At 28.0% G+C, this 85,425-nt stretch carries 99 protein-coding genes, 4 tRNA genes and 1 riboswitch; of the genes, 52 read left to right on the top strand and 51 right to left on the bottom strand.

Going from position 1 to position 85,425, the window contains the following annotated elements; genetic code table 11:
- Positions 1-2,226, bottom strand: a complete 2,226-nt coding sequence (locus tag AMN88_RS02970) for a lytic transglycosylase domain-containing protein (protein WP_075536351.1) — start codon at positions 2,224-2,226, stop codon at positions 1-3.
- Positions 2,227-2,269: 43 nt separating this feature from the next.
- Here AMN88_RS02970 and dapA point away from each other — a divergent pair, with 43 nt between their 5' ends.
- From dapA to recO, 10 genes are read left to right on the top strand one after another with little or no spacing between them, the layout of a single operon-like run.
- Entirely contained in the window at positions 2,270-3,151 is an 882-nt protein-coding gene (gene dapA / locus AMN88_RS02965) for a 4-hydroxy-tetrahydrodipicolinate synthase (protein ID WP_075536350.1), read from the top strand.
- Positions 3,151-3,621 carry an SsrA-binding protein SmpB gene (smpB, locus tag AMN88_RS02960; RefSeq protein WP_075485158.1) on the top strand — a complete coding sequence of 157 codons (471 nt, stop codon included), beginning with the start codon at positions 3,151-3,153 and terminating at the stop codon, positions 3,619-3,621. The genes dapA and smpB overlap by 1 nt, the downstream gene beginning before the upstream one ends.
- Entirely contained in the window at positions 3,548-4,105 is a 558-nt protein-coding gene (folK, locus tag AMN88_RS02955; RefSeq protein ID WP_256997784.1) for a 2-amino-4-hydroxy-6-hydroxymethyldihydropteridine diphosphokinase, read from the top strand. Before smpB ends, folK begins: the two co-directional genes overlap by 74 nt.
- A gap of 21 nt (positions 4,106-4,126) precedes the next feature.
- A complete protein-coding gene (locus AMN88_RS02950) occupies positions 4,127-5,872 on the top strand; it encodes a RelA/SpoT family protein (protein WP_075536348.1) in 1,746 nt (581 codons plus the stop codon).
- Positions 5,829-6,416, top strand: coding sequence for an orotate phosphoribosyltransferase (gene pyrE, locus AMN88_RS02945; RefSeq protein WP_075536347.1), 588 nt, complete (start codon positions 5,829-5,831; stop codon positions 6,414-6,416). Before AMN88_RS02950 ends, pyrE begins: the two co-directional genes overlap by 44 nt.
- On the top strand, positions 6,413-7,132 hold the full coding sequence (locus AMN88_RS02940) for a pyridoxine 5'-phosphate synthase (RefSeq protein WP_075536346.1): 720 nt from the start codon (positions 6,413-6,415) through the stop codon (positions 7,130-7,132). Before pyrE ends, AMN88_RS02940 begins: the two co-directional genes overlap by 4 nt.
- Positions 7,133-7,519 (top strand): holo-ACP synthase, encoded by a 387-nt coding sequence (gene acpS / locus AMN88_RS02935; RefSeq protein ID WP_075536345.1) that lies wholly within the window; start codon positions 7,133-7,135, stop codon positions 7,517-7,519. It abuts the gene before it with no gap.
- Entirely contained in the window at positions 7,516-8,253 is a 738-nt protein-coding gene (lepB, locus tag AMN88_RS02930; protein WP_075536344.1) for a signal peptidase I, read from the top strand. Before acpS ends, lepB begins: the two co-directional genes overlap by 4 nt.
- Positions 8,253-8,921: a ribonuclease III gene (gene rnc, locus AMN88_RS02925; RefSeq protein ID WP_075536343.1), complete on the top strand. Its 669-nt coding sequence runs from the start codon at positions 8,253-8,255 to the stop codon at positions 8,919-8,921. The genes lepB and rnc overlap by 1 nt, the downstream gene beginning before the upstream one ends.
- Positions 8,918-9,598 carry a DNA repair protein RecO gene (gene recO, locus AMN88_RS02920; RefSeq protein ID WP_075536342.1) on the top strand — a complete coding sequence of 227 codons (681 nt, stop codon included), beginning with the start codon at positions 8,918-8,920 and terminating at the stop codon, positions 9,596-9,598. Before rnc ends, recO begins: the two co-directional genes overlap by 4 nt.
- Here recO and hemB read toward each other — a convergent pair whose 3' ends face one another.
- Positions 9,599-10,588 carry a porphobilinogen synthase gene (gene hemB, locus AMN88_RS02915; RefSeq protein ID WP_075536341.1) on the bottom strand — a complete coding sequence of 330 codons (990 nt, stop codon included), beginning with the start codon at positions 10,586-10,588 and terminating at the stop codon, positions 9,599-9,601. It abuts the gene before it with no gap.
- A gap of 73 nt (positions 10,589-10,661) precedes the next feature.
- Between hemB and AMN88_RS02910 the strand changes: the two genes are divergently transcribed.
- The 11 genes from AMN88_RS02910 (at position 10,662) to AMN88_RS02860 (ending at position 20,195) form a co-directional block, all read left to right on the top strand.
- On the top strand, positions 10,662-11,300 hold the full coding sequence (locus tag AMN88_RS02910; RefSeq protein ID WP_075536340.1) for an aspartyl/asparaginyl beta-hydroxylase domain-containing protein: 639 nt from the start codon (positions 10,662-10,664) through the stop codon (positions 11,298-11,300).
- 1 nt (position 11,301) lies between these two features.
- Positions 11,302-11,727, top strand: coding sequence for a ribose 5-phosphate isomerase B (rpiB, locus tag AMN88_RS02905; RefSeq protein ID WP_075536339.1), 426 nt, complete (start codon positions 11,302-11,304; stop codon positions 11,725-11,727).
- 2 nt (positions 11,728-11,729) lie between these two features.
- Positions 11,730-13,037: a serine hydroxymethyltransferase gene (gene glyA, locus AMN88_RS02900; RefSeq protein ID WP_075536338.1), complete on the top strand. Its 1,308-nt coding sequence runs from the start codon at positions 11,730-11,732 to the stop codon at positions 13,035-13,037.
- A gap of 3 nt (positions 13,038-13,040) precedes the next feature.
- The gene (gene nrdR / locus AMN88_RS02895; RefSeq protein WP_075536337.1) at positions 13,041-13,499 is read left to right on the top strand and encodes a transcriptional regulator NrdR; all 459 of its coding nucleotides are present in this window, start codon (positions 13,041-13,043) and stop codon (positions 13,497-13,499) included.
- Positions 13,480-14,583, top strand: a complete 1,104-nt coding sequence (gene ribD / locus AMN88_RS02890; protein WP_075536336.1) for a bifunctional diaminohydroxyphosphoribosylaminopyrimidine deaminase/5-amino-6-(5-phosphoribosylamino)uracil reductase RibD — start codon at positions 13,480-13,482, stop codon at positions 14,581-14,583. Before nrdR ends, ribD begins: the two co-directional genes overlap by 20 nt.
- Positions 14,584-14,588: 5 nt before the next feature.
- Positions 14,589-15,182, top strand: a complete 594-nt coding sequence (locus AMN88_RS02885; RefSeq protein WP_075536335.1) for a riboflavin synthase — start codon at positions 14,589-14,591, stop codon at positions 15,180-15,182.
- Positions 15,169-16,269 carry a 3,4-dihydroxy-2-butanone-4-phosphate synthase gene (ribB, locus tag AMN88_RS02880; RefSeq protein WP_075536334.1) on the top strand — a complete coding sequence of 367 codons (1,101 nt, stop codon included), beginning with the start codon at positions 15,169-15,171 and terminating at the stop codon, positions 16,267-16,269. Before AMN88_RS02885 ends, ribB begins: the two co-directional genes overlap by 14 nt.
- Positions 16,269-16,658, top strand: a complete 390-nt coding sequence (ribH, locus tag AMN88_RS02875; RefSeq protein ID WP_075536333.1) for a 6,7-dimethyl-8-ribityllumazine synthase — start codon at positions 16,269-16,271, stop codon at positions 16,656-16,658. Before ribB ends, ribH begins: the two co-directional genes overlap by 1 nt.
- Positions 16,655-17,059 carry a transcription antitermination factor NusB gene (locus tag AMN88_RS02870; RefSeq protein WP_075536332.1) on the top strand — a complete coding sequence of 135 codons (405 nt, stop codon included), beginning with the start codon at positions 16,655-16,657 and terminating at the stop codon, positions 17,057-17,059. The genes ribH and AMN88_RS02870 overlap by 4 nt, the downstream gene beginning before the upstream one ends.
- Positions 17,052-18,011: a thiamine-phosphate kinase gene (gene thiL, locus AMN88_RS02865; protein ID WP_075536331.1), complete on the top strand. Its 960-nt coding sequence runs from the start codon at positions 17,052-17,054 to the stop codon at positions 18,009-18,011. Before AMN88_RS02870 ends, thiL begins: the two co-directional genes overlap by 8 nt.
- Before the next feature lie 78 nt (positions 18,012-18,089).
- The gene (locus tag AMN88_RS02860; RefSeq protein ID WP_075536330.1) at positions 18,090-20,195 is read left to right on the top strand and encodes a sodium-translocating pyrophosphatase; all 2,106 of its coding nucleotides are present in this window, start codon (positions 18,090-18,092) and stop codon (positions 20,193-20,195) included.
- Here the strand turns inward: AMN88_RS02860 and bamE are convergent.
- Positions 20,182-20,667, bottom strand: a complete 486-nt coding sequence (bamE, locus tag AMN88_RS02855) for an outer membrane protein assembly factor BamE domain-containing protein (RefSeq protein ID WP_075536353.1) — start codon at positions 20,665-20,667, stop codon at positions 20,182-20,184. The two genes, AMN88_RS02860 and bamE, sit on opposite strands and share 14 nt — an antisense overlap.
- Here bamE and AMN88_RS02850 point away from each other — a divergent pair.
- Genes AMN88_RS02850 through AMN88_RS02825 form a run of 6 tightly spaced genes read left to right on the top strand, consistent with a single transcriptional unit; the run spans position 20,666 to position 23,184 of the window.
- A complete protein-coding gene (locus AMN88_RS02850; RefSeq protein WP_075536329.1) occupies positions 20,666-21,133 on the top strand; it encodes a ubiquinol-cytochrome C chaperone family protein in 468 nt (155 codons plus the stop codon). The genes bamE and AMN88_RS02850 overlap by 2 nt on opposite strands.
- A gap of 2 nt (positions 21,134-21,135) precedes the next feature.
- Positions 21,136-21,318 carry a 50S ribosomal protein L32 gene (gene rpmF / locus AMN88_RS02845; protein WP_075536328.1) on the top strand — a complete coding sequence of 61 codons (183 nt, stop codon included), beginning with the start codon at positions 21,136-21,138 and terminating at the stop codon, positions 21,316-21,318.
- 16 nt (positions 21,319-21,334) lie between these two features.
- Positions 21,335-22,336, top strand: a complete 1,002-nt coding sequence (gene plsX / locus AMN88_RS02840) for a phosphate acyltransferase PlsX (protein WP_075536327.1) — start codon at positions 21,335-21,337, stop codon at positions 22,334-22,336.
- Between the two features lie 3 nt (positions 22,337-22,339).
- Positions 22,340-22,639, top strand: coding sequence for an integration host factor subunit alpha (locus AMN88_RS02835; RefSeq protein WP_075536326.1), 300 nt, complete (start codon positions 22,340-22,342; stop codon positions 22,637-22,639).
- Positions 22,629-23,015 (top strand): MerR family transcriptional regulator, encoded by a 387-nt coding sequence (locus AMN88_RS02830; RefSeq protein ID WP_075536325.1) that lies wholly within the window; start codon positions 22,629-22,631, stop codon positions 23,013-23,015. The genes AMN88_RS02835 and AMN88_RS02830 overlap by 11 nt, the downstream gene beginning before the upstream one ends.
- On the top strand, positions 22,993-23,184 hold the full coding sequence (locus AMN88_RS02825; protein WP_023853780.1) for a 50S ribosomal protein L33: 192 nt from the start codon (positions 22,993-22,995) through the stop codon (positions 23,182-23,184). The genes AMN88_RS02830 and AMN88_RS02825 overlap by 23 nt, the downstream gene beginning before the upstream one ends.
- On the opposite strand, the gene AMN88_RS02820 is transcribed toward AMN88_RS02825, so the two are convergent.
- Positions 23,185-23,475, bottom strand: coding sequence for a chorismate mutase (locus AMN88_RS02820; RefSeq protein ID WP_075536324.1), 291 nt, complete (start codon positions 23,473-23,475; stop codon positions 23,185-23,187).
- 43 nt (positions 23,476-23,518) lie between these two features.
- Between AMN88_RS02820 and AMN88_RS02815 the strand changes: the two genes are divergently transcribed.
- A complete protein-coding gene (locus AMN88_RS02815) occupies positions 23,519-24,544 on the top strand; it encodes a COX15/CtaA family protein (RefSeq protein ID WP_075536323.1) in 1,026 nt (341 codons plus the stop codon).
- Between the two features lie 29 nt (positions 24,545-24,573).
- On the opposite strand, the gene AMN88_RS02810 is transcribed toward AMN88_RS02815, so the two are convergent.
- Positions 24,574-25,902 (bottom strand): O-acetylhomoserine aminocarboxypropyltransferase/cysteine synthase family protein, encoded by a 1,329-nt coding sequence (locus AMN88_RS02810; protein WP_075536322.1) that lies wholly within the window; start codon positions 25,900-25,902, stop codon positions 24,574-24,576.
- 1 nt (position 25,903) lies between these two features.
- A riboswitch (SAM riboswitch) is annotated at positions 25,904-25,970 on the bottom strand.
- A gap of 144 nt (positions 25,971-26,114) precedes the next feature.
- Here AMN88_RS02810 and rplM point away from each other — a divergent pair.
- The 7 genes from rplM to AMN88_RS02775 are packed head-to-tail and all read left to right on the top strand — an operon-like array spanning position 26,115 to position 31,348.
- Positions 26,115-26,573 carry a 50S ribosomal protein L13 gene (gene rplM, locus AMN88_RS02805; protein WP_075536321.1) on the top strand — a complete coding sequence of 153 codons (459 nt, stop codon included), beginning with the start codon at positions 26,115-26,117 and terminating at the stop codon, positions 26,571-26,573.
- A 1-nt stretch (position 26,574) separates the two neighbouring features.
- Positions 26,575-27,012, top strand: a complete 438-nt coding sequence (gene rpsI / locus AMN88_RS02800; protein ID WP_075536320.1) for a 30S ribosomal protein S9 — start codon at positions 26,575-26,577, stop codon at positions 27,010-27,012.
- A 33-nt stretch (positions 27,013-27,045) separates the two neighbouring features.
- Complete coding sequence (argC, locus tag AMN88_RS02795; RefSeq protein ID WP_075536319.1) at positions 27,046-28,068, top strand: N-acetyl-gamma-glutamyl-phosphate reductase; 1,023 nt, start codon at positions 27,046-27,048, stop codon at positions 28,066-28,068.
- Positions 28,065-28,292, top strand: coding sequence for a hypothetical protein (locus AMN88_RS02790; protein WP_075536318.1), 228 nt, complete (start codon positions 28,065-28,067; stop codon positions 28,290-28,292). The genes argC and AMN88_RS02790 overlap by 4 nt, the downstream gene beginning before the upstream one ends.
- On the top strand, positions 28,289-29,581 hold the full coding sequence (locus AMN88_RS02785) for a homoserine dehydrogenase (RefSeq protein ID WP_075536317.1): 1,293 nt from the start codon (positions 28,289-28,291) through the stop codon (positions 29,579-29,581). Before AMN88_RS02790 ends, AMN88_RS02785 begins: the two co-directional genes overlap by 4 nt.
- The gene (locus AMN88_RS02780; protein WP_075536316.1) at positions 29,581-30,480 is read left to right on the top strand and encodes an AEC family transporter; all 900 of its coding nucleotides are present in this window, start codon (positions 29,581-29,583) and stop codon (positions 30,478-30,480) included. The genes AMN88_RS02785 and AMN88_RS02780 overlap by 1 nt, the downstream gene beginning before the upstream one ends.
- Before the next feature lie 16 nt (positions 30,481-30,496).
- Complete coding sequence (locus AMN88_RS02775) at positions 30,497-31,348, top strand: DMT family transporter (protein WP_075536315.1); 852 nt, start codon at positions 30,497-30,499, stop codon at positions 31,346-31,348.
- Positions 31,349-31,864: 516 nt separating this feature from the next.
- On the opposite strand, the gene AMN88_RS02770 is transcribed toward AMN88_RS02775, so the two are convergent.
- A complete protein-coding gene (locus AMN88_RS02770) occupies positions 31,865-32,134 on the bottom strand; it encodes a methylated-DNA--[protein]-cysteine S-methyltransferase (RefSeq protein WP_075536314.1) in 270 nt (89 codons plus the stop codon).
- Positions 32,135-32,439: 305 nt separating this feature from the next.
- Between AMN88_RS02770 and AMN88_RS02765 the strand changes: the two genes are divergently transcribed.
- Positions 32,440-33,393 carry a site-specific integrase gene (locus AMN88_RS02765; protein WP_075536313.1) on the top strand — a complete coding sequence of 318 codons (954 nt, stop codon included), beginning with the start codon at positions 32,440-32,442 and terminating at the stop codon, positions 33,391-33,393.
- On the opposite strand, the gene AMN88_RS02760 is transcribed toward AMN88_RS02765, so the two are convergent.
- The 8 genes from AMN88_RS02760 to AMN88_RS02725 form a co-directional block, all read right to left on the bottom strand.
- Positions 33,394-34,098, bottom strand: a complete 705-nt coding sequence (locus AMN88_RS02760) for a class I SAM-dependent methyltransferase (protein WP_075536312.1) — start codon at positions 34,096-34,098, stop codon at positions 33,394-33,396.
- A gap of 3 nt (positions 34,099-34,101) precedes the next feature.
- The gene (locus AMN88_RS02755) at positions 34,102-36,219 is read right to left on the bottom strand and encodes a glycosyltransferase (protein ID WP_075536311.1); all 2,118 of its coding nucleotides are present in this window, start codon (positions 36,217-36,219) and stop codon (positions 34,102-34,104) included.
- Positions 36,197-36,457: a GIY-YIG nuclease family protein gene (locus AMN88_RS02750; RefSeq protein WP_075536310.1), complete on the bottom strand. Its 261-nt coding sequence runs from the start codon at positions 36,455-36,457 to the stop codon at positions 36,197-36,199. Before AMN88_RS02750 ends, AMN88_RS02755 begins: the two co-directional genes overlap by 23 nt.
- An 18-nt stretch (positions 36,458-36,475) precedes the next feature.
- Positions 36,476-36,550, bottom strand: a tRNA-Glu gene (locus tag AMN88_RS02745).
- A gap of 47 nt (positions 36,551-36,597) precedes the next feature.
- On the bottom strand, positions 36,598-37,539 hold the full coding sequence (gene glpX / locus AMN88_RS02740; RefSeq protein WP_075536309.1) for a class II fructose-bisphosphatase: 942 nt from the start codon (positions 37,537-37,539) through the stop codon (positions 36,598-36,600).
- Positions 37,539-38,531, bottom strand: a complete 993-nt coding sequence (locus AMN88_RS02735) for a putative transporter (protein WP_075536308.1) — start codon at positions 38,529-38,531, stop codon at positions 37,539-37,541. The genes glpX and AMN88_RS02735 overlap by 1 nt, the downstream gene beginning before the upstream one ends.
- 3 nt (positions 38,532-38,534) lie before the next feature.
- Positions 38,535-38,816, bottom strand: a complete 282-nt coding sequence (locus AMN88_RS02730; protein WP_075536307.1) for an ETC complex I subunit — start codon at positions 38,814-38,816, stop codon at positions 38,535-38,537.
- A gap of 6 nt (positions 38,817-38,822) precedes the next feature.
- Positions 38,823-38,899, bottom strand: a tRNA-Pro gene (locus AMN88_RS02725).
- A gap of 94 nt (positions 38,900-38,993) precedes the next feature.
- On the opposite strand from AMN88_RS02725, the gene AMN88_RS02720 reads away from it, so the two are divergent.
- The 3 genes from AMN88_RS02720 to AMN88_RS02710 are packed head-to-tail and all read left to right on the top strand — an operon-like array spanning position 38,994 to position 41,218.
- The gene (locus AMN88_RS02720; protein WP_075536306.1) at positions 38,994-39,491 is read left to right on the top strand and encodes a zinc-ribbon domain-containing protein; all 498 of its coding nucleotides are present in this window, start codon (positions 38,994-38,996) and stop codon (positions 39,489-39,491) included.
- A 6-nt stretch (positions 39,492-39,497) separates the two neighbouring features.
- Positions 39,498-40,679 carry a Na+/H+ antiporter NhaA gene (gene nhaA, locus AMN88_RS02715; protein WP_075536305.1) on the top strand — a complete coding sequence of 394 codons (1,182 nt, stop codon included), beginning with the start codon at positions 39,498-39,500 and terminating at the stop codon, positions 40,677-40,679.
- A 29-nt stretch (positions 40,680-40,708) separates the two neighbouring features.
- The gene (locus tag AMN88_RS02710) at positions 40,709-41,218 is read left to right on the top strand and encodes a glutathione peroxidase (RefSeq protein WP_082254620.1); all 510 of its coding nucleotides are present in this window, start codon (positions 40,709-40,711) and stop codon (positions 41,216-41,218) included.
- Here AMN88_RS02710 and AMN88_RS02705 read toward each other — a convergent pair.
- The 9 genes from AMN88_RS02705 to rarD are packed head-to-tail and all read right to left on the bottom strand — an operon-like array spanning position 41,213 to position 49,571.
- Entirely contained in the window at positions 41,213-41,983 is a 771-nt protein-coding gene (locus tag AMN88_RS02705) for an MBL fold metallo-hydrolase (RefSeq protein WP_075536303.1), read from the bottom strand. The genes AMN88_RS02710 and AMN88_RS02705 overlap by 6 nt on opposite strands.
- A 5-nt stretch (positions 41,984-41,988) precedes the next feature.
- Positions 41,989-42,750 (bottom strand): TatD family hydrolase, encoded by a 762-nt coding sequence (locus tag AMN88_RS02700; protein WP_075536302.1) that lies wholly within the window; start codon positions 42,748-42,750, stop codon positions 41,989-41,991.
- Entirely contained in the window at positions 42,743-44,284 is a 1,542-nt protein-coding gene (metG, locus tag AMN88_RS02695; protein ID WP_075536301.1) for a methionine--tRNA ligase, read from the bottom strand. The genes AMN88_RS02700 and metG overlap by 8 nt, the downstream gene beginning before the upstream one ends.
- Positions 44,277-45,206, bottom strand: coding sequence for an AAA family ATPase (locus AMN88_RS02690; protein ID WP_075536300.1), 930 nt, complete (start codon positions 45,204-45,206; stop codon positions 44,277-44,279). The genes metG and AMN88_RS02690 overlap by 8 nt, the downstream gene beginning before the upstream one ends.
- Complete coding sequence (tmk, locus tag AMN88_RS02685) at positions 45,203-45,817, bottom strand: dTMP kinase (protein WP_075536299.1); 615 nt, start codon at positions 45,815-45,817, stop codon at positions 45,203-45,205. Before tmk ends, AMN88_RS02690 begins: the two co-directional genes overlap by 4 nt.
- Entirely contained in the window at positions 45,810-46,961 is a 1,152-nt protein-coding gene (locus AMN88_RS02680) for a D-alanyl-D-alanine carboxypeptidase family protein (protein WP_075536298.1), read from the bottom strand. The genes tmk and AMN88_RS02680 overlap by 8 nt, the downstream gene beginning before the upstream one ends.
- Positions 46,954-47,715 (bottom strand): SPOR domain-containing protein, encoded by a 762-nt coding sequence (locus tag AMN88_RS02675; protein WP_075536297.1) that lies wholly within the window; start codon positions 47,713-47,715, stop codon positions 46,954-46,956. The genes AMN88_RS02680 and AMN88_RS02675 overlap by 8 nt, the downstream gene beginning before the upstream one ends.
- A complete protein-coding gene (locus AMN88_RS02670; protein WP_075536296.1) occupies positions 47,705-48,706 on the bottom strand; it encodes a lytic murein transglycosylase in 1,002 nt (333 codons plus the stop codon). Before AMN88_RS02670 ends, AMN88_RS02675 begins: the two co-directional genes overlap by 11 nt.
- Positions 48,693-49,571, bottom strand: a complete 879-nt coding sequence (rarD, locus tag AMN88_RS02665) for an EamA family transporter RarD (RefSeq protein ID WP_075536295.1) — start codon at positions 49,569-49,571, stop codon at positions 48,693-48,695. The genes AMN88_RS02670 and rarD overlap by 14 nt, the downstream gene beginning before the upstream one ends.
- Positions 49,572-49,657: 86 nt before the next feature.
- On the opposite strand from rarD, the gene AMN88_RS02660 reads away from it, so the two are divergent.
- Positions 49,658-49,747, top strand: a tRNA-Ser gene (locus AMN88_RS02660).
- Here AMN88_RS02660 and AMN88_RS02655 read toward each other — a convergent pair.
- A complete protein-coding gene (locus AMN88_RS02655) occupies positions 49,748-50,011 on the bottom strand; it encodes a succinate dehydrogenase assembly factor 2 (RefSeq protein ID WP_256997783.1) in 264 nt (87 codons plus the stop codon).
- A gap of 25 nt (positions 50,012-50,036) precedes the next feature.
- Between AMN88_RS02655 and recG the strand changes: the two genes are divergently transcribed.
- Entirely contained in the window at positions 50,037-52,088 is a 2,052-nt protein-coding gene (recG, locus tag AMN88_RS02650; RefSeq protein WP_075536294.1) for an ATP-dependent DNA helicase RecG, read from the top strand.
- Here recG and AMN88_RS02645 read toward each other — a convergent pair.
- On the bottom strand, positions 52,085-52,702 hold the full coding sequence (locus AMN88_RS02645) for a DUF502 domain-containing protein (RefSeq protein ID WP_075536293.1): 618 nt from the start codon (positions 52,700-52,702) through the stop codon (positions 52,085-52,087). The genes recG and AMN88_RS02645 overlap by 4 nt on opposite strands.
- Before the next feature lie 117 nt (positions 52,703-52,819).
- On the opposite strand from AMN88_RS02645, the gene AMN88_RS02640 reads away from it, so the two are divergent.
- The gene (locus AMN88_RS02640; protein WP_075536292.1) at positions 52,820-53,647 is read left to right on the top strand and encodes a M48 family metallopeptidase; all 828 of its coding nucleotides are present in this window, start codon (positions 52,820-52,822) and stop codon (positions 53,645-53,647) included.
- Between the two features lie 11 nt (positions 53,648-53,658).
- On the opposite strand, the gene AMN88_RS02635 is transcribed toward AMN88_RS02640, so the two are convergent.
- The 6 genes from AMN88_RS02635 to ssb form a co-directional block, all read right to left on the bottom strand.
- Positions 53,659-53,734: transfer RNA gene (locus AMN88_RS02635), tRNA-Lys, on the bottom strand.
- A gap of 155 nt (positions 53,735-53,889) precedes the next feature.
- Entirely contained in the window at positions 53,890-55,002 is a 1,113-nt protein-coding gene (gene tgt / locus AMN88_RS02630) for a tRNA guanosine(34) transglycosylase Tgt (protein ID WP_075536291.1), read from the bottom strand.
- A gap of 8 nt (positions 55,003-55,010) precedes the next feature.
- Positions 55,011-55,571: a peptidylprolyl isomerase gene (locus tag AMN88_RS02625; protein ID WP_075536290.1), complete on the bottom strand. Its 561-nt coding sequence runs from the start codon at positions 55,569-55,571 to the stop codon at positions 55,011-55,013.
- Positions 55,564-56,058: a pantetheine-phosphate adenylyltransferase gene (gene coaD, locus AMN88_RS02620; protein WP_072090582.1), complete on the bottom strand. Its 495-nt coding sequence runs from the start codon at positions 56,056-56,058 to the stop codon at positions 55,564-55,566. The genes AMN88_RS02625 and coaD overlap by 8 nt, the downstream gene beginning before the upstream one ends.
- Complete coding sequence (gene gyrA, locus AMN88_RS02615; protein WP_075536289.1) at positions 56,058-58,637, bottom strand: DNA gyrase subunit A; 2,580 nt, start codon at positions 58,635-58,637, stop codon at positions 56,058-56,060. The genes coaD and gyrA overlap by 1 nt, the downstream gene beginning before the upstream one ends.
- 5 nt (positions 58,638-58,642) lie before the next feature.
- Positions 58,643-59,092 carry a single-stranded DNA-binding protein gene (gene ssb, locus AMN88_RS02610; RefSeq protein ID WP_075536288.1) on the bottom strand — a complete coding sequence of 150 codons (450 nt, stop codon included), beginning with the start codon at positions 59,090-59,092 and terminating at the stop codon, positions 58,643-58,645.
- Positions 59,093-59,180: 88 nt separating this feature from the next.
- Here ssb and uvrA point away from each other — a divergent pair, with 88 nt between their 5' ends.
- Positions 59,181-62,033: an excinuclease ABC subunit UvrA gene (gene uvrA, locus AMN88_RS02605; RefSeq protein WP_075536287.1), complete on the top strand. Its 2,853-nt coding sequence runs from the start codon at positions 59,181-59,183 to the stop codon at positions 62,031-62,033.
- Between the two features lie 50 nt (positions 62,034-62,083).
- A complete protein-coding gene (locus tag AMN88_RS02600; RefSeq protein WP_075536286.1) occupies positions 62,084-62,686 on the top strand; it encodes a urate hydroxylase PuuD in 603 nt (200 codons plus the stop codon).
- A 1-nt stretch (position 62,687) separates the two neighbouring features.
- On the opposite strand, the gene secF is transcribed toward AMN88_RS02600, so the two are convergent.
- The 13 genes from secF to AMN88_RS02535 are packed head-to-tail and all read right to left on the bottom strand — an operon-like array spanning position 62,688 to position 73,480.
- Positions 62,688-63,578, bottom strand: coding sequence for a protein translocase subunit SecF (secF, locus tag AMN88_RS02595; RefSeq protein ID WP_075536285.1), 891 nt, complete (start codon positions 63,576-63,578; stop codon positions 62,688-62,690).
- Positions 63,578-65,131 (bottom strand): protein translocase subunit SecD, encoded by a 1,554-nt coding sequence (gene secD, locus AMN88_RS02590; protein ID WP_075536284.1) that lies wholly within the window; start codon positions 65,129-65,131, stop codon positions 63,578-63,580. Before secD ends, secF begins: the two co-directional genes overlap by 1 nt.
- Positions 65,132-65,145: 14 nt before the next feature.
- Complete coding sequence (yajC, locus tag AMN88_RS02585) at positions 65,146-65,439, bottom strand: preprotein translocase subunit YajC (protein WP_023853826.1); 294 nt, start codon at positions 65,437-65,439, stop codon at positions 65,146-65,148.
- Positions 65,440-65,494: 55 nt separating this feature from the next.
- Positions 65,495-66,754: a serine--tRNA ligase gene (gene serS, locus AMN88_RS02580; protein ID WP_075536283.1), complete on the bottom strand. Its 1,260-nt coding sequence runs from the start codon at positions 66,752-66,754 to the stop codon at positions 65,495-65,497.
- The gene (gene tatC / locus AMN88_RS02575; RefSeq protein ID WP_023853828.1) at positions 66,747-67,517 is read right to left on the bottom strand and encodes a twin-arginine translocase subunit TatC; all 771 of its coding nucleotides are present in this window, start codon (positions 67,515-67,517) and stop codon (positions 66,747-66,749) included. The genes serS and tatC overlap by 8 nt, the downstream gene beginning before the upstream one ends.
- On the bottom strand, positions 67,507-67,728 hold the full coding sequence (gene tatB / locus AMN88_RS02570; RefSeq protein WP_075536282.1) for a Sec-independent protein translocase protein TatB: 222 nt from the start codon (positions 67,726-67,728) through the stop codon (positions 67,507-67,509). The genes tatC and tatB overlap by 11 nt, the downstream gene beginning before the upstream one ends.
- Positions 67,729-67,733: 5 nt before the next feature.
- The gene (tatA, locus tag AMN88_RS02565) at positions 67,734-67,934 is read right to left on the bottom strand and encodes a twin-arginine translocase TatA/TatE family subunit (protein WP_023853830.1); all 201 of its coding nucleotides are present in this window, start codon (positions 67,932-67,934) and stop codon (positions 67,734-67,736) included.
- A 47-nt stretch (positions 67,935-67,981) separates the two neighbouring features.
- The gene (gene scpB / locus AMN88_RS02560; protein WP_075536281.1) at positions 67,982-68,683 is read right to left on the bottom strand and encodes an SMC-Scp complex subunit ScpB; all 702 of its coding nucleotides are present in this window, start codon (positions 68,681-68,683) and stop codon (positions 67,982-67,984) included.
- Entirely contained in the window at positions 68,676-69,419 is a 744-nt protein-coding gene (locus tag AMN88_RS02555) for a segregation and condensation protein A (protein ID WP_075536280.1), read from the bottom strand. Before AMN88_RS02555 ends, scpB begins: the two co-directional genes overlap by 8 nt.
- A 9-nt stretch (positions 69,420-69,428) precedes the next feature.
- Positions 69,429-70,379, bottom strand: coding sequence for a glycoside hydrolase family 3 N-terminal domain-containing protein (locus AMN88_RS02550; RefSeq protein ID WP_075536279.1), 951 nt, complete (start codon positions 70,377-70,379; stop codon positions 69,429-69,431).
- The gene (locus AMN88_RS02545) at positions 70,372-70,632 is read right to left on the bottom strand and encodes a hypothetical protein (protein WP_072090570.1); all 261 of its coding nucleotides are present in this window, start codon (positions 70,630-70,632) and stop codon (positions 70,372-70,374) included. Before AMN88_RS02545 ends, AMN88_RS02550 begins: the two co-directional genes overlap by 8 nt.
- Positions 70,632-72,365 carry an arginine--tRNA ligase gene (gene argS / locus AMN88_RS02540; RefSeq protein WP_075536278.1) on the bottom strand — a complete coding sequence of 578 codons (1,734 nt, stop codon included), beginning with the start codon at positions 72,363-72,365 and terminating at the stop codon, positions 70,632-70,634. The genes AMN88_RS02545 and argS overlap by 1 nt, the downstream gene beginning before the upstream one ends.
- Entirely contained in the window at positions 72,362-73,480 is a 1,119-nt protein-coding gene (locus tag AMN88_RS02535) for a deoxyguanosinetriphosphate triphosphohydrolase (protein WP_075536277.1), read from the bottom strand. The genes argS and AMN88_RS02535 overlap by 4 nt, the downstream gene beginning before the upstream one ends.
- 50 nt (positions 73,481-73,530) lie before the next feature.
- On the opposite strand from AMN88_RS02535, the gene AMN88_RS02530 reads away from it, so the two are divergent.
- Positions 73,531-73,848, top strand: coding sequence for a HesB/IscA family protein (locus tag AMN88_RS02530; RefSeq protein WP_075536276.1), 318 nt, complete (start codon positions 73,531-73,533; stop codon positions 73,846-73,848).
- The gene (gene xth, locus AMN88_RS02525) at positions 73,848-74,624 is read left to right on the top strand and encodes an exodeoxyribonuclease III (RefSeq protein ID WP_075536275.1); all 777 of its coding nucleotides are present in this window, start codon (positions 73,848-73,850) and stop codon (positions 74,622-74,624) included. The genes AMN88_RS02530 and xth overlap by 1 nt, the downstream gene beginning before the upstream one ends.
- Here the strand turns inward: xth and AMN88_RS02520 are convergent.
- From AMN88_RS02520 to AMN88_RS02505, 4 genes are read right to left on the bottom strand one after another with little or no spacing between them, the layout of a single operon-like run.
- Entirely contained in the window at positions 74,616-75,614 is a 999-nt protein-coding gene (locus AMN88_RS02520; protein WP_075536274.1) for an Ldh family oxidoreductase, read from the bottom strand. The genes xth and AMN88_RS02520 overlap by 9 nt on opposite strands.
- On the bottom strand, positions 75,614-76,012 hold the full coding sequence (locus tag AMN88_RS02515; protein ID WP_075536273.1) for a Fur family transcriptional regulator: 399 nt from the start codon (positions 76,010-76,012) through the stop codon (positions 75,614-75,616). The genes AMN88_RS02520 and AMN88_RS02515 overlap by 1 nt, the downstream gene beginning before the upstream one ends.
- A 24-nt stretch (positions 76,013-76,036) precedes the next feature.
- Positions 76,037-76,840, bottom strand: a complete 804-nt coding sequence (locus AMN88_RS02510; RefSeq protein WP_075536272.1) for a metal ABC transporter permease — start codon at positions 76,838-76,840, stop codon at positions 76,037-76,039.
- Between the two features lies 1 nt (position 76,841).
- Positions 76,842-77,588, bottom strand: coding sequence for an ATP-binding cassette domain-containing protein (locus tag AMN88_RS02505; RefSeq protein ID WP_075536271.1), 747 nt, complete (start codon positions 77,586-77,588; stop codon positions 76,842-76,844).
- Between the two features lie 71 nt (positions 77,589-77,659).
- Here AMN88_RS02505 and znuA point away from each other — a divergent pair, with 71 nt between their 5' ends.
- From znuA to AMN88_RS02475, 6 genes are all read left to right on the top strand, one after another.
- A complete protein-coding gene (znuA, locus tag AMN88_RS02500; protein WP_075536270.1) occupies positions 77,660-78,676 on the top strand; it encodes a zinc ABC transporter substrate-binding protein ZnuA in 1,017 nt (338 codons plus the stop codon).
- A gap of 74 nt (positions 78,677-78,750) precedes the next feature.
- The gene (locus AMN88_RS02495) at positions 78,751-79,632 is read left to right on the top strand and encodes a phytanoyl-CoA dioxygenase family protein (RefSeq protein ID WP_075536269.1); all 882 of its coding nucleotides are present in this window, start codon (positions 78,751-78,753) and stop codon (positions 79,630-79,632) included.
- An 84-nt stretch (positions 79,633-79,716) separates the two neighbouring features.
- Positions 79,717-79,938: a DUF6552 family protein gene (locus AMN88_RS02490; RefSeq protein WP_072090559.1), complete on the top strand. Its 222-nt coding sequence runs from the start codon at positions 79,717-79,719 to the stop codon at positions 79,936-79,938.
- The gene (locus tag AMN88_RS02485; RefSeq protein WP_075536268.1) at positions 79,938-80,372 is read left to right on the top strand and encodes an arsenate reductase ArsC; all 435 of its coding nucleotides are present in this window, start codon (positions 79,938-79,940) and stop codon (positions 80,370-80,372) included. The genes AMN88_RS02490 and AMN88_RS02485 overlap by 1 nt, the downstream gene beginning before the upstream one ends.
- Positions 80,362-81,012: an aquaporin gene (locus AMN88_RS02480; protein WP_075536267.1), complete on the top strand. Its 651-nt coding sequence runs from the start codon at positions 80,362-80,364 to the stop codon at positions 81,010-81,012. Before AMN88_RS02485 ends, AMN88_RS02480 begins: the two co-directional genes overlap by 11 nt.
- A gap of 266 nt (positions 81,013-81,278) precedes the next feature.
- Positions 81,279-82,238: a hypothetical protein gene (locus tag AMN88_RS02475; RefSeq protein ID WP_256997782.1), complete on the top strand. Its 960-nt coding sequence runs from the start codon at positions 81,279-81,281 to the stop codon at positions 82,236-82,238.
- Positions 82,239-82,313: 75 nt separating this feature from the next.
- On the opposite strand, the gene AMN88_RS02470 is transcribed toward AMN88_RS02475, so the two are convergent.
- From AMN88_RS02470 to ilvD, 3 genes are all read right to left on the bottom strand, one after another.
- On the bottom strand, positions 82,314-82,646 hold the full coding sequence (locus tag AMN88_RS02470; RefSeq protein ID WP_075536265.1) for a diacylglycerol kinase: 333 nt from the start codon (positions 82,644-82,646) through the stop codon (positions 82,314-82,316).
- Positions 82,643-83,848: a sugar phosphate nucleotidyltransferase gene (locus AMN88_RS02465; RefSeq protein WP_075536264.1), complete on the bottom strand. Its 1,206-nt coding sequence runs from the start codon at positions 83,846-83,848 to the stop codon at positions 82,643-82,645. Before AMN88_RS02465 ends, AMN88_RS02470 begins: the two co-directional genes overlap by 4 nt.
- Positions 83,848-85,425: dihydroxy-acid dehydratase (gene ilvD / locus AMN88_RS02460; protein WP_075536263.1), on the bottom strand; the 1,578-nt coding region annotated here is incomplete at its 5' end. The genes AMN88_RS02465 and ilvD, both read right to left, overlap by 1 nt.

Here is an 85,425-nt window from a genome sequence, read left to right as displayed (position 1 = left end):
TTAAAATAGAGGCTGATCTATAAAAAAGTTTTTCATGGTCACAGGACGTTGTTCCAAAATATATCTATAGACATTATAATTTTCCATTACTCGCTGTACGTAATTTCTTGTTTCTCTAAATTTTATTAATTCAACCCAATCAACATAATCAACTTGTTTTTTTTGTGGATCTTTATTTATTTTTTTCCAATATTTAACTCTGTTGGGTCCAGCATTATACGCAGCGACTGCAAAAGGATAGGCACCATCATATTGTAGAATTAAACCTGCAATATAATGTGAACCTAAATTAATATTATATTCTGGATCAGTGGTTAATCTTGATTTTGAATAAGGAAGTTTGGCTTGTTTTGAAACTAATTTTGCAGTGTAAGGCATCAATTGCATTAATCCTTTTGCACCAGCATGACTATTAGCCTCTAAATCAAATTCGCTTTCTTGTCTAATTATAGATAAGATCAAAGCACTTTCTGGAATTTTTCTTTTATTAATATATTTAGGAGTACTAATTATTGGATAATTGTATTTATTATGAAACCTTTTTTGGTAAGAGGCAATTTTTGAAACCTGAATAGCAAAATCATATCTGTTTATACTTGTAGCTAATTCTGCAGCCAAAACCTCACTACCTTTTGCTATATTATCATTAGCTAAATGTCTTAAAATATGTTTTGTGTATTTATCTTTCTTTAATTCATCTAGAAGATAAGAAATTTTCACAAGCTCTTTATTAAAAAATTGAATTCTATATTTTGGATCAATTTCCATATCTTTTTCTAACTCAAATTTTCCATTTGGATTTAATTTTAAAAAAGCTAGTTGACCATAATATGTAGTTAAATATTTTGTAGCCTCTTTGTACCAATTATTAGATTGCTCTTTTTCACCTAATTTTTCATATGCTCTTCCAAGCCAATACGCGCCTCTAGATAAACTTATTGGATAACTAACATTTTCATAAAAATTTTTAAAATGATCTTTAGCAGTCATTGGATCATTTAAAAAACTTAATGATATCCATCCACTCATCCATTCAGCAGCCGCATATTCAGATCCTTCAGTCATTCCATGATTGCTTGATATTTTATATGAAACTTCATATTTCTTTTTATAAAGTAATGCTCTTGAGATAATTTCTCTTTCTTTCCACCATTTGTCAGGTCTAACTAAATACTCTTTATCATTTCTTATTTTCAATAAGATTTCTGTTGAAGAATCTACACGTCCTTTTTTTCTTCTCCATTTCAATCGATCGTAGTTTAACCCAGCATCATTCTTAAATTTTTGAGGAACATTGGCTATTGCTTGGTCAACTCCATAACCTTTACTCATTAAAAGATGTCTTGCATTATATAAAAGTTCGTAATCTTTTGGCAGATACCTTATTAATCTTCTTAAATCCCAACGATCACCGTTCCAAGCTAAATAATCAGCTCGTTTAATATAGTCATCTGCATTTAAATATTTTTTATATTTTTTTCTGAAATATTTTAATTCATTTTTGGATAAATCTGCTGTAACCCAACCTTCTTTAATTAGTTTTATACCTTTATTTTTGTCTCCAATTAAAATATGACTTTCTCCAAGTATCATTTTTCCATAACCACTTAATGGATCATTTTCTCCAAACCATTTTATTATTTTTTTAGGTGAAACACTTTCTGTGGATAGTTTATGCTCAGCAAGATATTTAACTCTGCTTATTCTAGGATAATCTGAATTTTTATTTAAAAAAACTTGATAATCGTAAAAGGACGCCTGGTTACCTGATGTTAAAAGATGTCTCCATTGTATAAAATTATAAATAGAGTTGTCTTTTGCTTTTTTTGCTATTTTAAGAGCAGACGACCATTTACTTTTCTGCATTTCTGAAATAGCTTTTTTAGCCAACCCAAAGTCTTTTTTGCTATAATATCTTGAAATCTTGATATTCTTAGCTGTGCTAGTACCAGCTATAGTTGGTTTTTTCTTTGGTATTTTAAAACTTAATTTTTTTTCTTTTAAAACCAACTCTTTTTTAACAATCACTTCTTCGATTTTAATTTCTTTGGTTTTCGTGGGCTTCTTTAATGGCTTAAGGATGTTTATAGATACTTTCTTTTGAATTTCTTCTTTACTTAAAATAGGTTTTTTTAAAGGTACAACTGAATTGATTTCAGCAAAGAGATTATTTGAAAATATTAATATGAATACGGCGAAACCTAAAAATAATATTTTTTTGAGCATAATCTTTTAGTATATGAATCTTTAAACTATGTTATAAGTATTTATGTTCAAAGGATCAAATGTTGCTTTAATTACACCATTTAAAAATAATGGTCTAGATGAGGAAGCATATATAAAATTAATCCATTTCCACATCGATAATGGTACTAATGGACTTGTGCCAGCTGGTACAACAGGTGAATCCCCTACGTTAAGTCATGATGAGCATCAAAGAGTAATAGATTTATGTATAAAAGAAAGTAATGGAAAAATTCCAGTTATTGCTGGTACGGGTTCCAACTCAACTGAGGAGGCTATTTCTTTAACAACACATGCAGAAAAAGCAGGAGCTAACGGCGCTTTGATAGTTACACCCTATTACAATAAACCAACTCAAGAAGGCTTGTATCAACATTACAAAGCAATTAATGACAAGTGCGGCATTCCAATTATAATCTATAATATTCCTGGTAGATCTGTGATTGATATGTCAGTAGATACAATGGCTAGACTCTATGAATTAAAAAATATAGTTGGTGTTAAAGATGCAACAGGTGATTTAGATAGAGTTAATCAGACACTTGAAAAAATGGGCAAAGATTTTATTCAATTAACAGGTAATGATGATAATGCTTTTGAATTTAATAAACGTGGTGGGGTAGGTACTATTAGTGTAACAGCTAATATTGCACCTAAACTTTGTTCAGATTTTCAAAAATTCTCCAAATCAGACACCTATAATGAAATGAAAGAAGCAGAAAGATTAGATAAAATATTACAACCAGTTCATCACTCAATGTTTGTTGAGAGCAATCCTAGTCCTGTAAAATATGCTGCAAAACTTTTAGGACTTTGTGATGACAATGTAAGACTACCACTTGTAAAAGTAACAGACACAACAAAAGAAATTGTAAAAAAAGCTCTTAAGTCTGCTAAGTTAATTTAATGAACAAAAAAACCAATCCTGGTTTGAAAATCATTTGTTTAAATAGAAAAGCTAGTTTTAATTATTTTTTTGAAGATCTTTTTGAAGCTGGAATTGTTTTAAAAGGATCAGAGATTAAATCAGTAAGAGAGGGCAAGGTGAATATCGCTGAGTCTTATGCTGTTGAAAAGGGAGGTGAAATTGTTTTAATTAATTCACACATATCTCCATACAAGCAAGCAAGTTACTCTAATCATAATCCAACAGATGATAGAAAATTGCTTCTTAATAAAAAAGAAATAAATAAATTGATAGGTAAAATGCAAAGAGATGGTTTCACATTAGTTCCAACAAAAATGTATTTCAAAAAAGGAAAGGCTAAAATAGAACTAGCTGTTGCAAAAGGAAAAAAGCAATATGATAAAAGAGCAACAAAAAAAAGTAGAGATTGGAATCGTGAAAAGGCAAGATATATTAGAAAATCAAGCTAAAATTGTTTTTTTAGGAATAGGTTCAAATTTAGGTATAAGAAAAAGAAATATAGAAAAAGCAAAATTTTTATTAGCAGAACATAACTTAGATGTTCTCTCGGTATCTAGTTATTATGAAACTCCTTCCTGGCCGGACCCACGAAATCCTAAGTTCTTAAATATAATTATAAAATTAAAATGTTATTACAACCCTCAAGAACTATTAAAAATATGTAAATCTATAGAAAATCAATTAGGTAGAAAGAAAGCAAAAAAAAATGCACCTCGTACATGTGACTTAGATATAATCGATTTTAATAATTTGGTATCAAGAAAAAATTCTAAGATTAATTTACCTCATAAAATGATGCATAAAAGAAACTTTGTATTATTTCCATTATTTGAGATTCAAAAGAATTGGACTCATCCTGATAAAAAAATTGATGTTAAAACCTTGATTTCTCTGCTTCCTGATAGAGACATTAGATCTATTAAACAAATTTGATTTAATGGTATAATATTAATTATGCTTAATTCAAATGAACTTATAAATAAAGTTAAGGATTATAATAAATTTCTTAATCCTGAAAAATTGGATAAAGCGTATAATTTTGCTGTTAAAGCACATAAGAGTCAAAAAAGAGCTTCGGGTGATCCTTATTCTGTTCACCCAATTGAGGTTGCAAACATTTTAACTGAATTAAAATTAGATAGCGCTACAATTACAACTGGTCTATTGCATGACACTATAGAAGATACTTTTGCAACTTATGAAACTATCAAACAAGAATTTGGTGATGAGGTTGCTGATTTAGTAGACGGTGTAACGAAAATTTCAGCGTTTGAAAATTCAGCTGGAGCTAATTCTAAAGTTGAGAATTTCAGAAAATTAATTTTAGCAACATCAAAAGACATTAGAGTTCTGCTAGTTAAAATTGCTGATCGACTACATAACATGAGAACCATTAAAGCGATTACTAAAGAGGATAAAAGAAAAAGAATAGCTCAAGAAACTATGGAAATTTATGCGCCATTAGCTGATAGAATGGGAATGCACAGAATAAGAGACGAGCTTGAGGATTTATCTTTTGAAATTTTAAATAATGATGCAAGAAAATTAATAAAAAAAAGGCTTGATGAAATAAAATTGGACAGAAAAGATTTGTTCGAAGAACAATCTTTTGAGTTAAGTGAAATCTTAAATGATAATGAAATTAATGCTGAAATACATGGTAGAGAAAAGACACCTTTTTCAATTTGGAGAAAGGTCCAAAAAAAAAGAGTTTCACTTGAACAAATAACAGACATTATTGGGTTTAGGATAATTTTAAAAAACGTAGATGATTGTTACAAAACTCTAGGGATTTTTCATAAAAAATGGAATTGCATACCAGGGAAATTTAAAGATTATATTTCATCTCCAAAAATCAATGGTTATAAATCTATTCATACTTCTGTAATTGGTTCAAATAAAAAACCAATAGAAATTCAAATTAGAACATATGAAATGCACGAATTTGCAGAAAGAGGTGTCGCATCTCATTGGCAGTATAAATCTTCTGAAAAATTTAATTCTTTAAGTTGGAAGGAGTATGATTGGTTAAAAGATCTTGTTGAGATTATAGAAAAAAATGAAAACCCTGAAGATTCATATGAGTATACAAAACTACAAATGTTTCAAGAAAACGTATTTTGTTTTACACCAAAAGGTTCAGTTATAAAATTACCTAAAGATGCAACTGCTATAGATTTTGCATATGCTGTTCATACTAAAATTGGTAATTCAGCAGTTGGTTGTGAAATTAATGGAAACAAAAGCGAATTACAAACTATTTTAAGAAATGGTGATCGAGTAAATATAATAACATCTAAAAATAATTCACCATCACTTCACTGGATACCAACTACTAAAACAGGCAAAGCTAGAGCAGCAATAAGAAGATATTGGCATGATAAAGGAGAGCAAAAAGAGGAAAAAACAAAAAAATATAATACCACTCTATGGATGTCATTACCTGATAAGCCAGGTCAATTAGGAGATATAAGCTCACTCATTGGAAGTCACAAATTAAATATATCGAGCTTAGAAATGGTTGGCAAAAATCCCAATTATATTAATTTTAAATTTAAATTAATTATTAGAAACCTTAAGAATTTTACTAATTTTATTGCAGAGCTAAAACAAAAGAGTATAAAATTTAAGATAATTAGACACGAAGAAAAAAGAAATGCTTTCACACAAAAAATCCTTAAATATTTTAAAAAAAACTAATGCATTATTAGAAGGTCACTTCGTTCTATCCTCAGGTCTACATTCTTCAAAATATATTCAGTGTGCTAAACTCTTAAGTTTCCCTAATTTAGCTGATAAAATTTGTAAATCTTTAGCAAATAAAATTAAAAAAAAATTTAAAAAAATTGATTTAATATTAGCTCCTGCAATGGGAGGAGTAATTATTGGATATGAAATTGGAAAATTGCTCAAAAAAGAAACAATTTTTTGTGAAAGAGTAAATGGTAAATTTACTCTCAGAAGAGGATTCAATATTAAAAAAGGAGCAAGAGTATTAATTATAGAAGATGTAATCACTACAGGAAAATCAAGTTTAGAGTGTGTTAAATTGATTAAAAAATCAAAAGCAAAATTAATTGGATTTGCATCTATTATTGATCGATCAACCAAACAATCTTTAAAAATAAAAACTGGAATAACATCTCATTTAAAAATTGATGTTCCAACTTTTAAAGCAAATAAATTACCACCAGAACTTAAATCTATACCAATAACAACCCCAGGAAGCAGATTTATTAAGTGAAAAGGTTAGGCGTAAATATAGATCATATCGCAACTTTACGAAACGCTCGTGGAGAGAAACATCCAGACCCACTATACGCAGCTAAAAAAGTTATTAGTTATGGAGCGGATTCTGTAACAATTCATTTAAGAGAAGATAGAAGACATATAAATGATATTGATGCAAAAAAAATCTGTGGTTTAAGAAATGTGCCTGTAAACCTTGAAATTTCTATGAACGAAGAAATTATTAATAAAGCACTTAAGATAAAACCAAATTTTATCTGTTTAGTTCCAGAAAATAGAAAAGAAATTACTACCGAGGGAGGTTTAAATATAAAAAACAATCTTAATAAGTTAGAGAAAATAATTAAAAAATTTAAAAAAGCAAAGTTAAGAACAAGTTTATTCATTAATCCTTCCTCAAATGACATTAGACTTGCTAAAAAATTAAATACTGATTGTATTGAAATACATACTGGAAAACTAGCAAACCTAGTTAAATTAAAAAAAAATTATTCTAGTGAATTAAACAGAATTAAAAAAAGTGCAAAATTGGCATCAAGTTTAAATTTAGAAGTTCATGCTGGTCATGGTTTAGACTATAAAACCACCAAAATGTTAACAAAAATAATAGATATTGAGGAGTATAATATTGGACATTTTATAATCGGAGAGTCAATATTTGATGGACTTTCAAAAGTAATTAAAAACTTTAAAAAAATTATAAAAAAATAAATGAAAATTCTAGGTATTGGAGTTGATATTGTTGAAAACAAAAGAATTCAAAAATCGATTAAAAATCCTTTATTTAAAAAAAGAATTTACTCATCTAAAGAATTGAAACAATCTAATGCAGCAAACAATAAAGTAGCTTATTTTTCAAAGAGATTTGCTGCAAAAGAAGCATTTTCTAAAGCTCTTGGCACAGGTTTTCGTATAAATTTAAATTTTAAAGATATAGAAGTTGTTAATGACAAAAAGGGAAGGCCTTATTACGTTAAAAATAAAAAAATTACAAAAATTGTACAAAAGAACTTTAAAATCAAAAATTTTAAATGTTTTTTATCAATTTCGGATGAAAAAAATTATTCAACTGCATTTGCAATTATTCAAACATCATGAAATTAGATAAAAATTTTTTTTCAGAAAATATAAAAACTTTAATTTATGCATTAATAATTGCAGTCATAATTAGATCGCTTTTAGTACAACCATTTTATATTCCATCATCATCCATGGAACCTACTTTATTAGTAGGTGATAGGTTGTTTGTAACAAAATATACCTATGGATATAGCAAACATTCATTTCCTTTTAGTCCTCCAATATTAAACAAAAGAATTATGTTTAGTAGTCCGGAAAGAGGTGATGTAATTGTATTTAAAACCCCAGCAGATAATCGAACAGATTACATTAAAAGATTAATTGGTTTACCTGGTGATAAAATTCAATTTATAGACTCTAATTTATATTTAAATAATTCTGAAATTTTTAAATCTAAAATTAATAACAAAACTACAATTTTCTGTGGCAACAAAAGTATGGATGTTTATAGATTTGAAGAAAAACTTTCAAATGGTAAAAAATTTCATACTGTTTATTTAAAAGATTACACCTATCAAAATTCTGATGTGTTTACTGTACCAAAAGATCATTATTTCTTTTTAGGAGATAACAGAGACTGTTCTAAAGATAGCAGGTACTTAACAAGTGTTGGATATGTACATAAAGATAATTTAGTAGGAAAAGCTCAATTTATATTTTTCTCTTCAGATAAAAGAATAGGAAGTTTTATTGAATTTTGGAAATGGCATAAGTCAATAAGATTTAATAGAACCTTTAATAAAATTAATTAATGAAAATTAACTATCAAAGTTTAGAAAAAAAAATTGATTTAAAATTTAAAAATAAAGATCTACTTGTTCAAGCACTCACACATAAAAGCTTTAATCCAAATGAAAATAATGAAAAGATAGAGTTTCTGGGTGATAGAGTTCTTGGCTTGGTGATAGCAAAAAAACTTTTAGAAATTTATCCAGGAGAAAAAGAGGGTATTCTTGATAAAAAATTTGCATCGCTAGTTAATAAAAAAACTTGTCTGGATATAGCAAAAAAAATAAATTTAGCTAGTTATGTTAAAACATTTAACCCCAACAATAAAAAAATAAAAATTGAGGACAAAATTATATCTGATAGCTGTGAAGCATTAATTGGTGCTATTTATCTTGATAAAGGTTTTACAATAGTTGAAAAAACAATTTTAAACTTGTGGCAAGATCATATTGAAAAAAGTGTAGTTACAGAAATCGATGCAAAAACAAAGTTACAGGAATTAACTTTAAAAAACTTTAAAAAACTACCTACTTATAAATTAATTTCAAATACAGGTCCAAGACACAAACCCATATTTAAAGTTGGAGTAAAATTACCCAATACAAAATATTTTATAGCGACTGGAAAATCAAAGAAAGAAGCTGAACAAAATGCTGCTATAGAATGTTTAAAAAATACAAATAAAAAATGAATTGGTCAGACGAGGGATTTTTAATAAGTAAAAACAGATATAATGAAAATTCATTAATTGCTGAATTATTTACAAAAGATAAAGGAAAGATATCCGGAATTATATTTGGCGGTACTTCAAAAAAAATTAAAAATTATCTTCAGCTTGGTAATAAACTCCATGTCAATTACCATTCTAAAAATGAAAACAGAATAGGTTATTTTAAAATTGAAATTTTAAATGCCTATACTCCATTATATTTTGATCATAAGCAAAAGTTATCCTGTATTACATCTGCTATGAATTTGATCAAAATATTAACAGCAGAGTCGCAATCTAACGATAAAGTTTATTTTATAATTCAAAATTTATTTTTAATTTTAAAAGAAAAAGATTGGATAAAAAAATATATATTTTGGGAATTGGAGTTATTTAAAATATTGGGATATGACTTGGCGCTTGAAAATTTAGTTGTAAAAGATTTAGAAGGTAACAAAACTGTATATTATGCAAGTTCTTTAAATGAAAAAAAATATGTACCTAATTTTCTGATTGAAAAAGATATAGAAGTTAATGATCTAGGCACTTTATTGAACGGTTTGAAATTAGTAGGCGATTATTTGGATAAAACTATATTAAGACCAAATAATTTAAATTATCCAAATAGCAGGTTGATATTCTTAAACACGTTAAAATAATTATTTTATTATTTTATCAATTCTATCAGCGTAATAACTTACTATTGCATTGGCACCAGCTCTCTTAAAAGCAACTAAGCTTTCATATACAGCATCTTTATTAATTAATTTTTTCGTTACAGCTGTTTCAATTAAGCTGTATTCCCCTGATACTTGATATGCAAATACAGGCAATTTAAATTTTTCTTTTATTGATTTTATTATGTCTAAGTAGGGCATACCTGGTTTAACCATTACCATATCAGCACCTTCTTTAATATCTAATGCAACTTCTCTTAAAGCTTCATCAGAATTTTTATAATCCATCTGATAAGTTTTTTTGTCTCCTTTTAACGAACCTTTAGATCCGACTGCATCTCTAAAAGGCCCATAAAAGCTTGAAGCATATTTTGCAGCGTAGGATAATATTTGAACGTTTTGGAATTTATTTTTATCTAAAGCTTTTCTTATTTTTCCTATTCTGCCATCCATCATGTCTGAAGGAGCCAGTACATCACAACCCATCTCAGCTTGTAGTAATGACTGATTGATCAAAACCTCAATTGTTTCATCATTTAATATGGTGTTAGATTTTATCAAACCATCATGACCATGTGATGTATAAGGATCTAAAGCAACATCACACATTATACCGATTTGGTTTTTGTATCTTTTTTTGACTTCTTGTATCGCTTTACAGACTAAATTATTTTCATTCAGTGATTCTGTTCCCAATTCATCTTTTTTTGAGTTTTGTGTCTTTGGGAAAAGAGCTATCATTGGTATTCCTAATTTTATTGCTTTATCCACAATTTGGCTCAATCGATTAATTGTATACCTGTAAACGCCAGGCATTGATGAAATCTCTTGTCGTTTATTTGACCCTTCAATTAAAAAAATAGGGAGTATAAAGTCATTTGGACTTAAGGTATTTTCTTGAATCAATCTTCTTGACCAAGGATCTTTTCTGCTTCTTCTGAGTCTAAGACTAGGATATTTACCAATAATCATGTTTTAATTTACTTTTAAATTGCGACAAATGTAATATACACATATACAAAAAAAAGAGTAGAAAGCAATCACGATGGCGACAGAAAACTCAAAAGTTGTAGACTTAAATATCAAAAAAGAAGATAGGATTTTAGACTTTAGTGATTTCCAGAAACAAGAAATTAAGTTTGATATAGAGAAATTACAAGAAGCATATCACCAAATAGTTAAGATTAAAAAATTTGAAGATGCAGGTGTTACTCACTTTGGTGCTATATCTCTAACTCAAATACCTGGTGATCCAGATTCAATAAAAGGTAATAAAGCTCGTGGAGTATACTGGACTAAACCTGATAAATCAGGAAAAGAAGTTTCTAGAGACGAAATGATTGATGAATCATCTTACTCAGAATTTATTAAAGACTATGAGAACACATACTTTAAAGAGGTTTATGATGTCCTTTCAAAAAAATATAAACTTGGAAGAGTTAGGATTCTTTTAAAAGAGCCAAGATCAACTTTAAGTTGGCATAGAGATCCTGAACCAAGATTGCATATACCTATTATTACAAACCCTGGTTGTTTAATGGTAATTGATAATGTTGCGAAACATATGCCTGCTGATGGTTCGGTTTGGGTTACAAACAACACTAAATATCACAATGCATTTAATGGTGGAGAAGAGAATAGAATACATTTAGTTGCTTGTGTTTTAGATTATAAATTTAATTAATTTGAAAAAAGTATTTATTTCATCAGATCATGCTGGATTTAAATTAAAAGAGCTAATCAAAGATTACTTAACAAATAAAAAAATAAAATTTGAAGATCTTGGTCCTAAAGATGACAGCAGCGTTGATTATCCTGACTATGCTCATAAAGTTGCTAGAAAAGTCAAATCAAGAAAGAGTAATGTTGGTATTTTAGTGTGTGGATCTGGGACTGGAATGAATATTGCGGCAAATAAGCATAAAAATATTCGCGCTGCACAATGTTTTAATCTAAAATCAACGAAATTATCCAGATTGCATAACGATGCAAACATCATTACATTAGGGTCACGGTTGATAACCAAAAAAAATGCTTTGAAATTTGTAAGTATTTTTTTAAATACAAAATTTGACGGTGGAAGACACTTGAGAAGGGTTAAGAAAATATAATTATGTCAAGCGAAAAAAGTTATTTAAACGATAGTTATAAAAGTTTTTTTGAGGATAGTTTATCTGTAAAAGATCCAGAGCTTTACAAAGCTATTAAAGATGAATTAATTAGACAGCAACAACATATAGAGCTAATTGCGTCTGAAAATATAGTATCTCAAGCAGTATTAGAAGCACAAGGATCAGTTTTGACTAACAAATATGCCGAAGGTTATCCTGGTAAAAGATATTATAATGGTTGCGAACATGTTGATGTAGCAGAAAACCTTGCTATTGAAAGATTAAAAAAATTATTTAATTGTAAATTTGCAAATGCTCAACCACACTCAGGTGCACAAGCTAATGGAGCAGTGTTTTTAGCCCTGTTAAGCCCAGGTGATACGTTCATGGGTATGAGTTTAAATTCAGGTGGTCATATTACTCATGGATTAAAAATTTCAATGTCTGGTAAATGGTTTAACGCTATAGGTTATGATGTAGACAAAGAATCTGAGTTGATAGATTATGATAATGTTGAAAAACTTGCATTAGAACATAAACCTAAACTAATTATTGCAGGCGGAAGCGCTTATTCTAGAGTAATTGACTTTAAAAGATTTAGAGAAATAGCAGATAAAGTTGGAGCATACTTGATGGTTGATATGGCTCACTTTTCAGGATTAGTTGCTGGTAAAGGATACCCTAATCCATGTGACTATGCTCATGTAGTTACTTCAACAACTCACAAAGTATTTAGAAGCGCAAGAGGAGGAATAATTTTAACTAATCATGAAGATCTTGCTAAAAAATTTAACACAGCAGTTTTTCCTGGTTATCAGGGAGGACCTTTAATGCATATTATTGCGGCAAAAGCAGCTGGCTTTCTTGAAGCGCTACAACCAGAATTTCAAGATTACATTAAATCTGTTTTAGCAAACGCAAAAATGTTAGCAGAAACCTTAAAAAATAATGGGTTTAAAATTTATTCAGATGGAACAGATACACATTTGATGTTGGTTGATTTGAGACCCTACAATGTAAAAGGAAATCTTGCGGCAGAGAGTTTGTCTAGAGCAAACATTACATGTAATAAAAATGGTATTCCATTTGATACAGAAAAACCAATGATTACATCTGGAATAAGATTAGGAACTCAAGCGGCTACAACTCGTGGATTTGGTTTAAATGAGTTTAAAACGGTAGGTGAATTAATAACAAAAACTCTTAAAGGCTTATCTGAAAACCCAACAGATAATAGCAAAATAGAAAACGAAGTAAAAAATGAAGTTATTTCTTTAACTTCTTCATTTCCGATATATAAGAACCTTTAGTAAATGATTTGTCCGTGCGAAAAAAAAGGTGATACATCTGTTGTAGACTCACGTCCAACTGAAGATGGTACCGCAATAAGAAGAAGAAGATTGTGCATATGTGGTGAAAGATTTACTACATTTGAGAGAATTCAATTTAGAGAATTGATGGTTGTTAAAAAAAATGGAAGAAAATCATCATTTGATCGAGATAAATTATCTAAATCGATCTACATAGCTCTAAAAAAAAGACCAATAGATACTGCTACAATAGAAAAATTCATCAGTAATATTTCAAGATCTCTTGAAGAACTAGGACAAGGAGAGATATCGACAAATACAATTGGGACAATGGTCATGGATGGATTAAAAGATTTAGACCCAGTTGGATATGTAAGATTTGCATCTGTATACAGAAACTTTAGAGAAGAAAAAGATTTCGTACAATTCGTGGACAAGCTTGATGTCTACAAAAAAAGATAAATTTTCATCAAAAGATAAATTTTATATGGAATTAGCCTTAGACTTGGCTAAATCTCGTCATGGACAGACTGGATCAAACCCTTCAGTAGGCTGTGTTATTGTCAAAAATGATAAAATTATTTCCATAGGACAAACCTCATTTAATGGAAGACCACACGCTGAATTTAATGCGATTAAAAATAGTTTTGAAGAATTAGAAGGCTCAAAAATGTATGTTACTTTAGAACCATGCTGTCATCATGGTTTAACATCACCATGTACTGACGCGATAATAAAATCAAAAATTTCAGAGGTAATATATGCTGTTACTGATATAGACAAAAGAGTAAGAAATAAAAGTTTTAAAATTTTAAAGTCAAAAAAAATAATTGTAAAAAAAGGATTATTAAAAAATAAAATTGAAAGTTTTTATTTACCTTATTTTTTTAATAGAAAGAAAAAATTACCCTTTGTCACCGGCAAAATAGCTATTTCAAAAAACAATATTATTTACAGCAAAAACCAAAAAAAGATTACAAATTCTTATTCAGACCAGTTTACACATATGTTGAGATATCAAAATGATAGCTTGATGATTACTCACAAAACACTTAATAAAGATAATCCAAAATTAAATTGTCGTTTGAAGGGTTTTGAAAAATTTTCTCCAAAAAGAATTATTTTAGACAACAAGTTAAATTCTAAAATAAACAGTTATATAATTAAATCTTCCAATAACAAAAATACTTTAATTTTTTATAATCAAGCTGATAAATCAAAAATTACAAAATTTAAAAGAAAAGGAATTCATCTAATTAAATCTAAAATTGATAGAAATAACAGATTTGACATTAAATTAATTTTGAAAAAATTGCATGATTATGGATGCAGAAATTTGTTAATTGAAGGAGGAGATAAATTAACAAATTCACTGATTAAGAATAAAATTTTTAATAAATTTTATTTGTATAAAAGTCCAAAAAACCTATCTAAAAACTTCGAATATTTGAAATTTAGTAGTCAAAATATATTAAATCAAAAATATAAAACAAAAATTAATCTAAATCTCAATTTACGAAAAGATCGAATAACACTATATAGTTAGAAAAAATGTTTAACGGAATAATTTATAACCAAGGTACTATTACTAAAATTGTTAAAAGACCTAAAGGTCTTAACATTTTTATAAAAAGTAATATTAAAGTATCAAATAAAGACATTGGCCTGTCTGTTGCCTGTGATGGTGTTTGTCTAACTTTAATTTCATATAAATCCAAAATTATGGAATTTTATCTTTCGAAAGAAACAATAATTAGATCAAAATTCAAATTTTTAAAAATAAAAGATAAAATAAACTTAGAATTACCCTTAAAATATGGGACAAAAATTTCAGGACATATTTGTCAAGGACATGTTGATACTGTTGGTAAAGTATTAAGTATTAAAAAAATAGATAAATCATTTCTTTTTGACTTTGATTTACCAAAAAAAGAAAGAAAACACTTAATAGAAAAAGCGTCAATCTGTGTGAATGGTATTTCTCTTACAATTTCAAAAGTGACTAAAAAAGGTTTCCAAATTTGGATTATCCCTCACACCTACAAAGAAACGAATTTATCAACCTTAAAAAAATCTAGTTTAGTCAACATAGAGATAGATATCTTGTCTAAATACGTTAGGAATTATTTTAATGAAAAAAAATAACTTTACCTCAATAGAGTCAATTATAAGCGTAGCCAAAAAAGGTGGTATGTTTATTTTAGTAGACGATGAAAAAAGAGAAAATGAAGGAGATTTAGTTATTTCAACATCAGACTCAAATGCAAAAAACATTAACTTCATGGCAAAATACGGGCGAGGGTTAATTTGTTTAGCACTTGATTCACTTCAAGCAAAAAGATTAAATTTATCTTTAATGTCTCCAGTAAATCAATCAAGAAACAAGACGGCATTTACAATTTCTATTGAAGCAAAAAAAGGAATAACAACAGGTATATCCGCTAAAGATAGAGCAAAAACAATCAAAATTGCATCAAAAAAAAATGTAAATAAAAATGAGATTGTTTCACCTGGTCACGTGTTTCCAATTATAGCCAAAGATGGTGGAGTGCTTGTTAGAGCTGGGCACACTGAAGCTTCAGTTGATATATCTAAATTAGCAAAAAAAAATAACTCTGCTGTAATTTGTGAAATTATGAATGAAGACGGAACAATGGCCAAAGGTCAGGATTTATTTAATTTTGCAAAAAAACATAAATTAAAAATTGGAAAGATAGAAGATCTGATCGCATATAGGCTAAAAAAAGAAAAACTTATTAAACTGAAAAAGCAAAGCAAAATTGATGTAAAAAATCAAAAATACAATATAAGAATTTATGAGAATCTTTTAGATGGTTCAGAGCACTTCGCATTAATAAAAGGTAAAATAAAAAAAGGTATTACTCCAAGAGTAAGAGTAATTTCATCTAATGTTGTCCAAAACTATCTAATCAATCAATCACTACCAAATTCATTTAACAAAACCTTAAATTATTTTAAAAAATATCAAAATTGTGTTTTAGTTTTTATTAAAGACTCAAATTTAAAATCAGTAACGCAGACTTTAAAAGATTATAAAAACAAAGATTTTTATAAAAAGGGAAATGATAAGTTAATAAGAAATTATGGTATTGGAGCTCAAATTATTAAAGACTTAAAAATTAAAAACATGATATTAATCACCAAATCACCAAAAAAAGTTATTGGTCTTGATGGTTATGGTATAAAAATTACAAAACAGGAATTAATTTGATGAAAAAAAAATATTTAATTGTTGTAGCAGATTATTATAAAGATATTGCTGATGGCTTAATAAGCAGTGCTTTAAAAATAATTCCAAAAAAAAATATAATAAAAATTATTAAAGTACCTGGTGCTTTTGAAATTCCAGTTACAATCTCAAAAAATTTAAAAAAATATGATGGTTTTTTAGCTTTAGGATGTGTAATTAAAGGTCAAACGCCACACTTTGATTTTATTTCACAAGCTTCAACAGATGCCATAATGAAATTATCTATAGATAGTAAAAAACCTATTGGAAATGGAATAATTACCTGTCTAAATATGGCTCAAGCAAGAGCAAGAAGAAAAAAGGGTGCTGAAGCTGCAGAAGCTGTGATTTCAGTTTTATCTCAAAAATGAGAACTCATTATAATCCCAAAAATAACCCTAGAGTTATAATTATTCAGAAATTATATGGTAAATTTTATAATGAAGATGATGATCTAGATTTTCCAAAACACAGATTTAAAAAATTTATTAAAGATATTGTTTTAGGAACCATAGAAAGAAATGATCTTATTTTAGATGAATTAAATAATAAATTAGGTGATGATTTTGTATTTGAAAAATTAGATAAAGTTTTTCAAACAATTTTAAAAGCAGCAACTTATGAATTTATGTATAAGCCAAATTTATCTATTAATATAATAATTAAAGAATATTTGAATTCATCTAATTTTTTTCTTGAAGATTCACAAACAAAATATCTTAATGCTTTATTAGATAACGTTGGAAAAAAATTAAGATCTAACAATGCATGAATTTGATCTAATAAATAATTATTTTTTTAAAATAGCCAAAAAAAATAAATTTGCTCTTAACCTAAATGATGATGTTTTTTTTGATAAAAAAAGAGGTGTTGTTATATCTGTTGATACATACAATATTGGTACGCATTTTTATGATTTTAAATCCCCTGATTTAGTAATTAAAAAAATATTAAGGTCATCAATTTCTGATTTAATTTGCAAAGGGGTAACACCAAAGTTTTATTTTATTTCTGGTTCAGGTAATAAAAAAACATTTACAAAAAATAATTTGTATAAAATTTCAAAGTCACTTAAATCAGAACAAAATAAATTTAACATAGCTTTATGTGGTGGTGACACAACTTTTTCAAATAAATTAAGTTTCACAATTATTTCATTAGGTTATTCAAATAAAATAATTTATCGTAATAAAGCTAAATCAAATGATGACATTTATGTGACTGGAAATTTGGGAGATAGTTATTTAGGACTTAATGCATTAAGTAATAAAGCTAAATTTAAAAATAAAGATAAATTATTCTTTGTAGATAAATATTATAAACCAAAGCTACCTTTAAATTTAACAAAATATTTATTGAAATTTGCAAATAGCTCTATTGATGTTTCAGATGGATTAATTGATGATTTAGCAAAAATGATTAATAGACAACGTTTATCATTTCACATATTTGAAAATAAAATACCTGTTTCAAATAAATTGAGTAATTTAATTAAAAAACAGAGATTGAATAAAATTAATTTAATTTCTAATGGAGATGACTATCAGGTATTATTTACTGCAGATATTAAGAAAGCTAGAATCATTCAAAAGGCTTCTAAAACAACTGGAATTAAAATAACTAAAATTGGTAAAATTGTATCTGGAAAAGATAGATCTTTAATATTCGACGAAAAAGGTAAGCAAATACGAGCTAAATCCAAAGGTTATATTCATCGGTTTTAGAAGTTAATCGTTGTCTTTTCTATCTTTTTTTGTATTGTGCGGGCTTAAAAATTTAACAACCAACAACTTAAGGTTAATATGAGCGGAACAGTCGAAACAATACTATTATACACAATTGGAGCTGGTTTATTATCTATCGTTTATGGATTTTTAACTGGTAAAAACATTCTTAATTCAAGTGCAGGAAATGCAAAAATGCAAGATATTGCATCTGCAATTCAAATTGGCGCAAAAGCATATTTGGCAAGACAATACAAAACTATTGCTATTGTTGGTGCTGTAGTTTTAGTAATTGTGAGTATTGCATTTAGTCCACTAGTAGGTCTTGGTTATTTAATTGGTGCTGCTCTATCAGGTATTGCAGGATACGTAGGTATGTTAGTTTCTGTAGAAGCAAACGTAAGAACAGCTGAAGCATCTAGAAAAGGCTTAGCTCAAGGTCTATCTGTTGCATTTAAATCTGGTGCAGTAACTGGAATGTTGGTTGCTGGTTTGGCACTATTATCTATAGCTGTTTATTATTACATATTATTGAAATCTAATGTTGATGAAAGAGAAATTGTAAATGCTTTAGTTGCATTAGGTTTTGGAGCTTCCCTAATTTCTATCTTTGCAAGATTAGGTGGTGGAATTTTTACAAAAGGCGCAGATGTTGGTGCTGATTTAGTTGGAAAAGTTGAAGCTGGAATACCAGAAGATGATCCAAGAAATCCTGCTGTAATTGCAGATAACGTAGGTGATAACGTAGGAGATTGTGCTGGTATGGCTGCTGATTTATTTGAAACTTATGCAGTTACAATTGTTGCAACAATGGTATTATCTTCAATTTTCTTTGTTGGTGATCTTAATATGATGATCTACCCTTTATCTATTGGTGCAGCATGTTTGTTAACATCTATTGTTGGAACATTTTTCGTTAAACTTGGAAAAAGTAATAACGTTATGAATGCTTTGTATAAAGGATTTGTTGTTTCTGCAGTAGCTTCTTTAATAATATTATGGCCTGTTACAGATCACGTAATTGGTTTTACAAATGAATTTACAGTAAATGATAAAACTTTTAATGGAATGGATCTATACTATTGTGGTGTCATAGGGTTAGTTATCACTGGATTATTAATCTGGATTACTGAATACTATACAGGAACAAGTTATAGACCGGTTAAATCTGTTGCATTATCATCAACAACTGGTCATGGCACTAATGTTATCCAAGGGTTAGCAGTTTCTATGGAAGCAACTGCTGTACCTGCATTAATAATAGTTGCAGGTATTCTTATTACAAATTCTATTGCTGGACTTTTTGGTATTGCTATTGCAGTAACTACTATGCTTGCACTAGCGGGAATGGTTGTTGCTTTAGATGCTTACGGACCAGTTACTGACAATGCTGGTGGTATTGCTGAAATGTCTAATCTTGATAAAAAAGTTAGAAAAACGACAGATGCTTTAGATGCTGTAGGAAACACAACTAAAGCTGTTACGAAAGGTTATGCAATTGGATCTGCTGGTTTAGGTGCTTTAGTTTTATTTGCTGCTTACACAGAAGACATCAAGCATTTTTCGAAAGAAGCTGGATCTGCATTAGAAGGTATTGTTGTAACTTTTGATTTATCTAATCCTTATGTAGTAGTTGGTTTATTAATTGGTGGAATGTTACCTTATCTTTTCGGTTCAATGGGAATGCAAGCTGTTGGTAGAGCAGGTGGAGCAGTTGTAGTTGAAGTAAGAAGACAATTTAAAAAATTCCCTGGTATCATGAAAAAAAAACAAAAGCCTGATTATGCTAAATTAGTAGATTTACTTACTGTTGCTGCTATCAAGGAAATGATTATACCTTCATTATTACCAGTTTTATCACCTGTTGTTCTTTATTTTATTATTTTTTCTATAGGCGGCCAGGTTGCTGCATTAGCTGCTGTTGGCGCTATGCTTCTAGGTGTAATTATTACCGGTCTATTTGTAGCTGTTTCAATGACTGCTGGAGGTGGTGCTTGGGACAATGCTAAAAAATATATTGAAGATGGTAATCATGGTGGAAAAGGTTCTGAAGCACACAAAGCCGCAGTAACAGGCGATACTGTCGGAGACCCATATAAAGACACAGCAGGACCAGCTGTAAATCCAATGATTAAAATTACAAATATTGTAGCTTTATTGCTCTTAGCAGTTATTGCTGGTTAATTTGTTTACGTTTTTTGGCCCTCTTTCCAAGAGGGTCATTAATTTTTTGTCTCATACTTGACATAAAATCGTAAATAAATGAATTTTTTTTAAAACCTGCTTCTGTAGTTGCTTCTGTTATACTAATGTTTTCCATATCGTCTTTATTATAAAACTCTTTTTTTTTTAATATCCCATAATCATCTATTTCTAATACTAAAACATCATTTTTAAATATTTGCATTCTACCCAAGTTTTTGATTTTTGATTGTGTTTGTTTTCTCTCAATATAAATCCATATATCGTTGTCAAATTTACTCGTTGTTGATGGGTTTCCTAATATTTTTCTTATATCATTTTTATTACTTTCATTTACTAAAAGAGTTTTTTGTTTTTTTTCTAAAAATGGTACACCATGATGTTTTACCACAGGTTTTAATGAACAATTAGAAACTATAATTAAGATAAATAATATATATAATAACTTATACATGAATGAAAAATACATACATATTTATAACAATTTAATTAATTACACTAGAAATAAAGATTTATATAAAAATTTAGACAGAGAAGATAGTTTTTCTGATCGTTTAACCCTCTTTTTACTTCATTTTTCTTTTTTTTTAAAAAATTATAAAAATGAGAAAAATAGGAAAATTTTACAAGAAATATATGATTTTAACTTTAGACAACTTGAATTAAGTATAAGAGAAATAGGATATGGAGATCAGTCAATAAATAAGAAAATGAAAGATTATATTAATCTATTTCACTCAATGGTTTCAGAAATACATTTTTGGGATAAATTAACAAAATCTGATAAAATAAAAAAAATTTCCCTTTTTTTAGGAGATTTTCAAAATAATGAGGAATTACAGGCTTATTTTGATGATTTTAACTCTAATTTATCAAAAAAAACTTTGAATTCTTATTTAAAAAGTGTAAGTAACCAATAATTATGGCTGTACCAAAACGTAAACAAACCCCCTCAAGAACAGGAATGAGAAGAGCTCAAACAATGAAATTCTCAACAAAAAATATAGTTGAGGATAAAAATTCAGGCGAATACAGACTTTCTCATCATCTTGATCTTAAAACTGGTATGTATAAGGGAAGACAAGTTTTAGACCCAAAAGAATAGTATTTATTTAATTAAAATGTCAGATTTGATCAAAATTGCAGTTGATGCAATGGGTGGTGATGGATCACCTAAGAAAATAATCGATGGTATCATTTTTAATCATGCATCAAATAAAAATAATTATTTTAAAATTTTTGGCGATAAAAATAAAATAAATCCAATAATAAATGGAAAAATTTCTGAGAAATTTTTCGAGATAGTGCATACAGAAAATAAAATAGAAAGTACTGACAGTCCTTTAGAGGGTGCAAAAAGAGGCAAGGACACTAGTATGTGGTTAGCTATTCAAAGTGTTAAAAATAAAGAATCTGATATAGTCATATCAGCCGGAAATACAGGAGCACTGCTAGTTGTTTCAAAATTAAATTTAAAAATGATAGAAAATATAGACAAACCCGCATTATCTGCCTTATGGCCAAATAAAAAGGGTATGAGTGTTGTATTAGATTTGGGTGCCAATATTGAATGTAGCTCAAAAAATTTATTAGACTTTTCTATTATGGGAGCTTCTTTGTATACATCTCTTTATCCAAATGATAAACCAAATGTAGCATTGCTAAATATTGGCTCAGAAGAATTGAAAGGAAATGAAACTATAAAAGAAACTTATCAATTATTAAATGAAAAAAAATCAGATAATTATAATTTTGCAGGATATATTGAAGGTAATCATCTTATGGATGGAGAGGTTAATGTAATTGTATCAGATGGTTTTACAGGAAATGTTGCATTAAAAACTGCTGAAGGTACCGCAAATTTTATAACTAGTGAATTAAAAAATGCTATGACAGGGACATTTATGGGTAAAATTTCATCTTTATTAAATATATCAAATTTAAGAAAATTTAAGAAAAGATTAGATCCAAGATTATATAATGGAGCCATCTTTATTGGTCTAGACTCTCCAGTTGTTAAAAGTCATGGAGGAACAGACTATGTAGGATTTTCAAATTCTTTAGATGTTTGTCATAGAATTGTTAAAGGTAACTTGATAGAAAAGATTAAGCAAAATATTTAAAAAATGAGACTTAATGTAACTAAGAAAGATTTGGTTAATTTAATTTATATGCAGCTTGGTTTTTCAAAACAAATAGCAACAAACCTTATTGATGATCTTTTATCTACCATACTGAACAATATTAAAAATGAACAAAAATTAAAATTATCTAAATTTGGTACTTTTTCTATTAGACAAAAAAAATCTAGAATTGGAAGAAATCCAAAAACTAAAGAAACAAAAATCATTTCAAGTAGAAATGTTGTCTTATTTAAACCATCAAAGGAATTTAGAGAATTTATTAATTTGAAAGATGATGGATAAATCAGATAGTGCTTATAAAACTATTGGAGAAGTAGCTAGAATATTAAATCTTAAATCAAATGATAAAGGAGCTTTACCGACACATGTCATTAGATTTTGGGAAACTCAATTTAAACAAATTAAACCAAAGATATTAAATTCTAATAGAAGATATTATGATGAAAAAACAATAAATCTTCTTAAAAAAGTTAAATTTTTACTTAAAGATCAAGGTATGACAATTAAGGGTGTAAAAAAAATATTAAATAATGAAGATTCTTTAAAGCTTGACGAAATTGCAGATAAATCTATAAGGACAGAAAATTTAAGAAATAAGTTATTAAAAATTTCTAATAAATTAAAAGAATTAAAAAATGGCAAAAAAAACGCACGTTAAAGTAAGAATGGTTCCAGAGGCTAAACCTGATAGCCCTTACTTCTATTATGTAAAAAAACCTGCTGGAGGCGAGAAGGCCAAAGTTAAACTTTCAGCAAAGAAATACAATCCAGATACTAGAAAACACGAAATGTTTGTGGAAAAAAAGCTTCCACCACACAGTAAGTAGTTATTTTTTTTTAAAGTTTCTCCTCTCGTAATCGATATAAGACAAGATCATATTTTTCCATATACGATTAGTAATTTTAGGATCAATTTTTAGTTTTTTAGATTTTGAGTGAATTTTTTTAAGTATAAAATTGATACGTTTTTTATCTACTATTTCTTTTTTAAATTCTTTAAGCTTTAGAACTTCTTTTACAAGATTTGTTCTATATTTAATTAACGATAATAACTTATTATCTAACTTATCCAATTTAGCTCTTATTATTTCTAATTTTTTTTTGTTTTTAGGCGACATTTAATTTATTGGTTTAATTAATAATTATTATATTTATTTAATCATGTACAGTCAGAATTATTCTTTAAATTCTCAATTAAAAATATGGATGATCACTTTATTAGTGATGATCGTGCTTATTATTTTAGTAGGAGGTCTAACTAGATTAACAGACTCTGGACTATCTATTACTAGTTGGGAACTTTTTATAGGCTCACTACCACCTTTAACAAATGATAAGTGGATAGAATATTTCGATCTCTATAAAAAAATACCTGAATTTAAAGAGCAAAATTTTAATATGACTTTAAATGAATTTAAAATTATTTTTTGGTGGGAATGGGCGCATCGTCAATTGGGAAGATTAATTGGTCTAACTGTTCTTTTTCCAATGATCTATTTTACAATAAAAAATGGTTTTTGGATTTTAAAAGAGTATTCAATTATTTTTTTCTTAGTGTGTTTTCAAGGATTTTTTGGATGGTACATGGTATCAAGTGGATTAATTGATAGAGTCGATGTTAGTCATTATAGATTATCACTACACTTAGTTACAGCTTTTATCATTTTGTCTGTAGTTTTTTGGAAATATTTAAATCTAACTGATATAAAAATTAATCATATTAATATTCAATTAAACTCAATTAAATTTTTTCTTTTATTATTATTTTTACAATTAATAATAGGGGCATTTGTTTCCGGTATGGATGCAGGAAAAATTTATAATACATGGCCTTTAATGGGCTCATCATATTTTCCGGATGATAGTGTAATCAATGATTTGTTTAATCTCACAGTATTTGATGATCAATCACTTGTTCAATTTATTCATAGAAATTTGGCATATTTAATAGTTGCATTATATTTTTATATATTTTTCTTTGTTTTAAAAAATAGAAATACTAATTTAAGAATTCCAATTCTTGTTATTGGGATTAGTTTATTATTTCAAATTCTTTTGGGAATTTTAACAATTTTATCTGGAGTAAAAATACTTTATGCATCTCTACACCAGATAAATTCTATTTTTATAATACTTTCAACTTTGTATTTTCTTTATATTACAAAATATAAAGAGCCTATTAATTAGTTTCTACTTGTAGACATTAAAACCTCAAATTAGCTTACAGCTTTTAAATTACCTTTTGAAGATTTATTCAATGCTTGATCAAGATCCTCAATAATATCATCGATGTGTTCAATACCAATACAAAGTCTTACATAACTTTGTGTAACACCCGATGCAGCCAGTTCTTTCTCATTTAATTGACTATGAGTTGTACTTGCTGGATGAATTGCTAAACTTCTAGCATCACCAATATTAGCTACATGATAGAACATTTTTAAAGACTCGATAAATTTTTTACCAGCTTCAATTCCACCTTTAAGCTCGATACCAATCATTGGACCATTTCCACCTTTAAGATATTTTTTTGCTCTATCGGCAATCGGTTTATCGTGTTCTGTAGAATAAATAACTTTTGTAACTACTTTATGTTTTTTTAGAAAATCAACTACATACTCGGCGTTAGCACAATGTTGTCTCATTCTTAAAGCAACCGTTTCAAGTCCTTGAATTATTGCAAAAGCATTATCTGGAGCCAGAGCAGATCCTAAGTCTCTCAATAAACAAACTCTTGCTCTAACAGCAAAGGGAACATTAGCACCAGTTAATTCTGGTACAGCTTTTCCCCAAACGACACCACCATAACTTGCATCTGGTTCGTTAAATAATGGTTGTCTCTTTGGATCTGCGGTCCAATCAAAGTTACCACTATCAACGATACTACCCGCCACAGCTGTCCCATGACCACCTATATATTTAGTGAGTGAATGTATTACCACAGCAGCTCCATGTTCTATTGGTTTACAAATCACAGGTGATGCAGTGTTATCCATTATTAATGGTATATTATATTTTCTTCCAATATCAGAAACTTCCTTAATAGGAAAAACTCTTAAATATGGATTGGGTAGGGTTTCACCATAAAAAGCTCTAGTTTTGTCATCTATTAACTTCTCAAAATTTTCAGGATTACTCGGGTCTGCATATCTTATTTCTATACCAATCTTACTAAGTGTATGTGTGAATAAAGATACCGTTCCACCATAAAGGTCAGTTGAACTAACTATATTGTCTCCTGCTTGAGCAACATTTAGTACAGCAAAAGTTGAGGCAGTTTGTCCTGAAGAAACAGTTAAACATGCAAGGCCTCCCTCAAGTGCAGCTACTCTTTTTTCCAACACATCATTTGTTGGATTCATTATACGAGTATAGATGTTACCAAATTCTTTAAGAGCAAAAAGGTTAGCAGCGTGCTCTGTGTTGTTAAATTGGTATGATGTTGTCCTATAAATTGGAACAGCTACGGCGTTCGTCGCTGGATCACTTCTATAGTCACCACCGTGGATAGCTATAGTTTCAGGGTTATTTCTTTTTTTAGTCATTTTACTCCTTTTTTAGTGCTTCAACATTATGTTAGGCGCACAATACAGTTCAAATGCCTACCGATTTTATTAATTTTGTGAAATTTCCTTTTTAGCAGTTATAAGCCCGCAATAGGATCAAATCGGCAAGTAATTTCTAGCATATAAGCTACATAATTCAAGCTAAATATAAAATTGACTTTGTAATTATTAATAGTATTAATCCTCGCACAATGACAAAATTCACTAAAAAAGACCAATTAAATTCATCTTGGTATGAAATAGACGCGAAGAATGCAGTAGTTGGAAGATTAGCAACTGTAGTTTCAAATATCATAAGAGGTAAGAATAAAACTACATACACTCCTCATATGGATGATGGTGATTTTGTTGTTGTTAAAAATATTGAACAAGCAAAATTTACTGGAAAAAAATTTCAAGATAAAAAATATTACAGACACACTGGTCATCCAGGTGGAATTAAAGTTACAACACCTGAGAAACTTCATGAAAAAAAACCTGGAGAAACTTTAAAAATGGCAGTTAAAAGAATGTTACCTGGTGGAGTATTGGGGAGAAAACAATTAACAAAGTTAAAAATTTATGCAGGAAATGAACATCCGCATTCAGCACAAAATCCTACAATTATCGAGTTAGACAAATTAAATAGTAAAAATATAGCAAGAAACTAAAATGGAAAATACTCAATCAGCTTCAAAATCTCCTAAATTAAAATTAGATTTTAAAGATAGTAAATATGCTACAGGAAGAAGAAAAACATCAATAGCTAAAGTTTGGTTAAAAAAAGGTTCTGGTAAAATTTATGTAAACGGTAAATTGTTCAATGAATATTTTGCAGATGAAACACATAAAATGCAAATTACAAGACCATTTGAGATTATTAATCAGGCTACAGATTATGATGTAAGATGCAGTGTAAAAGGAGGAGGACCTACAGGCCAAGCAGGGGCTATGGTTCACGGTATTTCAAAAGCTTTAGTATTATTTGATGAAAATCTAAAAGCCACCTTAAAAACTGAGAAACTTACAACCAGAGACTCTAGGGCAGTCGAAAGAAAAAAACCTGGTAGAAGAAAAGCTAGAAGAAGCTTCCAATTCTCTAAAAGATAATTTTTTTTTAATTTTTAACTGTTATAATAAAAAATGTCTAAGCTTAACGCATTAGTTGCTGGATCAACTGGATATATTGGTGTTCAATTAATTAAATTATTAGTTAAACACAAAAATATCAATATTAGATACCTTTGCGGAAATTCCTCTGTAGGTAAAAACATTAAATCATATGATAAATCTTTATCTAAATATAAATTACCAAAAATTTTAAAATTTAATAAAAAATTATTAAAAGACGTTCATGTTATTTTTACAGCACTTCCAAATGGAGAAGCGCAAGATATATCTAAACATTTAAGCAAAAATCATACTCTAATCGATCTTGCTGCAGATTTTAGATTAGAAAAAGCTTCTGATTATTTAAAATGGTATAAGCAAAAACATCGAGCAACTAATTTAATAAAAAAAAGTATTTATTTACTTCCTGAAATTAATAGAAAAGAGATTAAAAAATATAATATTATTTCATGTCCAGGATGTTATCCAACATCAATATTGCTTCCTCTATTTCCTTTATTTAAGAAAAATTTAATTAAATTTAATAATATTATAATTGATTCAAAATCTGGATATTCAGGTGCTGGTAGAGGAGTTCACAAAAAATATAAAGATAAAAATCTATATCAGTCTTTAAGTGCTTATGGAGTCGGTTTTCATCGTCATAATTCTGAAATAGATCAAATGTTAAGAAAATTTACTAAGAAAAAATTTCAATTTAGTTTTACTCCTCACTTATCACCAATGTTTAGAGGTATTCTGAGCACTATATACGTTGATTTAGAAAATAATATTTCACAAAAAAAAGTATTAAAAACATTAATTAGTTTTTATAAAAATGAAAGTTTTGTAAAAATATTTAAGTCTGACACTTTGTTAAGCACCAATGACGTAATAAATACTAACAATTGTTATATTTCAGTTTGCAAATCTAAATATAGTAATAAAATAATCATTCTATCTGCTATTGATAATTTAATTAAGGGTGGGGCAGGTCAAGCTGTACAAAATTTAAATAATAAATTTAATTTTCCTGAAAAGACTGGATTAAAATGAGAAAATTTATAATAATTTTTTTTTCATTAATATTAGCCAATTGTTCTTTAAATAAAGATTCTCAATATTGGACAGAAAATTCTATTGAAAATAAAAATAATCAAAAAAAATTAAATCAAATATTAAAAAAGGCAGACGATATAACGTCAATGACATTGGAGGAATATGAGATTTATATAGATGACTATACAAAAAAAAGTAAATATCCAGATATAAGTAAATGAGTAGATTAATTAATATTGCAGTAGTAGGACTTGGTCAGGTTGGCAATTATTTGCTAAACGAACTAAATACAAAAAAGAAAGATATTCAGCTTAAAACAGGTAAGAAAATAAATGTAGTGGCTGTATCTGCAAGAAGTATTAATAAAAAAAGAAAATTTAAAGTTAATAAAAAAATATTTTACAAAAATCCTTTAGAAATTTTTAAAAAAAATAACATCGATATATTGTTCGAAGCTATAGGTTTATCAGATGGAGTTTCTAAAAAAGTTGTAGAAACTGCTTTAAAAAGTAAAATCCATGTCATTACACCTAATAAAGCTTTAATATCAAAACATGGTAATGAGTTAGCAAAACTTGCAGAAAAAAATAAAGTTAATTTGGAATTTGAAGCATCAGTTGCTGGAGGTATCCCGATATTAAGATCTATTAAAGAAGGATTGGCAACAAATAAAATATCAAAGGTTTATGGAATTCTGAACGGCACCTCAAATTATATTTTATCTGAAATGGAAAATTCAAATGAAAATTTTGCTGACGTTTTAAAAAAAGCACAGATGCTTGGTTATGCTGAACCTGGTAATCCTAAATTAGACTTAAATGGTTTTGACGCTTTTGCAAAAGTAAGAATTTTGTCTGCTTTAGCCTTTAATAGTAAAATTTCAAAACATAAATGTTTAATGGAAGGAATAGAAAAAATTGAATTAAAAGATATTAAAATTGCAAATCAATTAGATTTAAGAATAAAGCTACTTGGAATTTCTGAGTTAAAGAATAATCATCTTTTTGAAACCGTTCATCCATGTTTGGTAAGTAAAAAATCTTATATTGGTAATGTTAACGGTGTAATGAATGCAGTAATTCTGCAAGGTAAACCTGTTGGAGAAAGTGTATTGCAAGGGGAGGGAGCTGGACCAGGCCCTACTTCTTCATCATTACTTTCTGATTTATTATCAATTTTGCGTGGAAATATAAAAAAACCTTTCGGTGTTAGTGTTTCTAAGCTCAAATCTTTAATGCCATATAATGTAAATAATTATGTAAATTCATTATATTTAAGATTTGAAGTAAAAGATAAGCCCGGTGTATTATCCGAAATAACTAATCGTTTAGCTAAATACAAAATTTCAGTTAAAAGGTTAATCCAGACACCTGATAAGAAAAACAATAAGGCAACAATAGTTATTATAACTCATAAAACATCTGAAACTAATATTCATAATTGCTTGTCTATTTTCAAAAAAAATAAAAATATTTTAAAAACACCAACATTAATTAGATTGCTTGGTTAATGGAAATTTATTTAAAACTTTTTGAAGTTTTATTTCCAGTATTCCTAATAGTAGGTCTTGGATATCATTTGGGTAAAAAAAATCCAGATTTTGATACATCATTTATAACTACATACGCTGGTAATTTTGGAACTCCAGCACTCGTTATTTTTGCTATTACTGCTGGTGGAGTAACTTTTGAATTATTTAGTGAATATTTTGGTTACGCAATTATCTTATTAACATTATTTGGGATTATAGGTTTGATTTTTCTTGTTCTTATGAAGAAAGATTATATTCGTGAATTACCAACTTTTATCTTGCCGAATACTGGAAATATGGGTATTCCGATTTGTTTGTTTGCCTATGGTGAATTAGGAATGGGTATAGCAGCTGCAATTTCATCTCTTATTGTTTTACTCCACTTTACTTTAAATATTTTTTTAGCAAAAAGGGCCTTTGATTTTAAAACAATATTAAAAAGTCCATCATTTTACGCAATTTTAATAACAGTACTCTTTTTGTATTTTGAAATTCCATTTCCTCAATTTGTATTAAATACTGTAATGCTTTTAGCTTATGGAATGATTGTAATGATCCTTATGTCGCTAGGTGTTGCTCTTACACAAATGAAAGTATTTTCTTTTAAAGATGCATTAATAACTTCTTTTGGAAGAGTAATATTAGGTCCTATTATAGGATTTGCTGTTATAAAATTTTTTAATTTATCTGGTATACCAGCCGGTGTTCTGTTAATTCAGTCTTGTATGCCTAGTGCAATTTTATGTTATTTGATTGCACACATGTATTCTCCTAAAGAAATTGTAGATAATATATCTAGCACAATTGTAGTATCTACAATCATGTCCTTATTCACTATTCCGATTACATTATTCTTTGCTTTAAAATACTTCTATTAAGAGATATCCTTCTTTTATGAAGGCTATAATTTTAAATGCATCTGCTTGGATGATTGTTCCTGTAATGGATGCTTTTGCTAAATATTTAAGCTCATCTATGGATGTTTTGCAGATAACGTGGGCAAGATATTTTTTTACTGTAGTCTTTACATTATCCCTAATGCTTATTTTTTATAGGCATTCATTAGTTTGGACAAAAAAACCAGCCCTTCAATTAATTAGAGGATTAATTTTTGTTTTTTCTACTTATTTATTCTTTTATGCAATATCGGAAATTTCACTTCCTAAAGCCTTGACCTTAGCTTTTGTTGCTCCAATTTGTGTTACAGCCTTATCTCCATTTTTTTTAAATGAGAAAGTAGGGGTGAAGAGATGGACTGCTGTATCATTAGGATTTATTGGAACTTTAATTGTAATCAGACCTGGCTTTATAGAACTTAATTTAGCTACCATGGCTGCTTTAGGTAATGGAATTTGCTATGGTTTTTATCTTATTATCACGAGGAAGCTCAGTACCTCTGACAATCCTCTTTTAACCCTTTTACTATCGGGTTTAATAGGAACCATTATAATTAGCCTATTTATGCCCTCAGTTTGGGTTAATCCTACGTCAAATCAGTGGATTTTAATGGCTTTAATCGGTCTTATAGCCTCTGTAGCGCATCTTTTTCTCATATTATCACTCAAATACGCTGATGCTTCTAAATTAGCTCCTTTGGGCTATACAGAGATAATTACTAATATACTAATTAGTTATTATTTCTTTCATGAACTACCAGATAACTGGACTTATTTAGGTTTATTTATCATTGTTCTCAGTGGTCTATATATTTCTAGAAGAGAATTTTTGATTAATCGTTCCAATTAATAGTAAATAAATAGTTACTAATATATAATGTAATACATTAATATAGTTAATTAAACTATTGTAATTATTATATATTTTATTATATATAATATATATATAAATTAATACAAATTATCAAATAAATTACTATTATCTTAAATAGATAAAGACATAAATAGCAATATTAATAAAGAAAATAAAACAAAATACTTAAAAGTGTTTAATGCCAATGGTTTTATTAGCTAATTAAACACTAAATTCAAAATTCTTATTTTAATAAGTGGGTAGGGGAACAAAAATTTTTAAAAATTCTATAAAAATTGATACTAAATTTAGCCTTGGTATCATTAAAAAGTAGAGCAATGCAGTTATAGAATATATGTTTTAAACGGCCATAGAGGTGCTTTATTTTGTTATATCTCGATATATAGTGCAACTGAAGGGTGTATATTACAATTTATGTTTAAATAAGCTCAAATATCAAAAAAACGTTGATTTTACTAGTCTTTTTGACCATAAAATAGGCCAAAAAAGCCACTAAATATCAACTTTTTCGGATCTCAATAAACGCAGTTTTGTTTTAATTCCACCTCTCCCTGAGTATCCACCAAGGCCTCCATCGGACCGAATTACTCTGTGACAGGGTATTTTGGGGGCATAAGGGTTTTTTCCACATGCATTAGCTACAGCACGCGCTGATTTAGGTCTTTTTATAGCTATTGCTACCTGTTTATAGGTTTTAACAGTGCCTTTTGGTATAGTTTTAAGGTAATTCCAGACTTTTAATTGAAATTTAGTACCTTTCATCAATAAAAATTTAAAATAATGAAACAAACAATAAAGAAAACAGTTAAAATTGAAAGATAAATAGTTTCAAGAGTTTTTCCGTATTTTCTATAATTAATAAAGCTTAATATTGCAAAACCAAAAGATGTTATTAAGAAATATATCGGTTCAATTATTCCGTCTATTCCCATCTATAAGTTATATTTCATCATTATTGAGCTCGCAATATCATTAATTGTCCCTAAAAATGACTAATTATTTTATTTGACATTAGAAAACTCTTGTTATATTACTAATGATAATTAATTGTTATCAATAGTAATAATATGAATGAGCTAACAACAGACCTAAAATCGCTACATGAGGCAACTTTAAATAATCTGAAAAGTTCAAAGGCTAACAATACTTTAAGAGCTTATAAATCTGACTTTAAAGACTTTGGGGCTTTTTGTACAAAGCATGGATTGAATGTATTACCAACAGAGCCAAAAGTAGTTTCCTTATACCTAACCCATCTCTCTAAAAATTCAAAAATAAGCACTTTAAGACGAAGATTAGTATCAATCAGCATGGTACATAAGCTTAAAGGGCATTATCTAGATACCAAACATCCAATCATAGTTGAAAATTTAATGGGAATAAGAAGAGTGAAAGGAAGTATTCAAAAAGGTAAAAAACCGTTATTAATCAATTATTTAAAATCAATTATTAATGTAATAAATGATCAAAAAACTGAGGAAATAAAAAAACTTAGAGACAAATCAATAATCTTAATTGGCTTTGGAGGCGGCTTTAGAAGAACAGAACTGATTTCAATTGATCATGAGGATTTAGAATTTGTTCCTGAAGGGCTCAAAATCACTATTAAAAGATCAAAAACAGATCAATTTGGCGAAGGAATGATAAAAGGTCTGCCCTACTTTTCTAATGAAATATATTGCCCAATAGTGAATCTTAAAAGGTGGCTAGCTATTACTAAAATCAAATCTGGACCTATCTTTAGAAGATTTTCAAAAGGATCGATTTTGACTGATAAAAGATTATCTGACCAATCTGTAGTTTTGTTGATGAAAAAGTATTTAAATTTAGCTGGAATAGAAAATGAAAATTTTGCAGGTCATAGCTTAAGATCGGGGTTCGCAACAGTAGCAGCTGAGTCAGGAGCAGATGAAAGAAGCATAATGGCTATGACGGGACATAAAACAACACAAATGGTTAGAAGATATATTAAAGAAGCTAATCTATTTAAAAATAATGCTTTAAATAAAGTAAAATTATAATTAAGCTTTTTGAATTATTACTTGATGCCAAACGGTTAAATTTGAAATATTTAAAATATTTTTTTTAATAAAATTGTTTATTGGAGTTGATGGATTTTTTTTATAATCTTTGTAATACCACCACATATAATCATCCAATACTAAAAAACCTCCATTTTTTAAAACATTCCAGGCATTAATTAAATCAATTTTGACCTGATCAGAAGAATGATCTCCATCAACATATATTAAATCAAAATATTTATCATTTTGTTTAAAAAAATCATTAGATGTCATTTTGTATTTTCTTAAAAGATTATTAGATTGATAAAACGATGTATTCAAATCAAAGTTTTTTTCTATTAATTTAAAATTAACACTAGTATGCTCATCACTTCCAGACCAAGTATCAACACAAGTTAAATTGCTATTAGAAAAATTTTTAAGAAAAAAAATTGCACTTCTTCCTTCGTAAGAGCCAATTTCAAGCATAGTTTTTACATTTTGAATATTTTTGAAATTGGTAGACAAAAAATTTAAATTATTACAAAACCATTTTTCATTAGAATTTATACTATGAAATTGATTATAAATTCTATTTTCTATTTTTTTTGATTTTTTTTTGGTTTTAAAGTTGGGTAAAAAATTCCTAATATAATTGAATATAATAAATAAAGGAGTTCCAATTAGCATTAAACGATATAAATTTTTAAAAAATTTAGTCATTAATTAAAATAAGGAACTTTTATTACCTAAAGATATATCTAAAAAATATTTTGTAATTTTAGTTTCATTGAAAAGTTTGAAATATTTTTTTTTACCATTTCGAGCAATTTTAATTCTTATTTTATCATTTTTAGAATAAAATTTAATTTTATCAGCTAAATCATTTATATTTTTATAAAAAACAATTTCATTTTTACTAAAAAAATCATTCATTTGAACTTTTTCATCAATAAATGTAAGCAAACCATTTCCCATTATGGAAGCAATTCTGTTACTAGAGTAATACTTTGTAGGTTTACCTCTGCTTAAGTTAAGACCCATTTTTGAATTAATTAATGAATTGTTGAAATCATTGCCCCAAATTGGTTGCTTGTTAGCAAATCCGTAAAAATCATATTTTATATTAGGAATTTTATTTACTAATTTATTCAAAAAATTAATTCTGTCATCTTCACTACCTTCTTTAAGAGTTGCTCTATTTACACCGTGACTCATCGCATAAAATAAATCTTTTTTTGGTTTCATTTGATAAACTTCAAAGCTTTCAATATTTTTATCTACAGGTACAAAGAAAAAATTAAAATTACTTGTGTTAATAGTTTTATCTAAAATTGAGGGATCTGTTGTAATGAAGTTATGATCTACAAAATCTGAATACATTTTAATATTTGAAATATTTTGTTTTGAATAATTAAGACTTTGCATCACTGGATCTTCGTTCCATTGTGACAAGATGAGATTTTTATTAATAGTTTTAAAATCATCTAAGGTATTAAGTTCTATATTTTTACTATGTCCAAAAAAAACAATATCTGGATTATAATTCTTGAAAGTATCAATCAAGTATTTTTGAAAATTATTTTTATTAGGAATTAAACTAAAAGACTTATTATTCCTTAAGAAATCTCTATCACTAATTTCTAGAACATCATGACCATTTCTTACAAAGCCATTAGTAAATTTTTTACCTAAAGAAATATTATATAATCTATGATTAAGTTTCTGTCCTTGATTATATAAATTTATTATTTTTAATTTTTTCTTATTGAAATTAATATTAAAAAAAGGGACACAGCTTTCACGTATTTGATCTATTATTTTTGTATTTGCATTTATTAAATGTATAATATTTTTTCTACTTAAAGATTGTATATGTTTTCTTTTTTTGTTGTTTGTTATTAATTTTTTAATCTCTAAGAAAAGTTCATTTGAGTCTAGTTTTTTTAAAATAATGGCTGAGTTAGTAGTTTCTCTTAATCCACCCCTATTACTTATAATCGTAGCACATCCTCTTGATGTCGCTTCTAATGAGGTTCTTCCAAATGGCTCTTCCCATCTTGATGGTACTACTGCTATTTCTGATCTATTTAATATATTTAATGTTTTTTTATGATTAACAAATCCTAACTCTTTATGATTTGGGTGATTAATATAAATATTTCTTCTATCTTCATCACCTAATGAATAAGCTTTCCATTTAGGAAATTTGTTAAGTATTTTTATTATAGCATCTTTAAAGATGTCATATCCCTTGGAATAATTTAATCTTCCTACAAAAATTATATTTTTTTCTTTCTTTATTTTTTTTTGTTTATTTACACTTGGATAAACTACTTCAGTTTTAGTTTGTAATTTTTGATCTATATCTAAAAAAAATCTTTCCCTAACCCATTCACTGACAAATATTATTTTTTCAACTTCCTTTAGTATTTTTAATCTTTCATTAACTGATTTGGATCCCTTCATTGATAAAGGATCGTTATGAAAATAAAAAATAAATTTACTTTGAACTTTATTTATTAATTTAAATAATAATTGTGGTCTATTATGAATTTCTACAATATCAAAATTATTATTATTAATTTCTTTTATTAGTTTTTCTGCATATTCGTTGGTAGTACTTTTTAATTTTGATTTTAAATTTTTTAAATTTATATTTTTATAATTTTTGCTTAAATAATCTTTTGATTTTGTATGACCATAAATAATATTATTTTTTTTATATTTTGATTTTTTGAAAAATTCAGAAACCCACAATGAAGCAGCTGATGCTTTACCAAATGTATAATTTTCTTTATATGGCAAGATAGTTGCTATATTAAGATTTTTTTTTAAATTCATATAATAATCTCAATCTTTCTTTTCTATCTTTTTTTAGCTTATATTCAAACGAAAGTGCTTTAGATTTAGAATAAAATTTTTTTTTGTAAACAAATTCCCATTTATACCCTTTGGTAGACTTGGCACCTAAATTTGAATTATGTTTTTCTAATCTTTTATTTAAATTATTAGTATATCCAACGTATGTTTTAACTGGATATCCATCTAAAGTTTTAATGAAATATACGTAATAAACCATCAGAGGTTATCTAATTTTTGGCGGTCCCTAGGGGAATCGAACCCCTCTTTCGAGGATGAAAACCACGTGTCCTAACCGATAGACGAAGGGACCGAATTGCTGCTTTTTATTGTAAATTCTTCAATTAATCAAGCTTATGATTATAAATTTTGTTTTAGTTTTATTACCTTTTTAAGACCTGACGATTTATGAGTTACCAATGTCTCTGAAAAGAAATCATTACCTTGTATTTCGATGCCTGCTACTAAATCGCCTGAAGTAATCCCAGTCGCACAAAATATAGAATCGCCTGTGACAATTTCATTTAATTCATATTTTTTTCTTAAATCATTTATCCCCATTTTTTTTGCTCTTGCTTTATCCTTTTCTGTTTTAAACAAAAACCTACCTTGAAAATTACAATTAAATGCGTCCAAAGCAGCTGCAGCAAGAACACCTTCTGGACCACCTCCAGTGCCTAAAAAAATATCAACATTATATTTTTCTTCGGTGACCAGTAAAGCCCCTGAAACATCACCGTCAGTAATTAATTTTAGATTTACTTTTAATTTGTTTAACTCATCTATAATTTCTTTATGCCTTGGTCTGTCCAAAATACATGCGGTTAAATTTTCTGGACTCTTATTTAAATAATCACTTAAATTATAAATATTTTGCTTTACAGTAAAATCTAAATCAATAACGTTTTTTTCACTAACCCTAGCTGAAATTTTTTCCATATAGGTTTCAGGGGCCTTAAATAAATTATTTTTTTCAGAGATAGCGATCACTGATAATGCACCAGGTAAGTTGTTAGCTGCAAAATTGGTTCCCTCCAAAGGATCCACAGCTATATCAAATTCAGGTCCATTATTTGTACCAAGTTTTTCTCCAATATATAACATTGGTGCTTCATCTAATTCACCCTCACCTATTACTATCTCACCTTGAATATTTATTTTATTCAATTCACTTCTCATGGAATCTACAGCAGCTTTATCAGCAGCAATTTTATCTTTTTTTCCAACTAAATATGAAGATGCTAAAGCAGCTTTTGAGGTAACATTTATAAATTGATCAATAAATTTTGTATCAATTGTCATTAAGCTTTTTCATCAATTAAATCTTCTTGATTTATTTTGGACTCGAATTCTCTTAAACGTTTATATACACTTGCAAGTTCTATAATTGTTGGCCAAGCTTTCAATATGTATTGCATTGACCCTTCTACTCTACCAAATGCTCTTATTATTTGTTGCATTACCCCAAGAGTTACCGCACCAGCTACTATAGCAGGAGCTAAGAAAACGTAAGCAGACAAAACGTTAGCCTGTAAATAAGCTATTCTTCCAATGTTAAAATACAAATATCTAATATAACTTAAAAAATGAATACTTCTTACACCATCAAATAATTCTTCAATAGTTTTTGGTCTTACAGTTCCATCGTCTTCTGCAATTACAAGTATTTTTCTATAAGCCGCTTCTTTTTTTTGGAGATCGTATTCAACTCCAACTAATCTTAAAATTAAACCAAGTAAAATTAAAAAAATTGTTCCTCCAACTGACCAAATTAAAGCACCAACTATTAACCCATAATCCCAATCACCAAAAAAGAAAATTGGTATACCCACACTTAATCCAAATAATATTGGTGTAAATTGAACCAATACCATAATTGCCTCAATAAGACTTGTTCCTAGAGTTTCCATTATTCTGGTGAACTTTATAGTGTCCTCTTGTACACGTTGGGATGCACCTTCTATTAGTCGAGCTTTTTCATATACACTATGGTACCATTCTACCATTGCAGTTCTCCATCTAAATAAATAATGAGCTGTAAAGAAACTTATAATTACACCAAGAGATACTGCCATAGCTGCTAATTTTGTAAAAGATAATAAACTCATCCAATATTCACTCATTGTGATTGAATTTGGAGCGGCTAAAGCCTTTTGAATCATATCGTAGAATTCACCAAACCACTCATTAATTTTTACATCCAGTTTTACTTGAACCCAAAGTGAGGATAAAATAATAGCTGAACCAATCCATGACCACAGAAACCAACTTCTTTGAGTGAAAAATCTAAACATTAATTATTTTAAAAAATTATCCGCGTATGATTTCTTCACAGTTTTTCTTTTTCTTGGTTCAATTAATTCAAAATCAATTTTTTTCTTTTTTGCGTAATTGATTGCTAGCTCCTTTGATGTAAATTCTAATTTAAGTTCTGTATAAGTGTCAGATGAACTTTCCCAACCCATCAAAGGGTTTTTTGTTGGATCTTTTGTTTTAAATTCTAAAATCCATTTATCACTTTTTGCTAATCCTGATTGCATAGGATTTTTATTTGGAATGTAAATAATAGCTTTTCTCATAAATGATGGTCGGAGTGGCAGGATTCGAACCTGCGACCCTCTGGTCCCAAACCAGATGCGCTACCAGGCTGCGCTACACTCCGATCCGAGTACTAATACAGCAGTTATTGATAATTTCAATGTATAAAGATACCAAAATTAAAAGAAATTTGAATAAAATCTGGTATATAACGAGGCATGATAATTACTTGTCCAAATTGTAACAAGCAATTCAAAATTGATAATTCTTTAATACCAGATGAAGGTAGAGATGTGCAATGTGGATCATGTAATCATATTTGGTTTTATAATATCCAAGAAAAAAATAATGAAGTACTAGAGTTAAAACAGGAAATTATCAGTGAAGACATAGAAATAAAAGCTGAAAATAAAGAGGATAAAATAGAAGAGAAACAACGAGCTGAAGAAATAATTAAAACTGAAATAAATAATAAAAAAAAAGAAATAAATTCAGAAAAACAAAAAAATACAACTATACTTAAAAAAACAGAAAATAAGGGAAGTAAGTTTTTTTCTTATTTAATTGTTTTTATTATATCTTTTGTAGCATTAATTATCTTGCTCGATACTTTAAAAACTCCACTAATTAATGTTTTTCCAAGATTGGAAATCATACTATTTAACCTTTTTGAAACATTGCAAGATATAAAACTATTTATTATAGACCTAACTTAATTTTTTATGATTAATTACATATCTAAGCCTTTTAGATGGTTTTTTAAATTAGAAGCAGCAAGTGGGCTTGTATTGTTGTTTGCTGCAGTAATTGCATTATTTATAAGTAATTCTGGTCTAGCAGATTTATATTTTGCTACTCTAAATAAATATTTATTCATAGGAATTAATAATTTTGGGTTAAAACTATCAGTATTGCATTGGATCAATGATGCTTTGATGGCAATTTTCTTTTTCTTTGTCACTTTAGAAATTAAAAGAGAATTTTTACAAGGTGAGCTTTCAAATATTAAACAAGCTTTATTACCTATAATTGCTGCCGTGGGAGGAATGTTGGTACCTGCATTGTTTTATGTTTTTATTAATTTAGGTGATAGCGAAACTTTAAATGGATGGGCAATTCCATCTGCGACTGATATTGCTTTTTCTTTAGGAGTTTTATCTTTGTTGGGTAAGAGAGTTCCTTTATCATTAAAAGTATTTTTAACAGCGTTAGCTATAATTGACGATTTAGGAGCAATAGTAATCATCGCCCTATTCTACTCTGGAGATCTGAGCATTAAGTATTTAACTTTAATGTTATTAGCTTTTATTGTTTTGTTATTAATTAACAAATTTAACATTAAAAAATTTCTACCTTATTTGGTTGTAGGACTATTCCTTTGGGATTTTACGCATAACTCAGGAATACACGCTACTATTGCTGGTGTCTTGTTGGCTATGACAATTCCTCACAGAAAAAAAGAAAAAGATTTTTCGTTATTAATAAAAATTGAACATGCAATTAGTCCGTATGTTGCATTCGGAATAATGCCTTTATTTGCATTCGCAAATGCCGGTGTATCTTTAGAAGGTTTATCTTTTGCTTCGTTACTTGATAAAGTTCCCCTTGGTATAGTACTAGGACTATTCCTTGGTAAACAATTTGGTGTTTTTGTGTTCTCATATGTATCTATAAAATTGAAAGTAGCTCAAATGCCAAACGATACAAGTTGGTACAATTTTTATGGTGTAGGAGTTCTTACTGGAATTGGTTTCACAATGAGTTTATTTGTTGGAAATTTAGCTTTTGTTGAAAACATGCAATATATGGATGGTGTAAAAATCGGGGTATTAACTGGATCCTTGTTATCAACTTTATTTGGTTATTTTTTAATATTACTTACACCAAATAAACCTAATAAATGAGAAAAATAATATTTCTATTTTCTATAATTATGTTTTTTTTTAAAACGTCAGCAACAGCGAACTACGAAAAAAAAATCTATGATTTAAGTATCGAGAGTATAACTGGTGAGACAATTAATTTAGAAAATTACAAAAACAAAGTTATTTTAATTGTAAATACAGCAAGTTATTGTGGATTTACAAAACAATATGACGAATTACAAGAATTGTGGGACTTATATAAAGAAAAAGGTTTGATTGTTCTTGGTGTTCCATCTAATTCTTTTAATCAAGAAAAAAATAACAATGCAGATATTAAAGAATTTTGTGAAGTAAATTTTAATATTAACTTCCCATTGACAACATTAACTGATGTTAAAGGAAAAAATGCTCATGAACTTTTTAAATGGGCAAAAGAGAATCATGGTAAATCAGCGGAACCAAAGTGGAATTTTCATAAAATCTTGATTAATAAAGAAGGTAAAGTTCAAGATACATTCGCATCATTTACAAAACCAACTTCAAAAAAAATAATTAAAGCTATAGAAAATATTTTATAAGTTTATTGTTAATCCATCATGTGCTGGAATAACATTTTTTGGTATTATTTTTTTTAGCACTTTATAATCAAGTACTGGTGATAAGTTTGTAAGAATAGCTTTTTTAGGTTTGAATTTTTTAATTACAGCAAGTGAAGTCTCTAAATTAAAGTGTGATGGATGAAAGTTGTACCACAAACAATCGACGATTAAATATTGAAGATTTTTAAAATATTTATGATCTTTGTTATAAATTTTACTTACATCACTTATATATGCTAATTTTTTATTAATAATAAAGCAATTAGATTTTACTTTACCATGTTCTACCATAATTGATTGAATACTAATTTTTTTATTATTATTTTTTATAAATATTTTTTTTGGTAACTTATTAAGTTGAAGAGTTGCAGGATATTCTTTTGAATAACTTTTAAAAATGTATGAAAATGTAGAGTTGAGATACTGCGAGGTATATTTATCAGCGTAAACATCAAGCTGTTTTCTGCTGTTTATATAAAAAGATCTCAAATCATTTATCCCATGAGTTTGATCACCATGCATATGAGAATATAATACTTTATTAATTTTTTTTATTTTATGTCTTAAAAGTTGCTGTCGTAGGTCAGGAGATGTATCTATAAGAATATTTTCATCCTTGGTTTTTATTAAGGCAGAACATCTTGTCCTATAATTTTTTTTATTATTAGGATCACAATTTCCAAAGAAGCCATCAGGTCTGGGAACACCCATTGAACTACCACATCCTAAAATAATAAATTTCATTAATTTCAATTAAAAAAAAGTTTATTAAAATTATCCGTAGTTTTTTTAATAAGATCTTCTTTGGATAAACTTTTAATTTCAGCTAATTTTGCAGCAGTAAAATCAATAAATGATGGTTCATTTTTTTTTCCTCTTTTAGGAACGGGAGCTAAAAAAGGACTATCAGTCTCAATTAAGATATTATCCATTGGAATAGATTTGAACGTATCTTGTAAATCCAATGAGTTTTTAAAAGTAATGATACCGCTTGCTGAAAAGAACGAATTTAAAGTCATTAGTTTTTCTGAGAATTCTTTAGACCCAGTAAAACAATGCATCAAAATTTTAAGGTTTTCATTTTTATATTCATTTAAAATCTCAAAAGTTTCTTTTTCTGCATCTCTTGAATGAACAATTAATGGAATATTAGTTTTTATGGATGCATCTATATGTTCTATAAAACTTGCTATCTGCTTGTCTTTTTCACTATTATTATAATAAAAATCTAAACCAGTTTCTCCAATTCCAATAATTTTTGAATTTTCATTGAGACTTTCAATGATCTGCTTTGAAGTGATAATATCTGTCGAGCTTTCATGAGGATGAATGCCAATAGTGCCATAGATCATCTCATCTTTATTAATTAAATCTTTTACTCTAGAAAAACTTTCAAACGAAGTTGAGATGGTAAGTAATTTTTCTATACCCACTTCTTTTGATCTTTGTATTACATTAGCTAAATCACTTAATAATGGTTCATGATCTAGATGACAGTGTGAATCAATCATTGTTTTTCTCTATTTTTTTAAAAAGTATATCTATTTTATTTATATTATTACCTTTTGTTAAATACTCATTATTAGAAACTGAATTTAATTTTATATTATTTTCTTCAATGTCAAAAATCTTTAATGCCTTTAAAGAAGATTCGGGAATAATTGGATACAATAAAAAACTTATTTTTCTTACAATTTCTAAAGTAGTGTAAACAATAGTATTTAGTCTAATTATATCGTCTTTTTTTTTCCATGGTTCTTGATCATTAAAATATTTGTTAGCTTCAAAAAGTGAATTTACAATATAATCAATGTAAAAATTAATATTTTGATTGTCAATTTGTGATCTAATATTATCTAAATTATCTTTATACTTATTTAGTATTAATAAATCCTCATCATGAAATTTAACTTCTAATGGAATCTTTCCATTACAATTTTTTATTGCAAAAGCGGTTACACGCTGACATAAATTTCCATAATTATTAGCTAAATCACTATTGATACAATCTTCTAGTCTTTCTTGAGATATATTTCCATCATTCCCAAAAGAAACTTCTTTAATTAAGTAGTATCTTAAAGGATCTAGACCATACTCTTTAATTATTTCAAGTGGATCAAGAATATTTCCTTTAGATTTAGACATTTTTTCTTCCCCTGATAATATCCATCCATGGCCGTAAACTCTCTTTGGTAAATCAATTTTTGCTGCTAATAAAAAAGCAGGCCAATAAACAGCATGAAATCTAAGTATATCTTTTCCAATTAAATGTATTGAAGCTGGCCAAAATTTTTTAAACAAATCATCATCTGTATTAGGATAATTTAATGCACTTAAATAATTCGTTAAAGCATCTAGCCAAACATAAATTACATGGTTTTCATTATTTGGAACAGGTATACCCCATGAAAAACTTTTTCTACTTACAGAAAGATCTTTAAGACCACTTTTTACAAAGCTAATAACTTCATTTTTTCTAGATTGAGGAGAAATGAAATCTGGATTAGCTTCATAATATTCTAATAAAGGTTTTTCCCATTTTGAAAGTCTAAAAAAATAAGACTCTTCTTCAATCCATTCAACAGGAGATTTTGATGATGTAGCAATTTTTTTTCCGTCTAATTCCTCAATTTCCTCTTCGTTATAAAAGGCTTCATCAGATACTGAATACCATCCAGAATAGTTTGATAAGTATATATCATCATTTTTCTCAAGTTCATTCCAAAGATGTTGAACTGTTTTTTTATGTCTAGCTTCTGTAGTTCTTATGAAATCAGTATTTGATAAATTTAAAGTATCTGAAAGGTCTCTGAAAGTTTGGCTAATTTGATCACAAAATATTTGAGGCTCCTTCCCTGCTTTTTCTGCTGATCTTTGAATTTTTAAACCATGTTCATCTGTACCTGTAAGAAAATGAACTTGATAATCATCAATTATTTTAAATCTTGCAAAAAAATCAGCGATAATACTAGAATATGCATGACCCATATGAGGTTTAGCTGAGGGGTAATATATGGGTGTAGTAATATAAAAAGTTTTATCCATTTAGTATTTTATCCTCAAATTCAATAAATAATGCTTCTTCATCTAAATTATAAATTTTAGTATTATTAATTTTTTCTAAAAAATAATGGTATGACTTTAGTAAACTAATATTTTCACTAGATATATTCTTTCTAAAATAAAGTTCAATAAAAGAATAAATGATTTCAATAATTGATTTATCTTTTTTATAAATTTTATCTTTAATTATGGTTATTAGAGTTGTATTTAAATTAAAATTAACAAAGTCTAAATTATATTCTTTAGAAAACCTAATTAATTTTAATAATTTTCCAGGAGTAGCATAATAATCAAATAACTCATTACTGATAATAAGATTTACGTCATCGTTTAATAATTGATTAACAATTCTAATAGACTGATCTTTTGTTAAAAAAACTTTGAAATTTAAACATCTAGATTTAAGAGTTGGTAGCACTCTTTTATTATTATTTATTAAAATAAAATTTATATTTTCATTAGGTTCCTCTAAAATTTTTAATAAAGCATTAATAGAATTTAGGTTTAATAATTCAATATTATCAATTAAAACAAATCTCTTTTTATTATTAAATGACGATTTATTTAAATCTATTATCAATTCCCTAATTTGATTTATATCAATATTTTTTTTTTCTTCTAAGACATCAATTAAATAAAAATTTGGATTAGATTTATTTACTATAAGTTTGTACGATTTATTATCTGGATTAATTTTATTATTTTCAAAGTCATATGGATGTTCTTCATTTTCCGATAATACAAGATTAATTAAATGATATGCTAATGTTGATTTTCCAATACCTTTTTCACCAGATAAAAGAATTTTATTAGGCAAAGTATCGTTTTTAGATAATTTATATAATTGATTAAAAACTTCTTTGTGCTCAAATAAATTTATTTGAGTTAGGGGATTTAAATTCATTTAATTAATTTTTTAATTTGATTTATTATTAAATCTTCATTTATTTTTATATCTAAATTAGAATCAATTATTTTGTATGATTTTTTATTCGATTTAGCTAATTTCAAAAAACCTTTTTGAACTTTATTATAAAAATTCATATCAAACTGATCATATCTATTGAGAGATTTTCTATTTTTTAATCTTTGAAATAGATTTTTTTTATTTACAACATTGAGAAAAGTAAAATTAACTTTAATGTTTTTTAGTAGAAATTTATTTATGATATTTATAATGTTTAAATCAACACCCATGCCATAATGCTGATATGCTATAGTTGAGTCTATAAATCTATCAATCAAAATAATTTTTTTTTTGTATGATTTTTTTATAAGATTTATATTTTCACTACGCGCTGCTAAATATAAAAGTAAATCAGTATATATGTTAAAATTAGATTTTTTATTTAAAATTAATCTCCTTATTTTTTCAGAATTAAGACTTCCGCCTGGTTCTCTTATCTTTATATAGTTAATTTTCTTTTTATCTAAATATTTAGATACTTTATTTATATGATGACTTTTGCCACTACCCTCTATACCCTCAAAAACAATGATGGGTTTTTTAGACATCACCCCAAATTAAATAATTTATTGATTTTATTAATCTTGTAAAAAAATTAACTTTTTTAATTTCTTTCGATGAAAGTAAATCATACTCACCAATGAGCTCTTGATCATAAACAACTCTTAGAGTGGCTATTTTTTGATCTTTTTCAATTGGTGCTTCGACTGGTCCTTCATACTTAACAACAACTTTTAAAAGTTTTTTTTTCGCTTTTTTGATTGTTTTATAAATATCTTCCTTTGTATATGCTTCCACACTATTCTCTTTTCCTAACCAAACATCAATTTTGTGTAATGGTTTATTAGCTTTAGCTATTTCTACAAGATCATAGTTAGTTAAACCAAATGTAAGTAATTTTGTGCTCTCTTTAGATCTAGCATTTTTAGAATTAAAACCGCTTCCTACAGCAATCAATCTTCTGCCATTTCTATCTATTGATGATGCTAAAGAATATTTTTCGACTGCTAAATAACCAGTTTTTATTCCATCTGCTCCAAGATTTTTATAAAGCAATGGATTTCTATTTCCTTGTGTTATTGGATCGCCCCCTGTTCTATCCCACGTAAATTCTTTTTCAGCAAACATTTTGTAAAATTCAGGATGTTCTTTAATTAAATATCTAGACATTTTTAAAATATCTCTAACAGTTGAGTAATTGTCGGGGTCATTTATTCCTGATGAATTAGAAAAATTTGTATTATCCATACCTAATTCTTTTGCTTTAGCAGTCATTAAAATTGCAAATTCTTCTTCTGTACCTGCTATACCTTCGGCTAATGCAATACATGCGTCATTACCAGAAGCAACAATAATACCTCTTAATAAATTTTCTACAGAGACCTGATCACCTACCATTATAAACATTGATGAATACCCAGATGTAGATAATCTCCAAGCTCTCTCAGATATTATAAATTTTTCGTCTAGATTAAGATCGCCTGATTTTATTAAATCAAAAGCAATAATTGCTGTCATTATTTTTGTCATAGAAGCTGGATAAATTGAAATATCTGGCTCTTTTTCATAGAGAATTTCTCCAGAATGATAATCTTGTAATATTGCGGTTCTTGCCTTTACATCAAAATTAGCTTTTGAAAAACTTACTAATGAAAAACTAAAAAAAATTACAATTAAAAATATTCTAAACATCTTTTAATATCTCTATATTTTCAAAATTTAATACTTTTATTTCGTTAAATGATTTTTCTAGTTTTTTTATATCATTAAATGGACCCAATAATACCCTATATTTAGTTTTAGATAATTTCTTAATTATAGATCTTTTTATATTTGTCTCATCTTTTATTCTATTAACCATATTTTCTGCTGAGTCTCGGTAATAAAAATCTGCAATTTTTATTGAATATAAAAATTTATGTTTTTTTATTTTGACTTCTTTAGTCTTTTCTTTACCCAGATTATCTATGGTAATGCCGTCAACAGGAGCTTTTTCAGCTACATTTTTCTCTTCATCAAAAGTCTTTGCCTTTTTAGCTACAAATGTTGAACTTTTTGAGATTAAAACAAGATCGATATAAGGTTCTTTAGGGTCAAGTGATAACTCTTCAGCAATTCGTTGCGTAATCACAGAATTATAAAAAGTAGAGAATTTAACGTTATTAGAGATTACTTCTGCTATAATGGATTTATCATTAATAGGATTGGTAATTTTAACAAATGAATTTTTTTTAATTTTATTATGAAAAATTAAAAGTGATCTATTATCGATTTTTTTAGATATTTTTTTTTCTTTTTTTAATTCATCATCATAAATTAAAGCAAATCCAGTATTACTATAATTTTGATCACTAATATAAACTAAGTTTTTATTTTTTTGATCAAATTGATTACATGCAGATAAAAAAAGTATAGAAATAATTAATATTAGTTTTTTAAAGTTCATTTTTAAATTTATCTTTTAATGTACAAACAGCTAAAGCAAATCGCAATGACCTATTCCATTTTAATATTACCTCATAGTTATCAAATACAATATATGCTGGATTTAAAGTTTCGGCATCAGGTATGATATCTTTATCTGGAGTTACAATGGCTGCCTTTAAAGAGTTGTACTTATCATCTATTTGATCATTATTTTTAATAAATTTTCTAAAATATTTTAACTTTTTTTTATCATGAAGTTTTTTTGCGGAAATGTTTAAATATTTACTTGGTATATTGTCTGATAAATCAATTCTATAAAAACAAGGATTTTCACTTTTCCAACCTATTTGATTTAAATAATTAGATGCAGAAGCATAGGCATCATTATTATTTTTTAAATCTATATATCCGTTGCCATCGTGGTCAATAGCATAATTTTTCATTGTTGATGGCATAAATTGAAAAAAACCAAAAGCACCTGCCCAAGACCCATATAACGTTTTATAATCTATTTGATCATTTTCTATTAATCGCAAAAGTATTAATAATTCATTTGTAAAAAATTCTGATCTTCTTTTATCAAAACTTAAAGTTGCCAAAGAGGATAAAATATCCATTTTACCAACATACGTTCCAAAATTAGTTTCTATACCCATCAGAGCTAATAGTAACTCTCTCTCAATATTAAATTCGTTTTCAACAGAATTTATTAATTTTGAATTTTTTTCATAGAATTTTTTTCCTAAAGATACTTTTTTTGAAGATGTTCTTTTTGAAATATAAGTTTTAGTATCCTCATAAAATTCAGGTTGGTACCTATCATATTTTATCACATTTGATAAAAATTTAGTATCAGACATAACCGTATTAAACGTTTTTTCTGAAATATTATTTTCTAAAGCTATTTTTTTGAAATTTAATTTCCAATTTTCAAATTCTTTATTGATATCAGCAAATGAGAGATTAATAGAAATAAAAATAAAAAATAAAAAAAAATTAATTAGTTTCATGCAAATCCTTCAAATATATAATTACAGCAATCCAAATAAAAATAAAACTAACTAATTTTGTTATTGAAAAAGGCTCATTGTAATAAAAATACCCTAATAAAAACTGAAATGTTGGAGTTATGTAAAATATCATACCAGTCGCTCCTAAACCACATAGTTCGACACCCCTAACATATAAAAATAAAGGTATAACAGTCATAGGTCCAGCAAGATAAATAAATAACATCATCGATGGATCAGATAATTGAAAATCATTATACCCTTTGCTAGCGATCAAATAAAAAGCTAACAGTGCAAATGGTAATATAAATAAACTCTCTATAAGAAGGCCTACATCAGTATCAACGTTAATTTTTTTTCTGACAAGATTGTAAAACCCCCAACTTAAAGCAACAATTAAACCAACCCAAGGCAATGATTTAATACTTACAATTATTAAAAAAAGGATAGATAGAATAACTAAAAAGATTGAAAAGACTCTTTTTTTATTAAGTTTCTCTTTAAAAAAAAGATATCCCAGCATTACACTTAAAATGGGCATTATAAAATAACCGAAACTTGCATCTATAATTCTATTTGTTGCTATAGCATATATCCATACACCCCAATTTATAAAAATTAAAAAACCCGAGATAAATAAATAAAATAAATTTGATTTATTTTTTACAATTTTAAAAAAAATATTCCATTTAGAGAAAAAAAAAGTAGTCAGAATTAAAGTAAAAGCTGTCCATAAACATCTATGAACCACTAGTTCAATATGTCCAATATAAGCAATATATTTAAAATAAATTACACCAAAAAAACCCCACCAAAAAGATCCAAATCCAGCAAGTAATAAGCCTTTGTTAAATTCTTTATTCATAGGAAATCATGATGGTTGTAATTAATAAGTTTATTAGACTATTTTATAGTTGAATTAAATAATTATAATTATAAAACCTTGCTCACGGAGAGATGGCTGAGCGGTTGAAAGCACCGGTCTTGAAAACCGGCAAAGGGGCAACTCTTTCCTGGGTTCGAATCCCAGTCTCTCCGCCATCATTTTTGTGTATAGTTAAAGTTTTTATATAATAAGTTGATATTGTTATTTTCAAATTCAAAATCGGTTTTAAAACCATTGTAAAAATTATACAAATTAGTGTCATCAATATTTAGTAATTTTTCTAAATCAAGAAGATCATTTTCATTTAAATTATTTATATATTTTTTTGTAAATGCACCCAAAAGATTATCCATTTCTTTTGTACCTCTATAATTAGATCGATAAATAATTTTTTTTTTTAATTCATCTATGTTGATCATAATAATTAGAATATATTAGGTGTTAATGAAGAATAAAACAAATTATGAATATTTATTGTCAGATTTAAGTTCTTTAAAAGGTGTAGGAACTAAAACAAAAAATTTATTAAAGAAGAAAAATATTAATAATTTATTCGATTTACTATGGAAACTACCAAAATCTTATACAGATAGAAGCTTGTCATCAAAAATAAAAGATTTAAAAATTGGTGAAATACAAACCGTAACTATAATTCCACAAAAGTATAACTTCCCACGTATAAGGAAATTGCCTAACAGAGTTTTGTGTACTGATGAGACAGGTGAAATAGATTGTGTTTTTTTTAATAGTTATGAAGGATATATTAAAAAAATACTTCCATTAGGAAAAGAAATTACTGTTAGTGGTAAAATAGGTCATTTTAGGAATAAATACCAAATTACAAATCCAAAATATGTTTCTGAAGATTCTTCTTTAATCAAGCAAACTCATAATAAATACTCGTTAACCGAAGGTATTTCTGAAAAAATATATAATAAAATTTTAAATCAAATAATCAATAATTTACCAGTTTTTAATGAATGGCACTCTAAAAGTATTTTATCTAAATTTAAAAATATAAGTTGGAATAGCTCAATTAAAGAACTTCACAAACCTGAAAATATTGGAAATTATAAATCAAATTTTTATCAAAGACTTGCTTTTGATGAAATATTTTCAACATTTCTAGTTAATTCAGAAATAAGAAAAAAAATAAAAAGAATTAAGAAAAAAAATAAAATAATTAATGTAAATAAACAAAATTCTTTAATCGATAAATTAGATTTTTCTCTTACCGATGATCAACAAAAATCACTTGACGAAATAAATAAAGACTTGAGTTCACCAAATAAAATGTTTAGACTTTTACAAGGAGACGTTGGGAGTGGAAAAACGATAGTGTCTCTTTTAGCAGCAATTAATACTATAAACTCTGGTTTCCAGGTTGCTTTTATGGCTCCTACGGAAATTCTAGCAAGACAACATTTTAATCTAGCAAAAAAATTATTTCATAAAAATATAAATATAGCTCTTATTTCTGGAAAATCAGAATACAAGGTAAAAAAAGAAATACTTCAAAGATTAGAAAATAATAAAATTGATATTATTTTTGGTACACACGCTATTTTTCAAAAAAAAGTAATTTTCAAAAAATTAGGATTAATAATTATAGATGAACAACATAAGTTTGGAGTGAATCAAAGAAAAAAATTGTCGGACAAAGGCGGATCAAATTGTGACGTATTATTAATGACAGCAACACCTATACCTAGAACTCTAACAATGACAATTTATGGTGATATGGATATTTCAATAATTAGAGAAAAACCTAAAAATAGAAAACCAATTAAAACATATAGTAAATTAGAGGTTAAAATTGAAGATGTTTTAAAATTTATAAGAAAAGAAATTAACTTAGGAAATCAAATTTTTTGGGTTTGTCCATTAATTGAAGAATCCAAAAAATTAGATCACTCATCAGCTGTAAAAAAGTATGAATATTTAGAAAGCAAGTTTCCAAATCAAGTTTGTTTGCTTCATGGAAAAACTGATGTAGATGAAAAAAATCAAATACTAAACAATTTTTTAAATAATAAATTTAAGATTTTGGTTTCCACAACGATTATTGAAGTTGGGATAGATTTTCCAAATGCAAATACAATTATAATTGAAAATGCTAACAAATTTGGTTTGTCTCAACTTCATCAATTAAGAGGTAGAGTTGGCCGTGGAGATAAAGATTCTACATGCATATTAATGTTTAAATCAAATCTAAGCGAAAACGCAAAAAAAAGAATAAAAATTTTAAAAGACACTAATGATGGTTTCTTAATATCTGAAGAAGATATGAAATTACGAGGGTTTGGGGATATCTTAGGATTTAAACAAAGTGGTGTAAAAAATTTTAAGTTAGCAGATCCAATTCAGAATAGTGATCTTTTTTTATTGGCTGAAAAAGAAATGAGAAGAATAGAAAAATCAAATGAAGATATAAGTAAATTCAAACCTTTGATAAAACTGTACGATAGAGCTGATATAATTAATGATATTGCTTAAGTTTTTTTAGTAGAGGTTCCTGCTGAAACTATAAATTTAGATGCTTCCTCAAAAGACATATTTAAATATATAACATCTTCTATTGGAAACATTAGTAAAAAACCACTAGTAGGATTTGGAGTTGTTGGCACAAAAACATTAATTAAATTCTTACCAGTTTTTTGAGCCATCTCGCCTTTATTTTCTTTTGTAGCAAAACCAACTGCCCAAACTCCTTTTCTTGGATATTCAATTAAAACTACACTTCTTTTACCATCATCTTTTTTAGAAAAAGTTTCAGTCATTTGAACAATTGCAGAATAAACTGTTCTTAAAAATGGAATTCTTTTGAACAAATCATCTATTAATTTAAGAATTCTTCTTCCAAAAAATGACAATGAAAGTCCACCCACAATAGTTATAAGTAAAATTGAAATAACAATTTCAACACCAGGTATATTGAAAGGTAAATAGCTGTTAGGATTTATATTTTTTGGTATTAAATTTGAGGAGATACCAATTAAAATTTTTGTAAGATATAATGTAAAACCAATTGGTATTAAAACAACTACTCCAGTAATAAAGTAATTTCTCAAGGTTAATGAAAAAGATTTTTTTGACCCTTTTTTCGACATATTTTCAATTAACTATAACTAGCATAGACAACAAAAACAATTGCAATGATAAATAATACAATTAAAATTTTGTTATTAAGATTCATGTTAAATTATTATTATCAATTTTAGTTACTTATGGATAGAAGAAAATTTTTGACTTATGTGGGCTGCGGTTGTGGCAGTTTTCTTTTGCACTCTTGCACTACTGCACCAATAACTGACAGAAAACAATTAAAAATTATACCTGAGGCAAAATTAAATGCTCAAGCTGCAGAAATTTACGAAAAAGTTAAACAAAAAGAAAAGATGAGTGATGACACAAAAACCTTGAATGAGATTAAAGAAATTGGAAAAAGAATGGAAGATTCGATCAGTGAATATTTTTTTAGAGCAAATTTAAATGATCCAACGGCAAATTTTGATTGGGAATATATTTTAATTGATAATAAAAAAGTTAGAAATGCATGGTGTATGCCTGGTGGTAAAATCGCTGTTTATACAGGCATACTTGATGTAACAAAAAATAAAAATGGTTTAGCAGCAATAATGGGTCATGAGGTTGCTCATGCTGTAGCAAAACATTCTGTTGAAAGAGCAAGTAGAGGTGTTTTATTAAATACTGGAGCAAGAATTATAGATATCGCAAGTGGTGGTGTATTATCTGATATAAATAGAACTACCGGAATGGATACAGTTGGATTATTAGCTCAACTAGGAATAATGAATCCTTTTAACAGAAAGCAAGAGAGTGAAGCTGATTATCTTGGTATGATTTTCTCTTCTTTATCTGGTTATGATATTAGAGAAACAGTAAAAATCTGGGAAAGAATGAAAGAAGCAAATAAAGGTAAAGAACCACCAGAATTTATGAGTACCCATCCTTCTTCTGATACACGAATTAAACAATTAAATGAATGGATGAACGAGGTAATATTGGATTATCCACCAATAAATTTGACCTAAATCAAAATTAATGGTGAGCCGTGATGGACTCGAACCATCGACCCATTCCTTAAAAGGGAATTGCTCTACCAACTGAGCTAACGGCCCACAAAATTGATTCATTTTTTTTAAAATGAATAATGTGTGTATACAGATAAATTTTTATTTTTCAATTCGTTGAATTTAAAAGTTTTGATCAATTAAGGTTGTTAAATTAAGGAATTTGATATGATTATTCATACAAAATGGCACAGTTAAACTATCTACAACTTATCAATGTATTTATTATGAAAATCATCAAATGTACCAGAATTAATATTTTTTCTAATCTCAGACATTAATTCTTGATAAAAATTAATATTATGAAGCGTCAATAACATTGAAGCTAATATTTCATTAGTATTAAATAAATGATTTAAGTAATTTTTTGAATATTTGTTTAAGTTAAGATTTTCACAACTAGGATCAAGTGGAGTATTATCATTTTGATACTTATTATTTTTAATATTTACCCTTCCATCCCATGTAAATGCTAAACCTGTTCTTCCTGATCTGGTAGGTAACACACAATCAAACATATCTATACCTCTTTTAACAGCACCTAAAATATCTGATGGTGTTCCAACACCCATTAAATAGTGAGGTTTTTCTATAGGTAAATATTCTTTTATATTATCTAAAACATTAAACATTTCATTTTGTGTCTCTCCAACTGCTAATCCTCCAATAGCATAACCATCAAAACCAATTTTAACTAACTCTTCAAGTGATTTGAGTCTTAAATCTTTAAATAGACCTCCTTGAACAATTCCAAATAAAGCTTTATGAGGATTGCTCCCAAAAGCTACTTTAGATCTTTCGGCCCAATAAAGTGAAAGATTCATAGATTTTTGAATAACGTCATAATCATTAGTTTTTTTTGGACACTCGTCCATAATCATTACTATGTCTGAATTTAATCCTAACTGTATTCTGATGCTCTCCTCAGGACTTAAATAAAATTTCTTACCGTCAACATGAGAGTTAAATATTGCACCCTTCTCCCTATCAATTTTATTTAATTTTGAAAGAGACATTACTTGAAAACCGCCAGAGTCAGTTAAGATAGGTAAATCACAATTCATAAAATTATGAAGTCCACCAGCAGACTCTATTCTTTCAACACCTGGTCGTATCATTAAATGATAAGTATTTGAAAGTATTATTTCTGAACCTGTTTTTTTAATATCGTCTATTGTGCAAGCTTTTACAGTTGCCTGAGTTCCTACAGGCATAAAAGCTGGAGTTTGTATATTACCACGATGCGTCTCAATTAAACCACACCTAGCAAATTTGTCTTTTTTTAAAACGTTAAAGGCAAATTTTTTTAATGCCATTAAAAAATTTATTGAGATTTAAAACTAATAATCTTATCTGGATCAGTTACAGCACCATTATTGTTTTGATCACCTCTTTTTATTTTATCAACAAATTCCATTCCCTCTATCACTTTTCCAAAAACTGTATATTGACGATCTAAAAAAGGAGCTGGCTGAAAACAAATAAAAAATTGACTATTTGCACTATTTGGATCTTGAGATCTAGCCATTGATAAAGTTCCTCTATCATGTGGTAGACTATTGAATTCTTGCTCTAAGTCAGGAAAATCTGATCCACCCATTCCAGCTCTTCTAAGATCAAAATCTTTTGATTCTGAATTTCCAAATTTAACATCCCCTGTTTGAGCCATAAATCCATCTATAACTCTGTGGAAAACAACGTTATCGTATTTACCACTATTTGCTAATTCCTTAATTCTTTTAACATGATTTGGCGCAACATCTTCAAACAATTCAATTTTAACGTCACCATCTTTTAATTTTAATATCATTATATTCTCCTCAGCTATTGATTGATTGGTAATTAAAAAAAACAAAACAAGTATTTTAATAAAAATTTTATTCATATTTCTCTTTTAAAGATTTAATTGTACTTTTTGTAGTAAATTTTTTTATATCACCTTTTAATTTAACTATCTCCTTAACAAATCTTGATGAGATTATTTGATTTTCTACATCAGACATTAAAAAAATTGTTTCTATGTTTTGGTTCAATTTTCTATTCATACCAGCTAACTGAAATTCATATTCAAAATCAGATACAGCTCTTAATCCTCTTAGAATAATGTTTGATTTATATTTTTTACATAAATCAGTGGTTAAAGAGCCAAATGATACTACTTTTATTTTTTTTCTATTTAATTTTAGATCTTTAAATAAGGCTTTATTTACTATTTCTATTCTTTCCTCAGAACTAAATAAATAATTTTTGTTACTTTCGTCTGAAACACCTACTACTATTTTATCAAACAATTTTAATGATTTTTTTATTACATCTATATGTCCAAAAGTGATTGGATCAAATGTTCCAGGATAAATTGCAATTTTACTCATTAAATTAAATTATCATCAATTTTAATAGCTGAAACAACTTTTTCTTCTCCTGATAACTTAATTATTCTAACTCCTTGAGTATTTCTACCCGCTGTTCTAATTTCTTTAACAGCAACTCTTATAACTCTACCTTTATTGGTAGATATTAAAATTTCATCACCTTCAAAAACAGGAAAGGATGAGGTAATATTTCCATTTCTTGGTGAATTTACTATTCCTATGATACCTTTTCCACCTCTGTTAGTAACTCTGTAATCTGTATGTGAGGTTTTCTTACCATAACCATTCTCACTTATTGATAAAACAAATTTTTCTCTTGCTTTTAATTCAGATTTTTCATCTTTTGATTTTTTTCCATTTTTATTAATTTTATTATTATCGATAACTGATAAAGATACAATTTGATCATTAGGTGCTAACTCTATACCTTTAATTCCTTTAGAAGATCTACCTTTAAAAACTCTTAGTTTCTTAGCTTCAAATCTAATACATTTCCCAAATTTTGTGCTTAAAATTACATCTTGATCATCTTTACAAATTTTTACACCGACAATTTTATCATTATTATCTAATTTCATCGCAATTTTTCCAGATGCATTAATCGATGAAAAATCCTCTAAACTATTTTTTCTTACTTTGCCTTGAGCAGTAGCAAAAATTATTTGATAATTTTTTAGGTCTGTCTCCTCTTCTGGCATTGGCATAATTGAGCTTATTGCTTGGTGACTCTTTAAAGGTAAAATATTAAATAAAGACTTACCTTTAGATGACGATGAACCTTCTGGGATTTTCCATGCTTTGATCTTGTAAACTAAACCCTCGGTAGAAAAGAAGAGTACTGAAGTATGAGTATTTACGGATAATGTTTGAACTACAGAGTCTTGATCTCTAGTTGTTATGCCTGATTTTCCCTTACCACCTCTTTTTTGTTTTTTTACTCCATCTAAAGAACCTCTTTTTATGTATCCTTGTAAGGTAACTGTAATTATTACTGATTGTTTTTGGATTGTTTCTTCAATATCGTAATTTAAAACAGCATCTATAATTTTAGTTCTTCTTGGTATAGCAAATTTCTCTTTAATATTTTTTAACTCTTCACTGATTACTTTTAAAAGTTCTTTTTTTGATGAAATAATCTTTTTATATTTAGTGATTAGTTCAGCTAATTTTTTAATTTCAACTTCGATTTCATTTATCCCTAATGCAGTTAATTTTTGAAGTCTTAATTCTAAAATAGCTAAAACTTGTGGTTCAGATAAAGAATATAGGTTTTTACCTTTTTTTCCCTCAACTAAAGAAATTAATTTTTGAGATTTGTTTATTTTCCATTTAGTTTTTAAAATTGATATTTTAGCATCATCGGGTGTTTTAGATGATCGAATAATTTTTATTATTTTATCTAAATTTTCAACTGAGACAGATAATCCAATTAATATATGAGCACGTTCCTCAGCTTTTTGAAGATCAAATTTAGTTTTCTTAATAACCACATCTTCTCTAAAAGTTAAAAAATTAGATAAAAAATCTTTTAGTGTGCAAGTTTGAGGTTTTCCTTCAACAATCGCTAAAGTATTAAATCCAAAAGAACTTTCAATTTGAGTATTTTTATATAATTGTCTTTTTATGGTTTCTGGTTCTACACCGTTTCTTAAATCTATTGCTACTCTAATACCTTCTCTGTTCGACTCGTCTCTAATATCTCTTATTCCTTCAATCTTTTTTTCTCTTACTAATTGAGCAATCCTTTCGTTTAAAACGGATTTGTTAACTTGATAAGGTATAGAAGTTATTACAAGTCTTTCACGTCCGTTTTTTTGTTGCTCAATTGAAATTTCACCCCTTATCTTAAAGGACCCTCTACCATTGTTATATCCTTGTTTAATTATATCTTTACCTATAATTACACCACCTGTTGGAAAATCTGGACCGGGTATATGTTTCATTAATTCTTTAATTTTAATATCTTTGTTATCTATTAAGGCTAAGGTGCCATCTATAATTTCACCTAAATTATGTGGAGGTATACTTGTTGCCATACCAACAGCGATACCGCCAGCTCCATTTACTAATAAATTTGGAAACTGTGCTGGTAAAACACTAGGTTCTTTCTCAGTTTCATCATAATTGCTTTTGAAAGTAATTGTATTTTTTTCAATATCATCGATTAAATATTGAGAAACTTTTGACAAGCGAGTTTCCGTATATCTCATTGCTGCAGCTGGATCACCATCAATAGAACCAAAATTTCCTTGGCCTTGAATTAACGGTAAACTCATGGAGAAATCCTGTACCATTCTTACTAAAGCATCATAAACAGATTGATCACCATGCGGGTGATATTTACCAATAACATCTCCAACTATTCTTGCAGATTTTCTAAATTGTTTAGACCAATCATATCCGCCTTTGTACATTGCATATAAAATTCTTCTATGAACTGGTTTTAATCCATCTCTAACATCAGGAAGAGCACGACTTACAATTACGCTCATTGCATAAGAAAGATATGATGAGCTCATCTCATCATGCATTGAGATTAATTTTATATTTTTATCTTTAAACTCTTCAGTATTTTTCATAGAAACTAAAATGGAATTTCATCGTCCATATCTGACACTTGTGAAGAATCCTCAATATTATTTTGTTGAGTTGTGTCATTTTGAATTCCACCACCAGAATTTCCTCCTCCCAACATTGTTAGTGAAGAATTATATCCTTGTATGACTATTTCTGTTGAGTATTTGTCTTGTCCCGATTGTTCATCTTTCCATTTTCTTGTCGTAAGTTGTCCTTCAACATAAACTTGAGCACCTTTTTTTAAATATTGTTGAACAACATTTACTAAACCTTCGTTAAATACAACTACACGGTGCCACTCTGTTTTCTCTTTTCTTTCACCTGTGTTTTTGTCTTTCCAAGATTGACTTGTTGCAAGGCTTAATCTGGCAACACTTTTACCATTTACCATTTGCTTAATTTCAGGATCTGCGCCCAAACGACCAATTAATAATACTTTATTTAAACTTCCAGCCATAATATTTAATATTTGTTAAATTAGTTAATTAGAATTATATCACAATTCTTCTGAATATTAATTTTATTAACTCAAAGCAACTAAAATTATGATGAAAAAGATAGTTATTAAGGGCGCTAAAGAACATAATTTGAAGAATGTTACTGTAGAGATTCCAAAAGACAAATTTGTGGTCATAACGGGTCTATCAGGATCAGGAAAATCATCTTTAGCTTTTGATACTATCTACGCAGAAGGTCAAAGAAGGTATGTAGAGAGTTTATCTGCCTATGCACGTCAATTTTTAGATAAAATGAAAAAACCAAATGTTGATTTAATTGAAGGATTAAGTCCAGCTATTGCAATAGAACAAAAAAATACATCAAAAAATCCAAGATCTACTGTTGCAACTGTAACAGAGATTTATGATTACATGAGGGTGTTATATGCAAGAGCAGGAATCCCCTACTCACCATTTACAGGTAAACCAATAACCTCTCAAACAATTACACAGATAGTAGATTTGGTTAAAAAATTACCAAAAAAATCAACAATTTATATTTACGCTCCAGTAGTAAGAGGTCGTAAGGGTGAATATAAAAAAGACATTTTAAGTTACAAAAGAAGAGGTTTTAGAAAAATTAAAATTGATAATGTTTTATATGATATAGAAAAATCACCCAATCTAGATAAAAAACTTAAACACGATATTTCAGTCTTAGTCGATAGAATAGTTTTAAATTCAAAACTTGGTAATAGGTTGGCTGAAAGTATTGAAACAGCTGTAAATTTAGCAAACGGTTTAGTATTTGTTGAATATGAAGATGAGACGCTTCCTCAAAAATTTAGAAAAATTGAAAAATTAATTTACTCTACCAAATTTGCTTGCCCTGAGAGTGGCTTTACAATTGAGGAAATTGAGCCAAGACTTTTTTCATTTAACAGCCCCTATGGAGCTTGTGAAGAGTGTGAAGGAATTGGAATGAAATTAAATGTTGATCCAAATTTAGTTGTTCCTGATGAAAGAAAAAGTTTAGCAGATGGAGCAATTGAACCATGGTCAAAATCAACCACATTATATTACGCTCAAACCTTAGCATCTTTAGCAAAACATTATGGTTTTTCTTTAGATGAAAAATGGAAAAAATTACCCAAAAAAATCAAAGATATTATTCTTTATGGTTCTGATGAAGATGAAATCAAATTTAATTATGATGATGGTTACGAGAAATATTCTTATAAAAAAACTTTTGAAGGTGTAATTAATAATCTTGAAAGGAGATTTTTAGAATCTGATAGTGAATGGAAAAGAGAAGCTATTGCTGAATATCAATCTGATACAGCATGTGAAGCGTGTAATGGTGACAGATTAAAAGAAGAGGCATTATGTGTTAAAATCAATGATCTTAATATTAGTGAAGTAACAAAAAAATCTATTTTAGATGCAGCAGAATGGTTTAAAAATTTAGAAAATAATCTTGATAAAAGACAATTCAAAATTGCTGAACATGTTTTAAAAGAAATAAATGAAAGATTAAATTTTCTTTTAAACGTTGGTTTAGATTATTTAACATTATCTAGAGAATCTGGAACATTATCAGGTGGTGAAGCGCAAAGAATAAGATTAGCTTCACAAATCGGATCTGGTTTAACAGGTGTTTTATATGTTTTGGATGAACCGTCAATTGGATTACATCAAAAAGATAATGTTAAGCTTATTAATGCTTTAAAAAGATTGCGAGATCTTGGCAATACAGTCATTGTTGTTGAGCATGATACCGAGACAATGGAAAATGCAGATCATATTATTGATCTTGGTCCTGAAGCCGGAAGTAATGGTGGTGAGATAACAGCGCAAGGATCATATGAAGAAATTAAAAAAGATAAAAATAGTATTACTGGACAGTATCTTGCTAATAAAAAAACAATTGAAATTCCAAAATCACGACGTTTAGCTAAAAATGGAAGATTTGTAGAGATCAATGGTGCAAGTGGAAATAATTTAAATAATGTAAATCTTAAAATTCCAACTGGTACTTTTACCTGTGTTACTGGTGTATCGGGTAGTGGTAAGTCTACTTTAATATTACAAACACTCTTTCATGCTTTAAATTTAACTTTAAATAATAAAGCAAGAAAAGCACCTAAATCATTTAAAGGTTATAAGGGTGTAGAATTGATAGATAAAATAATTGATATTGATCAATCTCCTATTGGTAGAACGCCAAGATCAAATCCAGCAACATATACAGGTGCCTTTGGGCCTATTAGAGATTGGTTTACAAGCCTGCCAGAGTCCAAAACAAGAGGGTATAAACCAGGAAGATTTTCTTTCAATGTTAAAGGAGGTAGATGTGAAGCTTGTGAGGGTGATGGTGTAATCACATATGAAATGCATTTCTTACCCGATGTTTATATACAGTGCGATGAATGCAAGGGTACCAGGTACAATAGAGAAACTTTAGAAATTAAATTTAAAGGAAAAAGTATTGCTGATGTTTTAGATATGTCAGTTGATGAAGGATGTGAGTATTTTGAGAATATATCTAATATAAAAACAAAACTATTAACTCTTAAAAAAGTTGGATTGGGTTATATAAAAATCGGTCAGCAAGCAACTACGCTATCTGGAGGTGAAGCACAACGAATTAAGCTCGCAAAAGAACTATCAAAAAGATCAACAGGAAGAACAATGTATATATTGGATGAACCAACTACAGGTTTACATCAACATGATATTAAAAAACTTTTAGAAATACTTCATACATTTGTAAAACTTGGGAATACAGTAGTTGTCATTGAACATAATCTAGATGTTATTAAAACAGCCGACTACATTGTAGATATGGGACCTGAAGGTGGTGTAAAGGGTGGTAATATTGTCGCCGAAGGAAAACCTGAAGAAGTATGTAAAGTTAAGGAAAGTTATACTGGTCAATTTTTAAAACCTCTTTTAGCTTAAATTTAACAACTTAAAAATATTCAAAAATTAGTGTATAGTTATTGAGAATCATGAGCAGTTTATTGTCATCGTTATCAAAAACAGTCCACGCATCACTTGCGTTAGCAATTATTTTGTTTTTAGGATTATTTTATTTAAACGACGGAATTACTTTTGATACACTATTCTGGAGCTGGTTATTTAGATACATACATGTAATTGTTGCAATTATGTGGATTGGATTACTTTGGTATTTCAATTTTGTTCAAATTCCAAATATGGGAAAAATTCCAGATGAACAAAAACCAGCTATTGGTAAAGTAATAGCACCAGCTGCATTATTTTACTTTAGGTGGGCTGCTGCATTAACTGTTCTTTCAGGTTTAATTCTTGCTCTTCTTAATGGATATCTTCATGATGCAATGACTTTAAGCATTGGTTCAGGTGTTCCAAAACATACTGCAATTGGAATTGGAATGTGGTTAGGAATTATAATGGCATTTAATGTGTGGTTCGTAATTTGGCCAAATCAAAAAAGGGCTTTAGGAATAGTTGAGAGTGATCCAGATACAAAAGCTAAATCAGCTAAAACTGCAATGCTATTCTCAAGAACAAATACTTTGTTATCTTTACCTATGCTACTTTCAATGGTAGCTGCACAAAATATATTTTAATTTATTTTTGATCGTCTTCTCTAAGAACAGTTTTTTGTGAAACTCTTAGTCTAACTAAAACAGTGTTGGCAATATAAATAGAAGAATAAGTTCCAAAAACAACACCAAGTATCATTGCTAATGAAAATCCTTTTAATATTTCTCCACCAAAAAAATAAATTGCTAATAAGGCAAGTAAAGTAGTTGCAGATGTAATTATAGTTCTTGATAAAGTTTCATTGATTGAAATATTAGTTAATTCAAAAATTTTTATATCTGAATATTTTCTTAAATTTTCCCGCACACGGTCAAAAATAACTACTGTATCATTCATTGAATATCCAACTATTGTTAACACCGCAGCTATAATTGATAAATTAATTTCTAAACTAAATAGAGAAAAAACTCCTAGAGTTACAATTACGTCATGGAACAAAGCTAAAATTGCACCTAGGCTAAACTGCCATTCAAATCTAATCCAAATGTAAATCAGCATTAATGCTAAAGACAAAGATATTGCTATAACTCCTGATTTTAATAATTCGGCACTAACTTTTGGACCAACATTTTCAACTCTTCTAAAATCATAATTGTTTCCAAATGATTTATCCAAATTAACTTTAATTTCTTCAATGATGTTCTTATTATTGTCTTTATTCTCAAATTTTACTAAAAAATCAGTATCATTTCCAAATTTTTTGACTGAAACATCTCCTAAATCCATTTGATTAAATCTATCTCTTAATGAACTTACATTTATTTTAGAATCTGAAGCTCTTAATTCAATTAAAGTACCACCTTTAAAATCTATACCAAAATTAAGCCCTTTAAATATTAACAGTAGTAATGAAACAACAATTAAAACTGATGAAAGTAAATTAAAGTGATTATAAAATTTATTAAAAGCAATCATTAGATTAATTTTTCCTTATCTTTATTTCTTGATACATAAATACTAGTAAACAATCTTGCTATGAAATAGACTGAAAATAATGTTGTAAATATTCCAACTCCTAAGGTTACAGCAAAACCTTTCACTGGACCTGAACCCATGAAAAACAAAATAATTGCTGCTAATAATGTGGTAATATTGGCATCTAAAATTGCTGTTCTTGACTTTGTATAACCACCATCAAAAGCCAAAATATTATTAGTCTCATCTTTTAGCTCTTCTTTAATCCTCTCAAAAATCAAAACATTTGCATCAACAGCCATACCTACTGTTAGAATAATACCTGCAATACCAGGCAATGTTAAAGTAGCCTCAAATAAAGTTAAAACACCTAAAAGAATAAACAAATTAATTATTAGTGTTACATTGGTAATTAATCCGAAAATTTTATATTTTACGAACATAAAAATTATGACCAACATAAAACCTATTGCCAAAGCAATCATTCCTGCATTAATTGAGTCTTGTCCAAGATCAGGTCCAACCGTTCTTTCTTCAATTATTTCTAATGGTGCTGGCAATGCTCCTGATCTTAATAATAAAGCTAGATCAGTTGCTGTTTGAAAAGTAAAGCCACCACTTATCTGACCAGATCCACTTGCAATAGTGTCTCTTACTACAGGTGCACTAATAATTTTACCATCTAAAACAATTGCTAATTGCTTTCCAATACCGGTTGATGTCGCCTTACCAAACCTTTTTGCACCTACTCTATCTAAAGTAAATGAAACAATTGTTTGGTTAGCTTGAGTGTCCATTTTTGGTTGAGCATCAAGTAAGTTTTCACCACTGATTATAATTCTTTTACTAACTGTGGCTTCTTCTAGGCCATTTTCAAATTTTAACTTCTCAACTCCAAAACGATCATTTTCATCATTTGTTACAAAACGAAAAGTAAGGTTTGCAGTTTTCCCAAGTAATGATTTTATTCTCATTGGATCATCTAATCCAGGAAGCTCTACTAAAATTCTGTTATTTCCTCTTTTAAGTATGTTGGGTTCATTAGTTCCAACCTCATCTACCCTCCTTCTAACAATTTCTATAGCTTGATCTTGAGAAGAAGTTTTAAGTTTAATTAAGCCTTGTCTTGAAAAATTAACTTTAAAATTTAACCCTGTATCCTCAATTTCTAACTGATGTGATTTAAATCTTGGGTAATAAGGGTTAAGATCACTATTTTCGTCCTGAAAAACATCTAAGACAGATTGCTTATCATTATTTGTTACATTAAAAAAAATGTTCTGATTATCTATTTTAATATTATTGATTTTAATATTTTTTTCTTTGAAATAATTTCTAATTGTTGTTGTTAGGTTTTGTAATTTTTGTTCAATTACAGGTTCGTTATCAATTTCAAGTAATAGATATGATCCACCTTGAAGGTCTAATCCTAGATTAATTTTTTTATCAAAAAAATCATCATCAAATTTAAAAAGATTTGATGAAGCAATTAAAATAAATAAAACTGAAAAAAGAGTTATAAATAAAATTCTTAACTTAGAGAAATAAAGCACTTAACTAAAAATAATTATTTTTTAACTTCTTGTGTATTGGTATTAACAAGACTTTGAATACCAGTTGATTTAACTATCTCAACTTTAACGTTTTCAGCAATTTCTACTTCAACTTTATCATTGTCTATAAGTCTCTCCACAGTACCTGTAATTCCACCAGAAGTAACAACCTTGTCACCTCGCTTAAGGCTTTCAACCATTGCTTTGTGCTCTTTAACTTTTTTTTGCTGTGGTCTGATTAAGAAAAAATAAAAAATAACAAAAATTAAAATTAACGGTATAAATTGTCCTATTCCTGAGCCTTCCATAAATCTCCTTATAAATTATGTGAATACTTATACTATCTGTGTAATTAAAACAACTTTATTTAGCTGAAATCAATTCCAAATTATTCATATACGGTCGCAGTACCTTAGGAACAATAATCGAACCATCTTTTTGTTGATAGTTTTCTAATACAGCAATTAAAGTTCTACCTACAGCTAAACCACTTCCATTTAATGTTCCAACAAAAACAGTTTCCTTGTTTTTATTTTTATATCTTGATTTCATTCTTTGTGCCTGAAATGTTGAACAAGATGAGCATGATGATATTTCACGATACTTGTTTTCTGATGGTAACCACACTTCAATATCATAAGTTTTTTCTGCACTAAAACCCATATCACCTGAACATAAAATTACTTTTCTATAAGGTAACTCTAGCTTATCAAGAATATCTGTTGCGCAGTTTGTCATTCGCTCTAATTCTTCTAAGCAATTTTCTTTTTCTACAATACTAACCATCTCAACTTTATAAAATTGGTGTTGTCTAATCATTCCTTTGGTATCTTTTCCATAACTGCCGGCTTCTTTTCTAAAACAAGGTGTTGAGGCAACAAATCTCATTGGTAAATCTTTTTGGTCAACAATTTTATCTTTAACAATGTTTGTTAAAATTACTTCAGCGGTTGGAATTAAAAATTTTCTATCAGATCCTTCATCAAATTTTATTTCAAATTGATCATTTTCAAATTTTGGTAATTGGCCAGTTCCATACATTGTATTGTCAGAAGCTATCAATGGAGGTGAAATCTCTTGATAGCCATTTTGAACAATATGAGTATCTAGCATAAAGTTAGATAAAGCTCGTTCTAGTAATGCTAACTCTTTTTTAACAAATACAAATCTTGATCCAGTTGTTTTAGTTGCAAGATCAAAATCAAGCATACCTAAATTTTCTCCAAGTTCGTAATGAGATTTGGGTTTAAAATCAAATTCAGGAACTTTACCTGCTTTTAAAACTTCCACATTGTCATTTTCATCTTTTCCATTTGGAACATCCTGATGAGGGATGTTGGGTATACTTGATAAAATGTTATCTAATTCAGTTTTAGTATTTTTTTGTTGCTCAGCGATCTTTTCTAATTCAGTAGAGATTTCTTTAGATTTTTTAAATAAACTTTCATCTTTAGATTTTGAAATTTCTTTTTTTTCTTTTTCTAAATTTTCTTTCTTTTGAATTAAATCTCTATTTAACTCATCAAGCTTTTTTAAATTATTAAAATCAATTTTAACTGAACGTTTTTCAAGATTTTTTTCAAATTTTGAATAATCTTTTCTAATTTCTTTTAAATTATGCATCAGTCTTTTCTAAATTTTTGTTTTCTATAAATTTTACTGAAAATATTGATAATTCATATAAAATTAATAATGGAATTGCTAAACCTATTTGAGTAATTGGATCTGGCGGTGTAAGTAATGCAGCTGCAGCAAATATAATTACTACCACATACTTTCTTCTTTCTTTTAGAAATTGACTGTCAACAACACCTATTCTTGCTAACAAACTTAAGACTATAGGTAGTTGAAAACTTATTCCAAATGCAAAAATTAACTTCATAACAAGTGACAAGTATTCATTTACTTTGGCTTCTAATTGAATTGGTAAACTTGTAGACATCCCTGTACTTTCAAATGATAAAAAGAATTTAATAGCTAGAGGCATTATCAAATAATAAACTAGCATACCTCCCAAAAAGAAAAGAATTGGTGTTAAGATAAGATATGGAAGTATAGCAACTTTTTCATGTTTATATAATCCCGGTGCAATAAATTTCCATATTTGCATTAGAATAAATGGACAGGTCACAAAAAAAGCTGTGAAAAAGGATACTTTAATATACGTTAAAAAAGTTTCCTGTAAGGCCGTAAAAATAAGTCTTCTATCAGACCCATCATCTTTTACCGCTTGAGCAAATGGATCAACTAAAAAACCGTAGATATGTTCTGCAAATATATAACAAATAACAAAAAAGATTATTAGAAATATAAAACTATGTATTAATCTTTTTCTTAGTTCTGTTAGATGGCTGACAAATCCACCTTCATTTTCTTCATTGCTCATCTTTTTTAGTTTCTTTTTTTATTTCATTATCAATTTTTTCTTCATCAATTTCTAAATTAGAAACCTCATTTTGAATGTTGTTCACATATCTTTTTGCAGTCCCTATCCAAGAACCTGCTTTCTTTAACATGATTGGAAAATCTTTTGGGCCAAGAACTACAATTGCAATACCAACTACAATTAATATCTCAAACCAACCAATAGTAGGCATGTGATTTAATCTTTGTTTTCTGAGTCTTTATTTTCGTCGGATATATTTTTTGGCTCTGTATCGTCAGTAACATCTGACGCCATTCCTTTTTTGAAACTTTTAATACCTTTAGCTACATCACCCATCAGACTAGAGATTTTACCTCGTCCAAACAATAAGACTACTAATATAACTACGATTGCAATTTGCCAAATTCCTATGCTCATGAAAAACTTATAACCTTTTTATGCTTAATTTAAAAGTTACTTTTTTGTTAATCTTTCTCTTCTGTATCAAGAGTGCTGTTTAACATCTCGTCAATATTAGAATAAATATCCTCTTTTTTTTCTTCTTGTTTTTCTTTGTAGAATTTTCCAGTTCCAAAAATTGCATTATCAACACTAGAACTATCAATTAATCCAGCAGCACCTAATTCATCAATTGTGGGTAAATCAGATAATTTTTGAAGATTGAAATGACTTAAAAATTCATCAGTTGTAATATACTGAATTGGTCTGCCTGGTACATCTTTACGACCTCCTGGTTTAACCCAGTTGAGTTCCATCAATATTTCAAGAGTATTCGTTCCAAATGCAACACCTCTTATCTCCTCAATCTCAGCTCTAGTAACAGGTTGGTGATAAACGATTATGGCTAAAGTCTCCACTGCAGCTCTAGAAAGTTTCTTTTCTACTGTCTTCTCTTGTGACATGATATTAGACAAGTTAGGTGAAGTTCTAAACGACCACTTATCTTTAATACAAACTAAATTGATACCACGTTGAGAGTATTCTTGTTGTAACTTCTCTAATGATTTTGCAACACTACCCTTTTTAGTAATTTTGCTTTCAATTGTATCAATATCTAATGGTTCTGCAGCAGCAAAAATAACTGCTTCAATTTCTTTTTCTAAATCGGTTAACTTAGATGGAAATTTTACAATATTATCTTTATTAATCTTTTCTTTTTTAATCATTATTTTCCTTCACATAAATATCATCAAATAATTTATCTTGTTTCATAGTTAAATTTCCCTCTTTAACTAATTCTAACGATCCAGCAAATATACCTGCTTTACCGGTACGTTTATATTTTGAATTACTTTTAAAATTTTGAGGAATTAAATCATCTAATTTCTTCCAATCAATTAATTTACCAAAAAATTCTCTTATTGTTTTAATTCCATCTTCTGTAGTAAATACAGGTAATTTAGGAATATTCATTTTTTGAAAGTCCTTTGTCATAATTATTGTTGAATATGACTTAAGAAGCTCAAATAAACTTAAATTATATTCTGTGCTATAAATAGATCTTATATTTCCCTTCATTCCTCTTGATCGTATTTCTCTTCCTAATCTTTTTCTTTTTAACATTTGTTCCGAAAGCAATCTTATCAATTCTAGTTTTTTAAGTTGTAATTTTAATTTTTCAGCAACTTCTTGAACTTTAAATTCTTCTTCTGGTGTTCCTGGAAGTAATAATTTAGATTTTAAATAAGCTAACCAAGTTGCCATTAATAAATATTCTGACGCAATTTCTAAATTTAAATCTTTTTCTTTTGTAATATAATCGTGAAATTGATCCGCTAACTTAGTTATTGATATATCTTCAAGATCTACCTTCTGAGCTTTGGCCAAATCTAAAAGGACATCTAGAGGGCCATTATAATTATTAATATCAACATTAAATAATGCAGAATCGGAAATAGTCATGCTCAGATATTAACTTAAAATTTTATAAAATAGCGATGTTTTTTTTATTATAAAATTACTGACCTTTGGTGAATTATCACCAACTACCTGCATTTCAGACAATTTGCCATTACAATGAAGAGCAATATTACAACCTGCGCTAAATGTTTTAATAGTATTAGTTTTTAAATCATCTTTTAAACTTTTCATTGATAAATCATCTGAAATTAAAATATTTTTAAAACCAATTTTACTTCTAATTAAATTTATAATTTTTTTAGAGTGTGTAGCTGTATTTAACTTATCAATCCTTCGATATATTACATGTGCTGTCATTGCAAAATAGCTTTGTTTTTTCTTAAATGGAAAAAAATCATTTTTACTCAAATAATTTAAGTTTTTTTTAACTACAGGTGTAAATTTATGACTATCTACTTTAGCTAATCCATGCCCTGGTATGTGTTTCATCACAGTTCCGATCGAATTTTCATGAAAATAATTAATACAAATATCTCCGATTTTAGAGATATTTTTTTTATTTTTTGAAAAAGACCTATCACCAATAATGTTGCTAGCTCCCTTAACACGAAGGTCTAAAACAGGAACTGTGTTTATATTAACACCAATTGATTTAAGTAAATACGAAGTTTTATCAATAAATAATTTATAAATAATATTAAATTTTTTCTTATCTTTTGTGAATAAATTGCCAAAATATTCAGAAGTCAAATTATCAAATGAAATAATTTTACCTAATCGATTTACTCGTCCTCCTTCTTGATCAATTAATATTGGGTATTTTTTGTCTTTAAATATCTTTTTTATTTTATCAGTTAATTTTTTGGTTTGTTCAATTGAACTTATGTTTCTTGAAAATAAAATAATACCCCATGGTTTATATTTCTTTAAAAAAGTAATCTCTTTGTTTGATAATTTTGATGATTTTAAACCAACAATAAAAGCTCTTCTATTCTTAATCATTCTCTAAAAGTTTCCAAAAATTAAACTTTTTTTTCTTTTTTTTGTTTGTTTGCTTAACGTATTCTATTACATTTTGTGTATCGTTTTCCAAAACAGGTAAATTTTTTGAGTATAATTTAATTTTTTCATCGTTATTTTTATAAGATCTGTATGATTTCTTTTTATTTTCATCTGAAAAATAATATCTACCAGTTAAAAAAATAAATAAAGCAATTACAACAATAAAGATTAAATACTTAATTTCTTTTAGCATTACATTTTATCTGGCGTATCTACACCAACTATATCCATTCCAGATTTTACGACGTTAGATATTGCTTTTAAAAAAATTAATTTATCTGGTGAAACAGTTTTTTGATCATTAATAAATCTTTTTTCTGGGTTTTGTTTACCAAGATTCCAATAGGAATGAAATTCTGAGGCAAGATCATATAAATAAACAGGTATTCTATGTGGTTCTAATTTTGAACTAGCTGCATCAATACATTTGGGCCATTCTGAAATCTTTTTTAAAATTTTGATCTCATCATTTGAGTATTCAAAACTAAAATCATCTAATTCAATTTTTGAATTTAAATCTTGATCAATATGTCTAAAGACAGATGAAATTCTAGCATAACAATATTGAACGTAATATAATGGATTATCTTTAGATTTTTCTTTTACAGCATCAAAATCAAAATCTAATTCCACGTCACTACTTCTATTAAGCATGATAAATCTAGTTGCGTCTTTTCCAACCTCTTGGATTAAATCATCAACAGTGATGTAGTCTCCCTTTCGTTTAGACATCTTAAATGGTTTGTTGTCTTTAATTAATTTTACAAGCTGACTAATTTTACAAATCAATTTATCTTTTTTGCCTGACAAAGCTTCAACTGAAGATGATATTCTTTTGATGTAACCAGCATGATCAGCACCAAGAATATTTATTAAATAATCAAATTTACGATCTACTTTATTTTTATGATACGCAACATCACTTGCAAAATAAGTCCATGTTCCATCTGACTTTTGTAATGCTCTATCTTTATCGTCACCAAAATCAGTAGATTTAAAAAGTAACTGTTCTCTTTCTACCCAGTTTTTATCATCTTCACCAGCTGGAGCTTTAATTTTTCCTTTGTATACAAATTTATTCTTTTCTAAAAATTTTATTACACTCTCTACTTCGTTATTTGAAACAATAATTTTTTCACTAACAAAATTATCGTGATTAATTCCTAAACTCTTAAGATTCTTTTTAATTAAAAGTAGCGCCTGTTCTATAGATAAAGCTGTTAACTTATCGCTTATTTCATCATAATCATCAAAATTTAGATCTGAATTATCCGAAACTATATTTTTTGCAAAATCAATAAGGTAATCTCCTGGATATAAATCAGGATTATCTTGAGGAAATGTTTCGTTAAATTTTACTTCCCTAATTCTAAAGTATACAGATTTTGTAAAATTTATAATCTGGTTACCATAATCATTTACATAATACTCTTTTGTAACCATGTGTTTATTAAATATTAACACATTAGAAATGACATCACCTAAAATAGCTCCTCTACAATGACCAACATGTAAAGGTCCTGTAGGATTAGCAGATACAAATTCAACTAAATAATTATTTTTTTTCTCTTTTTCATTAATTCCAAATTTTTCAGCGTTATCAATTATTTCTTTAATAAAGTTTGACCAAAAAGATGGCTTAAATTTAATATTTATAAAACCAGGTTTAGCAACGGATATATTTTCAATTTGATCATCACTATTTTTTATTTCAGGTGCAAGTTTTTCTGCTAATTGTATTGGAGAAGTTTTGTTTAGTTTCGATAAAACCATTGCAACATTAGTTGAAATATCACAATCAAATTTTGGAGGCGGTATTTCAGCATTAATACCATTGAAACTTTCTGGAACGATAAGTTGATTTTTTTTACTAAGTTCAACAATAATATATTTAATTTTATCTAAATATAATTCAAAAATATTCATTTATTATCGTTATAAAGGTTAATTGCGTATCTATCTGTCATACCAGATATAAAATCTGAAATAGCTCTATATTTGTCTTTAGTCAATTGCTCTTTAGTAAGAAATTTTCTAGGATTTGATTTAATTATTTTAAATAATTTCTTAATTATCATTTTACCTCTTTGATTCTTATTAAGCACCGATTTATTGTCATACATTCTATGCCTTAAAAATGATCGGATTTCTTGCTCTGAATTTTCTATTTTATCTGAAAAAGAAACTATTAATTGATTTGATTTTGATACATCTTTTAATGACTTAATTTTAAATTTTTTAATATTTTTTTCTGTATTACTTAGTAAATCTCTAATCATATTATCTATTGAATCTCTGATGATTTGATAAATGGCAATTTTATAATTTTTTTTATTAATTTTGTTTTTATATTTTTGATAAATTTCTTTAAAAAATTCTAATTCAACTAGTTCCTCAAGTTTAAATAGGTTTGCTTTAATTCCATCCTGAATGTCATGATTATTATAGGCAATATCATCTGATATAGCTGATATTTGAGCTTCTAATGATGGATAGGTATTAAAGTTAATTTTATTTTTGAAAACTTTTAAACCAATTAGTTTATTGATCATACTTAGATCATCTACTGGTCCATTATGTTTTAAAAGTCCTTCTAAAGTTTCAAGAGTTAAATTTAATCCAGCAAATTTAAAATATTTATTCTCTAAAAACATTACTATTCTTAGTGTCTGAAGATTGTGATCAAAACCTCCATAATTTTGCATACATTCATCTAAAGCATCCTCTCCTGCATGGCCAAATGGAGTATGACCTAAATCATGAGCAAGACTTAAGGTTTCAGCTAAATCTTCATTTAATTTTAGATATTTTGCAATTGATCTTGCTATTTGAGCAACTTCAATTGAATGAGTAATCCTGGTTCTAAAATGATCCCCTTCTGTGTTAACAAATACTTGGGTTTTATGCTTTAATCTTCTAAATGATGCGCTGTGAATTATACGATCTCTGTCGCGTTGAAAAGGAGATCTGTATTTTGAATTAGCTTCTTTATTAAGTCTGCCTTTACTTTTAAATACTCCTAACAAAGTGTCTTTTTTCATCCTTTAATTTAAATAATTAAGTATTATATTAGTAATATCAGTGTTCAAACATGATTAAAGAAATTAAATTTACGGATAAAGCGTTAAAACAAATAGATAATTTGTTATCAAAAAAAGACAAAGGTTCATTCTTCAGAATCGCTATCAAAGGTGGAGGATGTTCTGGTTTTCAATATGAATTTACATTTGATAAATCAAAACAAGATGATGATTTAAATTATGAAAATATTTTAATTGATAAAACTTCAGCTGATTTGCTTAAAGGATCTGAGGTTGATTATGTGTCTGAACTTATAGGTGAACAATTCAAAATTTCTAATCCACAAACCAAATCTTCATGTGGTTGTGGAGTGTCTTTCTCACTTTAATGCTCATTTCATCTTGGAATGTAAACTCGGTAAGAGCAAGAATTGAAAATATCAAAAGCTATTTATTAAAATATAAACCTGATATTTTAATGATGCAGGAAATCAAAACTGAAGATGTTAATTTTCCATATGATGATTTTTCATCAATGGACTATGAAAGTCATGTATTTGGTCAAAAAAGTTACAATGGTGTAGCAATTATTTCAAAAAATAAATTAAAAAATATTAAAACTGATTTAATTAAAGATAAATTAAAACAATCAAGAATAATTTCAGCTGAATTTGAACATAAGAAAAAAAATATACAATTAATAAATATTTACACCCCTAATGGTAATCCTGTAGATACTGAAAAATATGATTATAAAAAAAATTGGCTTGATCAATTAATAAAGCAATTAAAAACTTTATCTAAAAAAAATTCAAATATTATTTTAGCTGGTGATTTCAATATTATCCCTTCAGCAGAAGATGTTTATAATGTTAAAAGTTTCGAAGACGATGCTTTATACAGACTTGAAATAAGAAAAAAATTTAGAGAAATGATTAATCTTGGTTTTAATGATGTCTACAGACATTTTTATGAAAATAAAGAAGGATATACATTTTGGGATTATATGAGAGGTGCATGGCAAAAAAATAATGGCATGAGGATAGATCATTTTTTAGTTTCAAATTCCATAATTGATCAAATTAAAGATATTAATATTAATAAAGATCCACGTGGAAGAGAAAAACCTTCTGATCACACACCAATTGAGATTAATTTAGCTTAATGATTTAATTTTATTTACTAATTCTTCATTAATGTTTCTTGGACCAGTGTCCATTCTATTCTTGTGACGTCTTTCTCCAGGTAATCTTACTTCACCCATTGATTTCATTTTTTCAAAAAATTCCTCAGCATGTTTTTGCCAATTAGTGCCTGAAGTTTTATCTGGATTAATAGCTAGTATGAATTCACCGCCACTTGGAGGACCACCATCATTATTATCTTTAGCTGCTGTTTCAAAACTAAAATTATCCCCAACTAATGCGCCTGCCATTAATTCTACCATCATTGCAATTGCAGACCCTTTGTAACCACCAAAGGGTAATAAAACTCCACCATCGGCAATTTCCCCTGGATCAGTTGTTTCTTTTCCATCTTTAGTTAATCCTGTTCCAAGTGGAACTTTGTGCCCTTCTCTTTTAGCAACTTGAACTTCTCCCATTGCCATTGAAGCAGTTGCCATATCATAAACAACTGGAGTTTTTCCAGGTCTTGGCCAAGCAAATGAAATTGGATTTGTTCCAAATAATGGTTTTATAGCACCAGCAGGTGCAACAGCAGGCTTATAAGATGTACAAGCAAATGCTACCAAACCTTCTTCTGCTAACTTTTCTGTTTCAGGCCACATAGCAGCCATATGATGTGAATTATTTATTGCTAACACAGCTACACCATTTTCTTTTGCAGCTTTTGCTAATTCAGGCAATCCTTTATTTAACACAACAGGCGCTAAACAATTATTTCCTTCAACTTTAATTACTGATGGAGATATTTTTTTTACTTCTGGTTTTCCTTTTCCATTTATCTTTCCACCTTTAAGACCTGTTACATAAGCTGGCAATCTAAATAAACCGTGTGATAAAGAACCATCTCTTTCAGCGTTTCTGATTAAGTCAGATAAAATTGATGCTGTTTCATCATCACAACCGTTAGCTAAAAGAGTTTTTTTAGCTAGTTCAAATATTTCATCTAAAGTTAAGGATACAGTGCTCATTATTTTGATTTACATTTTTTACATAAACCAAAAAATTCTAGATTATATTTGCTATATTTCATTCCTGAATTGTCTGAAAAATTAGATAAATATTTAGAAAGTTTTGAATTACTTATTTCAGATACGTTCTCACAACTTTCACAAATTGAAAATGCTGTTGCTTTTGAAACCTGGCAGCTAGAATTTTGACAAGCAATAAAAGCATTTCTACTTTCGATCTTATGAATTTTTCCAATTTCAACTAGCTTATCTAACGCTCGGTACACTTGTAATGGAGCTTTAATTCCTCTTTTTTGAACATTAAATAAAATTGAATAAGCTTTCATAGGCCCACCAGATTTATCAATAAGATCAAAAATGATTTTTTGATTTTTGGAAAGGTTATGTATTTTTTGCATCTTTAAATTCTTATCAATTAGTTATCAGTTTTTCAATTTAATCGATTGTTTAATATTAAGTAAAGACAGTATAAATAATACTAAAGCAGCCATGATTATTGAAGGACCAGATGAAGTGTTAAATTCTAATGAAGAAAATAGCCCTAATAAAACAGATAAAAGACCACCAATAACAGAAAATAAAACCATCTTTTGAGGACTGTCTGCTATATTTCTAGCCATTGCAGCTGGTATAATTAACATTCCAGTAATCAATAACAATCCAACCATTTTAATTGATATGGCTATTACAGCAGCCATGAGAATAGTAAATATTGCTTTTGCTCTATCAGGATTCAACCCTTCGGCTTCAGCTAATTCGTAATTAACTGTAGATGCAAACAATGGTTTCCAAATCAATTTAAGAACTATTAAAATTACTGCTCCACCAGTCCATATAATAAATATGTCATTTGTTGTTACAGCTAAGATATCTCCAAATAAAAGACCCATAATATCAAAACGAATAAAAGTTAAAAAACCAATAACCACTAATCCAACTGCTAATGAAGAATGAGCCAATAAACCAAGCAAAGCGTCCCCTGGCAAATTAGTTTTTTTTTGTAGCTGAATTAATATCAGTGCGATTACGGATGAAATTATAAACACAGATAGCGCAATATTAAGTTCAAAAGAATAAGCCATCGTGACGCCTAATAAAGCCGAATGTGATAAAGTATCACCAAAATAAGATAATCTTCTCCAAACAACAAAACATCCAAGTGGTCCTGTTACTAAAGCAACACCAATACCAGCAATTAACGCTCTAACAAAAAAATCATCTAACATATTAATTTTTTTTTATTTGACCTTCATCAGAATGAACGTGGTCATGCTTATGTTCATAAACTGTTAAAATTTGAGAAGCTTGTTCCCCAAATAACGTTTTATACTCGTTATTTCTTGCTACATCCATTGGTGTTCCAGAACAACATACATGTCCATTTAAACAAACAACATGATCTGTTGCAGTCATGACTGTATGTAGATCGTGAGAAATTAATAATATTCCACAATTTAAAGTATCTGAAATTTTTTTAATAAGTTCATATAATGCAATCTCTCCTGTGTAATCTACGCCTTGAACAGGTTCATCTAAGACTAATAATTCAGGTTTTTTTGAAATAGCTCTAGCTATTAAAACTCTCTGAAATTCACCTCCTGATAAATTCCCTAGATTTTTATTTTTAAGATGCATAACACCTGTAAGCGTAAGAGCTTCATCAATTGCTTCATCTTTTATGTCTTCTGTTAAAAGCATAAAATCATATACTCTTAATGGTAGTGTCCAATCAATTGAGATTTTTTGAGGAACGTATCCAACTTTATTAGTATATTTTTCTACAGTTCCTTCTATGTTTTTGTAAATTCCTAATGCAATTTTAGCTGTAGTGCTTTTTCCAGAACCATTAGGACCAATAAGAGTGACGATTTTACCTTTTTCAACAGTTAATGAAACACCCTCCACTAGCCATTTATCATTTTGTTTAAAACCAGCGTTATTTAATTTTACTAATGTACTATTTTCTAAACTCATAAATTGCTTGACTTGTAAATGTTATATTATTACATACTGTTATATTATAACAACCAATTAAATTACTTATTATGAAAAATATTAAAAAAATACCACTTATATTCTCAATATTATCAATTCTAACATTCTTTACACCAGCAAACGCTGAAATAAAAGTAGTTGCTTCTATTAAACCAATTCATTCATTAGCTAGTTATTTAATGGACGGTATTGCTAAACCTGATCTAATAGTTGATGGATATGCATCTCCCCACGGATTTGCAATGAAGCCTTCTCATGCAAAAATGCTCCAAAATGCTGATCTAATATTTTGGGTAGGTGAAGATTTAGAAAATTTTTTAGAAAAACCACTAAGTTCAATTGCAAAAAAAGCAGAAAAAATTGAATTAATAGAAATCAAAGGTTTGCAAGTATTAAAATTTAGAGAAAGAAATATTTTTGACGAACATGATCATGACGATCATGGGCATGACGATCATGGTAAAAAAGAAGATGATCATGACGATCATGGACATGATGACCACGGTAAAAAAGAAGATGATCATGACGATCATGGACATGACGATCATGATGGACATGCACATGGTGAATTTGATCCACACATTTGGTTGGACCCAATTAATGCAAAAGCTATGTTAAATGAAATGGCTGAACATTTAATTGAAAATGATCCTAAAAATGAAGCTAAATACAAAAATAATTTAGCTAAAGCTTTACAAGAAATCGATAAACTTACAATTGATGTAATGACAGATTTAAGTAGCAGCGTTTCTTCAATTGTATTCCATGATGCATATCAATATTTTGAAAAAAGATTTAATGTTAAAGTTTTAGGTGCATTTACTGTTAATACTGATGTAATGCCTGGAGCTGAACAACTAGCTGAAATTAGAGAAATCATTGAACATGATAAAGTTGCTTGTGTATTCTCTGAACCTCAATTTAATCCTGATATTATTAATGCTGTTGCTAAAGATATGAAGATTAAAACTGGTGTTTTAGACCCACTAGGTGCAACTTTAGATTCAGGTAAAGATCTATACTTTAAATTGATTAGAAATATGTCTGCTTCTTTTAAAGGTTGCTAGTTTATTAGTTTATTTGAAGCAAAAAACATATTTTTTTAAAGAAAATTTATTATTTTTAAATATAATAATTTTCAATGAACGATCTTAATCAGTTTAAGAATAATGGGTTTCTTGTAAAAAAAAATCTAATTACCCAAAAAGAGATCAACAAAATAAATAAAGTTGTAAATGAAGTAATTTCTAAAGAGAAGGCAAGAAAAAGATCAAATAACCAAAACAGTACTCAATCTTATGACAATTATCATTTTGTTTACAATTCTAGTTCCTCAAAAAATAAGGAAATTTTAAGATTAAATAATCCTCAAAACAGACATAAGATCTTCTATCAACTATCTAGAAATAAAAAAATAATATCTATAGCTAAAAAATTATTAGGTGGAACAGTGAGATTTCATCTAGGTAAATTAAATTTTAAATTACCAAATAAGAAAAAAGGAAGTGAAATTGGCTGGCATCAAGATTGGGCCTTTTACCCACATACCAATGATGATTTAATAACAGTTGGTATATATTTGGATGATTGCTATGAGAAAAATGGGCCTCTAAAAATAATAAAGAATTCACATAAAAAGAAATTGCACAGTCACCACAATAAAGAAAATTATTTTGTTGGAAAAATAGATACTAAGAAAAATAAAATAGGAACTAAAGATAGTGTTTCAATAACTGGAACGGCCGGAACAGTAGTATTTTTTCATTGTAGATCAGTTCATGGGTCTGGACACAATCAAATGAATAACTCAAGACCCTTAATTTTATTTGGATATAGAGCTTGTGATGCATGGCCACTAATTAATGATGGAAACCCTCATCCTGAAGTTAATTTAGAAAATTATGACAAAAATATTATTGTAGGAAATAAATCAATAAAACCAAGATTAACTAAAGTTCCAACAATAATACCTCTACCCAAAAAGAGACATTATGTTTCTATCTACGAACTTCAAAAAAATTAAACTATAAAATTAAAATCTTTCTTTTAGTTAACCTCAATATTTTATAAATAGAACAATTATTTAAAAAAATTTAGAGAGGAAATCATGTTTATTAGAAAATATCTTAAGTGGATAAGTACATTTTTGGTACTAACAGGAATACTTTTAACTAATTTAAATATATATCCATTAAATATATATTTTCATGGATTAGGAGTTATTGGATGGACTATTGCTGGTTTTATTAGCAAAGATAAGGCTATCTTAACTAATTTTGGATTACAAATACCTTTATTTTTAATAGGAATTTATAAAATCATAATTTAATGAAAAATATACTGTTTGTATGTACTGGTAATTCTGCAAGAAGCATCATAGCTGAAAGTATTATTAACAATAAATATTCATTTAAGTTTAAAGCTTACAGTGCTGGTAGTAATCCTACAGGAAAAATTAACGAAAATATCAAATTATATTTAACTAAAATAAAAAATTTTAATCTTGAAAATTATTCTTCGAAAAATTTTGAAATATTTTTAGATAAGAAATTTAATATAGATCATGTAATTACAGTGTGTAATAATGCAAATAACGAGGTTTGCCCTATATGGCCAAATAATAACAAAATTATTCATTGGGATATTGAAGATCCTGTATCAAAATTTAAAAATTCTGATGAAAATCAGATAAACGAAATAATTAATGTGACTTACGATAAAATAAATGAAAAAATTAATATTTGGTTAAATAATGAAAATTAAAAAAAACATATTAATTGGTGAATTTTTAGGAAGTTGTTTTCTTGTCATGATTATTGTTGGATCTGGGATCATGGCAGAAAATCTAACTAATGATGATGGCATTAGGCTTTTAGCTAATACAATTGCTACTGGAGCTGGATTATTTGTCTTAATTACAGCCTTTGCTGATATTTCAGGGGCTCATTTTAATCCTTTTGTAAGTCTTGCGATGTTTTTCAGAAAAAAAATTAAAGGTAATCTTTTAAAATATTACATTCCTGCACAAATATCTGGTTGTTTATTAGGAGTAATGTTTGCAAATGTCTTTTTTGAACACAGTCTTTTAGAGTTATCAGCTAAAAATAGAGATGGGTTACATATATTTGTTTCTGAAATTGTAGCAACTTTTGGTCTAATATTTATAATTTTTGCAACTCTAAAGGACGGAAAAACAATAGTTGCTATTAGCGTAGCAACATATATTTCCGCGGGCTATTGGTTTACTTCATCAACATCTTTTGCAAATCCAGCTGTATCTTTAGCAAGAACATTTACTGATTCTTTTACAGGAATTAATTATCTTAATACGCCAACATATATTTTAGCTGAGTTTATTGGATTAATTTTAGCAGCGTATATTCTTAGAATTATCTATAAATAACACAACTTCTACATGTAAAATATATATAATTTTATTTACATAATTTTGAAATAATATATCTAAAGCGAATCAACTCGTACTTTCCAAAATAATTAAATTCATTTGTAGATTTATCTCTAGCTTGTAATAATTATCAATGAATCTCCATGTTGATTCTTAAACAAATAAATTTAATCGTAGATTATTTTCTCTTTAATGAATATTTACATTCTCAAGTCATTATTAGACAGAACCGAAAACAATAATATATAGGAGAAAAAATGGATATGACTTTAGTATATACAGTTATAGGGTTTGCCCTTGCTGGATATAGCGTAATCGCTAACGACTCAATTCAAACACTTGGTACCTTTATAGCTTCAAAAAAGAAGTGGTTTAAGTGGTACGTACTAGCTGGATCGGCATCAGCAGTTATGATTTTTGCTTTAGCTTGGGGGTGGTATGCGTATGATGGTGATATTTCTTACGGAAGATTAACTAGAATACCTTATCAAGAAATTCAATGGTATCATGCAGTAGCACCTGCAATACTATTATTATTAACGAGAATTGGGATACCTGTATCAACGACCTTTTTAGTTCTTTCAGCATTTGCTTCAACCGTTGTGCTTGAAAAAATGTTGTTAAAAAGCGTTGTAGGTTATGGATTGGCAGCAATGGTTGCTTATATAGCCTGGATATTGGTATCAAAGCTCATTAATGAAAAATTTGATGAAGTAGACGAAAAATGGATAGGTTTTTGGAGAAATGCAGTATGGATTTCTTCAGGTTGGTTATGGTGGGTTTGGTTATCTCACGATGTAGCTAATATAGCAGTATATTTACCTAGACAATTAGATTTATCATTACTTTTAATTGTCATGGCTTACTTTACTTCATTGCTATTTTACATTTTCTACATTCAAGGTGGACCAATTCAAAAAGTTGTTCTTGAAAAAACAGGAACAAGATATGCAAGATCAGCTACTATTATTAACGTAATTTATGCTGGTGTTTTATTCTACTTTAAAGAGCTTAATGATCTACCAATGTCAACAACATGGGTATTCGTTGGTCTATTGTGTGGTAGAGAGCTTGCAATATCAACTATGAATAAAGAATATAAATTTAAGTATGTCTTTCCATTAATTGGTAAGGACTTTCTTAAAATGATTTTTGGATTAAGTGTTTCAGTAGGTATCGTTTTGGCGATCCACTACATAATTATTCCAAATAATTGGTTTTAAATAAATCTTTATGGTCGTGTTATATGTTGCTTAACACGGCCATATACGTCCTGATATCTTACAATTTAATTGTAATTAAATTGTAAGAAAAAAAGTTAAGATTAGTGTTATCAAAACTATAAAGACCGATGCACTTGATAAATCCTTTATATTTTTTATATCATTATCAAAATCTTTAGTAAATTTATCTGATAATTTTTCAATAGCTGTATTCATTATTTCTGTTGCTAGTAACAAAAAATAAAGAACTAACAAGAATAGTTTATAATTAAATTCGATATTGGATAAAAAAATATAAGGAATTAAAAATACACCTAAAATCAATTCCATTACAAAGGATTTTTCACTAATTACAATTTTTAAACCATTTAACGAGTTGATGAGATTTTTATAAAGTTTAGTTATCATTTTACTCTTCCATAGACATCTTGAAATCTAACAATATCGCTTTCTTTTAAAATTGATCCAACTTGCGCTTCAACAATTTTAACAGGTTTTTTTCCTGAATTTTGAACTCTATGAATGGCTTCTAATGGTATGAATATATGTTCACCTGGCTTTTTAACAATTATATCTTTATTAAGAGTTATCTTAGCATTTCCTTGTGTGACTAGCCAATGTTCAGCTCGGTGATGGTGTTTTTGTAAACTTAAAATTCCTTTTGGTTTTACATATAACTCTTTGATTAAAAACTCTCTTCCTTCAAATAAATTAGTATATCTGCCCCATGGACGGTAATAGACATTTTTTCTCTTGATATATTTGTTTTTATTTTTGTCATACATCTTCAGAATTTCTTTCCAGCTACCAAGATCTGACCAAGGAATGTCTAATTTGATAGCGTTAATTTGTTTTGTTTTTTCTAGAATTGCATAATCAAAAGATTTAGCGGTCGCTTTTATAAATGAAGCTTTGTTTAAATAATATGTATTAGCCTTATATTTTGCTTTATTAACTGCATTTACACAATTTTTATAAGTTTTAGGCTGATATTTTTTAAAGTTATTAATAATGGAGTCTTTTCGAAGATAAAACATTCCTGAATTCCAATAACCTTTATTCTTTATAATTTGTTTTGCTTTAGCTTCTTTTGGTTTTTCAATAAATCTATTTACTTTATTAATATTTCCTTTAATTTTTTTTGTTAAAAAATAACCATATTCACTAGATGGTGAGGTTGGTTTTATCCCAAATATAAATATATTTTGATCACTTAAGTTCTTTTTGTTTTTATTAATTGCCGTATTAAAAATACTCATCTTTTCAATTAAATGGTCTGCTGAAAAAAACATTAAAGGTTGATTGTTTGGGATATCTTTAATTAAGGCCGTACTTAATATAGCTGGCGCAGTATTTCTTTTTGCTGGTTCTAGAACAATTTTGTACTTATTTATTTTGTGCTTTCTAAGATGTTGTTTTATTTGTTTAAGATATTTTTTATTTGTACTAATAACTGGCGCATCAAATATTGATGCTTTTGTCCTCTCGAGTGTTTTTCCAAGTAAAGTCCAATTACCAAAATCAATAAACTGTTTTGCTTGATGATTTTTAGAATTTGGCCAAAGTCTAGTTCCAGCACCTCCGCATAAAATAACTGGACGAATTTTCATTAAATCTCTGAATAATCCTTAACTTCTTTTTTCTTACCTGGGTGTGTTGGTGCACCTAAATATGCCGGTCCAACTGTTTGTGCATATTTCCATAAAGTACCAGATCCAAAATCTGATTTTCTAGCTTTCCATTTTCTTTTTCTTGCAGCCATTTCTTTTTTAGAGAGCCTTACATTGATCGTCCCTTTTTTGGCATCAATATCAATGATATCTCCTGTACGTAAAAGGCCTATAGGACCCCCTAGAGCGGCCTCAGGGCCTACGTGACCCACACAAAAGCCTCTTGTAGCACCAGAGAACCTACCGTCTGTTATAAGGGCAACTTTCTCCCCTTTTCCTTGTCCATAGATTGCACCTGTTGTCGATAACATTTCTCTCATACCAGGACCTCCAACTGGTCCTTCGTATCTAATAATAATTACATCACCATCATTATACTTTCTACTTTGAACAGCTTTCATAGCGCTTTCTTCATTATCAAAGCATCTTGCTTTTCCAGTAAATTGTAATTTTTTAAGTCCTGCAACTTTAACAATTGCTCCCTCTGGAGCTAAGTTTCCTTTTAAACCAACTACACCACCTGTTGGTGATAATGGATCTTTATAAGATCTCATTACTTTTTGTTTAGGATTAAATTTAATATTTTTTAAATTTTCTTTCATAGTTTTACCTGTAACAGTCATACAGTCTCCATGAATATATCCACCTTCATATAAAGTTTTTAATAACATTGGTACACCACCTGCTAACCACATATCTTTTGCAACATATTTTCCACCCGGTTTTAAATCTGCAAGATAAGGTGTTCTTTTAAAAATTTTAGCAACATCCATTAAATCAAATTTAATTCCAGCTTCATTTGCAATAGCAGGTAAATGTAATCCTGCATTTGTAGAACCACCAGTAGCAGCAACAACTGTTGCAGCATTTTCTAAAGCTTTTTTAGTTACAATGTCTCTTGGTTTAATCCCTTTTTTCAAAAGGTTCATAACCATTTTACCACTAGCTTTTGCGTATTTATCTCTTTCTTCATATGGAGCTGGTGTTCCCGCTGAATAAGGAAGTGCTAATCCAATAGCTTCAGATACACATGCCATTGTATTTGCTGTAAATTGTCCACCACAAGCACCTGCACTTGGACAAGCAACTAATTCTAATTTTCTAAGTTCTGCAGCAGACATTTGACCAGATGAATGTTTTCCAACTGCTTCAAATACATCTACTACTGTTACATCTTTACCTTTGTATCTGCCTGGAAGAATTGATCCACCGTATATAAATACACTTGGTACATTTAATCTAACCATAGACATCATTAGACCTGGCAAAGATTTATCACATCCTGCAATCCCTACTAATGCATCATAACAATGACCTCTTACAGTAAGTTCAGCTGAATCAGCAATTACTTCTCTAGATATCAATGAAGACTTCATTCCTTCATGCCCCATTGCAATACCATCTGTAACAGTAATTGTACAAAATTCTCTTGGGGTTCCACCATTAGCTCTAACTCCTTTTTTAACTGATTGAGCTTGTCTCATTAGCGCAATGTTACAAGGCGCAGCCTCATTCCA

Source organism: Candidatus Pelagibacter communis (assembly GCF_001180165.1).
GTDB classification, from domain to species: Bacteria; Pseudomonadota; Alphaproteobacteria; order Pelagibacterales; family Pelagibacteraceae; genus Pelagibacter; species Pelagibacter ubique_P.
Note: the sequence above shows the minus strand (reverse complement) of the source record. Positions and strands in the feature narration are given on the sequence as shown.

Bases quoted from the DNA above. Each gene is read 5' to 3' on its own strand.
- AMN88_RS02970 (WP_075536351.1), bottom strand. From the start codon at position 2,226: ATGCTCAAAAAAATATTATTTTTAGGTTTCGCCGTATTCATATTAATA.
- dapA (WP_075536350.1), top strand. From the start codon at position 2,270: ATGTTCAAAGGATCAAATGTTGCTTTAATTACACCATTTAAAAATAAT.
- smpB (WP_075485158.1), top strand. From the start codon at position 3,151: ATGAACAAAAAAACCAATCCTGGTTTGAAAATCATTTGTTTAAATAGA.
- folK (WP_256997784.1), top strand. From the start codon at position 3,548: ATGATAAAAGAGCAACAAAAAAAAGTAGAGATTGGAATCGTGAAAAGG.
- AMN88_RS02950 (WP_075536348.1), top strand. From the start codon at position 4,127: ATGCTTAATTCAAATGAACTTATAAATAAAGTTAAGGATTATAATAAA.
- pyrE (WP_075536347.1), top strand. From the start codon at position 5,829: ATGCTTTCACACAAAAAATCCTTAAATATTTTAAAAAAAACTAATGCA.
- acpS (WP_075536345.1), top strand. From the start codon at position 7,133: ATGAAAATTCTAGGTATTGGAGTTGATATTGTTGAAAACAAAAGAATT.
- lepB (WP_075536344.1), top strand. From the start codon at position 7,516: ATGAAATTAGATAAAAATTTTTTTTCAGAAAATATAAAAACTTTAATT.
- rnc (WP_075536343.1), top strand. From the start codon at position 8,253: ATGAAAATTAACTATCAAAGTTTAGAAAAAAAAATTGATTTAAAATTT.
- recO (WP_075536342.1), top strand. From the start codon at position 8,918: ATGAATTGGTCAGACGAGGGATTTTTAATAAGTAAAAACAGATATAAT.
- hemB (WP_075536341.1), bottom strand. From the start codon at position 10,588: ATGATTATTGGTAAATATCCTAGTCTTAGACTCAGAAGAAGCAGAAAA.
- AMN88_RS02910 (WP_075536340.1), top strand. From the start codon at position 10,662: ATGGCGACAGAAAACTCAAAAGTTGTAGACTTAAATATCAAAAAAGAA.
- glyA (WP_075536338.1), top strand. From the start codon at position 11,730: ATGTCAAGCGAAAAAAGTTATTTAAACGATAGTTATAAAAGTTTTTTT.
- nrdR (WP_075536337.1), top strand. From the start codon at position 13,041: ATGATTTGTCCGTGCGAAAAAAAAGGTGATACATCTGTTGTAGACTCA.
- ribD (WP_075536336.1), top strand. From the start codon at position 13,480: ATGTCTACAAAAAAAGATAAATTTTCATCAAAAGATAAATTTTATATG.
- AMN88_RS02885 (WP_075536335.1), top strand. From the start codon at position 14,589: ATGTTTAACGGAATAATTTATAACCAAGGTACTATTACTAAAATTGTT.
- ribB (WP_075536334.1), top strand. From the start codon at position 15,169: ATGAAAAAAAATAACTTTACCTCAATAGAGTCAATTATAAGCGTAGCC.
- ribH (WP_075536333.1), top strand. From the start codon at position 16,269: ATGAAAAAAAAATATTTAATTGTTGTAGCAGATTATTATAAAGATATT.
- AMN88_RS02870 (WP_075536332.1), top strand. From the start codon at position 16,655: ATGAGAACTCATTATAATCCCAAAAATAACCCTAGAGTTATAATTATT.
- thiL (WP_075536331.1), top strand. From the start codon at position 17,052: ATGCATGAATTTGATCTAATAAATAATTATTTTTTTAAAATAGCCAAA.
- AMN88_RS02860 (WP_075536330.1), top strand. From the start codon at position 18,090: ATGAGCGGAACAGTCGAAACAATACTATTATACACAATTGGAGCTGGT.
- AMN88_RS02850 (WP_075536329.1), top strand. From the start codon at position 20,666: ATGAATGAAAAATACATACATATTTATAACAATTTAATTAATTACACT.
- bamE (WP_075536353.1), bottom strand. From the start codon at position 20,667: ATGTATAAGTTATTATATATATTATTTATCTTAATTATAGTTTCTAAT.
- rpmF (WP_075536328.1), top strand. From the start codon at position 21,136: ATGGCTGTACCAAAACGTAAACAAACCCCCTCAAGAACAGGAATGAGA.
- plsX (WP_075536327.1), top strand. From the start codon at position 21,335: ATGTCAGATTTGATCAAAATTGCAGTTGATGCAATGGGTGGTGATGGA.
- AMN88_RS02835 (WP_075536326.1), top strand. From the start codon at position 22,340: ATGAGACTTAATGTAACTAAGAAAGATTTGGTTAATTTAATTTATATG.
- AMN88_RS02830 (WP_075536325.1), top strand. From the start codon at position 22,629: ATGATGGATAAATCAGATAGTGCTTATAAAACTATTGGAGAAGTAGCT.
- AMN88_RS02825 (WP_023853780.1), top strand. From the start codon at position 22,993: ATGGCAAAAAAAACGCACGTTAAAGTAAGAATGGTTCCAGAGGCTAAA.
- AMN88_RS02820 (WP_075536324.1), bottom strand. From the start codon at position 23,475: ATGTCGCCTAAAAACAAAAAAAAATTAGAAATAATAAGAGCTAAATTG.
- AMN88_RS02815 (WP_075536323.1), top strand. From the start codon at position 23,519: ATGTACAGTCAGAATTATTCTTTAAATTCTCAATTAAAAATATGGATG.
- AMN88_RS02810 (WP_075536322.1), bottom strand. From the start codon at position 25,902: ATGACTAAAAAAAGAAATAACCCTGAAACTATAGCTATCCACGGTGGT.
- rplM (WP_075536321.1), top strand. From the start codon at position 26,115: ATGACAAAATTCACTAAAAAAGACCAATTAAATTCATCTTGGTATGAA.
- rpsI (WP_075536320.1), top strand. From the start codon at position 26,575: ATGGAAAATACTCAATCAGCTTCAAAATCTCCTAAATTAAAATTAGAT.
- argC (WP_075536319.1), top strand. From the start codon at position 27,046: ATGTCTAAGCTTAACGCATTAGTTGCTGGATCAACTGGATATATTGGT.
- AMN88_RS02790 (WP_075536318.1), top strand. From the start codon at position 28,065: ATGAGAAAATTTATAATAATTTTTTTTTCATTAATATTAGCCAATTGT.
- AMN88_RS02785 (WP_075536317.1), top strand. From the start codon at position 28,289: ATGAGTAGATTAATTAATATTGCAGTAGTAGGACTTGGTCAGGTTGGC.
- AMN88_RS02780 (WP_075536316.1), top strand. From the start codon at position 29,581: ATGGAAATTTATTTAAAACTTTTTGAAGTTTTATTTCCAGTATTCCTA.
- AMN88_RS02775 (WP_075536315.1), top strand. From the start codon at position 30,497: ATGAAGGCTATAATTTTAAATGCATCTGCTTGGATGATTGTTCCTGTA.
- AMN88_RS02770 (WP_075536314.1), bottom strand. From the start codon at position 32,134: ATGAAAGGTACTAAATTTCAATTAAAAGTCTGGAATTACCTTAAAACT.
- AMN88_RS02765 (WP_075536313.1), top strand. From the start codon at position 32,440: ATGAATGAGCTAACAACAGACCTAAAATCGCTACATGAGGCAACTTTA.
- AMN88_RS02760 (WP_075536312.1), bottom strand. From the start codon at position 34,098: ATGACTAAATTTTTTAAAAATTTATATCGTTTAATGCTAATTGGAACT.
- AMN88_RS02755 (WP_075536311.1), bottom strand. From the start codon at position 36,219: ATGAATTTAAAAAAAAATCTTAATATAGCAACTATCTTGCCATATAAA.
- AMN88_RS02750 (WP_075536310.1), bottom strand. From the start codon at position 36,457: ATGGTTTATTACGTATATTTCATTAAAACTTTAGATGGATATCCAGTT.
- glpX (WP_075536309.1), bottom strand. From the start codon at position 37,539: ATGACAATTGATACAAAATTTATTGATCAATTTATAAATGTTACCTCA.
- AMN88_RS02735 (WP_075536308.1), bottom strand. From the start codon at position 38,531: ATGTTTAGATTTTTCACTCAAAGAAGTTGGTTTCTGTGGTCATGGATT.
- AMN88_RS02730 (WP_075536307.1), bottom strand. From the start codon at position 38,816: ATGAGAAAAGCTATTATTTACATTCCAAATAAAAATCCTATGCAATCA.
- AMN88_RS02720 (WP_075536306.1), top strand. From the start codon at position 38,994: ATGATAATTACTTGTCCAAATTGTAACAAGCAATTCAAAATTGATAAT.
- nhaA (WP_075536305.1), top strand. From the start codon at position 39,498: ATGATTAATTACATATCTAAGCCTTTTAGATGGTTTTTTAAATTAGAA.
- AMN88_RS02710 (WP_082254620.1), top strand. From the start codon at position 40,709: ATGTTTTTTTTTAAAACGTCAGCAACAGCGAACTACGAAAAAAAAATC.
- AMN88_RS02705 (WP_075536303.1), bottom strand. From the start codon at position 41,983: ATGAAATTTATTATTTTAGGATGTGGTAGTTCAATGGGTGTTCCCAGA.
- AMN88_RS02700 (WP_075536302.1), bottom strand. From the start codon at position 42,750: ATGATTGATTCACACTGTCATCTAGATCATGAACCATTATTAAGTGAT.
- metG (WP_075536301.1), bottom strand. From the start codon at position 44,284: ATGGATAAAACTTTTTATATTACTACACCCATATATTACCCCTCAGCT.
- AMN88_RS02690 (WP_075536300.1), bottom strand. From the start codon at position 45,206: ATGAATTTAAATCCCCTAACTCAAATAAATTTATTTGAGCACAAAGAA.
- tmk (WP_075536299.1), bottom strand. From the start codon at position 45,817: ATGTCTAAAAAACCCATCATTGTTTTTGAGGGTATAGAGGGTAGTGGC.
- AMN88_RS02680 (WP_075536298.1), bottom strand. From the start codon at position 46,961: ATGTTTAGAATATTTTTAATTGTAATTTTTTTTAGTTTTTCATTAGTA.
- AMN88_RS02675 (WP_075536297.1), bottom strand. From the start codon at position 47,715: ATGAACTTTAAAAAACTAATATTAATTATTTCTATACTTTTTTTATCT.
- AMN88_RS02670 (WP_075536296.1), bottom strand. From the start codon at position 48,706: ATGAAACTAATTAATTTTTTTTTATTTTTTATTTTTATTTCTATTAAT.
- rarD (WP_075536295.1), bottom strand. From the start codon at position 49,571: ATGAATAAAGAATTTAACAAAGGCTTATTACTTGCTGGATTTGGATCT.
- AMN88_RS02655 (WP_256997783.1), bottom strand. From the start codon at position 50,011: ATGATCAACATAGATGAATTAAAAAAAAAAATTATTTATCGATCTAAT.
- recG (WP_075536294.1), top strand. From the start codon at position 50,037: ATGAAGAATAAAACAAATTATGAATATTTATTGTCAGATTTAAGTTCT.
- AMN88_RS02645 (WP_075536293.1), bottom strand. From the start codon at position 52,702: ATGTCGAAAAAAGGGTCAAAAAAATCTTTTTCATTAACCTTGAGAAAT.
- AMN88_RS02640 (WP_075536292.1), top strand. From the start codon at position 52,820: ATGGATAGAAGAAAATTTTTGACTTATGTGGGCTGCGGTTGTGGCAGT.
- tgt (WP_075536291.1), bottom strand. From the start codon at position 55,002: ATGGCATTAAAAAAATTTGCCTTTAACGTTTTAAAAAAAGACAAATTT.
- AMN88_RS02625 (WP_075536290.1), bottom strand. From the start codon at position 55,571: ATGAATAAAATTTTTATTAAAATACTTGTTTTGTTTTTTTTAATTACC.
- coaD (WP_072090582.1), bottom strand. From the start codon at position 56,058: ATGAGTAAAATTGCAATTTATCCTGGAACATTTGATCCAATCACTTTT.
- gyrA (WP_075536289.1), bottom strand. From the start codon at position 58,637: ATGAAAAATACTGAAGAGTTTAAAGATAAAAATATAAAATTAATCTCA.
- ssb (WP_075536288.1), bottom strand. From the start codon at position 59,092: ATGGCTGGAAGTTTAAATAAAGTATTATTAATTGGTCGTTTGGGCGCA.
- uvrA (WP_075536287.1), top strand. From the start codon at position 59,181: ATGATGAAAAAGATAGTTATTAAGGGCGCTAAAGAACATAATTTGAAG.
- AMN88_RS02600 (WP_075536286.1), top strand. From the start codon at position 62,084: ATGAGCAGTTTATTGTCATCGTTATCAAAAACAGTCCACGCATCACTT.
- secF (WP_075536285.1), bottom strand. From the start codon at position 63,578: ATGATTGCTTTTAATAAATTTTATAATCACTTTAATTTACTTTCATCA.
- yajC (WP_023853826.1), bottom strand. From the start codon at position 65,439: ATGGAAGGCTCAGGAATAGGACAATTTATACCGTTAATTTTAATTTTT.
- serS (WP_075536283.1), bottom strand. From the start codon at position 66,754: ATGCATAATTTAAAAGAAATTAGAAAAGATTATTCAAAATTTGAAAAA.
- tatC (WP_023853828.1), bottom strand. From the start codon at position 67,517: ATGAGCAATGAAGAAAATGAAGGTGGATTTGTCAGCCATCTAACAGAA.
- tatB (WP_075536282.1), bottom strand. From the start codon at position 67,728: ATGCCTACTATTGGTTGGTTTGAGATATTAATTGTAGTTGGTATTGCA.
- tatA (WP_023853830.1), bottom strand. From the start codon at position 67,934: ATGAGCATAGGAATTTGGCAAATTGCAATCGTAGTTATATTAGTAGTC.
- scpB (WP_075536281.1), bottom strand. From the start codon at position 68,683: ATGATTAAAAAAGAAAAGATTAATAAAGATAATATTGTAAAATTTCCA.
- AMN88_RS02555 (WP_075536280.1), bottom strand. From the start codon at position 69,419: ATGACTATTTCCGATTCTGCATTATTTAATGTTGATATTAATAATTAT.
- AMN88_RS02550 (WP_075536279.1), bottom strand. From the start codon at position 70,379: ATGATTAAGAATAGAAGAGCTTTTATTGTTGGTTTAAAATCATCAAAA.
- AMN88_RS02545 (WP_072090570.1), bottom strand. From the start codon at position 70,632: ATGCTAAAAGAAATTAAGTATTTAATCTTTATTGTTGTAATTGCTTTA.
- argS (WP_075536278.1), bottom strand. From the start codon at position 72,365: ATGAATATTTTTGAATTATATTTAGATAAAATTAAATATATTATTGTT.
- AMN88_RS02535 (WP_075536277.1), bottom strand. From the start codon at position 73,480: ATGAAAAAAGACACTTTGTTAGGAGTATTTAAAAGTAAAGGCAGACTT.
- AMN88_RS02530 (WP_075536276.1), top strand. From the start codon at position 73,531: ATGATTAAAGAAATTAAATTTACGGATAAAGCGTTAAAACAAATAGAT.
- xth (WP_075536275.1), top strand. From the start codon at position 73,848: ATGCTCATTTCATCTTGGAATGTAAACTCGGTAAGAGCAAGAATTGAA.
- AMN88_RS02520 (WP_075536274.1), bottom strand. From the start codon at position 75,614: ATGAGCACTGTATCCTTAACTTTAGATGAAATATTTGAACTAGCTAAA.
- AMN88_RS02515 (WP_075536273.1), bottom strand. From the start codon at position 76,012: ATGCAAAAAATACATAACCTTTCCAAAAATCAAAAAATCATTTTTGAT.
- AMN88_RS02510 (WP_075536272.1), bottom strand. From the start codon at position 76,840: ATGTTAGATGATTTTTTTGTTAGAGCGTTAATTGCTGGTATTGGTGTT.
- AMN88_RS02505 (WP_075536271.1), bottom strand. From the start codon at position 77,588: ATGAGTTTAGAAAATAGTACATTAGTAAAATTAAATAACGCTGGTTTT.
- znuA (WP_075536270.1), top strand. From the start codon at position 77,660: ATGAAAAATATTAAAAAAATACCACTTATATTCTCAATATTATCAATT.
- AMN88_RS02495 (WP_075536269.1), top strand. From the start codon at position 78,751: ATGAACGATCTTAATCAGTTTAAGAATAATGGGTTTCTTGTAAAAAAA.
- AMN88_RS02490 (WP_072090559.1), top strand. From the start codon at position 79,717: ATGTTTATTAGAAAATATCTTAAGTGGATAAGTACATTTTTGGTACTA.
- AMN88_RS02485 (WP_075536268.1), top strand. From the start codon at position 79,938: ATGAAAAATATACTGTTTGTATGTACTGGTAATTCTGCAAGAAGCATC.
- AMN88_RS02480 (WP_075536267.1), top strand. From the start codon at position 80,362: ATGAAAATTAAAAAAAACATATTAATTGGTGAATTTTTAGGAAGTTGT.
- AMN88_RS02475 (WP_256997782.1), top strand. From the start codon at position 81,279: ATGACTTTAGTATATACAGTTATAGGGTTTGCCCTTGCTGGATATAGC.
- AMN88_RS02470 (WP_075536265.1), bottom strand. From the start codon at position 82,646: ATGATAACTAAACTTTATAAAAATCTCATCAACTCGTTAAATGGTTTA.
- AMN88_RS02465 (WP_075536264.1), bottom strand. From the start codon at position 83,848: ATGAAAATTCGTCCAGTTATTTTATGCGGAGGTGCTGGAACTAGACTT.